The following is a 115343-nucleotide window of genomic DNA, read 5'->3' as shown; positions in this document are numbered from 1 at the left end:
GGTAGTTGATCAACGTCCATCAGGCATAGATAATGAAGTTATGTCCCAGATTGGAACTCGCATTACCGCTTTGCTGAATGATGAAAAAGACATTGAGGCGATTTTTACGGGTGTATCTGGTGGTAGTGGACTGCGATCGGTGTTGGCAAAGTTAGACTCGAAGCAACAAGCTTTAATATTGGGTCACGCCGTTCCGATGCCGGTAGTAGTGCGTACCCGACCTTACGACGCAACTTTTTACGAAGAAATGGGTGAGCCAGCCTGGGAAGAAAAACCTGACGCAGAAGTATTCGCCGCTGCTGAACTAGCCAAAGCTGACTTGGGATTCTAGATAGTCAGTTGTCCTTTGCTAATGACTAATGACTAATGACCAATTCGTGACATCCCTCCATTGTCATCGCAAATTAAGTTCGGTTATCCGGCTAGTTTTTGGCAACAGAAGAGGGGTTTTTGGCGTCACTATAGATGTAGTCAGTAATTTCAAGGAACTTTAAAATTTTTTCCCTAAAGACCGCTTTTGAATTATAATTTTAGGCTTTATCTTAAGATAGTTTACTATTTCCCTGATTTATCGTACTATAAAGCTAAGTAGAACTCATACCGACTTCGTATTTACCGATTGGTGTCAGTAACTGCCTAAAAGAAGAAGTCTCAAAAAAAACCAGCGTGCTTATAAGAAATTGAAAATTTAGGGAAGGTAGGGGAACCTATCATTGGGAGCTTACCGTCTTAAGAACGGCTGTATCAATTAATAATTACTTTTGGTAGCTCCCGATATTTCGTGATAGATGTACTACCTTTTCCAATCCCTTTTAGTAAGAAAACATACATTATCTCAACGAAGTAGAGGATATCGCACCAATGCCTACTGTCAATAGCCAAACGGAAAACCTCAACACCAAATTCACGGCTGATATGGTGCGAACCTATCTGCGAGAAATTGGTCGTGTACCACTGTTAACCCGTGAACAAGAAATTGTCTTTGGGAAGCAAGTGCAACAAATGATGACGCTCATCGATGCCAAGGAAGCTTTGGCGAAGAAGCTGCAACGCGAACCGAATATGTCAGAGTGGGCTGATCAGGTTCAACAATCGGAAACCGATGTGCAACAAACGGTAGCGCAAGGTAAGCGGGCAAAGCAAAAAATGATCGAAGCGAATTTGCGCTTGGTCGTTGCTATTGCGAAAAAGTACCAAAAGCGGAATATGGAGTTTCTGGATTTAATTCAGGAAGGAACACTAGGATTAGAGCGGGGTGTAGAGAAATTTGACCCAATGAGGGGTTATAAGTTCTCGACTTATGCTTACTGGTGGATTCGCCAAGCAATTACCCGCGCGATCGCTCAACAAGGTCGTACCATCCGCTTACCAATCCATATTACCGAGAAACTGAACAAAATCAAAAAAGTGCAGCGTGAGTTGGCTCAAACCTTGGGGCGATCGCCGACTCCAGCCGAAATTGCCAAAGAACTGGAAATAGAACCGGCTCAGATCCGCGAGTACTTAAATATGGCTCGTCAACCAGTGTCTTTGGATGTGCGAGTTGGTGAGAACCAAGATACTGAGTTGCAAGAAATGCTCGAAGATGATGGCCCATCACCAGAGTATTACACCAACCAGGAATTCTTACGCCAAGACTTGAACAACCTGCTAGCGGAACTAACCCCGCAACAGCGAGAAGTTGTAGCCCTACGCTTTGGTTTAGAAGATGGTAACGAAATGTCATTGGCGAAAGTGGGAGAGAGATTGAGTCTCAGCCGTGAACGCGTTCGTCAGTTAGAGCATCAAGCTTTGGCTCATCTACGTCGTCGTCGTGCCAATGTCAAAGAATACGTTGCTAGTTAAAACCAGAGACGCGGAATTTCGCGTCTCTACACCACCTTGGTGATCCGCCTCCTGAATTCAGGGGGCGATTTTTTTATGCTGAAAACTTAGCGGCGAAAGCGGAGGCCAATAAAGATTAGTACAGCAAAAAAGACACCAATGCCTACACTCCACCCAAAAACTTCAGTAGATACAAGTCGAATTACCCCCCTTAATCCCCCTTGGCAAGGGCGGAAACAGGAAATTTAGTTCCCTCCCCAATCTATCGGGGAGGGTTAGGGAGGGGTAAAACTTACGCGCTATAAACCATTAATTTTTTGTTAGTCCGCGCAGTTCGACTTCGTTTGTATAGCCGCGATTTCTAATCGCCAAGGCTAGATACGTTTCAAATCTTGTAAAACTGCGGTGGCTGATTGATAGCGATCGCTAAAATGATAGCAAACCATTTTATCTAAAATTGCCGCTAATTCTTCACTCACCTCCACCGTTTGCCGCCACATCACATTACCCGTTTCTATATCTGGATGAAGTTCTTGCGGTGGTATCCCAGTTATGGCTTGAATAGCAATCATTCCTAAAGCATAAATGTCACTGCATAGGCGGGGATGACCGGCAAATTGTTCTGGAGGTGCATAACCCCGCGTCCCGATGGCTACTGTGGCTAATTCTGTTTGCTCACTACTTGCTGGTTGCATCAATTTTACAGCACCAAAGTCAATCAATACCAGCCGATTATCTTCAGCGCATCTAATAATATTAGTCGGTTTGATATCACGATGAATCACTCGATGCTGGTGAACAAAGTCTAGAATTTCTAAAACTTGTTTGAGCATTTCCATCACAAATGATTCGTTTTGCACATTTTGTACAGGTGGTAATTCTTCGCTTAGGGTATGTCCCTCAATGTATTGTTGAATTAAATAGAATTCTTGATCATCTTCAAAATAAGCAAGTAGTTCAGGAATCTGATGATGTTTACCTAAAGATTCTAAGATTTCAGCTTCACTATTAAACAACCTGCGAGCAACCTGCAAAAATCGTGTATCTTGACGGGCTGGCATTAACTTTTTAACTACACAAGTAGGATTACCCGGTCGTTGAGTATCCTGTGCTAAATAAGTCCGACCAAATCCACCTGCACCGAGAGTTTTAGATATTTTGTAGCGTCCACTCAAAAGCAAATCACCTGATTTTGTTTCTCGTAAATCAATTGGGGGAGGAAAATCAAGATAGGAGTCGGGAAGTGCTGTTTTATCTTCTAAGAGTACATTTAATTGAGCGATCGCTTCTTGTTGCTTTTCAACTTGCAGAATAATTACCTGAGTTTGCCGCTGATTTTGGTAGCTACTATAAACAATCACGCAGATGCTACTAATCACCAAAGCCAGGGCAGAAGGGATTAACGGCATCCATCCGGCTTGCAAAAACAAAGCAACGCAGACTACTACTAAGCCAAGTAGAGTTGTCGCTTCCACCACTAGCAACAGCAACGGATTTTGCCACCGCCATACTAAAATTCCACCTACCAGCGACCAGCCCCACACCAAAATAAGTTCCACCCAATCAGGCCAATACCAAATTAGAGGTCGCCCATCTAACACTGTACTGATGAGTTGACTTGCTATCTGTGCATGAATAAACAGAGGAGGCATTCTGGCTGGTTGATCTGCCAAAGCGCTGTAGGGCGTATAAAAGCCACCTGGAGGGATATTAGCTGCTGTGGTGCCAATAATCACCAGACGGTCTTTAAATAAACTGGGATTGACTCGACCACTCAGAACATCTGTGAGGGTTACTTTATCGGCGAGGCTGTTGGGGTGACGGTAATTTAATAATATTTGATAGCCATCTGCATCCAGATGTCGGTAGCCAGCAGAATTAGGTTGTAAACGCAAAAACAGGGTTTTACCTAATAGAAAATCTCCTTTTTTAGTGAAATCGTATTCAATGCCTTGTTTTGCCAGATAATTAATTGCTATTTAGGCACCAAATGCAAATGATGTTGTACATTTCTTGTCTGTAGAGTTAGCAAATAACAAACTGCGGCGGAGAATTTGGTCGTTTTCACTATCAGCAACCACATCGCTAAACCCAACATTATCTATAGGAAAATTAGGCGGTGGTGGAATTTCATCTCTACCCAAGCTGCTGAACAAACAGGTGCTGACAATGTTATCTTGATTTGGGAGATTAGCCGCCAAATTATTGTGTTCTGGTTGGAAAAGATATAAACCAACAATTCGCGGTTGATAGGACTCTATTTTCTTTAATAGCTGATTGATTGTCCGATCTGATAGAGGCCATTTCTCTCGTTTGAGATCCTCATCAGTGATTGTTACTAGTAAAATCCGCCGATCGGGTGCTTCTGTGGGACGCGATCGCAACATCTGGTCATAAACTCTTAACTCCCAAGGCTGTAACCAATTGAGTTCCCGAACTCCCCAGATAAAGGCGGTAACTCCTACACTGGTAACAAAAATAATTTGCAGCCAGCTTTTGCTCTTGGAAGTTTCACGGGAATCCTGAACTTTGACAAAAGGGACACGGAGTTTTTCTAATAGTCCACTAATCACGGCGTTGCGGCGGTAGCCTGAATTGGGTAGATGTTGCAGGCGCAGAAGTTAATTTTCGGAATCTAGGTTAAAAGCTAGTTAATCTCAGCTTCTATTAATGTAGCAATTTACTTGCTAGTTAAAGACTTTGGCATATTCCTACTTTGAAAGCAAGCTTACGCGTAGCCTCAACTAGAGAATAAGACAAGCGCTAATCATCAGTTTGAGGTGTTTGAGCATCTTCAACAGGACTGGCAATTGGAAAAGAAATAGGATTAGTAGATGGGGTTAGTGAATCTAACTGAGGTTGTTGAAGTGATGCTTCAATGCTGGAATCAGCAAAATAGGAGCCAAAAATTTTATCATAGTTAGAAGCCACAGCTAAAAAAGTGCCACCCAAAATATAGATAGGTAATGGCAGATTAAACTCTTGCAACCAGTCAAACAGTTCTGCCAAGGCAAACAGCACCAAAAAGCAGGCAAGCCAAACCTTCATATTCTCATCCCCTGGATTGAAACAACTCTATTACTAGCTTAAATAGTTTCGATATCTATAGGACTAGTATTTGATTTTTGAAATGCACGTAGTAGACTGTCATGGCTTTAATAGTGCATTAGACGTAGACCTACTAGCGCGGCAAGCTTAAAATATTGGGTAACAAGGCTTTGGACTAAGCTGCATCGCCTCTACCCTAACCCAGCAAATATAAGCTTGCCGCGCTAGTAGGTTGGGTGGAGGCTTTGCGTAACCCAACATCCTTCTCATCAGTTGGGTTACGCAAAGCCTCCACCCAACAAAGCAATTTTTTTGCAACATTAAAGTCATGACAGTCCACTACAAGACTACCGAGATTTTTTCAGAAATCAAATATGATTCCTATAGTTGATGTAGTACATAATCACCAATTTACAACCTCTATAACCCTAGATAGGTGCAGTCAGAGTTATAGCATCTGCTATATTGCACTGGTAGAAATATCAAAATATATTTAGCTTATGCCAGTAATCGAACAGCTTAGGATTGCACAATTGGTTCGTGAGACTCGGCAGTGCCCGAAATTTACACAGGTAAAACTGGCAACGATGTTAGGGGTTTCGTTCCACAGTCTAAATCGATGGGAAAACGGACGGACACAACCTTCACCACTGGCTGGCTATGAAACAAATTAAAGAACTACTACAGCAGATGGGAGAACCCGGTGAGTCGCTTTTAGCCAAATACTTTTAAAAATGACTGATCATCTGAAAGCTCAAGAGTTTACTGATTTGCAGCAATATTTGAGCGAACAGCAAGCTGCGCTGCGCGATAGTGAAGCACGCTACCGTTCACTGGCAGAGGCAAGCGCATCCATCGTCTGGAGAGCAGCACCTTGGGGCAACGTTGTTGATGAGATTCCTACCTGGGAGGCGTTCACAGGGCAAAGTCTCGAACAGTACAAAGGATGGGGTTGGGTTGAGGCACTGCACCCAGAAGATCGTTCTTCGATGGTGGAAATTTGGAAACAGGCATTTCCTACACGCAGCGTTGCAGTTGCCGAGTATCGTGTTCTGCGGCATGATGGCGAATACCGTTATATGAATATACGCGGTGTGCCGATACTCGACGAAACAGGCGAAATCCGCGAATGGGTGGGAATGTGCGTCGATATTACCGAACGCAAGCAAGCTGAGGCGAAACTGCGCGAGAGTGAGGCGTGTTTTCGGCTGCTGGCTGAGAATTCAACTGATGTTATTTCCCGCCACACAGTAGATGGAATTCTTCTCTACGTTTCACCAGCTTGCTACACAGTACTGGGATATCAACCAGAGGAACTAGTAGGTCATGCCAGCCATGAGTTAGTTCACCCTGACGATTTGGTACAGATTGCGATAAATTACCCAGTCAGTGGTGATTTACCAGATATTTATACCATTACTCACCGGGCGCGTCACGAACAGGGACATTATATCTGGTTGGAAGCAACTGTTCGAGCTATCCGCGATCGCCAAACTCAAGAAATTTTAGAGATGCAAGCGTCATCGCGAGATATTACTGGGCGCAAGCAGGTGGAAGAGGAGCAGCGTTTTCTGGCTGAGGCTAGTGGGATTTTGGCTACATCATTTGACTACGAGACAACCTTAGCAGGTTTGGCGCGTTTGGCAGTGCCGGAAATAGCCGATTGGTGCTTAGTTGATATTATTTGTGACAATCAATTAGTCCGTCGGGTTGCAGCAGCCCATGCCAATCCAGGGAAACAAGAATTGCTAGAACAGTTACAAAATTATCCGCCTGATTTGGCACAAACAGCAGGTGTTGCTGAGGTAATACGGACAGGCAAATCACAAATTACTCATTTGATTTCTGATGAACAGATGCAAGGGTTAAGCCACAACGCCAGTCACCTCAAAATCTTGCAAGAACTAAATCCGACATCTGGTATGAGTGTACCGCTAATCGTTCGGGGACGGGTGTTGGGAGCGATGACTTTAGTCTCTTCTTCAAGTCGTCGCTACGACACCAAAAGCCTAATGTTAGCTGAGGAGTTGGCTGGCCGTGCGGCGATCGCTGTTGATAATGCCCGCCTATACGAGGCACAGCAAACCGCACGCAAGGCAGCAGAAAACGCTAACCGGATAAAAGACGAGTTTCTAGCAGTACTTTCTCATGAATTGCGATCGCCACTCAACCCAATTTTAGGATGGGCAAAGCTACTCCAAACCAAAAAACTTGATGAAAAGACAATTCCTCAAGCGCTGAAGACTATTGAGCGAAATGCTAAGTTACAGGCTCAACTAATTGAAGACTTACTGGATATCTCCCGGATTTTACAAGGTAAACTCAGCTTGAATATCTACCCAGTTGATTTGACATCTGTGATTTCGGCAGCAATGGAGACAGTGCGGCTATCGGTAGAAGCTAAGTCAATTGAGATGCACATCAGCCTAGAACCAAGTTTGGGGCAAGTTTTAGGAGACTCCAGCCGATTGCAACAAATCGTCTGGAACCTGCTCTCAAATGCGGTTAAGTTTACACCAGAGGGCGGACGGGTTGATATTCGACTGTCATCATGTCCTAAGTCAAATTCCAACTCAGCACTTATTCAAGTCAGCGACACCGGCAAAGGCATCGACCCTAATTTTCTGCCTTATGTGTTTGAATATTTTCGTCAAGAGAACAGCAGCACCACCAGAAAATTTGGTGGATTGGGCTTAGGATTAGCGATCGTCCGTCACTTAGTTGAATTGCATGGCGGGACTGTCCAGGTAGAAAGTGAGGGCGAAGATCGGGGGGCAACTTTTACGGTAAGATTACCGTTAATCCAAAATCAATTAGAGATTAAACAAGACAGTAGCGATTCTGAGCCATCCTCAAATTTGAATGATGTCAAAATTTTAGTAGTGGATGATGAAACAGATACGCGAGATTTTATCGTCTTCTTACTAGAGCAATATGGGGCAAATGTGACAGCAGTAACATCAGCAAATGAAGCCCTAGCCGCTTTAGCTCAATCCTTGCCAGATATACTTTTAAGCGATATTGGGATGCCAGAAGTGGATGGATGTATGTTCATGCGACAGTTGAGAATGCTGCCACCAGAGCAAGGAGGACAAATTCGGGCGATCGCACTTACCGCCTATGCTGGAGAAATGAACGCCCAGCAAGTACTAACAGCCGGATTTGACAAGCATATTGCCAAACCAGTAGAGCCAGCCGAGTTAATAGATGCGATCGCTAATTTAATCGCTGAATAAACTTGCCTCTATCTATTTACCGCCAGTACCCAATCCCCAATCCCCAACTCAATATTTATTTTTCACTGATGAGTGTTTCGGGAGTAATAGCTGCATATTCTTGAGGTGTTAGTAGTGCTTCTTTAATATCAATCTTTTTGGGTAAGATTTTTTCCTTATAGAACAAATCAGCAACACTTTGTTGATTTTGGATTACTTTTGGAGTGATTCCTCTCAGCCGATAAGTAGCACGGCTAGAAATTATTTCTTGAATGGGTAAATCAATTTTGAGTACAGGTGCTATAAGTTTGGCTACTTCTTTACGATTCGCTTCTGCCCATTGACCATTTTTATCAATTTCTTCTAGGATGATGCGAACTAATTCGGGATTTTCCTTAGTAAACTCACGTGTTCCGATGTAATATCCCCCTGGAGTACCGATATTGGTTGCATCTCTCAGCACACGCGCACCGTGGAGTTTTTCTACCAAAGCTAAATGAGGATCGCCAGTTACCCAAACTGGAATAGTTCCCTGAATAAATGCACCACGTGCTTCAACATTGGGCATACTCAGAACTTTAATATCACTATATTTTAGATTCACCTCTTCTAAGGCTTTGATAATAAAATAGTGAGAAGCCGAACCTTTTTGAAAAACTACTTTTTGACCTTTAATCTGAGCTAAAGTTTTAATTGGAGAACCTTTCGGAACTGCGATCGCACTACCTTTACCTGAATTAGGGCCAAGTCTTCTCCCAGCCAAATAGATGATTTTTGCACCCGCAGCTTGGGCAAAGATCGGAGGCGTTTCTCCAACTGAGCCAATATCAATTTTGCCCACATTCATCGCTTCCATAAGTTGTGGCCCTTGGGCAAATTGTGACCACTCTACTTTCAAGCCCAAAGGCTGCAAACGTTTTTCTAAAACTCCTCTGACTCTAACTAAATCACCAGAGCTTTGATACCCTATTCGCAGCACTTTTGTTTTAAAAGTAATGGTTTTTGTTGCTGCTGGATCTGCTTTCGTATTAGTTGCACTATTTGTATTATCGCTGGTTGACGTACAACTTATTAAAGTGGTAGATAAAGCTAAAAAACCAGGTATTACAAATAATGTTACTTGACTGATTATTGTTGACTTAATTTTCACGGTATTGTTAAATATTTTTACACTTACAGGTTCAACTAATCCTAATTTCAAGAAAGTTAATCAAGATTTAAATAATTTAATTTCTACTTTTAAAGCAACCCACGATCATTTTTTATTAATTATCGTCTCAATATTATATATTTACCGATTAAAATGAAGTATTTATAAACACTATTTTTATCCTAAATAACAATATTATATATACTTTTTGTGACAATTACATAGATAAATTTCGATACTTTTTTTGATTCTTTATTAAGAAAGTAAATAGATTATTTAGCGTAGTTTAGTTATATAAATTTACATAAGTAATCCAGTTTATAATCCTGTATAATTTAGAAATTAGGGTGGATAATCCCACCTATTATTCTGGTTTTGTAGAGACGCAATTTCTGGCATCTCTACTTCAGATATAGAGACTAAAAAGGACGACTACCTGCAAGGCTAACCCGCTTCAATACCCGTCGCTCATTTGGATTGAATGCTTGACGGTAATGTAAGGTAGCTTGATTATCCCAGTAGACAATATCGCCTACAGACCATTTGTGTTGGTAGTAGAACTTGGGTTGATTTAGATGTTGCCTTAACTGTTCAATCAGTTTAGATCCTTCTTCCGGCTCTAACCCGACAATTTCCACTTCCGTAGCAGCATCTAAGTAAAGATGCTTTTTACCACTCTCTGGATGTGTCCTAACTAAAGGATGGGGAAAGATCGGACTGATTAAAGGAATAGTTTTGTCTAAACGATACAAAGAGCGTGGTGCATTCCGATCTCGCAAAAATGGGTTGTAGGTAATTAATTGTAAATCTGCAATCCGTTTTTTAGTGGCTTCATCTAATGCTTGATATGCCAAATTGGTATTTAACCAATAAGTATCTCCACCTTGAGAAGGTATTTCCAACGCATAAAGAAGTGAACCACTAGATGGGGTAGGAGTCCATTTGTGATCAGAATGGAAAGTGAGTTCTCCAGTACCTGTATAGCCACCATCGACATTGGAAATCGGAATCACTACCGGAGTTTCTCCTGGTTTAGAAGCCAATACTGGAGTTTCATCAGATGGTACAAATAGTGCGCCAAAGTATAGAGAAAAGTTCAAAAGTTCTCGATCTGAGAGCTTTTGGTCTTTGAAGATCAAGATGTGGCGATGTCTGGCGACAAGCCGCTTCGCGTCTACGCGCAGTGCTTCTTTAAGTTGTAAGATAACTTCAGGTGCGATCGGTTGACTGGCATCAAGATCGGTAACTATCGCTCCCAAAGGGGCATCAATAGACCTAATTTTAACCTCTGTCAAAGTCGAGGTAGGCATAATATTCTCCTGTATTTTAGTTTATTGTTGGGGATAACTACTTATTCGCTAATACGTCTGACGGAGTAATTTTGGCGTACTCTTCAGGTGTCAAAAACCCATCTCTAACATTCACCTTTTTGGGGATAAGTCCTAAGCTGTACCACTTATCTGCAACTTCCTGTTGCTTGGTAATAGTTTTATCAGTAATTGGTACTAGCCCATAATCATATTTCTTATGCATTATTTCTAGAGTCGGTGGATCTAGCTGAGTTACAGGAGCAAGTAATTGTGCAACTTCTTTGGGATGATTCTTAGTCCAGATTTCTGCCTTTTCTAGCTCCTCTAGAAACACTTTAATTACGTCAGGATGAGCCTGATAAAACTGGCGTGAGGTTGAGTAAAAGTTGCCAGTATCCCGCAACTTCCCACCATCTGCTAAAACACGAGCTATTTTCTTTTGTTCATTTCTGGTAGCGAATGGCTCCCAAATATACCAAGCATCCACCTTGTTCTGACTGAATGCCGCATTTGCATCTGGCGGCGTTAAAAAAACTGATTGGACATCGCTTAGTTTCAGTCCCGCGTCTTCTAATGCCTTAACTAATAAATAGTGACCAATAGAAGCTTTCTGAAAAGCCACTTTTTTGCCCTTCAAATCGGCAACACTTTTAATCGGAGAGTTTACAGGAACTAAAAGTGAAATAGCTTTACCACTAGGGCGTGTAGTAGCTAGATAAACAAGGGGCGCTCCTGCTGCTTGTGAAAATACAGGAGGTGATTCGGCTGTAGATGCAATATCTAGTCCATTTGCATTCAATGCTTCTAGTTGTTGTGGCCCAGCCGCAAACTCAGCCCACTGGACTTTAAAACCCAGAGGCTCTAATCGCTTTTCTAAGGAACCCTGTTTTTCTAAAATTGCTAGAGCGGAAAGTTGTTTTGAACGTACAATCCGTACTACTTGCTTCTCTGTTGACTTCTCTGTAGTGTTAGATGAAGCTGCCGACTCAGGGGAAGTTGCTGACTGTTGAGTGTTATTTTTTGCTTCACTACAACTCGATAGGCTTGTTGATAGCATTAAGCAGTAGCCCAGAGCAAACAACAACGAACGACGTGTTGTTCTCTGGCTTTTTCTGAATTCAAACTTTCCTTTTAAAGCTGGCATGAGTTGTTTTATTAATTTTCCTCTAGGTGGTTAAACAGTGATGATTAATTACAATGTAAAAAAAGCAAAAAATCTTTTCTATTAAGTTATTTAAAAACTACAATAAATATTTTTTTTAAATTAAAAAACATTTATTAAATTAGGGAAGAGAGTGGGTATTACCCACCCTTTAACGACTCGATGAACTGAAAATTTAATAGTGAGGAGGGAAAATTTAGGAAGTGGAGTGAGAAGATCCCACTCCAATGTCGTGCTAGTGGAAGATTGAAATTTGTGAATCAAGCTCTGTTTTATTTGCGTGCAATTTTGCTAGTGCTTCCAAGCGACTAGGATTGTAGCTTTGAGTTCTTCTGTAAAGTGTCCAGACGGTTCAACTGCGAGTAACGCTTCTCTGAGATCCTTTTCAAATGCTGGGGCGTTATCGCCATAGAAAATTTTCAGAGAGAAGGCTGTAGTGTATAAATAGCCGAGATAGCTATCGACAGTCCAAGATTTTTCAAATGGCACTTCATAGGTTTCTTGACGAGCAAAAGCTGAATTGCCAATTACGACTTCATGGGGAGGATCGACTGGTTTACGAGTGCCTTGTCCTCGTTGTCCAGTCCGCCGTTCTTCACCTAACCATTTCTTCACTACTCCAACAGCAGCTTGTTTCCAAGGTAGATTGCTTTCCCAAGGGTTGTCACTAGTCTGAAGCAGTGCTAGTCCACCATCATCAGTAAGCAATTCATAAAGGCGTTCAAGTACTAATTCGCGTTCCATCCAGTGGAAGGCTCTACCAATAGTGGCTAACTTAAATGTCCCTAAACTAGAGTCAATTAGTTCTGCTCCTTGTTCTAACCAAGTAATATTATTTGCTCCAACTGCTGCTGCTTGCCGTTTAGCTTCGGCAATCATTTCTGGATCGGGATCGATCGCCACAACTTCTTCAAATTTGGTTCGCAAAGCAATTGAAATTAATCCTGGGCCAGTGCCTAAATCAAGGAGTCGTCCTTGACCATTGAGATTAAATATTTCGGCTAGTTTGTCGAATACAACCTGTGGATATTTGGTTCTATATTGAGCGTAGGCTTCAGCGGCTCCCTCAAATAAACTTGGGTCGTAGGTAGGAAGTGTTTTTAGTTGAGTCATATCAATTTTGGATTTTGGATTTTGGATTTTGGATTGATTCAACAGATACTTGCTCTGTACTATCAAGGAATTATTGGTCAGGAGGGAAGTAGAAAGCCTTTGAGCTTGGAAGTTGAGCCTCTGAGCATGGAAGTTGCGCCTTTGAGCTTGGGAGTTGAGCCTCTGAGCATGGAAGTTGCGCCTTTGAGCTTGGGAGTTGAGCCTCTGAGCTTGGGAGTTGCGCCTTTGAGCTTGGGAGTCGAGCCTTTGAGCTTGGGAGTCGAGCCTTTGAGCTTGGGAGTTGCGCCTTTGAGCTTGGGAGTTGCACCTTTGAGCTTGAAAGTTGCGCCTTTGAAAGACTTGATTACAAAAATCTGTTTTTCTTGCTCAGAAAAGTTACTGATTCCCGCCTTTTCTGCTCTCTCATCCCCCTCATCTCCCTCATCCCCCTCATCTCCCTCATCTCCCCACTCTCTATTTTTCAACAGCCCAATCAGTTAATTTAAAGTCCGACTTTGCTAAACCCTGCGAAACTAAAAATTTCTTTGTCCCCTCTAAAAGTTTCACCCCTTCGGCTGGTAATGGTTCTTCTGATATCTGTTTGAGTGGTAACGATACTTTGAAGATCCCCCCAACCCCCCTTAAAAAGGGGGGATTTTAGAGTTTCTTTTCCCCCCTTTTTAAGGGGGGTTAGGGGGGATCTACGAGTTTGAAAACAGTCACTAGGCTCGAAATCCCTAACTTTTCTAGTTATAGGGCTACCTTCTGCTTCCTGCTTTCTGCCTCCTGCCTTCTTTAACGCCAGCATGACTCTTTTCCCCACGATGCTATTTCATCTGCTTGAGAATTTGGAATGTTTCATCGGCTTTTGCTGTTGAGGTGCGTTTATGTCCCCAACCAACATTTTCACGGTAACTACCCAGTAGCCCAATTTCTATTAATTCTGCCTCGTTGACTAAAGTCTTCATATCGCTTTCTGGTGCAACATAAAGAGCATCAACTGGACAATACAATTCGCACATATAACAGGTTTGGCAGTCACTCTGTCGGGCAATGGTTGGTGGCGCATTAGGTACTCTGTCAAACACGTTGGTTGGACAAATATTCACGCAGATATTACATTCTATGCACCGCGACTCGCTGACCAACTCAATCACACTGCCACCTCTATTTTAGATTTTAGATTTTAGATTTTAGATTTTAGATTTTAGATTTTGGATTTTAGATTGGGAAATATCTTCTGTATTTAGTAGCGGCTGACTCTTCACCCAGACTTGATCTAATCCGCCACTAATTAGGTAATGTTGCTGGTTAGCATCTTGTTCTGGATAGTCTAAGTGTCTGTGCATACCACGAGTTTCTTTACGTTCAATGGCACTGCTGTACATCCACCGTGCTGTGGCTACCATTGCCGCAGCTTCTCGCGCCCTGGGAAGCTCTTTCTCTGATGTTACCTGGCTACTGTGGAGTTCTTGCCAAAGATGATTTAGCTTACCCAAAGACTCGGTTAAACCTTGTTCTGTACGGAAATAGTTCTTTTCGTAGGGGAATACTTCAGCTTGGACTGCCTGAATAATTTCATCAGTCGCTAAGGAGCGATCGCTCCCACTTTCTAATCCTACCTCTCCAACACCCTTAACTCGGCGTTGAGTTTTATTTTCCCCTAAACTGCGGCTATATTCAGCAGCCGATTTCCCCGACCAATAGCCAGAAGATATTGCCCAAGCTGCATTATGACTACCACCGCCAGTAAATCCGCCACAAATAAGTTCGCGTGTAGCTGCATCTCCAGCCGCATAGAGTCCGCGTACAGAACTGGCGCAACTCTCATCTACAATCCGAATTCCCCCCGTACCGCGCACAGTTCCTTCTAGGCGCAGAGTCACAGGGAAACGTTGAGTAAATGGATCAATACCTGCACGGTCAAAGGGTAAAAAGAAGTTGGGCTGTGCTAAACGCATAGATGCCCGCATCGATTCCGCCGCTTTGTCTATGATGGCGTAAACTGGCTGTTGCAGTAACGTTTCAGCAATTACTGAACGTCTATGAGAACTTGCCCCCGGAATCACAGTACCGTCTTCGTAGGTGAAGGTTGCCCAATTATAAAACAGGGTTTTGGTGACTGAAGAAAAGGCGGGAGAGATGCCGTAAGCGTTGGAAAATTCCATACCCGACATCTCAGCACCTGCTTCTGCCGCCATTAGATAACCATCCCCTGTCAGGACGTTGCATCCTAACGCTTTACTGAGAAACGCACAGCCACCTGTCGCAATAATTGTTGACTGCGATCGCACTTGCCATTTCTCACCAGTCTGACGGTTCACACCTGATGCACCAGCAACAGCACCATCGTCATCAACCAGTAATTCTAAGGCGGGACTATTGTCTAAAATCTTGACTCCTGCCCGTTGAATTTGCCGCCGCATCAGCCGCATATACTCCGGCCCTTGTAGCGATCGCCGATAGGGTTTGCCTTCATCGTCGGTAGGGAAGGGATAACCCCACTCTGCTAACTGATTAACGTTTAGATAAGTCTGATTCAGTACCCGATCCATCCAATTGCGATCGGCTAAAAACCCACCCAACGATTCCCGACTCGCCTTCGCTGTTTCCCGTGCTTCTGGATCGGGTGGCACATACCACACACCATTACCAGATGCCGCAGCGCATCCAGTTGTGCCACAATATCCTTTGTCTACAAGGATCACCCTAGCTCCATTTGATGCAGCACTCCATGCCGCCCAAGTTCCAGCTGGCCCACCTCCAATCACAAGCATATCTGCTTCTAAGTCAAGTTCAAAATCGGTTGTTAACGTCTTCAGCATCTACCATTTCCCCCCATCGATAAAGTCTTAAGCATCAAGTCTTCACCCCATCGATGCTGCAAAATATTCAGAGATCTGTTTGCCTATCTACATCTTTACGGCTTACTACTAGCCTTAAATTGTGGCCCCTTAAGACAGGTTGCCAATAGGTTGGAATTAAAAACTACTTTATCTTTATCAATAAACCGTAGTTTTTAATATAACAAAGCTTTTCACAGTTTTCGACAAAAAGCAAGCATTTTAACAAACAAATTAAAATGTAAAGTTATGTAAAATAAACTTGGTTATCTCTCCCAAGAGACTTGCTTTTTACAATATTTTGTGAAAAGTTCCAATATTAGCACACATAATACTTAATTTAGATAAACTTACCGTTGTTTAATAAATACCAAATATGCATAAGTTTAAAAACCACATCTTTCGTAAGGGCACAGAAAAAGCTCATTGGTGTCAACTTAAGCTGAAACTCCTTTAAAACCTCGTTTCTAGCCAGAGGCTAGAAATGCTGCTCCTGGCGGCTCTGCCGCCAGCAAGAGAGGCGGAGCCTCAAGGATGAGCATTCCCAGTCGGAGACTGGGAACGAGGCACGAGGCAATCTAAAAGCTAGTTCTAGACTTGCTTTCACGTTAAGTTGACACGAATGAGCATTGCTGTGCCCCTACAATTCTGGTCTATTGACGATCGCAGGATAATTAAGAAAAGCCTGAAACAACCGGGAGGATCGTTAATTCACATCACGAGGCGTTTGTACAGTAGACTTCTTGCATAAATCAAAAAAAGAACCTCACCCCGCCTTTGACTTACATCAAAGTCTCCCCTCTCGAAGAGCGGGGAGGGGTTGGGGGTGGGGTGTTAGGGGACTTTTGCAAGAGGTACAGTGCGTAAGTCCTAGTAATTTACTAGAAAACCTATAGCGGTTCTCAATTGTATGGAATACAGAACTAACCCCCAGCCCCAACGCTGCAAGGGTTGGGGAGTAAAATTAAAAGCCTCTCTCCTTTTAGGAGAGAGGAATGGAAGTGAGGTGAAAGTGTATTGCTTCCATTCGAGAAATGCTATAAATCTCTGGTTTTTACAAGTTAAAACCTAAAGACAGTACGAACCCAAGCAAATAAACTATCAGGATTGTTGGCATCAGAATCGGGTGCAGTAATCCAGATCAAACCCGGCGTAACCTCAATATTATCTCCGATTTTATATTGGTAGAATGCCTCAACGTGCAGGGAAGTATCTTTGTCTGCTTGTCCGGCACCTGCTCCCAAATCTACATTCTGACTGAGCCTCGTGAGTTTCGGTTCCATACCAACTAAAACCCCCCCTAAAGCACCTTCACTAAAAAGATCCGGGAATGCCAGTCCTACTGCCCAATCCATCGCATTACCATCTCCGCGCCCCAAATAGCGGTGTGCCGCATAACTTACCCACGCATTGATTGCTAACTTGGAATTAACTTGATAGAACCCCTGTAGACCATAAAGGTTGCCTATAGTTCCCACTCCACGCACGGTACTGTTTACCAGGTTACTCCCGACTGCTGGGCCAAAATTTGTTCCACTAAAACCTATGGTATTTGGTGGGCTATAGGTATTAACGTAAGTTGCAGCCACCCGAAAATTCCGATTAGAAGAGTAGTATATTAACTGTGCTAAAGCTAAATACCTGCCTGTCAATAAGCCATTATTAGATGTGGGATTGTTACCATTTGGTGCGCTATACGCTATCCCGAATTGAACTTGTTTGCCTAATCCCTGGAGTATGGCAATTCCGGGGCCGCTATCTCCATAGTTATAGACTAAAGACCGCCGTGAAAATCGTGAAATCCCATTAGCACCAGTTGCAGAAGACGATTCAAAATATGGGTTAATGGGGCCAGAAAGACCTATCTCACTAGCTCCATCGGACAAGGGATAAATGTTGACTTGAGTATTTGGATAAGGTAGAAACCGATAGCGAACTCCACTGAGAATAAGAGTGTTGCGTACAAAAGTAATACTGGAGTTATCAGCAGTTCTCCCCTCATAAGTTCCTAATAATCCAGCTCTTGTTTGTCCCAGTGATTCAATATTTCCACCACCTATTGTTATAGCTAGTGAATCTTTACCGTTAAAACTGGTATTTAAGCGTAAAGAAGTTGAGCCTTGAAGTGTGACATTGTGAGGTGCTGGTCTCTTGCTGACGACATTATTACCCGCCAGAAGTTCGCCAAAAACAATCTGAGATCGACCTATAAGTTTGGTTGTGGTCGTAAACTGAGTTGCTTCTAACTTCGCAGTTCGTGCTTCCAAGCTATCTACGCGTCCCCGAAGTTGAGCGAGTTCTGGAGAAAATTGTTCTTGTAGTTTTTTGATGGTATCCAAGTCTTCGCGTTTGACTAAATCTGTTGTCGAAGTCGCTATTAGTTCATTGAGGCGATCTAAAGCTGCATTCAACCCAGCTGCAAATTCATAGCGCGTTAGGGAGCGATCGCCTTTAAATGTACCATCTGTATATCCTGCAATTACACCGTAGCGCTCAACTAGAGACTGTAATGCTTGAAATGCCCAATCTGTCGGCTTAATATCTGATAGTTGCGAAACGGATGTTGCCTGTCCTGCTGCATTATTTGGAGCTTTTTTGTTAGTTGGCGGTGCAACTTGCAACAATTGTGAGACAGGTGTCACTCGCTCTCGGAGATCGTTTGGAGCTTTTTTAAGAGTGACTGGTGCAATTGAAGTATCTACTGTTTGATTAACAACTGCTTCTGGAACTTTGTTCTCTTCTACTTCAGTAGTAGATACATCAGATTTAGGCAGTTCAGCCTGACTTTTGGCTGGATAAAAAACCAGTATAGCTAGAATATCTAGCAACGAAAGCAGGAATACTATGGATCTATAATTCCAGCGAAAATTTGACATGACTCCTTAACTCCTCAACCTTAAAGATGAATAAAATAGCTCTCAGTTCGACAGAAAAATCATCGATCTAATGTTTTTAGAAAACGATTACAACACATATTTAGCAAAGTTTTTCCTGGGGAAAGAACTACATTTTTTGAGAAATATCGAAGCCAGTACTAAGTAGTTGAATGTACAATCAAAAAAAATCGCAGTAAACGAGGAATTCTGACGCTTGAAAGAATCCTAGAAACGTTTTATCTAAGACCATCACTGTCTTAGTAAAGACTTATCTCCTTTTAAGGAAAACTCAACCACACGCTATCTGAAATGATACTTCTGAGACATCATAATGCCGTTTTTTTGGTGATGCTGCACAAAGTTAATCAATGGCTACTGACATTGATTAAAGCTTGATTTGGATTCAAGTTATTATTTGCTAATTAACATTAGCTGAAAACACTAATTTGTAATCAGCTATATTTTGACAGCATCAATTGTTAACTAGTACGATATTTCTATCGATTTACCGTACTTTAGTAGAATTATCTTTGCATAGAGCTTGGTACAATGCAAGACCTAGTACTTTTCGATGAGGCGAAAATATGTCAAAATTCTTGGCTAAGTCAATTCTAGCAACTGCGATCGCCGCAAATAGTCAGTCGGTAAAAACGAATGAAAAGCAGCAAATTGCCCAAGCTGTAGATAATTTGGGCGACACAGCCACATTGTTAAGTAGTCAGACAGAATTAATTACACAATGTCATTGCCAGCGAAGCGAAGCAATCGCAAGGGCTGGGATTGCTTCGCTTCGTTCGCAATGACTGTAAATATTTTTATCCGACTACTTACCTCTACTGTCTCCAGCAAGAACTACCTTCTGCCTTTCTTCGGTCAATACTTGTCTAGATTTTGAATAGTAGGATCTTCTAAATTATCTAGTTTATCAGAATTGCTCGTTGAGTTGGAGGATTTGTGATAAAAACCACCTACCTCTGCCAAAGTATAGAGGGGCCTAGCTTTAACTTCTTCGTAGATGCGCCCTATATATTCGCCTAAGATGCCAACACTGACTAACTGCACAGATCCGAGAAAGAAAATTGCCATCAATATAATCGTAAACCCGGTTAAAGGCGAATGGGGGACAAAAAGACGCCAATACAAGACTAATAAAGCCATGAAGATGGCCGCCGCCGCTGCTACTAACCCTAAGTAGGTTGATAACCGCAGTGGCACTATTGAAAAGGAGACTAGACCATTAATGGCAAGGGCTAAGGATTTGCTAAAAGTGTATTTAACTTCCCCAGCAAAGCGGGGGTTGCGCTCGAACCGAATTGCTGTTTGCTGAAAGCCAACCCAAGAACGCAGACCACGAATATAGCGGGTGCGTTCTGGCATAGAATTGAGAATATCTACGATTTGCCGATCCATTAAACAAAAATCACCAGTATCAGTAGGAATCTCTACATCTGCAAGCTTCTTAAGGATGCGATAAAAGAAATAGGCAGTAAAACGCTTAAACCATCCTTCTTTAAGGCGTTGAGTGCGTTGAGCGTAGACGACCTGATAGCCCTGTCGCCATTTTTCAACCATGTCGGGGATTAATTCTGGTGGATCTTGTAAGTCAGCATCAAGGATGACGATAACTTGACCCCGAACAAAATTAAGACCAGCAGTAACTGCAATTTGATGACCAAAGTTACGAGCAAAGCTCAGATAGCAAATGCGTGGGTCTTTTTGATGAAGGTCTCGTAGTAATTGTAGGGAGCGATCGCGGCTACCATCATTGATTAAAATTAATTCGACCAGCCCATCCATCCGATTCATTACTGCACTCAGTCTGCGGTATAGTTCTGGAATAATTTCTTCTTCGTTATAAATTGGAACAATAAATGAGTACTTTGGTAACATCTAGAAATATTGTTTAATTTTTGAACAGCCAAGCTAATAGACTGCTTGTAATCATAAAGGTTTGCTTCACAATATACCTAGCAAGACTCAAGTCTCATTCGCATAATTTATTTATTCTTCGGATTGATGTAATCTGAAGAGTCTGATTCTTTAAGCCTTTCTACAGCTTTTTTGGGAAAAGTCCGACGATGGCGGTACCAAGTAGACCCTGCTACCAGCGTTCCAGTTAAGCCTAATGCAAGTACTAGCGGCAAAAAATCGCCTGTATTCACTGCCTTCAGACCAGAACTACCTAGTAGTACAAAAGGTAAGACACTAGGAACAGTACCAAGTGTTGTACCGAGAACATAATCTTTAAAACCGATCGAAGTCAGTCCCGCGACAAAGTTGACCAAACCATAGGGCATGATCGGTACTAATCGGATGGCAAACATATAAAAAAGCCCTCCACGTCGCACCTCAGCATCCATAGCTTGCCAGCGTCCTGCTAATCGTTTTGCAACTGTTTGGCGTCCAATAGTCCGAGTAAAAACAAAGGCAATTATTGCCGCAATCACAGCTGCTGTACTAGTCCAGACAGTACCCAGCCAAGGGCCAAAAATTGCACCTCCAGTCAAATTAAGCACTGTTGAGGGCAAAACTAACATAGTTGCCACAACGTATAAAGCAATATAAATAACAGGTGCCCAGATACCAGAAGATTTCAGCAATGCTTGGATTTGCGCTGGTTCAATGCCGCCCAGAAGATATACTGCTATACCAGTTGCAATTACGCAACTTAGTGTGAGTAGTATGATACCAGCTTTCAAGTTCCACACTATAATACTCCTACTTTTTTTGTAAACCAACCCATCTTTCTCAAATTTCCCCTTTAATTAATTCTTGAAAACTTTGGTTCTGGCAACTATTGGTTCATATCATTAATTCTGATCGGTGATGGTGGTGAGATCCCCGACTTCGTAAAAGTTGTCGGGGATCTCACAGACCCTCAAAACTAATGGGACAGACCACTATTACTCCGCTAGATTAATTTTGATAAATTCGGAGTGGGTGGCTCTAGCCCTCATCTAAGCACTAAATTGCTGACTACGAACTCCATATACTAGAGAAAATATGTGTTACCGCGCTTTTCAAGTAATTCAACTAAACCACTCCCTACTCCCCACTTACACACCTTGAAAAATACTGTAAAGAGTTTAAGCATCAGCGATCATAACCTTTATTCCAGCACAGACTAAGAAACCCCAAGGTAGTAAGGCTTCTGTCGATGAAACCGAAAGTGAACACTTTGGAGTCGCAAAAATGTGAGTAATTAACACAAAACTTGTATTCTTCACGACAACCATTGTTGCAACAAAAGTGTCATGATTATCAGGATCGTCCGTGAGAACGTCAATTTTATGGGTAGTTATTCTTTATGAATCGTTAACCTATACTGGCGTTTTAAATAATTTACTGTAAAATGCTGACTATAAACTACGGCAATTCGGTCGAGCTACCGTAGGATTTTGTCCTTATACCCTGCCTGACACAAATGCAAATTCTTTGGTTTATTCCGACTGGATCTCATGACGGACGCTATTTAGGCACAGATATTGGCTCTCGTGTTGTCACACCTGATTATTTGCAGCAAATTGCTCAAGCTGTGGATAGTTTAGGCTACACGGGCGCATTGTTACCCACAGGGAGTTCTTGTGAAGATGCTTGGATAACTGCCTCTGCTTTCATATCTGTCACCAAACGGATGAAATTTCTGGTGGCAATTCGTCCAGGAATTACTTCCCCAGGTGCTGCTGCACGGATGGCAGCAACATTTGACCGGATTTCTCAAGGAAGATTGTTGATTAATGTAGTGACAGGTGGAGATCCTCTGCAACTGGCTGGGGATGGCTTGCATCTTAGTCATGACGATCGCTATGATTTAACCGACGAATTTCTGACAGTTTGGCGGGGTATCGTCAGCGGAGAAACAGTCGATTTTCAGGGAAAATACCTGGATATCAAAGGCGGTAAGCTGTTATTCCCACCAGTTCAAAAACCCTATCCACCTTTGTGGTTTGGTGGTTCATCTGCTGCTGCCAAGCGGGTTGCTGCTAAACATATAGATGTTTACCTGACTTGGGGCGAACCTCCACAGCAAGTGGCCCAAAAGATTGCCGAAGTCCGAAAATTAGCGGCTGAACAAGGCAGAACAGTCCGTTTTGGGATTCGCTTGCACGTAATTGTGCGAGAAACCGAGTCTGCTGCTTGGGATGCAGCCAATGAGCTAATTAAGTATGTGGATGAGGATGCGATCGCTAAAGCTCAGAAAGACTTAGCTCATTCTGATTCTGAAGGACAGCGGCGCATGAGTCAACTACATAATGGTAGCCGAGAAGCCTTAGAGATTAGCCCCAACCTGTGGACAGGAATTGGATTGGTGCGGGGTGGTGCTGGTACGGCCCTAGTTGGAGATCCTGACACCGTTGCCGCTAGGATGCTGGAATATCGCAATTTGGGCATAGAAACATTCGTTTTCTCTGGATATCCCCATTTAGAAGAAGCGTATCGCACCGCTGAATTATTATTTCCCCGTCTACCTTTGCAGAGTGAACCTGCACCTTTAACGCCACCAGTTTTGAGTTCTGTTAGCGAAATCGTCGCCAATGAAAAATTTGCGAAACAACTAACGAGTGCCTCATGACCTAATAATTCGTAATTCGTAATCGGCTTCGCCCATTACGCTGACGTAGTTCAAGAGCAAATTACGAATTATGGTGACGATGCTTCTAGATTCATCTTTTGGAACAATCTAAAATCCAGAATTCCATGACTATTACCGTTAAACGCACCAAAAGCAACAATAATATATCCCTGAGCGAGGTGTTAGACAACCCGCAAATTGAGAAAATAGTTCCTTGGATTGTGCCTGTTCTAGTGCTAGTACTTTGGGAAATTTCTTCTAGAACTGGTTTACTCTCAACCAGAATTTTACCTGCCCCTAGTGGCGTAATCGCTACAGCCATTAAACTAACCTCCACCGGAGAACTGTTCCAAAATATAGCAATTAGTGCTGGACGGGCGATATCTGGTTTTATAATTGGTGGCAGTATTGGCTTCGGTTTGGGATTGCTCAATGGCTTTTCCCCTATAGCAGAAAAGTTATTGGATAGTTCCTTGCAAATGCTCCGTACTATCCCTAATTTGGCATTAATTCCGCTAGTGATTCTTTGGTTTGGTATTGGCGATCAAGCCAGATTATTTCTAGTGTCGATGGGGGTATTTTTTCCGTTATATCTCAATACATTTCATGGGATTCGCAGTGTTGACCCTGGACTGATTGAAATGGGAAAAGTCTATGGATTAAAAACACCACAACTTCTGTGGCAAATCATTTTTCCAGGAGCTTTGTCTTCGATTCTCGTTGGTGTCCGTTTTTCCTTGGGGATTATGTGGCTGACACTAATTGTAGCCGAAACGATCGCGGCAGATTCCGGTCTTGGTTATATGGCAATGAATGCCCGTGAGTTTATGCAAACCGATGTTGTGGTTTTGAGTATTCTAATCTATGCACTGCTGGGTAAATTAGCAGATGCTGTCGCTAAAGGATTAGAAACAAAATTCTTGGCTTGGAACCCCAATTACCAAAAATCATAAATGCTAAACTCACCAGAGTCAAAGGTTGAAAATTCCTGATTTTAACTTTTGACTTCTATTAATTTTGAGTGTGATTTACTTTCTTCAACGTCTCATCAAATAATTAAATTCTAGTTGTTATTGAAAAGGAGGTTTTGCAAGTGATTTCAAATATACAGGGTACACAACTAAGTATTTTGGATTTGACGAAAAATTTTGGCAATAAAACTGTTTTAAACTCGCTGAATTTAGAAGTTGAAGCAGGTGAGTTTGTCGCTATTGTCGGCCGAAGTGGTTGTGGTAAGAGTACTTTATTGCGTCTTGTGTCAGGATTAGATCGAGCAACTTCAGGCGGAATACTATTGGATGGAGAACCACTGCGTAGACTCAGCCGCTCCGTAACAGTGATGTTTCAAGACCCTCGCTTGCTGCCGTGGAAGCGCGTTGTTCAGAATGTGGGGTTGGGCTTAGAAGGTAATTGGCGTGAAAAAGCTTTGTGGGCACTCAATAAAGTCGGACTCAAAGATCGGGCTGATGAGTGGCCTTATGTGTTATCTGGTGGACAAAAGCAACGAATATCATTAGCAAGAGCGTTAGTCAGTCAGCCCCGTTTGTTGTTGTTAGATGAACCTTTGGGAGCATTGGATGCCCTAACTCGCCTAGAGATGCAGCATTTGATTGAAAACTTATGGCAAGAGCGGAGATTTACTGCCTTTTTGGTTACTCATGATGTGGAAGAGGCTGTGGCGTTGGCAGACCGAGTGATAGTGATTGATGAAGGACAGATTTATCTCGATCTACCTGTGAGACTTTCACGCCCGCGAGATCGAAGTAGCGAAGTGTTTATCAATATCAGAGAAGCAGTTCTTCAGCGAGTAATGAGCAATGAAAGTACTCAGCAAATTAATCAATTGTTGCAGTTGAGTAGTTAAGATTTAGCTTTCGTTTGCACCAAATGCAGGGGTGAATCACACTCTGACACCAACTTATTTGCAAAGAGATATTATTCTCACAAATGGGGCTGGAGTGCATGGAATTCCGATCGCAGAATTTGCGATCGCTTATATACTGGCTGATGTCAAACACCTGCCAGAATTATATGCTTTACAGGCAAAACGTCACTGGAAAAGAGGCTTTGCCATCGAAGAGTTAACAGATGCAACCTTGCTAATTATTGGCGCTGGTGGCATTGGTCAAGAAATTGCCGGCCGTGCTAAACCCTTCGGCTTAAGAATTATTGGCAGTCGCCGTCATCCCCAAGAGCTACCAAATTTTGATAAAGTAGTGGGTGCTGATGAATGGCGATCGCTCCTGCCAGAGGTAGATTATGTAGTTATTGCAACACCCCTAACTCCCGAAACGAAAGAATTTATTGATGAATCTGTATGGCGACGCTCCCAAATCATCCCTACCTAATTAATATTGCTCGCGGTGGTGTAATCGATGAATCGGCATTAATAAAAACGCAGGATATTAGGGACTGAGGACTGGGCGTGTTTTCAAACTCGAAACGTAGCAATGTAGCTTGGGTTAAGCGTTCGCGTAGCGTCCCGTAGGAAAGCGCAACCCCGCAAAGTAACGTAACTGTTGGGTTTCGTGCCTCAACCCAACCTACAATTAGGTCTAATTTGGGGTTTGAAAACACGTCCGAATGATTGGGTATTAGTTTTCCTAATTTTCCTAATCAGTAATACCCGATCCCAGTCCCCAATCCCTTTAAAAATCTAAAATGGAATCAGGGAGTAGCAAATGGTGAAACTAATTTTACCCGATCATCTAATTGCAGATATTGAGCCACACCTACCATCTAATATAGATATTGTGGAGGTGGATAGTGAAGGTAATCTCGATGGTGATGCCAGTGATGCAGAAGTTTATGTCAACGGATTTTACCTGAAAACCTCTACCCTTGACAAAGTGCTGACAGCAGCACCCGCACTGCGTTGGCAACAGTCACCGAGTGCTGGCGTAAATCATATCCTCACGCCAACTTTTTTGCAAAAAGATATTATCCTCACTAATGGCGCAGGAGTTCATGCAATTCCAATTTCGGAATTTGTACTGGCATTTATGCTCTATCACGCCAAGAATCTGCGGAAATTGCAAACTTTGCAGGATGAACACACTTGGGTAAGAGGAGTGTTTCTCGAAGAGTTGGCAGACGCGACTTTATTAATTCTCGGCACTGGAAATATCGGTCAAGCGATCGCATCTCGTGCCAAAGCCTTTGGAGTCACAGTTTGGGGTAGTCGCCGCCATCCCGAACCCCTAGCAAATTTTGACAAGGTTGTGGGTGTCGATGAGTGGCGAGCGCTCCTCCCAACAGCAGACTATGTAGTTATTGCCACACCATTAACTCCAGAAACTAAAGGCTTGATTGATGAAGCCGCCTTGCGCTCTATGCGTCAGTCTGCTTACCTAATTAATATTGCTCGTGGTGCGATCGTAGATGAAGCCGCATTGCTTACCGCATTACGTGAGGGATGGATTGCGGGTGCTGGATTAGACACTGTTGCAACCGAACCTCTGCCGCCAGAAAGTCCCTTATGGTCGCTACCTAACGCTTTTATCACACCCCATTGTTCAGCCTTGTCGCCACGCCTGAGAGAGCGTATAACACAACTGTTTATCGACAATCTTCAACGCTACCAAACTGGTCAGCCTTTGCGGAATATCGTAGACAAGCAAGCAGGATACTAAATATTGGGCATCGGGCATTGGGCATTGGGCATTGGGAATTGGAGATTGGGATGAGAGAGACAAGGTGACTCGAAGAGAACTTGCAACAAGTCTTCCCCCATGCCCCATGCCCAATCACTTGATTTTCAGCACCGATTTCCCTAATGACTGGCAAATAACATCATTTTGCGGTGTATGGATACGGCTACATAGAACATCACGGTAGTGTCGCTCTAAAGGATTTCTTTTTAATAGACCAGGATTACCAGTTAGTTCTAAGGCAATCTCCACAGCACGAATTGAGTTCGTTGTGGTGAGGTATTTAACAGCCTGTGCCTGTAATCCTACATTAGACTCATATTCGCCCTTGTCAATATCCTGAGCCAAACTATAAATCAATCTATTATTAGCAAACAGCAGTGCTTCTATCTCACCCACGGCTGTTTGGAAGCGTGGCAGAGTTGCCAGTGGCTCTTTGAGATTAGAAGGCGATCGCTCCCAAATATATTTAGCAAGCCAGTCTCGCGCACTAGTAGCAACACCGAGATATAAGGCACTTACTGTCAAACTGCCCCAACTGGAAATCAGCGGATCAAAAGATGGTGCAACTGATATGGGGTTGATATTTAGAGCATACTTTGAGGGAATTAATACATTTTCTAAAATGAGGTCATGGCTGCCCGTAGCTCTCATCCCCAAGTGATCCCAGGTTTCGACAATTCGCAAACCTGGCAGATCGCGCGGAACCAGAAAATTTCCAACTTGTGGTTCATCTTCAGTTGTCCGTGCCCAAACAATAAAGTAGCTGAGGATGGGACTGCCCGTGGTGTACTGCTTGTGACCTGTTAAACGCCAGCCCTCTGTCGTTCGTTCGGCAATTGTCGCAGGCAATCCGCCTCTAGCTGGTGTTCCTAACTCTGGTTCAACACGGGCAGCATTGAGCAGCGCAATGCCTTCGATTGATTCACGACACAGCTGCTTATATACTTCTGGATGCCAGCGACGGCTACGGGCTGCATGAGCATGTTGAAGATAGTGCATTGTCAGTACTAATGCGGTCGAAGCATCGCCACGCGCTATCCCTTCAATCACCCGGCAGATAGTTAGCAACCCCAAATCCTGGCCACCGAATTCACCTGGAATGGTGAGGTTGAGCAATCCTGCCTCATGCAAAGATGTAAAATTCTCGAAGGGAAAGGAACCATCTCTGTCGTGTGCCCCTGCACGGGTGGCAAAGTCTTTGGCCAAAGCCTCAACTCGGTCGAAAATATTGGGGAGAGTTTCTAAGCCTTTGGCTACAAAGGTGTCTGGCACTGCTTGCTCCAACTGTGACATAAATACTCCTTCACTATTCACTGTACTACTGAATCAGAGATGTTTTTCAATATGGAAGCATCTCAAGTTTGCAGGAACATTAATTTTTCGGACGACGGCAGTCTTCCCTCAATGAAGAGGCAGGGGGCAGGGCATGCGTGTCAACTTAACGTAAAAACCAGTCTAGACACAGCTTTTAAAGATTGCCTCGTTCCCAGTCTCTGACTGGGAATGCCTATAGGAGGCTCCGCCTCTTGAATTGCGGCAGAGCCGCAATGAGGTGCATTTCCAGCCCAGAGGCTGGAAACGAGGTTTTAAAGGGCTTTTATCTTAAGTTGACACTAATGGGGGCAGGGGGCAGGGGGAAATGACCCCTGACTCCTGTCGTGAAGCATATAAGGAACATGTTCTTACATCCCCCACTTCTCCACCAGTGGTTCTCGTTCAAGTGGGGTCGAATCCCCATTTGAATTTTCCCCCTTGCTAAGAACTCCCTGCTCCCTTGCCTCTTTTTCAATCGCCAATCCTCATTGCCCGATTTACCCAGTTCCTCAACGGATAATTTTCCTTACTTAAGTGAACTGTATTGGTTCTAGTGAAGCTTAAATATACTACTTAAAATCGACCGAGGTTTAGTAATTAATAATTTCCATAATTATCACACAAACAGCTTTCATAGAGCAAGCCAACCAGAGAATTCAGCGATCGCCCCACAGTTTAGGAACTGACAAATAAAAAAAATATCTTGTGGGGTGGGCCGAAAAGCCCGCCCGTAGTCAAAGGCGGGCTTTTCGGCCCAACCCGGATAATCTATTTTGTTGCAAGTCCCTTAACGAATCGCCAAATTCCCTACCCTCTTTTAAGCTAATCGTCATTCAAATTAAATCTCCGCGTTCCCGCGTCTTTCTAGCGATTTGAACTATGCAACTTACAGCGCTTTTCAAGTAATTGAACTACACTACTCCCCACTCCCTACTCCCTACTCCCCGTCTCAGTCCTAGTCTAAATACCTGAAAATTGCTGTAAAAGCGCATCAGCTTATGTCTTTGAGGAGAGAACAATAAGATGCTGACCTTGAGTCTTTTTCAAAGCCCTGCTTGATTGGCAAAGCTAAAAAATCCTTGTTTGGAACCAAGCACGCAGAAACAAGGTTTTAAATATTCTCTGTTGACAGTAATATAAAGATCCCGACATAACAGAGAGATAATTTTCTCATCAAGTAGATTTTCTAGTGGATAAATACACAGCAACCGCATGGCTGATTGCAACCAAGGTAACACTGCTTGCTTTTATAGTAGTTTCTCTGCTGGTGAAGTATAGCTATACTTCATATATAAATTTTTTAAACTTTGAAGATATACCTCATCTGATTGAGAACCGCCATAGATGATTTTCTACGTTTAGCCAAATCTATGCTGCCACACTTTGGTCAGGGCACTGACTCTAGAACCATTATTAAATTTATCCACTTATTACTTTACTTGCTCACATCGCAATCTAAGAGTTTTAAAAGACGAATTTGCGACTTATTGTCATTTTTTGAACTATAGGCTCATTTAAACATGACGGTTATTTCTCAACTTATATCAAGCTGTAATATGTATTACTGCTATATCCTTGCATGGGGAAAATGCTAAGATTGGGGGAATTGACTAGTGTGTGTGCTTGATCACAATATTAATGTGTTTTACCTCACAGCTAATTCAAACAACTTAATATCACCTTTAAGCAAACAATCGGCGCCGTTATGACTCCCACCATGCTATGCCGCCTAGCTATTTAAAGATTTAATGTATAAATGGTTTTGAAATATATTTTTTTTGTTAAAAATCATCTATTAGGTGACTTTCCAGAAAATTTACATTAAGAAAGTCCTAAAATATCCAAATTTAAAGTTAAGCAGTGTAAGCTAATTATGTAAATATCATGTTCGTATGTAAATATGATGATGATCGCAAGTCTGTTTTACTCACTTGCATTTATTACACTATAGGAGGTATAATACAAACGTTAAATAACTTGCTAGATGTTCCCTTAAAGATACTAGGCGCTGCTAGAAAAGGTTAACTCTGGAATGTCCAAGCAAACCTAAGTAATATTTGTTTAAGTGGAGTTTCGCTTAATTAGGAAAATACCACTTCAACAAAAATTAGGATGTGCTTTATAGTTTTTATCGTCTTATACTTCCTGTAGCCTATGCAAAACCAGCTTTTGATCGAGGTTGCACAGTTGAGACTGAGGCTATCCCGGAGGCTATCCCCTAGACTCGCAAAACACTAGGGGAATATGCCGGGCGCTAATTGCACATTGTGTAAATTTTTGATTAACCCTACAAGGTTAATCAGATGTGTAGTTGTGGTCTTTTTGCTGTCAGGCTTTGATCACACAACTGCCACGGATTACGTCTTCCCATAATTTACGACTCAATGCAATTTCTACAATTATGTCACACGATTCAAGTCAAGACAAGGCTGTTAAAAAGTTAGGAATGTCTGAAAACATTCTTTTAAGAATTCTTTCGATTCAGGTCTTGTTCAAAAAGGTGAAAGCTAATTTTCGGCCAGGACATTTTCCGGAATCTAGAAAAAATTTGGAGAGTTGGTGATTGATAGATGGAATAATTTCCATAGTCATCGCTGCACATACCAAATTATCAGCCAAAAAAATTCCTCTTAATCATCAATTACGGACACCGCTAATTGTCAAAATGAGCGACCCATATTTGTGTCGAGTATGTTGATGTAGTAAGTTGCGCTTGACGCTAAATGTAGGTATACAAAGGTCTAGCTCGATATTTTGGTATTTACATCAGTGATTGTCACATCAATATCTGGCTACAACAAGTGGGGTTGTCTAGCAAATAAAAATACCTTGTATGTAAAAAAGAGATGGTTTTTACCATACTCTTTCTCTCCAACATTACTCTAAAAAAGCTGAGAGTTTCCTCGGTGAAAATACGGGATTAAATAATATTTTTAATCGGATTCAGACTGATAGCTAAATTCTGTTGTGGAGATTATAAAATGCCACCAGTGCTTTCTGAGCAACATGTGGGTGAAAGACTTTTGTACACCTTGGGTACAAAACTTTCAGAAAAAGAATTAGAGAACTTCTTGGCAGAAATGGAAATTGTGGAGCCACCACTAGCAAAGCAATTCTGGCAATCTGCACAAACGAATCCTGGTATCTACATTATTCTTACAGGTAAAGTTCGACTGTTAGATAGCTCTGAGAATTTAATTACTACCTTTGGTGCATGGTCTGTTTTTGGCGAATTGACTCTGTTTCCCGAAGCTAACTTTAGTCCTTATGTAGTTAGAGCTTCGACAAGCTTAAAACTTGGCTATTTCAGGCAAGAAGCATTGCAAACGTTGATAGACAAATATCCTAACATTCGCGATCGCTTATGTGCCCGTGCAGAACTTTGGGATTTGTTGTTGTTATGTCGGCAGATATCACAATTTCCCCGCCAGACTTCACTTGTTCCAGGAATGCTCAAAGCTTTATCTCTGTTTGAGCGACACCAGTTAGAACCTGGCTCTGTAATTCCAGAAATATCCCAAGATTCACAATTGTGGCTATTGTACAGAGGTCAACTGCGGCATTCTGAAGGCCATTCTTTGACATCAGGCACAATCTTTGCTCAACCAAAACAAGGAGATTGGCAAGCAACGCAACCAACGATTGCGTACATTCTGAAAAATGACCATAAGCAAGCAGCACTAGAATACTTGCCGGAGTTGGGGGAGTGGGGATTAGGGAGTGGGGATTGGGGACTGGGGACACGAGAAAAAACTTCCCAATCTCCAAAATCTAAAATTATTCCTTTTCCCCAAAGAGAGAATCAGCCACAACAAGAGCCAAAAAAATCGCGTTTTTACTTTCCCAGTCCGAAAGTGCAAATGGGGCATTGGTGGAAACGCGTCACCAAGAGCTATCCCTTCTATGCCCAACAAAGTGCGGCTGATTGTGGCTCTGCTTGCTTGGTGATGATTGGTAACTATTGGGGCAAACACTTTAGCATGAATCGCCTGCGGGATATGACCAATATCAGCCGCAACGGTGCATCCCTGAAGGCTATGGCAGCAACAGCAGAAAGCCTGGGTTTTGCCACCCGTCCAGTCAAAGCCACTCTTGATAAATTAGCAGAACAACCTTTACCTGCAATTGTCCATTGGGAAGGTAAACATTTTATTGTTGTCTATGAAATCACCAAAAAGCGGGTGATTATATGTGACCCGGCTCTTGGTCAACGTAGCCTGACAAAAGCTGAATTTCAAGCAGGTTGGAGTGGTTATGCATTGTTATTGCAACCTACAGCCCTACTCAAAAATGCTAAAGACGAAAGTAGAAGCTTTTGGAAATTTTTTGAGTTAATCAAACCTCACTATCGAACACTGGTAGAAATTTTTATAGCTTCAGTAGTAATTCAATTATTTGGGCTGGTAACGCCAATATTTACCCAGTTGTTGCTCGACAGAGTACTTGTGCAACGCAGTGTTCCAACCTTAAACGCCATTGGCTTGGGAATGATTGTTTTTGGGTTGTTTAGTGTTGCTGTCAACGGTGTACGGCAATATCTCTTATTTCATACTGCTAATCGCATTAGTATCGCCTTACTCGTAGGCTTTATCAAACATACCTTCCGCTTACCCCTTGCTTATTTCGAGTCGCGTTACGTTGGGGATATAGTCTCGCGCATCCAAGAAAACCAGAAAATTCAGCACTTCCTTACTGGTCAGACACTCTCCATCGTGTTGGATATGCTGACATTAGTGGTTTATCTGGGCTTGATGTTCTCCTATAGCTGGCGGATGGCATTATTCGTGCTGTGTATTGTACCGCCATTTTTTATCTTGGCGCTGGCTAGCACAAGTATTTTACGCCGCATCTCCAGAGAGATTTTTAATGCAGGTACCAAAGAACAAAGCTATCTCATAGAATCCCTAAGTGGAATTCGTACCGTCCGCTCATTAGCAATTGAACAGACAGTGCGTTGGCGTTGGGAGGAACTGCTGAATGATTTAATCAAAAAAGAATTTAATGCTCAGATAATTAGCAATCGCCTGCAAATTATCAGTGGTGTCATTCAAACCTTTGTGAATACTTCATTGCTGTGGTATGGAGCAACCGAGGTAATTAATGGCGAACTGACTATTGGACAATTAATTGCTTTCAATATGTTGGTGGGTAACGTCTTGAGTCCTTTCCAGCGGCTGGCTCTGCTGTGGAATGAATTACAGGAAATCGTGATTTCTACCGAACGCATTAATGATGTGTTGGAGGCAGAACCAGAAGAAGACTTAGAAACTAAACCCCGGAAGTCGTTGGGTAAACTCCGCGGTAACATTTGTTTTCAGAATGTTACCTTTCGTTATCACTCAGAAAGTGAGACTAATGTATTAGAAAATCTTAACTTTGAAATTCAGCCAGAACAGATGGTTGCACTAGTGGGGCGCAGCGGTTCTGGAAAAACAACTCTGAGTAAATTGATTTTGGGTTTATACCCACCGACAGATGGCAAAATACTCATTGATGGTCGCGATATCACTAGTATTTCCATGCGATCGCTCCGTTCTCAAATCGGCGTTGTAGACCAAGATACTTTTCTGTTTGGTGGGACTATTCGCGAAAACATTGCGATCGCTTATCCAAATGCTTCTTTAGAAGAAATTATCCAAGTAGCAAAATATGCCGGAGCCGATGAATTTATTCAAAAACTACCGATGGGTTACGAATCCGAGATTGGTGAAAGCGGCGGTATGCTCTCTGGTGGACAGCGCCAACGCCTAGCTATTGCTCGTGCTTTGCTCGGAAATCCTCGGTTATTACTGTTTGATGAAGCCACTAGTCACCTAGATTCAGAATCAGAACGAATTATTCAAAACAACCTCAAAACAATTCTTCAAGGACGCACAAGTGTAATTATTGCCCATCGCCTCTCTACAGTCCGCAACGCTGACTTAATCCTGGTTTTAGATCAAGGCATTTTGGTAGAAAGCGGTACCCACGACGAATTAATCACTAAAAAAGGTCATTATTACTACCTGAATCAACAACAACTAGCTCAAGTTAGTTGAGATTGGGCATGGGGCATTGGGCATTGGTTATTTCTCCCTCATCTCCCCATTACCCCTTATCCCCAGAGGGGGCCCCACCTGACCCATTACCCCTTATCCCCATCTACTCTTATCGGAAATAAAACCATGCCAAATCCCAATAGATCATCCCCACTTCCCCAAGATGAGCAGGATCAGTATCAAGGTTACACACAGGAAGAAGAATCGGTAGAGTTTGACGAGCAGACAGAGGCAGAAAATGACAGTCAAGATTTGCACTACGGTACAGAAGGACTGCTCAATGCCTTACCTCGAATTTGGACTCGTGGTTTGTTGTATGTGCTCATCGGCTTTACTGGTCTATTCTTGCCTTGGGCAACTCTCTCGAAAGTAGATGAAACTGGTAGCGCCAGAGGACGTATAGAACCAAAAGGCGCAACTCAAAAATTAGACGCTCAAGCTGGTGGAAGTGTCAAAGCAGTTACGGTCAAAGAAGGAGATACAGTTAGAGCCGGCCAGGTTTTACTGGAACTGGATTCTGATTTGCTACAAACAGACCTGCAACAAGTCCAGAGCAAATTGCAAGGGCTACAAAATCGGCAATCCCAACTGGAATTGCTGAAAAATCAACTTTTAATGTCAACGAGTCTTTTAGAACAACAAAATAAATCCCAAGAATTAGAAAAAATGGCTCAACTTAACCAGGTGCAGCAAAACCTGGATGCCAAGCTGAGTAGCTATAACCTTCAAAAGTTAGACAAACAATCATTAGTTAAACAAGCAGAGCAGCAGATTGACACCACTCGCGACGATCAGGAATCGGCTAAAAAGCGTTTGAATATTGATTCTAAGCAAGTTGAACGCTTTAGCCAACTCGTTGAAGATGGTGCAGTTTCTGCAACCCAAGTTGATCAACTCAAAAAAGAAGAGCAAGAAAGCAAACGACTTTATAAAAAGTCCCTATCAGATATTAAACAAGCTCAATTGCGTTTAGCCCAAGAGCTAAATAGTTATCAGGTAACTATCAAAACCTTGGAGTCTGATATCAAACAAGCAAAACTCCGATTGCAAGAAGAACAAAGTAGCTCTAAAAGTGCCATGCAAGCCGGAGAACTAGCTGTAATGAAAAATCAGGAACAGCTAAAAGACATACAGTCACAAATAACAGCAACACAATCAGAAATCGCTCAGACTAAAAGCCAGATTATATCTACAAGACTGCAAATTCAGCAGCGAATGGTGCGATCGCCGATTAATGGGGTGATTTTTGAATTACCCACCACTAAGGCAGGAGCGGTGGTACAAGTCGGTCAAAGGATTGCCCAAATTGCACCCACGAAAACAGACTTCGTACTCAGAGCCAATATGCCTAATCAGGATAGCGGCTTCTTGAAGGTAGGAATGCCAGTAAAAGTTAAGTTTGATGCCTATCCCTTCCAAGAGTATGGCATTGTGCAAGGGAAAGTTACTTGGATCTCTCCTGACTCGAAAGTTAGCCAAACCACCCAAGGCAACATCGAAACCTATGAATTAGAAATCACCTTAGACCGGCAGTATGTCCAAAGTGGCAACAAACGTATTCTATTAGGTGCCGGACAGACAGCAAATGCTGAAGTCATCATTCGTCAACGGCGAGTAATTGACTTTGTTCTAGATCCGTTCAAAAAACTGCAAAAAGGCGGTTTGGAGATGTAGTTAAAGTAATCGCACTGGAATTAGGAAATAGGACAAGGGAGACAAGAGGAATAATCAATGCCCCATGCCCCATGCCCAATCCCCTTAATTATTGGAGATATCCTGTTATGCCCCACAATCTGAACATTTCCACTTCAGATATCATTCATAATCTCAAACTCTCCTGTAAGATCCCTGATGTTGTGGAAGCGATCGCATCGCAAAGTATTATTGCCGAAGCAGCTCAAGCAGCAGGAATTACAGTCACACCAGAAGAAGTACAGCAAGAAGGAGATGACTTACGGTTCGCCAAGAAGCTTGTTAAAGCTAAAGATACCTGGGCATGGCTAGAAAAACACCACCTGTCTGTGGATCAGTTTGATGAATTAGCCTACAACAACGTCCTTTCGCGGAAGTTAGCAAATCATCTATTTTCCAATCAACTCGAAAAGCACTTTTATGAACACCAGCTAGATTATATCGCCGCCGTTACCTACGAAGTCATCTTTGAGGATCGAGACTTGGCTTTAGAGCTTTTTTATGCCCTAGAAGAAGGCGAAATCAATTTTCCAGACATTGCTCGTCTATATATCTCAGAACCAGAACTCCGCCGTGCTTATGGATACCAAGGACTCCGATACCGCAAAGATTTTCGTCCCGAGATTGGAGCCGCTGTATTTGCTGCTGCACCACCAGAAGCTCTCAAACCGATAACGACTCCCAAGGGAGTGTATTTAATTTGGGTGGAAGAAGTCATTCAACCCCAATTAGATGAACAGTTGCGCCAAAAAATCATTACAGATTCCTTTTCTGATTGGTTAAAGCAACAAGTCAACGCTATGAAAATAGTTACTCAAATAGATTCAGACGGTTCACAGGAGGAATTACTAGATATGTTATTCACCAAGACTAAATAATTTATGAAATTTCAAATGTTTTTGTCGCGAACTATCCCCCTGGCTTAGGGTAGATGTCTCTAGTCTTCAAAAATGTCGCAGATACAGGTATTGTTTGCTTAAAACTTAATAATTTTTCTTTTTTAGTGTTTTGTGAATATATCTACAAAGTGCTACTTTAGCGTTATTAAAAAAATTAAATTAAATCGCTATAACTCTTGCTAGGCAGCAATAATTTCAATTACTGCTGAAATTCGTCATGCCATTTTTTCTAAATTCAATTAGTACCATATATGATGATTACTGAGCCTAGACACATTAGTTTTTCTAATCGAAAATTCCTCAAAAAAGCATTGACTTTTTTGAGGAATGAAGTATATTAAGTATGTAAGCAACAAACACAAGTTGGTTACACAAAACATTCCCAACAACAGTTACAAATTTTAGGAGAAACTCAAATGATTATTTCTGATCTGAACTACTTGGAAAATACCTCTGAAGAAATCACTGGTGGTGCTAACAAGGCTTATGCAGACGCACTTGCTCAAGCACTGGGCAACAACACCTACACCTATACCTCGACTTTCGCCAGCACCACTAATAATTCTTCTTATAGTGGTTCATCAAGTACTGCTATTACTTACTAAGTAGTAACTAATAATTAAACTCTACTCGCAAAAAGTATTAACTCCTGCAAGTAGAGTTAGGCTCGAAAGCCTAGTAGATTCATAAATCGCCGAAGGTTCTTTGCTCATTTGAGCCTTCGGCTTTTACCTAAACTACATCTTTTGATCTCAAAAAACTGTTTCCGCAATAAATTTTTACATTTAGTCCTCAACCCAGGTTATTGCCAGCCCTGAATTAAAACTCTGGGTTAATAGTCATAAGTGAAACACTTTCCTATAGCCATAAGCTTCTCATAGACCCCCGAAAGATAAAGAAGGGTAAAATTACTTTTAACCAAGTTTAGTAAGTAATCAAGCAGACATGATATCAGTCGATTTGAAACAAATTCAGTTATAAGTTTCAAATATTTGAGTTCCTTGCAGATATTAGGAACAAAAGACAATTAAATAAAAATGATTATATAAATTATAACCCCTAAATAAAAGGATATAAACTCCTAAATTTATTTATGGGGATTGTTAATTTTGAACTCGGAGCAAAGCGACGTGACCATAATTCCTGATGCTCTCCAACTCGCTGTTCAATATCAACGAGCCAAGCGCTTCACTCAAGCCGAAGAGGTTTATCGTCAAATTATAGACGTAAATCCCAAGCAGTCAGAGGCGTTATATGGATTAGGTATGCTGGCGCAGCAGCAGGGAAAATATCAAAATGCAGAACAATTTTTTCAAGCAGCTCTGCAATTACAGCCAGAAGCAGGGGCAATATACAACAGCTTGGGGTTTACTCTGCAACAACAAGGTAAACTAGAAGAAGCGATCGCCTGTTATGAAAAAGCACTGGAAATTCTCCCCGACTCCATAGAAGCGCAAATCAACATCAGTAATACTCTCCACATTCAAGGAAAGCTGTCAGCAGAAGAACAAGTCCGCTACGCAGACTTAACTCACGAGTTTGCTTTAGGTAGACACCAAGCAGGCGATTTCAAGTTTGCAGAGTTATATTATCGCCAAGCTATTGCATTGCAGCCAGATTTGGTAAAATCTCATAATAATTTAGGAGAGGTACTCCAAAAACAAGGGCGATTAAATGATGCCCTCAAGTCTTACGAACAAGCAATCAAAATTAAGCCCGACAATGCATATACCTATCACAACTTAGGGTATTTTTTCCAGGAACAAGGGAATTTTGAGCAAGCAACAGAAGCTTATGAAAAAGCTTTAAGCATTCAACCTGATTTGGCAGTCACCTATAACAACTTGGGAAATGTTCTGAAGGCACAAAATAAAATTGATGCCGCCATAGAATACTATCAAAAAGCTATTAAAATTCGACCTGATATTGATTACATCTATTGCAACTTAGGAACAGTATTTATACCTGCTAACCGAATAGAAGCAGCAGTCCAGGCATTTGAACAAGCCGTAAAGATAACGCCAAACTATGATATGGCTAAATTTGGTGCTTGTATCAGCCAACTGCCAATTATCTATTCTAGTGTTGATGAAATTGCATTCAGACGAAATCAGTATCAACAGAAGTTGCAAAATTTAGCTAAATATTATGAATTAGCTAATCAGGAAGAACGAGCAAAAGCATCTGAAGCTGTGGGAACATTTCAGCCTTTTTATTTGGCATATCAAGGCTTAAATGACCGAGATTTACAGCGAACTTATGGGCAAATGATTTCCCAGATTATGTCGAGTCGCTATCCCCAAGATAGTCAGCCGCTTGTTCTGCCAAATTTAGATCAAAATCAAAAGGTTCGTGTTGGTATTATCTCTGGGTTTTTCTCTAGTCATTCTAATTGGAAAATTCCGATTAAAGGTTGGGTAGAAAATCTAGATCGAAGTGAATTTGAATTATTTGGTTATCACACTGCCGTCAGAAAAGATTCTTCAACAATCAGCGCCAACAAGACTTTTGATAAATTTGTCCGAGGTGTTCGCTCAATTGAAGAATGGTGTGAGGTGATAACAAAAGATAAATTACATATCCTGATTTTCCCAGAATTTGGCATGGACTTAATGACAATCAAACTGGGTTGTCTGAGATTTGCACCAATTCAAATGACATCTTGGGGACACCCTGAGACCAGTGGACTGCCGACAATTGACTATTACTTGAGCAGTGACTTAATGGAACCAGAAAATGCTCAAGAACATTATACAGAAAAGTTAGTTAGATTACCGAATCTATCTATTAATTACATACCTTTAGCAATTCAACCCGAAGAAATTAAGAAACCAGATATAGGTTTAAAAGAGGATGATATTTTCTTCTGGTGTTGTCAGTCATTATATAAATATTTACCTAGTCATGATGATGTTTTTCCCTCCATTGCGAAAGAGTTAGGAAATTCTAAATTTGTGTTTATTAAAAACCCAACTGAAGAGCTTACAGAAGTATTTCGCCAGCGCTTAAACCATGCTTTTGCCGCATTAGGGTTGGATTATCAAAATTACTGTTTATTTTTGTCTCCCCTCAATGAAAGGAAGTTTGCTGGTACTACAGCCTTAGCAGATGTCTTTTTAGATAGCATTGGTTGGTCTGGATGTAACTCTACGCTTGAATCTATTGCTCATAATATTCCGGTTGTCACTTTACCAGGAGAACTGATGCGGGGACGGCATTCTCTGGCCATTTTGAAGATGATGGGTGTAGAAGAGACGATCGCTTCCAATAAAGCAGAATACGTACAAATCGCCATCCGTCTGGGTAAAGATGCTAAATATCGGCAATATATTTCCCAGCAAGTTGCAGAAAATAAACATAAATTATATGGCGATTTAAAGCCAGTCAGAGCGCTGGAAGATTTTCTTTTGCAGCTGGTTAATAAACCAAGACAATTTAACGTCCAAGAAGTTGCTGAACTCTTTCAACTTGCGCTTCAAGAGCATCGAGCTAATCGCCTAGATGCAGCCGAACAGCTATATCGTCAGGTGATAGAAAAACAACCAGACTATTCAGAAGCATTATACGGTTTAGGAATGCTGGCACAGCAGAAAGGTGCGTTACAGGAAGCCCAAAAGCATTTGAGTGCAGCTTCGCAAGTTCAGCCTAACTCCGTGAAAATTTGGTTTAGTTTAGGCAATTTGCTTCAAGCCCAAGGAGAGTTACCAGAAGCTGAAGCCGCTTACCAAAAAGCTATTGCTTTGCGACCAGATGCAGGGACAATTTACAACAATTTGGGGTACACCTTGCAACAACAAGGTAAGTGGGAGGAAGCGATCGCATCCTATGAAAAAGCTCTGGAATTTCAGCCCAACTGCACAGAAGCGAAAATCAATTTAGGGAATGCGCTTTTTGCCCAAGGTAAGCTGTCAACAGAGAAACAAGCCTATTATGCTGAATTGAATTATCGGTTGGGCATTGCCCGCCAACAAGCAGCTGATTGGCAAACTGCTGTTGTTTACTATCGAACTGCGATCGCACTCAAGCCTGATTTGCCAGAAGCCCATTATAACTTGGGGGTGATACTGCAAGAACAAGGACACATCGAATAAGCGTAGGCGTAGCCCGTCGTAGACATCGCTTGCTATCAAAAAGCTTTGGAGATGTCTAATGCCCAACACCAGGAAGCCAACATGAAATTAGGAGAGATTTACCAAACCCAGCACCAAGAAGTTACATAATTTGACTCACTCAAAATTTCTGGCTAAATGGATTATTTTACGCGATCGCCAACTACCATCAATCTAAACTTAAAAAAAAAACAAAAAATACATACAATCACCATAAAAACACAGCAAAAATATGTCATTAACAATTTTCGAGAAAGTTAAAGAGTTCCTAATCAGAATAGTCAAAGACGAAGCTTTTTACACTCAATTAATGAGTGATAAAATCGACGAAGTAATAAAGTTAATGCAAGAAGGTGGCTATAATTTCTCTCAAGAAGAATTTGAAACAGCCTCGATTAAAATATTGGAATTAAAAGAATTAGGTCAGTTTGACGACCTCAGTGAAGAGGAATTAGTGGGTGCCTTTGGCGGGCTTACAAGCAGCGCTGAACAAGCCTTTCAGCCATTGTATGGTGCTGTAGTCTCACCTCCCGAAAAATGTGGAAAACCACCAATTCAATGGATTCCTAGACTATGTAAAAAGCCAGGGACACTTCCTTGCAAAGCAACAATTCCACCTGTACAAGCGTTATATGGAGCAGTTAGCCCAACAGAAATACAATAACCCGATAAAACGATGAAGAAATAGAATGCGTTAGTTTATTTTGAGGGTTGAGATTGAGAGTTAACCTATGACATATCACCGCAAAAGCTACGCAGTTTGGGAAATTACCTTAAAGTGCAATCTAGCTTGTAGTCACTGTGGTTCCCGTGCAGGACATGAGCGCACCAAAGAACTTTCCCCAGACGAAGCTTTGGATCTCGTCAAACAGATGGCAGAAGTTGGAATTAAAGAAGTTACTCTCATTGGTGGTGAAGCCTTTCTGCGTCCAGACTGGCTAGAAATTGCCAAAGCTATCAATGAGGCGGGGATGTTATGTGGTATGACTACTGGCGGCTATGGCATTTCGTTAGAAACCGCCCAAAAAATGAAGGAAGCGGGAATTCGCACTGTCTCTGTTTCTATTGATGGCTTGGAAGCAACTCATGACCACCTGCGGGGAAAGAAAGGCTCTTGGAAATATGCATTTAAAACCCTGAGTCATCTGCGAGAAGTGGGAATTTCTTTTGGTTGCAACACCCAAATTAACCGCCTCTCAGCGTCAGAGTTTCCGTCCATCTATGAGTGCATTCGTGATGCAGGTGCCCGTGCTTGGCAAATTCAGCTAACTGTACCAATGGGGAATGCAGCCGATAACGCAGATATCCTCCTCCAACCCCATGAACTGTTAGATATCTATCCCATGCTTGCCCGTGTGGCCCGTCGTGCTTACCAAGAAGGTGTGCAACTTCAGGCGGGGAATAATATCGGTTACTACGGCCCTTATGAACGACTGTTACGGGGACGGGGAAAGGAGGATGAATTCTCATTTTGGCAAGGTTGCGGTGCAGGACTCTCCACCTTGGGAATTGAAGCTGACGGAGCGATTAAAGGTTGTCCCTCACTGCCGACTACTGCCTATACAGGTGGTAATATTCGAGAACATACCTTGCATGATATTATCGAAAACGCAGAAGAACTACGCTTCAATCTAGGAGCAGGAACACCTGAAGGCACAAAACACCTGTGGGGTTTCTGTAAAACCTGCGAATATGCTGAACTTTGTCGTGGGGGTTGCAGTTGGACTGCCCATGTTTTCTTTAATAAGAGAGGTAATAATCCTTACTGTCATCATCGCGCTCTTGCTCATGCAAAACAAGGTATCAGAGAGCGTGTAGTTCTCAAAGTAAAGGCCCAAGGTTTGCCATTTGATAATGGCGAATTTGAGCTAATTGTTGAGCCTACAGATGCTCTCTTGCCAGCAAACGACCAATTACACTTTACTGCTGACAGCATTCAGTGGTCAGAAAATTGGCAACAAGAACCCGAATTTTATTACTCTTTAGTGAGATAATAAATCATGGTAGAAAACTCAGAAATTACCACAATTTCAGAGAAAGAAACTGACCTGGAGTCATCACCATCTCAAGAATTAGAGAAAATTCCCCTGCTTCCACGTTCAGCTTGGAATAGTCAATTAGGCTATTTAAAAGTGCTGTTAAAAGCAAAGCAAGTTCTGGATAAAAGCTGACAGGTTCATAGGCATATCGAGAGGTTTAGCTCGTAAATTAGGAGAGAATTACTCCCCGAATATTTACGTGCAAATTCGTTAACTAACAAAATCAACAGAGGTTTTTATGGTATCAAGAGTAACACTAAGAGATACAGCTTCAAGATTACTTAGGTTCAATGGTAGAGCTAATCTCAATAACAAGCCTGAACCCAAGCCCGATCCTACTCCTAATTTTGTTACCGCTGAAGGGGATGCTACTTTTTCCAACTATAGTGAAAGTGCTTCAGGAGTTTTAACTACTACCCAGACAGACGCATTAGTTCAAGGTGGCGTGACTGCTGCTATTGCTGAGGCTCAAGCAAGTTTTGATCCAACTTTTTCATCACTTTTCACTCAGGCTGCTGTCGTTGGATTAGATGGTCAGTTTCAAGGTACTTCCAACAGCGAAGCAAAGGTGCTGGCTAGTTTTGCGGTTGGCCGTAATGAAAGCTTCTCTTTTGATTTTTCAGCAGATTTAGCACTGACAGCTAAAGAAATTGAAAATCCTGACGTTGAATATAACAAGGCTCAGTCTACAACCACTTTTTTGGTGTTAGATACCACAAATCCTAACAAAGCCAGAGTTTTAGATTATTTTGGCATCCAGGGTAAATTAGTCTCCTCTAATAAAATCGGGGATCTAAACTTTGGTCGTAGTCGCAATGTTCAGATTGACAGTCGTAATAAAAGTTCTGATATTGATGGCAACAATGGTAGTGACTTCTTGAATGGTAGTGCTGTTGGGACTTATGAGCGGAATTTTAATCGCAACACCAACCTAACTATAGTCAAAATTAATACTAGTTCTGTGGAATTGGCAGGAGATACTTTAATCGGCAACCTCGGTAGAGATGTTATCTATGGCACGATTCGGAAGGATAATCTGACCGGAACCAACGGGGCAGACAAACTTTATGCCAGCTTGGGGGATGATAAGCTATTTGGAAACAGAGGTAATGATGTCCTCGATGCAGGCCAAGGTAATGATTCGCTAAATGGTGGCGATGGCAATGATACACTCTATGGCGGTTTAGGCAATGATGTTCTGAATGGTGGTAGTGGTGATGATGTCTTAGTTGGTGGCGATGGTAATGACACATTTACTTTCAAACGTAGCGATACCTTGTTGAAAAAAGACTTTGATGTCATTCAAGATTTCCAGGTTGGTATTGATAAGATTGCATTAAATGGTTGGGGAAGTCTAGGTAACATAACAGATACCAACGATGGTGCTCTCCTCACCTTAAATCGAACTTCTTTTTCTTTCTTTAATAATCCTCAACAAGAAATACTACTTTCAGGCGTGAGCGCCAGTCAGGTGAACTCGGAAATATTATTTGCTTAAGGCTAATTGCTCTCCAGGAAAACTACTTTGCCCCTGGATGATTCCCACCTGAAAAAGCAGAGCTGTTTCATTCCCTAAAAGACTCTGATTTACAAGCATCTTAGTCAAAACAATCAGGTGAGTAAAAAATCTGATTGGACAATAAAATATCGATGCTTTTCTGGGAGAGGCTTTGCTAACGGTAACTCCTATGGTGTACGCACTGAAATTTACTTGAGTTGGTAATTTTTCGATTACTAACTTAAGGCTTATTTCTCGCCCATCCCATGCTGTTGACAAAATCTCTCCCTTCTTGAATGAAATCGCCCTGATTTTTAACAGGCAAAAACAGGTAAAATATTTTCTTGATAGTTATCACCTATCTTATAAAGCTATATTAATCCACAACAATTTAATATCAACTTATAATTTATAATATAGTTATGAAGACTACAAATATTTCCGAATCTCAAGTTAAATCTCTTATTCAAATTGCGGTGCAGAAGCATCAGTCACGTCAAAAGGATGAAGCTGAAGCGCTAGATAAAACAGAAGTGGCTGAAATCCTCCAACTAGCAGTTCAACAGCAACGAGGCAATCGTTTAGTGGAGGCGGAATTGCTATATAGTCAAGTTCTGGAAAAACAACCTGACCACCCCGAAGCTTTATATAGTTTAGGGATGTTGGCGCAGCAGATGGGGCAACCCCAAACTGCTGAACAGTGGCTAAGTGCGGCTTCGCAAATTCAACCAGATTCTGTTAAGACTTGGTTCAGTTTAGGTAATTTGCGTTTAGTTCAGGAACAGTTTTCCGAAGCAGAGAAAGCTTACCGCCAAGCTTTAGTTTTAGCACCTAATTCACTGCCAATTTACAACAACTTGGGCTATGCTCTGCAACAACAAGGATTATTTGAAGAAGCAATTAACTACTATCAGAAAGCTCTAGAGTTAAAGCCAGACTCGATAGAAACAGAGGCTAATTTGGGCAATGCGTTACACGCTCAAGGTAAGCTCTCCAGCAATCAACAAATGCACTATGCACAATTAAATAATAAATTGGGTGTTGCCCGGAAAAAAGCTCTTGATTTGAAAAATGCTGTTACTTGTTACAAGCAAGCGATCGCACTACAACCAGATTTGCTAGAAGCTCATTATAACCTGGGGTTGGCGCTGCAAGAACAAGGGGAGTTTGAAGAGGCGATCGCATCCTATAAAAAAATCTTGGAACTTAATGCCAACTATGGAGAATTTTACCTCAACGTAGGCAAAATTTACCAACAGCAAAATCAAATGCAGAAAGCAGTTTCTGCCTATCAACAAGGGTTAAAGCTGATTAATTCCCACTATGCCAAAGCATTAGCAGCTAATGAAGATGCTGAAATTCCTCAACAAGTACCAGTCACACCGACAATTCCCCAAGGGGAGGTAATTGTCGGGCAATACAGCTTTCCGACTATTCCAACCGTCGCAGATGATACAGACAAGCGGCCTTTCTGGAGTGTGGTGGTAACTGTATATAACCGCACAGACTATCTACTCGAATGCCTTGCCAGTGTGTTGGCACAATGGCCAGGAGAAGAGCAGATGGAAATCATCGTCATGGACGATGCTAGTACAACGCCAGTATTTGAACTAGTGAATAGTATTGGAAAAGGAATAATCCACTATTATCGCAATCCGCAAAATCTCGGTCTGCCAGGAAATTGGAATGCCGGAGTTGCTCTAACTCGCGGTCATTGGGTTCATTTACTGCACGACGATGATTATATTCTCCCAGGTTTTTATTCCCGGCTGCAAGAAAGTCTAGAAGGGTGTTCCGATTCTGTAGGAGCCGCTTTTACGGGTTATCAAAATATTAACGAGAAAGGGAAAGTAATTTTCAGCCAACAAGTCTATGGACAGCGAGGGATTGCCCAAAATTGGCTGCAAAACATTGGACTTGCTAACTCATTGATTATGCCTGCGGTGGTGATTCGTCGAGAAGCGCACGAACAATTGGGCGTATATCATCCCGAATTGATCTATACAAGTGATTGGGAAGTTTATAAACGCATTGCCTCTGTTTACGATTGGTGGTACGAACCAGAAACTTTAGCTTGTTACCGCGAACATGCTAACAATGTTACCACCGAACTTTTACTCTCTGGGAAGCAGATGATATCCATCCGCCGTGCAATTGAAATATCAGAGAGTTATTTATCTACTGAAGACTCCGCACAGATTACGGCCCAATCCCGGATTTATTATTTTCTTTATTGTCTAAAATTGACCCTAATTCCTCTACAGGCGGGAAATATGGCTGGAGTTTGGCAAGCCTTGGAAGAGGCTCTAAAAATAGATCGTAGCCCGGAAGCAGTGGCAAAATTATTTAGTTGGTTAACACTGCAAGAAGCAGCTCCTCTGCGTGATGAAATTGCCTCAAGGATCATCTCACTTCCTTTATGAAGGCTCGTTTAGCAAAAAGCAAAAATTTTCTAGTTTTGGACTGAAAAACTATGTCAATTACTCAGGTTGAGCATCCTACTATAAATACTTCATCTTTTGAGCCACAAAATCGACAAGACGGTATCAGTGGTCTGATGCGAGTTCGCAATGAAGAAGAATTTTTGACACCAGTGATCGAATCTTGGATTGATTATGTAGATGAATTGGTAATTGTGTTTCATCAGTGTACGGACAAGACTCCACAAATAATAGAGGCATTTGCACAAAAATATCCCCAGAAAATACGGGCTTTTCATTACTTACCGCACGTCTATTCATTTTGTACTAAAGAACAAGTTGAATTGGATGTAAACAACATTCATTCTTTTAGCTTTTATTCTAACTTTGGTCTCAGTCAGACGCGATATAAAACATGCGTTTATATTGACGGCGATCACGTGGGTATTGCGGAACCCTTAAAAATTATTTATAATTATTTGAAGCAAAATCCTCTCCAAAATACAGCCTTATTTTTTTCAGGAGTAAATTTATATCAATATCCAGATGATCCAAACTACTACACAAATTTAAAATGTCCGGCTTCTGGCGATGGAGATGTGGCATATTGGACAGTTTCACCGCAAAATATTTTCGATAAAAATCCCAACATTCCATTCTGTGAAGCGATTCAATTTCAAGGACTGACACCTTATTATTTAGGTTTTCTTTTCTGGCACACAAGTTCGTTAAAAAAGAACACATCTTCGAGGAATGGCGGCACAAAATTGGATGGAGAGCTTTTAGAAAAACTAAACAATATTGAGAACAGAAATAGAGATATAAAATTAGTTTTGTTATCTCAAAAAGTTAAGCAAGAAAATAAAGATTTTCAAAATGTTTCTGTCCAAAAGTTTCCATTGTATTTTGATTTCGGTTCTCTGCCTGATGTTATAGCCCTAGAGTCCAAGCTAGTAGCAATACATAATAACTTGGGTTACACCTTGGAACAACAGGGCAAGTTTGACGAAGCAGTTACTTGCTATCAAAAAGCCTTAGAACTTCAGCCCAACTGCGTCGAAGCAGATGTAAACTTAGGCAACGCTCTCAACGCGCAAGGTAAACTATCAAAAGATCAACAAGCGCACTACGCGGATTTGAATCACAAATTGGGACTTTCCCGCACAATAGCAGGGGATTTCAAGACAGCTATTAATTACTATCGTCAAGCGATCGCTCTTCGCCCAGAGTTGCCAGAGGTGTATTATAACTTAGGCAACATCCTGCAAGAACAAGGTCAGTGGTCAGAAGCGATCGCATCCTATGACCAATCCCTAAAACTCAATCCCCAAAACTGGGAAATCTACAACCGTTTGGGTCAGGTTTACCAAGCTCAAAACAAGATCACAGAAGCGATTTCTGTGTATCGTCAAGGGTTGACCTTACTTAACCCCTACTACGCCAAAGCGGTAGCCGCTGATCACAATGCTGCCATCACCCAAAAAATCCTCGTTACTCCCCCCATTCCCCAAGGTGAGGTTACTGTTGGCGACTATCAGTTTCCAGCGATTCCACCTGTAACAGACCCAGAGAAACCTCGACCATTTTGGACTGTGGTGATTCCGGTATATAACCGCACCGATTATCTCCTTGAATGTCTGGCTAGCGTCTTAGTGCAATGGCCTGGGGCAGAGCAGATGGAAATTCTGGTGATGGATAATGCCAGTACGCTACCGTTGTTTGATCTAGTGAATAGTATTGGAGGAGGAGTAATCCGCTACTACCGCAATCAAGAAAATATTGGAGTACTGTCAAATCACAATGTAGGCATTTCCCTCAGTCGCGGTCAGTGGATTCATATCCTGCATGATGATGACTGTGTGCTTCCAGGTTTTTATCATCGACTCCAGCAAAGTCTTCAAGGGTGTCCAGATTCCGTAGGGGCCGCTTTCGGAAATTTTGAATATTTCAATGAAAAAGGCACAGTAGTTGAAAAAGGGGAAGTGATTTCCTGGTTTGGAGACGATAAAGGTATCCCTCAGAATTTTTTGCAGGCGATTGGTGTGACATGTCCGTTACAGGTGCCTGTGGTTGTCATTCGTCGCGTTACTCATGAACGACTAGGAGGTTATTATCCGCATTTAGTTTGCGCTTCTGAATGGGAACTCTATAAACGCATTGCTGTTTCTTCTGATTGGTGGTACGAACCGGAAAGTTTGGCTCGTTACCGTATACATTCCCAGAGACTGACAGATGATGATTTATCATCTGGGATTCTGGCGGCATCCATCCGCCAGGGTATAGAAATTTCTGAGAGTTATCTTCCTGCTGAACATCGCGCAGAAATTACAACCCAAGCTCGTAGACATAACTTCAATTATTGTCTGACACGGGCGGCAATTCCTCTGAAAAGCGGCAATGTTACGGGGGCTTTGCGTATGCTCCAAGAAATTCTCAAACTCGACCGCTCAATGGAAGCAGTAGCAAAGTTATTCGCTTGGTTGACTCAAGATGAAGCAGCTCCCTTACGGAATGAGATTGCTACCAAGTTGCTTGCTATTCCTAGAGAAAATATTTCAGACAATATTCCTCCTGAATTAAAACCCCCACAAAGTGCGATCGCACGCTAGATATGAAAATACTTGTAACTGGAACTGAAGGTTATATCGGCTCCTTATTAGCTCCCCTCTTAATCCAAGAAGGTCATGAAGTTATTGGTTTAGATACTGGTTTTTATAAAGTAGGTTGGCTATATAACGGCACCAAGGTAACTGCCAAAACCCTCAACAAAGACATCCGCCACATCACAACAGAAGACCTGCAAGGCGTGGAAGCAGTAGTTCACATGGCAGAACTCTCCAACGATCCTTTAGGTCAGTTAGCCCCTGATATCACCTACGATATCAACCACAAAGGCTCAGTACATTTAGCGAAGCTGGCGAAAGCAGCTGGAATCCAACGCTTTGTCTATACTTCATCATGCAGTGTCTATGGTTTTGCCACAGAAGACTACGTTAGCGAAGAGTCTACCATCAATCCCCAAACAGCTTATGCCAAATGCAAAGCACTTGTCGAACAGGATGTGAAACTCCTTGCTGATGATGGCTTTTCTCCCACCTTTCTCCGAAATGCCACAGCTTATGGCGCCTCACCGAGAATGCGCTTTGATATTGTCTTGAATAATTTAGCAGGTTGGGCATGGACAATTAAAGAAATCAAGATGAACAGCGACGGTACACCTTGGCGTCCCCTAGTACATTTGTTGGATATCTGCAAAGCAATTAGCTGTACCTTAGAAGCTCCGCGTGATCTAATTCACAACCAAATTTTCAATGTCGGTGATACAAATAGCAACTATCAAGTCAAACAAATTGCTCAGATAGTTGCAGATGTCTTTACAGATTGTCAATTGAGCTTTGGTAAACACGATCCTGACAACCGCAGCTATCGGGTTTTATTTAATAAAATTAACCAAATTTTACCAGGATTCAAATGTGAATGGGATGCCCAGCGCGGTGCCCAACAACTCTATAATGTCTTCCAGCAAATTGATATGGATCGAGAAACATTTGAGTCTAGAGGCTTTACTCGCCTGAAACAACTGGAATATCTTATTCGCACTCAGCAAATCGATCAAGATTTCTTCTGGCGAACTGTTTAAATTAGAAATCTGATTCTTGCAAAAAAATATAAGTTATGAATTTACTAAAACCAATAACTGGTAACTGTCTGTTCTGTGAGACAGGGTTGCACCATACCTTCGTAGATTTAGGTATGTCTCCTCCCTGCGAGAGCTATCGCAGCCTCAAACAACTCAATGAAGTAGAGCCATTTTATCCTCTGCATGTCTATGTTTGTGAGGAGTGTTTTTTAGTTCAACTCCAAGAATACATTAGCCCAGAAAATATTTTTAGCGACTACGCTTATTTCTCTTCCTACTCTGATAGCTGGTTGCAACACGCCAAGAACTACGTTAATTTGGTAGTAGAACGTTTCCAATTAAATCAGGAAAGTCAGGTAATAGAAATTGCTAGTAATGATGGCTACTTACTGCAATACTTTGTTGCCAAAAACATCCCGGCGCTGGGAATAGAGCCAGCAGCAAATGTTGCGGAGGTAGCAATAAAAAAAGGGATTCCGACAGTTGTCAAATTTTTTGGACAGGAGACAGCCAAAGAACAGGTTGCTAAGGGCAAACAGGCAGATTTATTACTCGGAAATAATGTCCTTGCTCACACGCCATATCTCAATGATTTTGTCAAAGGAATGAAAATTATCCTCAAACCGCATGGTGTAATTACTATGGAGTTTCCCCACTTGATGCGGTTAATCGAGGAAAATCAGTTTGATACTATTTACCATGAGCATTTCTCTTATTTTTCCTTTCTTACCGTAGAAAAGATTTTTGCTGCTCACGGTTTGACAATTTTTGATGTTGAAGAATTAACTACTCATGGTGGTTCTTTGAGAATTTATGCCCGTCACAACGAAGACTCTTCTAAACCCGTTACCCACCAAGTATCAGAACTGAAAGATAGAGAAGAAGCGGCTGGTTTTACGCAATTAGAATACTATTTTTCCTTTGGTGAACAAGTTAAAGAAACTAAACGCAAGTTATTAGATTTCTTGATCAAAGTTAAGCGGGAGGGAAAATCGATTGTTGGTTACGGCGCTCCAGGTAAGGGAAATACTCTCTTAAACTATTGTGGTATCCGCACAGATTTTCTTGACTATACAGTAGACCGTAACCCTTACAAACAGGGTCAATTTTTACCAGGAACCCATATTCCGATTTTTCATCCAGACAAAATTGCCGAAACAAAGCCTGACTATATACTAATTTTGCCCTGGAATCTGAAAAATGAAATTATGGCACAAATAGCTTATATCCGGGATTGGGGAGGTCAATTTGTTGTACCAATTCCTGAAGTTAATGTCTACTCTTAATACAATTTCTTTATGAAGACGCATAGAAATAACCCCACCGCCTACGGCATCTCCCCGAACTCGCGGGGAGGTTGCGAGGGGTCAAAATAATGTGCAGCTTCACAGAGAATTCGTAATAAGTATATAATATTTTTTCATCACAAAAAAGGGGAAGTAACATGAAAGTAGTTTTATTTTGTGGTGGTTTAGGAACTAGAATGAGAGAGTATTCAGAAAGTATTCCTAAGCCAATGGTGAACATTGGTTATAGACCAATCTTATGGCATGTAATGAAATATTACGCTCACTATGGGCACAAAGATTTTATCTTATGTCTTGGTTACAAAGCTGACCTAATTAAAAGCTATTTTTTAAATTACAATGAATGGCTTTCTAATAACTTTAGCCTTTCCAATGGGAGCAAAATTCAGTTGTTTAATCGGGATATTCAAGATTGGAATATCACATTTGTAGATACAGGATTAACTGCCAATATTGGACAAAGATTTAAGGCAGTAGAAAAGTATCTAGAAGGAGAAGAAGTATTTTTAGCTAACTACAGTGACGGTTTGACAGACTTGCATCTACCAACGTATATTAATAATTTTTATCAGCGTGATAAAATCGGTAGTTTTTTGTGTGTCAGACCAAGCCAAAGTTTTCACCTAGTTGATATGCATGAGGATGGTTTGGTAAGGGATATCAAAGATGTCAAACAACGTGATATTTGGATTAATGGAGGATATTTTATCTTCAAAAAAGAGATTTTTAAATATATTAATCGTGGCGAAGAACTTGTACTGGAACCTTTTCAAAGACTGATTGCCAAAAAAGAACTTTTTGCGTATAAATACACTGGCTTTTTCGGGGTAATGGATACGTTTAAAGAGAAGCAACAGTTAGATGATATGTATGCTCAAGGCGAAAGACCTTGGGAAGTATGGGGAGATGAACAACTAGAAGTCAGTCATGTATGATCCAACTTAGCTTGAACAAGACAGAAGAATCTGAGTACAAAATTCTTTGTCTAGGTTCTCATTGCGATGATATCGAAATTGGTTGTGGAGGTACAATCTTAAAGCTGATAGAGAATTATCAGCATGTTGTTATCTATTGGGTTGTCTTTAGTTCCAACGAGCAAAGAGCAGAGGAAGCAACTGCAAGCGCCAATCTCTTCTTAAAAGAAATCCCGGTCAAGAAAATTATCATTAAAAATTTTCGAGATGGCTTTCTATCTTTTCAAGGGATAGAGGTGAAGGAATGCTTTGAGGAGTTGAAGCAGGAATTTTCACCAGATATAATCTTTACTCATCACCGAGACGATCGCCACCAAGATCACCGCTTAATTTCTGATTTGACTTGGAATACCTTTAGAAATCATTTAATTTTGGAATATGAAATACCAAAATACGATGGTGATTTGGGTATTCCTAATTTCTTTGTCCATTTAGATGACGCACTTTGTCGCCGAAAAATTCAATATATTTTGGATGCATTCCCTACCCAGAATAATAAGCAGTGGTTTACAGAAGAGACTTTTCGTTCCATTCTCAGAATTCGCGGGATTGAATCAAATTCACCGAGTAAATATGCTGAGGCATTTTACTGTCGAAAAATATTTTTCTAAAAAATTAGAGTTTTAATTTTGTCTCAATTTTGCAAATTCATGATATTCACTGAAACTAAAATAAAAGAAGCATTTATTGTTGATTTAGAGTTGCACCCAGATATTCGGGGCTTTTTTGCTCGGAGTTTCTGTATTCAGGAATTTGAAGCTCGTGGTTTAAAGCCTACTATTGCCCAATGCAATTTGTCTTTTAACTATAAAAAAGGAACGTTGCGGGGTATGCATTATCAAATGCCTCCTTCTCAGGAAACAAAATTGGTGCGTTGTATTAGGGGGGCTATTTATGATGTCATAATCGATTTGCGTCCAGAATCTCCTAGCTATTTAGCTCATATTGGTATAGAGTTGACTGCTGAAAATCGCCTTGGTCTCTATATTCCTGATAGATTTGCTCACGGTTTTCAAACTCTGACCGATAACGCCGAGGTGATGTATCAAATGGGTGACTTCTATGCACCAGAATATGCTGGTGGGTATCGCTACGATGACCCAGCTTTTGGTATTGAATGGCCTCTACCTGTGACTGAAATTTCGGAAAAAGATCGGGCTTGGAGTTTATTTGATGAATCGAAAAAAAATGTAAAGCCTGGGGTGACACAAGGCTTTTAAAAGCAATTTAAAAATATGTAGTTGCTGAGTGAATGTAGAATTAGTATCACGCAGAGACACAGAAAATCAGAATTTGAAAAATTTAATTTTGAGTTTTAAACTCAACACTATGTTCAAACTTTGTTATAGCAGATGAGGGGGGAAGTGAATACAATTTATTTTGATTCGACTTTTAGTGATGAAATCAGACGCAAGCATCTTTACAATGGACAAATGTTTGTCTTTTCTCCTTGCGCCAGTGCGATCGCTCTATGTGATTTTGCTCGTGGTATGCTTGAAGAAGCATTTGCCCCTTTAGATCCCAGAGAAGCACAACATAGTCTACCTGTAGAGAAATACGTTGAGATTTTAGCACAACTCAAGCCAACTTTTATCCATCATCCTAAATCTAAACAACTCATTCAAGGCATCTTGAAGGAAAGTGGATGTGACTTGAGCAAAACCTATTTCGATGTACCTCGCCTGAGAACAGCAACTAGCGATCGCTATCTGACTGCTGGCATTGCTTACGCTTTCCATCCTCATCGTGACACCTGGTACTCTGCTCCTCGCTGCCAGATCAACTGGTGGATTCCTGTCTACGATATTACTTCAGAGAATGCGATGGCATTCCATCCCCGCTACTGGAGTCAACCAGTTAAGAATAGCTCAAGGGATTATAACTATGCTGAGTGGAATAAAGAAAGTCGCAAAAATGCGGCACAGCATATTAAAACAGATACGCGCAAGCAACCCCATGCGGAAGAAACTTTAGAAATGGAGCCGCAATTGCGGTTGATTACACAAGTCGGTGGCATGATTCTCTTTTCAGGAGCCCAAATGCACTCAACTATTCCCAACACATCAGGCTATACCCGTTTCAGTATTGACTTTAGAACCGTACATTTTGATGATGCGATCGCTAAACAGGGTGCGCCAAATATTGATTCAGCTTGTACAGGAACTTCTTTAGGCGACTTCTTACGAGGCACTGACTTCTGCCCGATTACTGACACATTGTTATTGTCTACAACAAACAATCTCTTGTAGAAAAACTTTTGTTTTCTAAACTTCAGTCTGTGAGCAATAAATAGTGAACTCTGTTGAAAAATTGTGTGGACAAACAATACTGATTACAGGTGCTAGTGGATTTCTCGGATCTCATTTAGTCCGTCATCTATGCCACAATGGTGCGGAAGTCCATGCTGTTTCTCGCAGTTTTCACACTTCTGATATCAGCTGCTTGCGATGGTGGCACGGTGACATGGAAGATATTGAGTTTGTTCAAAACCTTTTCCACAGCATTAAACCTGATGTAATCTTCCATTTATCCGGTCTTGTGACAGCAGTTCCTAATTTAGAGTTGATATTGCCTACCTTTCACAGTCTACTGACCAGTACTATTAACTTATTGACGGTAGCTGCCGAAATTGGCTGTAGTCGCATTGTGTTGATAGCTTCTTTAGAAGAACCAGAACGAGATCATCCTGAAGTAGTTCCTTCTTCTCCTTACGCTATTGCTAAATTGGCTAGTAGTACTTATGGTCGCATGTTCCATCGACTCTATCAGACACCTGTAGTTCTTGTTAGACCCTTTATGACCTATGGGCCAGGGCAAAATGTGTGTAAGATCATTCCTTGTGTTATTCTTTCCTTGTTGCAAGGACAAGCTCCAAAACTTAGTAGTGGAAAACGTCAAGTTGATTGGATTTATATCGATGACGTGATTGGAGGACTTCTCGCTGCAACACAAGTTAACAGTGTAGAGGGCTGTACATTCGACTTAGGTTCGGGAGAACTAGTACCCATTCATACAGTTGTGTCCCAGCTTGTTAATCTGGTCAATCCTCAAATCCAGCCTCTATTTGGTGCTTTACCTGAACGGCCGATGGAAAAGATCAGAGTAGCCGATACCGCTTATACATACGACAAACTGGGTTGGCAACCTTCAACTCCTCTAAAGAAGGGCTTGGAATTGACTGTAAATTGGTATACAAAACATCAATAAGAGATTGGATACACCAGGTAACAAGGATTCTACTTATGGTTGCAGATAGGCTTAAGAATATTAATTTATTTGATCTAAAAAATTCTTTTAACCTAAAGGATATTAGTCTGGAACTTTACCAACTAATTTCTGATTTATATCCCATTTGCCGTAGTATTACAGGTAATGGTTTTAGAGAAACTTTAAAAATTCTCCAGCAGCATATTCCTTTGTCAGTTCATGAAGTGCCAACGGGAACTGAGGTATTTGATTGGATAGTTCCAAAAGAATGGAATATTAAAGATGCCTATATTAAAAACTCCCAAGGTAAGAAAGTTGTAGATTTTGCTAACTCGAATCTACACGTTGTTAATTATAGTATTCCAGTACATCAAAAGCTATCTCTTCAAGAACTAAAATCACATCTATTTACACTTCCTGATTATCCTGATTGGATTCCTTACCGAACTTCATATTACAAGGAAAGTTGGGGTTTTTGCCTCAGTCACAAACAGTATTTACAACTAGAAAATGAAGAATATGAAGTATGTATTGATTCTTCCCTAGAACCAGGTCATCTGAGCTATGGTGAGTATTATATTCCAGGAGACAGTACTGATGAAGTCTTAATTTCCTGCCACGCCTGTCATCCTTCACTGTGTAATGATAATCTTTCGGGAATTGCGATCGCTACTTTTATCGCTAAATATTTAAGTCAAACTACACCAAGATACTCCTATCGATTTCTCTGGATTCCCGGAACCATTGGCTCAATTACATGGTTGGCTCTCAACGAGGCTAAAGTCAATAATATTAAACATGGCTTGGTATTAACTTGTTTAGGAGATTCTGGCAAATTTACTTACAAAAAAAGCCGTAGAGGTGACACTGAAATCGATAAAGTTGCTGCTTATGTACTCCAAAACTCAAAACAAGATCACAAAATTATAGATTTTTTCCCCTATGGCTATGATGAGCGACAATATTGCTCACCTGGATTTAATTTAGCTGTCGGTTGCTTGATGCGATCGCCTCATGGTAGTTTTCCTGAATACCACACCTCAGCAGATGATTTAAATTTTGTTCAACCCCAATATCTTGCCGAGTCATTCTTTCAATGTAATTCGATGTTGTCTATCCTCAACAATAACGAAATCTACTACAACAAAAATCCCAAATGTGAGCCACAGTTAGGTAAAAGAGGAATATATCGGGCAGCTGGTGGTCACAAAGATAGCGGGCTAAATGAAATGGCAATTTTGTGGGTTTTAAATTTATCTGATGGTCAGCATACTCTACTAGATATTGCCGAAAGGTCGGGAATGTCATTTGATGTGATTAAATCTGCTGCCGATATATTACTAGCACATGACTTGTTAACAATTAAAAACAATTAAGTTTGAAAAGTATTAGGCGGATGAAATTCGTTACTACACAAACGTAGGCAAAGCCTTCTTGCAGGGTAGCCTAAGAGAAAATCAAGGGTTTTAAGGGACTGACAAATAAAAAAATATCCCAAAACTGACGCAAAAATCCTCTCTATTTCTCTTCTCTGTGTGTTCTCTGCGTCTGGAGTGGTAGCCTACGGCTTGCCGCAACTCTTGGAGACGCTACGACATCTCAAGCTTTTGAGGATAGCGATCGCAATTCGCCAACAGAGTCATTCTATTTGCCAGGGCTGCAAAATTTTTCTGTATTATTATCCTCACCTGTTATGTGAGAATACCTATTTTGTATTGACATACTTTAATCTTCCTTTTACATTCTATTTATAATTACTACCCGGAAAGTAGCTGAACTTTATAATCTAGAATATACTTGACCTCTTAACTATTGCTTGGAAAAATATCCTATCCAGCTTCATGATTACTTGAACTAAATGTCATTACATATACCATTGTAAGAGCAGTTTAGATGATTGATATTAGAGAAGTAGTTTCAAAACATCGCTTGTCTAATTCATGAATAAAAAATGGGCTGTTAAACGACTTACAATCAATCTCACATCAGGCGAGGCACAGAAGCTTGAACAATACTGTTCAACAACGGGGAGACCAGCAACTGATGTAATTCGGGAGTTAATTCGCTCTCTTTATCCTAAAGATGAAAAAGCCTCTGAAACCTCGTAAATCACACTGCAAAAAAAAATCAAATCAGGGTAAGCACATCTCAATTTTTGAGTGAAATATAGTGCTTAACAGTTATCAGCTAACAGTGAATCCCCATAAATAAAGTTAGGAGATTTAAATAAGCACACTCTCTTACAAAATCAGAGCGGAGACTTCCTCCACTCTGACTTTTGCCTTGGATTTTGTGCAATCATCTTGATACACTTGCATAATTAAAAATATCAGATTAATTGAAGAAGAATGCAGAATTCAGAATCAAGATGCTCTTGCTAGCTTGCTTCCCCGTAGCGTTAGGAGTCTGCAAGCGTCTTGAAAACCACCAAATTTTCAATTTGGTGGGGGTTCTTAAACCCGGTTATTTATCAGCTTTTTCGGTCAGCATACCCTTCTTGTATCCGGCTTTGCGCCTGACTCCGGAATTCTGGGTTGAGAAATAGTAATATTACTGAACTTTTCGGAAAAATTTTAAGTTAAACATAGTACGTACTACTTATTTACTTATACTTTCCAAGTATTAAGAATTTAATCTGTAATTTATTTAATTAAAAATAATGATTAGAAAAACCTTGGTTATAAATCAGCCAAAGGTAAGCAAGTTCGTAGGCAAACTGAGGATTTTTACTGGATTTATAAGACTCAGCTTTGCGATCGCAGCAATATTGTGCAACTATCAAGATGCAATCGCCCAAACTCTCGCTCCTCAGACATTACCCCCAGGTCGGTTAGAGGATCTTCCTAACACTCCGTTACCCTCGGATGTGCTACCCAAGCCAGCAGACGACAATCAATTGCTTCCATCCCCAAAACTCCCGAATCAGCCGATTCTGGAGCAAAATGACCCTAATACCAGATTTCGGGTTGATCGCATTGAAGTTGTTGGCAGTACAGTTTTCAAACCAGAACAGTTTGCCACTGTTACAAATCCCTTTGTGGGACGGGAATTGACGTTTACAGAGTTGTTGCAAGTTAAAGATGCCATCACGAAGCTTTACACTGATAATGGCTATGTCACCACAGGCACGTTGATTATACCGCAGACAGTAGAAGCTGGGACGATCAAAATTCAGGTGATCGAGGGTAGTGTGCAAGAAATTAAGATTATCGGTAATAGACGATTGCACAGTCAATACATTCGCGATCGCATCCAACTTGGTGCTGGCAAACCCCTAAATATACCACGCTTACTGGAAAAGCTGCAACTACTCCGCCTCGATCCGCGAATTCAAAACCTGTCAGCCGAGTTGCAGACAGGCGTACATCCGGGAAGCAATATATTGCAAGTTGAAGTTGAAGAAGCAAAAACTTTTAACCTGACGGCAAGCCTGGATAATGGGCGATCGCCCAGTGTCGGCAGTTTTCGCCGAGGAGTGGATCTGCAAGAAGCCAATTTATTGGGCTTAGGCGATACCTTGAGCGTGGGATATGCCAATACCGATGGCAGTAATACAATCAATGCCAATTACACGTTGCCGATTAATGCCCACAATGGCACTGTATTCTTTGGTTTTAGCCAGGGATGGAATCGCGTGATTGAAAAGCCATTCAGCGTCCTTGATATTCAGTCAAATACCCGATCTTACGAATTGGGCTATCGACAACCACTGCTGCAAAAACCAACCCAAGAGTTGGCAGTGGGGCTGTCATTCTCGCGTCAAGAAAGCCAAACTGAGTTAGGTATTGATAACATTGGGCCGTTTAAACTCTCCCCTGGTGCAGATGCCAACGGAAAAACCAATATTTCAGCCCTGCGCTTTTTTCAAGAATATACCCAGCGAAGCAACCAATATGTATTTGCGGCGCGATCGCAATTCAGCTTAGGCGTAGATTGGTTCGATGCTAATGTCAGCAATAATGAACCAGATAGTCGCTTTTTTGCGTGGCGGGGACAGGCGCAGTGGGTGCGGCAATTAGCACCGGACACTCTATTTTTAGTCAGGGGCGATGTCCAATTAGCGGCAGATTCCTTAGTACCTTTGGAGCAATTTGGTCTGGGTGGACAGCTAAGTGTACGGGGCTATCGCCAAGACGCATTACTCACAGATAATGGCCTGTTATTTTCCGCAGAATTTCGAGTACCCATTGTCCGCGCTGCCAAAATTGACGGGGTGCTGCAACTGGCACCCTTTATTGATATTGGCAAAGGCTGGAATGTCAACGGCGAAAATCCATCACCGAGTACGCTTGTTAGTACTGGGTTGGGGCTGTTGTGGAAACAGGGTGATCACTTCTCAGCCCGCCTAGATTGGGGTATTCCCTTAATATCAGTGGACGGTGAAAGGCGATCGCTCCAAGAAAATGGGCTGTACTTCTCGGTGCGCTATTCGCCGTTTTGATCGAGGCTATACCGTTTTGGGCATCCTAGAATACAACGTATAAATAAAGGCTTGACTATGAATGTGACGACCTTTACTTGGTTGGTTCTGTGTAGTGGAATAGTACCGTTGATGGTAATGCCACTTTGGTGCGACTCTGCGATCGCTCAGGTAACTCCTGATGGTACCCTTAACACCACTGTCTCTCAAAGTGGCAATAATTTCACCATCACCAACGGGAACCATGTTGGCAACAACCTGTTCCACAGCTTCAGCCAATTTTCAGTTTCCAGCAACGGCTCGGCTTTTTTCAACAATGCCGCAGATGTGCAAAATATCTTCAGTCGCATCACTGGCGGTACTGTTACCAACATTGATGGTTTAATTCAAGCCAATGGTAGCGCTAATCTATTTCTGCTCAATCCCAGTGGAATTATTTTTGGAGCCAATGCCAGATTAAATATTGGTGGTTCGTTTATCGGTACGACAGCCAATAGCATCAAGTTTGCCGATGGGGTTGAGTTTAGCGCCATTAATTCCCAAGCCAACCCCTTATTAAGTATCAATGTTCCGATTGGGCTGCAAATGGGCAACAATTCCGCTCCCATCAAAGCTCAAGGGGCAGGATATACAAATAGCGGGTATTTTATCACTCGACTTCCCGATTCTACAGAATTACAGGTAAAGCCTGGGAAAACCTTGGCATTAGTGGGTGGCAATCTGCAACTAAATGGGTTTATGTTGACTGCCCCACAAGGACAAGTCGAATTGGGTAGTACAAGCGGAATCGGACAAGTTAATTTAATCCCAAATTCACGAGGTTATACTTTGGGATATGACAATGGGCAAACTTTTGGCGATATTCAACTAGCGCAAAAATCGCTCTTAGATGTCAGCGGTGTCAATGCAGGTTCGGTGGAGCTTCAGGGACGAAATATTCGATTCACCGATGCTTCGCTGGTGTTAGCCCAAAATTATGGAAATCTTCCCGGTGGAGACATTCGTCTTCAAGCATCGGCTGCGATCGATATAATTGGTACGACAAGCGATGCAACATTGTCGAGCGGGGTTCGTAGTGAAGCCTTTGGTATTGGAGCTAGTGGAAACATTGGCGTTGTTACTCAAAAGCTTACCATCCAACAGGGAGGAGCTTTGAATAACATAAGCCAGGGAAATGCTCCCAGTGGTAATATCCAAATGGATGCAAAAACAATTGAAGTGTCTGGCTTTTCGCTCATAAACCCAACTGGTGTTTTTAACGGTGGTGTTAGTAACGTGAGCACTGCTACCGATGGTTCTGGAATTGCTGGTGATGTCTTCGTCAATGGTGATAGTTTACTATTATCAGACGGAGCCTCATTATCTTCGGTGACATTTGGCAGTGGCTCTAGTGGTAAAGTTACAATTCGCAATAAAAATACCACAGTTATGGGAGAAAACCCTTTTGGAGTTTATAGTTCCATTATTGTAGGTACGTTTGCCACAGGGGATACCAAAAACTTGATACTGGATACTGGTAAGTTACAAATTTTGGATGGAGGAACAGTTGGTTCATCTGCATTCTTTGTTGGTAATGGGGGAAATGTCAGCATCAATGCTAGTGAAGCGATCGCAATTAATGGTGGCAGTCGTAACCATAACAGTAGCATTAACTCGTCTACCGTCCGTTTAAATCCGCAATTGCGTCAATTCTTTGGTTTGCCAGATATACTCTCGGCAAATGCAGGTAATGTCAGCATCACTACACCAAATCTGATCCTGACGAATGGTGGTACAGTGAGTGTTACTAGTCAAGGTAGTGGTAATGGCGGCATTCTCAACATCACAGCCGATCGCATCCAATTAAAAAATCAAGGCTTAATTCAGGCACAGACAGAATCTGGTAATGGGGGCGACATCCGCTTACGAGTTGGTAACTTGTTGTTTTTGCGCGACAATAGCCAAATCACCTCAACAGCAGGCGGTAATGGGAATGGGGGTAATATTAACATCAATGCACCGATTATTGTCGGATTAAATAACAGTGATATTATTGCCAATGCAGTCCAAGGAAAGGGTGGCAATATTCAAATCACTACTCAGGGAATTATCGGGCTGAAATATCGTCCCCAACTAACTCCCGAAAACGACATCACTGCCAGTTCGCAATTTGGGGTCAACGGTATAGTTCAAGTTAATAATATTGGTGTTGATCCAAATTCTGGCTTAGTAGAACTACCAACGAATGTCACGGATTCATCGCAGCAAATTGCCACAGGTTGCGCTAATACAAATGGTAGTAGTTTTGTGGCAACGGGACGGGGTGGTGTGCCACAAAATCCCCTTCAACAGGTGGGGAGCGATGTCTACGACGGGCTACGCCTACGCACTTGGGCTGATATCCGCAATCTGACTGCATACCGTCATCCTGGCACAGTTACGGCACAAATCCCCGAATCTCCAACGGTTCTTGTCGAAGCCACTGGTTGGCGACATAACGCCCAAGGCAAAATTGAGTTAGTTGCAGATAAATCTCCTACTCAGGTGCAGCAACCATTAACCTGTGCGGCTGTTCCTCAAAGTTAACGACTCTTAACATTAATCATGCTACCAATCATACCATTGAGGGAATTATCAGTACATAAGATAAAATCGAGATAGGATAATGAAAGCAACTTCTGCTTGGTGTGGTTTAATTGGCGGAATGTTAACATTTGCCATTTGCAGCAGTTTTGCAAACGCTCAAGTTGCTCCTGACGGTACTCTCAACACCACCGTCTCCCAAAGTGGCAATGATTTCACCATCACTAACGGCGATCGCGTTGGAAATAATTTATTTCACAGCTTCAGCCAATTTTCTGTTCCCAGCAACGGTTCTGCATTTTTCAATAATGCCTCAGATATACAGAATATTTTTAGTCGCGTTACTGGTGGTAGTGTTTCCAATATTGATGGTTTAATCAAAGCCAATGGTAGCGCCAATTTGTTTTTACTCAATCCCAGTGGGATTATCTTTGGACAAAATGCCTCCTTGAATATTGGCGGGTCATTTGTTGGTAGCACAGCATCAAGTATCAAATTTGCGGATGGAGTAGAATTTAGTGCAGCAAATTCAGCGACACCACCATTATTAACTATGAGCGTACCTGTGGGATTGCAACTGGGAGCTAATGCTGGAACGATTCGCACCCAAGGTAACACACCACCCAATTTTCTGTACGGTTCCCCGCAAATCTTCAAGGCTGAAACTGTAGCCTTAGTAGGTAGTGACATTGATATAAATCAAACCTCCCTGAGTAATCCTAATGGCAGAGTAGAATTATGGGCATTACGGAACGCTGAGGTAGGTTTGAATAATCAAGCAGGATTACAACTAACTAGCCCTGCTACTGCTGATTGGGGAAATATTTTACTCAGACAATCCTCACACATCCAGACTAGCGGTATGAATGGAGGAGCAATCAACATTCGGGGACGAGGTTTAACACTTCAGGACGGTTCGCAAATAAGCTCCAGCACTGGTACGTCAGGAAAAGGGCAAGGGATCAACATCAAAACTACAGAATTTGTAAATTTATTAGGAGCATCTGCTGCAAACCAATATTCTACCCCTGGTCTATACACTAGCGTCATGGGGAATCAAGGTAAAGCCGGAGATATTACAGTCGAAACAGGGCGTTTACACCTAGAAAATGGAGCTTGGATTGAGTCTACTCTTAGCTCCCCCTTCGACTTTATATCCTTTAGCCCCATCCCAAGTAATGACTCTAGAACTGGAGATATTAATATTAAAGCTTCAGATGTGGAACTTACTGGTTACAATCCATTTCCATATTCATTTATAGGTTCTAATCTAGGTATATACTTTGCTACTGTTATTACTACTTTAATTAGCGGTGGTAACTCGAATGAAAGTGGCAAGATAACTGTTGATGCTCAAAGGGTGAGTCTAGTTGATGGTGGTTCTATTACTGCAGATTTGATTGGCTTTTATATCCCTGGTTTTTCTGAGTCTCCCACTACTGGTAAGTCTGGAGATATTGTGATTCGAGCGTCGGAGAAACTAGAAATTTCGGGAGTGACAATTAGTGGTACAACCAGTGCTGTGATTAGTTCGATGCGATCTTTTGTAAATGGTCAAGGTGGTAATATTTCTATCAATACTGGACGTTTGGCTCTTTTTAATGGTGGAGCTATCTCTAGTGCTTTAACAGGAAGTGGTAAAGCTGGAAATATAGAGATTCAGGCAAAGGATATAACAGTTAGCGACCCAATAATCGAGAGTTTTAGTAATACAGTTAGTGGTATCACTGCTGCTGTGGGTAACGATGGAATTGGTCAAGGGGGAAATATTCAACTAAGAGCAGATAATTTGTGGGTATCTAATGGTGGACAGATTATATCCTCTAGTTCTGGTCAAGGAAATGCGGGTAATGTGAACCTGCAAGTTAAAAATATTGATGTCCAAGGAATTTCACAAAATTTGATAAATGGTAGTCAATTACCCAGTGAGATTGCTGCATCTTCGACAACTCATTTTAACGCTGGAACGGTAAATATTACATCCGAGACAGTAAAAGTACGCAATGGAGCAGAAGTTAGCGTTAGCAATACAGGAACCGGGGATGCAGGTAATTTGAATATTACAGCCAATAATATTTTCCTCGATAATAAAGGTAGTATACGTTCAGAAGTCAAAGGAGGTAGTCAAGGTAACATTCATCTCCAAGCAAATGATGTTTTGCTGTTACGTCGTGGCAGTAATATTACAACTAATGCCACTGGTACTTCTAGCGGAGGTAATATCTACATTAATGCTGGAGTTGTGGTAGCACTTCCTAACGAAGATAGCGATATTGTTGCCAATGCGGTACTAGGAAGTGGTGGAAACATCGAGATTTTTACTCAAGGTATCTTAGGTTTAAAATTTCGTCCCCAACTCACAGAAAAAAGTGATATTACTGCCAGTTCACAATTTGGGCTAAGTGGCAATGTACAAGTGAATACGATTGGCGTTGACCCCAACTCAGGTTTAGTGGAATTACCCGCAAATGTCACCGATCAATCCCAGCAAATTGCTAGTGGGTGTTCTGGAAATCAAGGTAGTAGTTTTGTCGCTACAGGAAGAGGTGGGATACCGCAAAATCCCAATCAAGATGTCAGGAGCGATGTCTACGACGGGCTACGCCTACGCACTTGGTCTGATATCCGCAATCTGACTGCATACCGCAAAACCCAGAAGGTACAAGCCCAAATACCCCCAACCCCAGAGGTTCTTATCCAAGCTAGTTCTTGGCATCGCAATGCCCAAGGCAAAATTGAGTTAATTGCAGATAAATCTCCTACGCAGGTGCAACAACCATTAAACTGTGCTGCTCTTCGCAAAATTTAATCATGTTATTAATTATGCCCTTCAGGGGAACTATAACTTGAAATCCGTAAAGGAAGTTTTTGGTGATGAGAGCGATGTCTAACGACAAGCCGCGAAGCGTCTACGCTTTTCTATTTATATTAACAACTGGGTTATTTACTCCAGGGATGATGCTAAGGGCGATCGCTCAAGTCACATCTGATGGCACTACTAACACCATTGTCAACCCAAATGGTAATAATTTCACAATTCTTAACGGAATTGAAAAAGGTAATAATTTATTTCATAGTTTCAGTAATTTCTCTGTGCCAACTGGCGCTTGGGCGACATTCGATTTAATTAACACACCAAATACCACTACCATATTTAGTCGGGTGACGGGTGGAAATATTTCTAATATTGATGGATTAATTAGGACGCTAAATAGTACTAATCCGGTGAGTTTGTTTTTGATGAATCCGGCGGGGATTGTGTTTGGGAAAAATGCTTCCTTGAATATTGGCGGCTCATTTGTGGGGACGACGGCGAATAGTATTAAGTTTGCCGATGGGACGGAGTTTAGTGCAGTAAATCCGACTGGGACACCACCATTATTAACCATAAGTGTACCCATCGGTTTGCAAATGGGGCAAAATCCGGGGACGATTACAGTTCGTAATACTGGGCATCGGTTGGGTCCTAGTCGATTTTTCGCCCCAGACCGGAGCAAAAATCCCGTTGGATTAAGTGTTTCCTCTAACAATACCCTGGCATTGGTCGGGGGAGAGATCGGCCTAGATGGCGGCGTGTTAAATGCCCCCTCTGGACACATTGAACTCGCCAGTGTCAGCACTGGCACAGTTAATCTCAACACCGCCTTACCTGCGTGGGGCTTTGACTATACCAATGTCCAGCAATTGCAGGATATCCAGTTTTCGCATCAAGCCCTTGCCGATAGCAGTGGGACACCTGCTGGTTCAATTCACCTTCAAGGGCAGAACATTAGCCTCATTGAGGGTTCCGTAGCTTTGTTAGTCAATCAGGGAAATCAAGCTTCCGGCGATATCGTCGTTAATGCCAGTAAGTCATTGGAGCTACAGGGAGTCGGCACTTATGGATTTGCCAACAGTTTTTTGCAAACCAATACCATAGGCAATGGTGCTGGAGGCAATCTGCTGGTTTCTGCACCACGGATATTGTTGCAAGATGGAGCCAGAATTATTACTCAAGCCTTTGGTGCCGGAGTGGGGGGAAATCTCTCTGTAAACGCTGCCGATTCGATTCTACTTCGAGGATATTCATCGGTTGATACAGGACTTAACAGTTCAATCGCCACAATCACCAGTGGTACTGGAAGTGGAGGTGCTAACCAAGTCACAACGAAACGATTGACGGTTGAAGATGGTGCTACGCTACTCACGGCCAGTATCGGAGTTGGCACTTCAGGCAATAGCACGATCAATGCTTCTGAACTGATCGAGGTGATTGGAGAAAGCTCCTTTGTTCCAAGTTCATTGCTGGCGACAACATTAAATCGGGGAAACGCAGGTCAATTGACCATCAATACTCCCAGGCTGAACGTGCAGGATGGAGGCTCTGTCTCGACCACGACGTTAGGGGTGGGTAATGCAGGTTCTTTGTATATTAATGTACCCAATGAGATTGATGTGAGTGGCAGGGGCGCAATATCTGGAACATCTAGCCGCATTGCTGCCAGAGCTGAAATACTTTCCCCAGCTTTTCAGAAGTTATTTAAATTACCGGCTTTTCCGACTGGCAACTCAGGCAACTTGATGATCAATACCTCCCGTTTGCAAATCACGGATGGCGCTATTGTTGGAGTTGATCATCAAGGCGTGGGTAAGGCTGGAAACCTCAGCCTGTATGCGGATACTATTTTTCTCGATCGCGCTGGCAGCATCACGGCGACTACTAAATCCGGCGAGGGTGGCAGTATTAATCTACAAGCTCATACCTTAATTATGCGTCATGGTAGCAATGTGACTGCAACCGCAGGTGGTACGGGTAACGGTGGCAACATTCTCATCAATTCACCGATCATTCTGGGCTTAGAAAATAGTGACATTGTTGCTAACGCAGTACAAGGACGGGGTGGCAATATTAACATTACAACTCAGGGTATTTTCGGTCTAGAATATCGGACTCAACTGACAAGAGAAAACGACATCACGGCTAGTTCCCAATTTGGTATTAACGGTACAGTTGAAGTTAATACCATCGGCGTTGATCCAAATTCTGGCTTAGTAGAATTACCAGCAAATGTAACCGATCCATCCCAGCAAATTGCTACAGGCTGCGCGGATAATCAAGGCAGCCAACTTGTGGCAACGGGACGGGGTGGAATACCGCAAAATCCCCTTCAACAGGTGGGGAGCGATGTCTACGACGGGCTACGCCTACGCACTTGGTCTGATATCCGCGACATCTCTGCATACCGCAAAACTGCTGAGGTAACAGCCCAAATTCCCCCATCCCCAGAAGTTCTTGTCCAGGCTACAAGCTGGCATCGTAATGCTGACGGCAAAGTTGAGTTAATAACAGATAAATCTCCCGTTCAGGTGCAACAGGCATTAAACTGTGCTGCTGTTCCCAAAAGTTAATTTCCCCCAGAAATTCCAACGGCTTAATAGCGATCGCAAGTATTCCAAATACTTAAATATTGAGCTTTTGCTGATGTTAAGAGCGATCGCGACTAGGGAATAATAAAACTTAGATGAAATGAGACCAAGTGATGAAAACACGCTCTGTTGGGTTTGGTTTGGTTAATGGAATGTTGGCAAGTGTCATGCTATTGCCATTAGGAACAATATTTCTTTGGAGTGGCTCTGTCAATGCTCAAGTCACCTCAGATGGCAGCCTCAACACCAGCGTCTCCCAGAATGGCAATAATTTCACGATTACCAATGGTAGTGCCGCAGGCAGTAATCTCTTTCACAGCTTTGGGCAGTTTTCTGTTCCCACTGGTGGTTCAGCCACATTCAATTTATCTGATATCCGCGATATGTCTGCATACCGCAAAACCCAGAAGGTACAAGCACAAATACTCACTGCTCCAGAAGTTCTCGTCCAAGCTACTTCCTGGCATCGTAACGCTCAGGGCAAAATTGAGTTAGTTGCAGATAAATCTCCTGCTCAGGTGCAGCAACCATTAACCTGTGCTGCTGTTCCCAAAATTTAATCGTGTTATTAATCATGCCCTAAAAGGGAACTCTAACTTGAAATCAGCAAAGGGAGTTTTTGGTGATGAGAGCGATGTCTACGACGGGCTACGTCTACGCTTGTCTATCTACACTCACAATCGGGTTCTTGAGTTCCGCTCTGGTACTACCAGCGATCGCTCAGGTAACATCGGATGGGACTACAAACACCATTGTCAACCAAAGTGGTAATAATTTCACAATTCTTAACGGGATTGAAAAAGCTAATAATTTATTTCATAGCTTCAGTAATTTCTCTGTACCTGCTGGCGGTTCAGCAAATTTTGATTTAAGTAACACGCCAAATATTACAACTATATTTAGTCGGGTGACGGGTGGCAATGTTTCCAATATTGATGGGTTAATTCAAACTCTCAATAGCAATAACCCGGTGAGCTGGTTTTTGATAAATCCGGCGGGGATTGTGTTTGGTAAAAATGCCTCGTTGAATATTGGCGGCTCCTTTGTGGGGACGACGGCGAATAGTATTAAGTTTGCTGATGGGACAGAGTTTAGTGCAGTAAATCCAACTGAGACACCATTGTTAACAATGAGTGTACCCATCGGTTTGCAGATGGGGCAAAATCCAGGAGCGATTAGTGTGCAAAATACCGGACATCGGTTAACTAGAGGACTTGTGACACCGATAGTTCAAAGCAGCAATCCAGTCGGATTAGCGGTGCAACCCGGCAATACCCTTGCTCTCATTGGTGGAGAAATAAACTTAGTCGGTGGGGTTATTGTGGCACCTTCGGGACACATTGAACTTGGCAGTAGCAAGACAGGGATTGTAAACATCGACACGACATCCAACCAATGGAAGTTTGACTATAGCAATATCTCCCAATTTGCAAACATTCAGTTGTCCCAGCAAGCACTGGTGAATGCAAGTGGTTCACCTGCGGGATCGCTACGACTCCAAGGACAAAATATTAGCGTGTTAGAGGGGTCTGTTGCCCTTCTAGAAAATTTTGGCAGTGCCGGATTAGGCAATTTAGTGGTTAATGCGAGTGGGACATTAGCTATGCGGCAAACAGGAGTCTATGGGTTTGCAAACAGTCAATTGATTACCGACAATTTAGGGAGTGGTAACGGCAACAACATCGCGATCTCTGCCCAACAATTGCAGATTCAAGATGGTAGCGAAATTACTGCAAGAACCTTTGGTGCGGGTATTGGTGGCGACATCAGCGTAAATGTCTCAGGTCTGACAACGCTAGACGGATGGTCTGCTGTAGATCCGAGTCTGGTTAGTCTGATCGGTGTGAAAACCTTGGGATCCGGTAGGGGAGGTGATATTACAGTTTCAACCAATCAACTAAGGGCGACCAATGGCGGTGTAATTACCAATACTCCATTAGGCAAAGCGGCGGCAGGAGACGTTACAGTTCATGCCAATGACTGGATTGAGTTGATTGGGGAAAACCCTCTGGCTCGCATTCCGAGTGCGATCAGTTCTATTGCCGTTAGCCAAGGGAATGGGGGCAATCTCAATATTACGACTTCCAGGCTGACGCTGCGCGATGGCGGTGTTGTGAATGCCACTACCATTGCTGCTGGGAATAGCGGTAGAATCAGTATCACGGCGCTAGATCGCGTCGAAGTCAGTGGGGTGAATTCAATAACCGGTCGTCAGAGCAGACTTGCCTCAGCTGCTAACACTCCGAATGGAAGAATTTTTAATATTACTTTTCCTCTTACTGGGAATGCAGGAGGTGTTTTTTTGAATACACCGCTCTTGTATGTTAGCGATCGCGGCATTGTGGGAGTGGAAAATCAAGGGCGTGGGGATGCAGGACAGTTAGTCATCAATGCCGATCGTGTAATGCTTGACCGACAAGGTATAGTCACAGCTGCAACCGCGTCGGGTAAGGGAGGTGATATCACCCTGAACCTCGGAGAACTTCTTTTGCTGCGCCATCAAAGTATCATTACCACTACGGCGGGAGGAAGCGGTAAAGGTGGCAACATTACAATAAATGCACCAATCATTGTTGGCTTTGAAAATAGCGATATTGTTGCCAATGCGGTGAATGGTCAGGGGGGCAATATCCAAATCACGACGCAGGGCATCTTTGGGCTGAAATATCGCCCCCAACTGACAAGAGAGAATGACATCACCGCCAGTTCCCAGTTTGGGGTCAACGGAAATGTGCAAATTACTAGCCCCAATGTTGACCCCAACTCTGGTTTAGTGCAATTACCAGAGAATGTAACTGATCCATCCCAGCAAATTGCTACAGGTTGTTCTAATAATACTGGCAGCAGTTTTGTGGTAACGGGACGAGGTGGTATTCCTCAGAACCCAACGCAACAAGTGAGGAGCGATGTCTACGACGGGCTACGCCTACGCACTTGGTCTGATATCCGCGATATCTCTGCATACCGCAAAACCCAGAAGGTACAGGCACAAATACCTGAATCCCCAGAGATTCTTGTTCAAGCTACAAGTTGGCATCGCAACGCCCAAGGCAAAATTGAGTTAGTTGCAGATAAATCTCCTACATACTTGCAGCAACCATTAACCTGTGCTGCTGTTACCAAAATTTAATCATGTTATTAATTATGCCCTGAAAGGGGAACTCTAATTTTAAATCCGTAAAGGAAGTTTTTGGTGATGAGAGCGATGTCTAACAACAAGCCGCGAAGCGTCTACGCTTGTCTATCTACACTCACAATCGGGTTCTTGAGTTCCGCTCTGGTACTACCAGCGATACTCCTTTGGAGTCGCTGCGCGATCGCACAGGTGACATCGGATGGTACAACCAACACCATTGTCAACCCAAATGGTAATAATTTTACTATTCTTAACGGTATTCAAAAAGGTAATAATTTATTTCATAGTTTCAGTAATTTCTCTGTGCCTACGGGTGGTTCAGCCAGATTCGATTTAATTAACACACCAAATATTGCAACTATATTTAGTCGGGTGACGGGTGGAAATGTTTCCAATATTGATGGGTTAATTCAAACTCTCAACAATAATAATCCCGTAAGTTTGTTTTTAATGAATCCTGCGGGGATTGTATTTGGGCCAAATGCCAGCTTGAATATTGGTGGTTCGTTTGTGGGGACGACGGCGAATAGTATTAAGTTTGCTGATGGGACAGAATTTAGTGCTGTGAATCCAACTGAGAAACCATTGTTGACAATTAGTGTGCCAATCGGCTTGCAGATGGGGAGTAATGCTGGCTCAATCGAAGTTCAAGGGGCGCAGCCACCCAATTCAGCTTCAGGGTTGCAAGTCAAAACCGGGCAAACGCTGGCGTTGGTTGGCGGCCAAATCGACATGTCTGCAGCAAACCTCAGTTCCCCCGATGGACGTATCGAATTATGGGCATTGCAGAATGGGGAGGTGGCGATGAACGCTCAACCCTGGCAACTGACGAGTTCTGCGGCAACAGCAAACTGGGGCACCATCACACTGCAACAAACTTCATTGATCGATGCGAGTGGCATCAATGGTGGAGCCATCAACATTCGGGGAAGTGGGCTGACCTTACAGGATGGATCCAATATTAAATCTAGCACTTCGGCTAGAGTAGGCCAGAGCATCACAGTCCAGACGACAGAATTTGTCGATCTCTTGGGCATATCTGGGCCTGGGCAAGAAGTGCTCTCTGGGATTCATACATCCGTAGAGAATGTCTTGGGGGTTGGTGATCCAGCCACAGGACGCGCTGGGAACATCATCGTCGAAACCAGGCGTTTCCAGGCGCTTAATACAGGCTGGTTGCAATCCTCAACCAGCGGCAACAACTCCCAGACTGGAGATATTACTGTCAAGGCTGTGGACATTATCCTGAACGGCTATAGTCGATTCGGTATAGTATCCGCAATCACAAATTTAACTTTATTTGGAAATAATAATAAGGCCGGTCAAATCACGATTGATGCTGCGCGAATTAGTCTGATTGACGGTGGACGAATTAGTTCTGATATGATATCAGGGAGCGGAAGCACTGGGGATATCTCAATCCATGCCACCGAAAGTTTCAAGCTTCAGGGGGTAAGCTCACAGGGATTAGCCAGTGCGGTTCTCAGTTCGCTGCAAGCTGGCAGCACCGGGCAGGGAGGGCAGATTACCATTGACGCGGGAAGCCTGGTTTTGTCCAATGGGGGAGCTATTACCACGGGGCTATCGGGTCCAGGAACCAATAGGTTTGGTTCCTTCCCAGGGACAAGCGGTACGGCTGGCAATATTACGATTCGAGCCAAGGATGTGCAAGTTAGCGATCCAGTCAGTGATGGATTTAGTGGTGCTAACACTGGCATTACGGTTTCTGTGGCCAATGGAGCAACTGGCCAGGGGGGCAATATTAACCTGACCGCCGACAATCTGCGGGTATTCAATGGGGGGCAAATTACCTCTTCTAATCTGGGACAGGGGCTTGCAGGTAGCATTAACCTACAAGCCAAGAACATTGATGTCCAGGGCATATCCCCATCTCGCATCAACGGACAGTTGCTCCCCAGCGCCATCACGGCATCCTCTGACAATGCCTTTGCGGCAGGATCAGTAAATATTACGGCCAATCTCTTACAAGTTCGTGATGGCGCACAAATCACGGTCAGCAATACCGGATCTGGGGATGCTGGAAACCTCAACGTCACTGCTGGTAATCTCTTCCTCGATAAAGGAGCCAGTCTCCGCGCCGAAGTCAATGGAGGTAATCAAGGCAACATTAACTTGACCACGAACGAAGTGCTCCTTTTACGTCATGGTAGTAATATTACAACGAATGCTCAAGGGGCATCTACTGGGGGAAATATCAACATTAATGCCGCTGCGATCGTCGGATTAGCGAACGAAAATAGTGATATTGTCGCCAATGCCATTCTTGGCAGCGGTGGCAATATCAACATCACGACTCAAACGATTTTGGGATTGCAATTCCGGCCTCAACTGACACCTCAAAGTGATATTACGGCCAGTTCTCAATTTGGCTTGAGTGGCACGGTAGAAGTGAACACGATCGGAACCGATCTTAGCTCTGGCTTAGTCGAACTGCCTGCAAATATCACCGATACCTCGCAGCAAATAGCCAGTGGTTGTTCTGCAAATCAAGGTAGCAGTTTTGTGGCAACGGGACGGGGTGGAATACCCCAAAATCCAACGCAGGATGTGAGGAGCGATGTCTACGACGGGCTACGCCTACGCACCTGGGCTGATATCCGCGACATCTCTGCGTATCGCAAAACCCAGAAGGTACAAGCCCAAATACCCCCAACCCCAGAGGTTCTTGTCCAAGCCACTTTTTGGCATCGTAACGCTCAAGGAAAAATCGAGTTAGTTGCAGATAAATCTCCTACTCAGGTGCAACAACCATTAACCTGTGCTGCTCTTCGCAAAATTTAATCATGTTATTAATCATGCTCGAAAAGGGAACTCTAACTTGAAATCAGTAAAGGAAGTTTTTGGTGATGAGAGCGATGTCTACGACGGGCTACGCCTACGCTTTTCTATCTACACTCACAATCGGGTTCTTGAGTTCCGCTCTGCTACTACCAGCGATCGCTCAGGTGACATCAGATGGTACAACCAACACCATTGTCAACCCAAATGGTAATAATTTTACTATTCTTAACGGAATTCAAAAAGGTAATAATTTATTTCATAGCTTCAGTAATTTCTCTGTACCAACTAGCGGTTCAGCCAGATTCGATTTAATTAACACACCAAATATTACTACCATATTCAGTCGGGTTACAGGTGGGAATGTTTCTAATATTGATGGGTTAATTAGCACACTAAATAGTAATAATCCGGTGAGTTTGTTTTTGATGAATCCGGCGGGGATTGTGTTTGGGGCAAATGCCCGCTTGGATATTAGCGGCTCGTTTGTGGGAACGACGGCAAATAGTATTAAGTTTAGTGATGGTGTAGATTTTAGTGCTGTTAACGCGAATGCAACTCCCTTGCTGACTATGAGTGTACCTGTGGGTTTGCAAATGGGTAGCAATCCCGCCCCCATTACTGTGCAAGGCAACGGACACCAACTTACGGCACCCAATCCAACCCTCCCCCCGATCAGAAGTGCCACCCCCACAGGGTTAGAAGTCCAACCGGGTCAAACCCTGGCTTTGATTGGCGGCAACATTAGCTTAACGGGTGGAACCCTCACGGCAGAACAAGGACAGGTGGCGATCGCCAGTGTGGGGGGTGGCCGTGTGGATCTGACTGCTAGCTCTCAAGGCTGGGATTTCGACTATAGTGGGGTATCCAGCTTTCGAGATATTCAGCTTTCCCAACAGTCGATGCTAGATGCTAGCGGCATTGGCTCAGGTCGCATCCAAGTGCAAGGGGCAAATATCAGCCTGAAGGATGGCTCCACTCTGTTGATTGAAAGCTTCGGCTTGCAACCGGGTGGGGGCATTCAAGTGCGGGCAACAGAGTCATTCCAAATTCAAGGCAGTACTCCCGATGGCAGCATTGCAAGCGGGTTAGGGACGATTCTGTTGGGGGCATCTGAGGGCGGTACTATTATGATTGAGTCTCCACGATTGAGCCTACAGCAAGGGGGGTGGATCTATTCTGATACATATAGTACGGGTAGCAGTGGCATGATTACTGTCAAAGCCATAGACTCTATGGAGGTTAATGGGCTTTCGCCACAGACTTTTGGTTCTAGCGGCATTTATAGCCATACGTATGGATCGGGATCGGCAGGGGCGATCGCACTCTCAACCCGCTATCTTACGCTCGTGGATGGTGGAACGATTAACTCTACAACCTTTGATAGAGGCAACGCTGGGAATGTAACGCTCAATGTAGATGGAACGCTCTCCGTAATGGGTGTGGAACCGACTTTTCTTCAACCCAGTAACATTTCTTCCGGAACCATTGGCACTGGTAACGCTGGTAATCTCACCCTCAATACTCGACATTTGATAATCCAAGGGGGAGCCAGAATTAGTTCATCCACCTTAGCGAGAGGCAACGCGGGCAGTGCGATCGTCAATGCCACCGAATCCGTTGAGGTGCAGGGGAAAGGGCCTAGTACTCTCAGTCCCAGTACCATTGAGTCTGCTGCCACAATTGTCGATCCCGCTTTACAACAACGCTTCAACTTACCTCTTGCGCCGAGTGGGACATCGGGTAATGTCATCATTAACACGCCTCAATTAAGCATCACCGATGGCGCGTTGGTTAGTGTTAGTAACCAAGGGGTGGGAAATGCCGGCGACTTGCTCGTTAATGCCGATGCCATTCGACTAGATCGCCAAGGAGGTATTACCGCCTCTACCCAATCGGGGGAAGGTGGTAATATTAATTTGCAAGCTAATAGCTTGATTTTGCGGCACAACAGTACAATTACGGCAACTGCTAGTGGAACAGGTAACGGTGGTAATCTCACTATTAATTCACCGATTATTCTGGGATTAGAAAACAGCGATATTATTGCTAATGCCTTTCAAGGTAAAGGTGGCAATATTGACATTACATCTCAAGGTATTTTCGGTTTAAAATATCGTCCCCAACTGACAAGAGAAAACGATATTACCGCCAGTTCGCAATTTGGGGTTAGCGGTACTGTTCAAATCAATACCATTGGCGTTGATCCAAATTCTGGCTTAGTAGAACTACCTACGAATGTCACAGATTCATCGCAGCAAATAGCCAGTGGTTGTTCTGCAAACCAAGGCAGTCGATTTGTGGCAACCGGACGGGGTGGTGTGCCGCCAAATCCCAATCAACAAGTGAGGAGCGATGTCTACGACGGGCTACACCTACGCACTTGGTCTGATATCCGCAATCTGACTGCATACCGCAAAACCCAGAAGGTACAAGCCCAAATACCCCCAACCCCAGAGGTTCTTATCCAAGCTACTTCTTGGCGACGTAATGCTCAAGGCAAAATTGAGTTAGTTGCAGATAAATCTCCTACATACTTACAACAACCATTAACCTGTGCTGCTCTTCGCAAAATTTAATCATGTTATTAATCATGCAATTTCGGGAACTCTAACTTGAAATCAGCAAAGGGAGTTTTTGGTGATGAGAGCGATGTCTACGACGGGCTACGTCCACGCTTTTCTATCTACACTCACAATCGGGTTCTTGAGTTCCGCTCTGGTACTACCAGCGATACTCCTTTGGAGTCGCTGCGCGATCGCTCAGGTGACATCGGATGGGACTACCAACACCATTGTCAATCAAAATGGTAATAATTTCACAATTCTTAATGGGATTGACAAAGGTAATAATTTATTTCATAGCTTCAGTAATTTCTCTGTGCCTACAGGTGGTTCTGCGAACTTTAATTTAATCAACACGCCAAATATTACAACTATATTTAGTCGGGTTACGGGTGGAAATGTTTCTAATATTGATGGGTTAATTCAAACTCTCAATGGTAATAATCCGGTAAGTTTGTTTTTAATGAATCCTGCGGGGATTGTGTTTGGTAAAAATGCCTCGTTAAATATTGGCGGCTCGTTTGTGGGAACAACGGCGAATAGCATTAAGTTTGCTGATGGAATAGAGTTTAGTGCGACTAATCCCGGTGCGCCGCCGTTGTTGACGATGAGTGTGCCAATTGGGTTGCAAATGGGGCAAAATCCGGGAGATATTACCGTCCAAAACACCGGACACCGTTTAATTAAAATTGGTAATGCTATAGTTTCTCCTCTGGATCGAACTAACAATCCTGTAGGATTAAGCGTTACCTCTGGTAATAACTTGGCATTGATAGGGGGAGAAGTAGCCTTAGATGGTGGAGTGTTAAATGCACCTTCTGGACATATTGAACTCGGTAGCGCCAGTAATGGCACAGTTAATCTCAACACCTCTTCTCCTCATTGGAATTTTGATTATGGCAATATAAAGCAATTTGGGAATATTCATCTGTCCCATCAATCCCTTGCCGATGCCAGTGGCACCCCTGCGGGTTCTATTCATTTCCAGGGTCGAAATATTAGCTTGCAAGATGGGTCTGCTGCCCTATTAGTTAATCAAGGAAGCAATAATTCAGGCGACATTAGCGTTAATGCTAGTGAGTCATTGCAACTGGGGGGAGTTGGCAGTAATGGATTTGCACAAAGTCGATTGCGTGCTGATAATTTTGGCGATGGTGCTGGGGGTAATATTTTGGTTTCTGCCTCCCAAGCATTCCTCTACGATGGTGGTACTATTGATGGATTCAATTTTGGTAAAGGTTCAGGAAGTAATATTTCGATGGAAATTGGAGATTTGCTTCAAATGGTGGGATTATCACCTATTAATGGATTGACCAGTTCACTGATTACTAACACCAGCAATTCGGGGAAAAGTGGTGATATTCGAGTAGTTACCAAAAAATTGCAGATTTTAGATGGTGGTGAGATCGACAATGTTACCTTGGCAAATGGTATGGGAGGTAATACCACGATTAATGCTGCTGATTTCATCGAAGTGATGGGGCAAAATTTGAGTGATAGCCTCATACTGGTTACCACATTCAGCCAAGCAAATGCAGGCCAATTAACTATTAATACTGCCAAACTGAGAGTACGGGATGGAGGAGGTATCGTTGCCTCTACCCTAAATAGCGGCAATGGAGCGGATTTGCTAATCAATGCTGTTGACAGCGTTGAAGTCAGTGGAGTGAGTAATATTTCTCGTCTCCCAAGTCGAATTGGTGCTAGAGCCGAATTACTTGCACCACCTATTCGGCGACTACTTGGATTACCAGATGTGATCACAGGTAACACAGGGAAACTGATCTTCAATACCTCCCACTTGCTGATTACAGATGGGGCAATTGTTGGTGTTGATCATCAAGGCGTTGGCAATGCTGGAAAACTTGAAATTAATGCAGGTTCAATCCGTCTTGACAATGGTGGTACAATTACTGCCGCTACTGTTCAGGGTGAAGGCGGTAATATTTCTGTCCAGGCAAATGACTTGATCATGCGTCGTGGTAGTTCAATAGTTACTAATGCAGGTGGTATCGGCAATGGTGGCAACATCACCATTAACTCTCCCATCATCGTCGGCACAGAAAATAGCGATATCATCGCCAACGCATTCCAAGGTAATGGGGGCAACATTCAAATCAACACCCAAGGCATATTCGGGCTAAAATACCGTAACGAACTCACAAGAGAAAACGATATCACAGCCAGTTCCAAATTTGGCGTAAACGGTACGGTAGACATCAATGATTTTGGAGTTGACCCCAGTTCTGGTTTAGTAGAACTACCCGTAAACTTAACAGATCCATCCCAGCAAATTGCTACAGGTTGTTCTAATAATACTGCTAGTAGTTTTGTGGCAACGGGAAGGGGTGGAATACCACAAAATCCCCTTCAACAGGTGACGAGCGATGTCTACGACGGGCTACGCCTACGCACTTGGGCTGATATCCGCGACATCTCTGCATACCGCAAAACCCAGAAGGTACAAGCCCAAATACCCCCAACCCCAGAGGTTCTTATCCAAGCTACTTCTTGGCATCGCAATGCTCAAGGCAAAATTGAGTTAATTGCAGCTCAACCAACCCATGTCCAACCATCTTTAACCTGTGCTGCGGTGTCAAACTAATCTGTGCCAACCCTGGAAATGGTAAAGTCAAAACAAGCGGAGGTTTTGATATGGCTCAAGCTTTACCCAAACTATTTACCTTTGAAGAATTTATCGAGTGGCTGCCGGAAAACACTCTTAAGCATTACGAATTACACGATGGGATAATTGTTGAAATGCCTCAGCCGAGTGGAAAACATGAAAAAGTTACGGGATTTTTAGCGGGGGAAATTACTGTTGAGTATAAGCGGTTGAAACTGCCATATTTTATCCCCAAAACAGCGTTAGTCAAACCACCGAGAAAATCATCAGGTTACTCGCCGGATGTGGTTTTAATCAACGATGCTAATTTGCAGAATGAGGAATTCTGGGAAAAAGAATCTACTGTGACTCAAAGTGAATCCATTCCTTTGGTTATTGAGGTTGTAAGTACAAACTGGGAAGACGATTATTACACCAAATTAGGGAATTACGAGGCCATGATGATTCCCGAATATTGGATCGTTGATTATGCAGCTTTGGGGGCAAGAAAATTTATTGGTAATCCTAAACAACCAACCATTTCTATTTATCATCTTGTTGATGAAGAATATCAAGTCGCTCAATTTAGGAATTCGGAACGTATTATATCCCCTAGTTTTCCAGATTTAAACCTGACTGCTAATCAGATTTTTAATGCTGCTTTGTAGAGCCTTTTTCTATTTACACTCCAGGGAACCCCCGATAATCTGCTGATCGCTATTAATTATTTTGATTCCAGGCAATGGGTGTTACCAACACGACTATTTCGGGAATCATAAGACTATCAGTTAAAGGGGAGTATTTATGCTATGAGAGCGATGTCTAACGACAAGCCCAACTCTTGGAGAGGCTGCACCAACGGGTTCGGGGGGTCACAATCGACGGGAACCGCCATCGCTTTTAGCGTCTCCCCTTGGGAGAAGACTGCGACCCCCTCACCGCGAAGCGTCTACGCTTTTCTATTTATATTAACAAGTGGGTTATTAACTCCAGGGATGATGCTATCGGCTATAGCTCAGGTAACATCTGATGGCACAACAGGCTGCTTTGCGCGTGCTTCCAGGTAAAACATTAGCCCTCCTTGGCAACGGTATTCAATTACATGGGGGGGCTTTAATTGCAGAGAGTGGACAAATTGAACTTGGAAGCGTTGGAGTGGGAAGTGTCAATTTGAATACAAACGCTCCCAATTGGGAATTTAGCTATAACCCTGCTCAAAGTTTTTCAGATATTAACCTCAATCGCGCATCTCTGGTAGATACGAGTGGAAATCCTGGAGGATCGATTCATCTTCAAGGAAAAGATATTCGCATTCAGGACAGTTCTAATGTATTAATTCAACATCAAGGACAGCAAAACGCAGGTAGCATCACAATTAACGCAGACTCCTTAGCAATGAGTGGCGCACTGCAAAACAAAGATCCAAGTTGGATTTTGTCTGAGAATATCGGTAGTGGCAATGGAGCGAATATCGCTGTTTCAGTTAGGCAAATGATTTTGCAAGATGGCAGCCTAATTTTCTCTAATACTTACAACAATGGTGGAAATGGTGGAAATATCGCCGTGGATGCCACAGAATCAACCCAAATCCTTGGCGCTTCTCCCTACGATTTTCACAATCCTGGTATCAATACCATCACCTATCCCGGAGGAGGACTGGCGGGAAATATTTCTGTCACTACCCAAAATTTAATCAATCGAGAAGGGGGAGGAATCGTATCGCTTGTGCAGGGTGGAGCCGGCGGTGGAAATCTTGACATTACCGCAGATACGATTTCCTTAATGGATCAGAGCCGAATTGGTGGATCTGCCGCTATTTCTTCATCGACCTTTTTTGGAGGGGATGGAGGTTCGATAACCATTAATACGGGACGCTTGTTACTGAAGGGAGGTGGGTTGATTGCTGCCAGTACTTCTAATTCTGGCAATGCCGGTAGAGTAACCATTCATGCGCGTGAATCTATTGAAGTTGATGGCGTTGGTCCAGTTTCGGGGCTTTCTAGCCAAATCGCTGCATCAGGGCAAACATTTCTCCCTCCTTTTCTGAGAACCCCTGGATTGTCGGCATTCCCGACTGGAAATGCAGGTAATTTAACTATTATCTCTCCCAGTATTAAAGTTAGCAATCAGGGCTTTATCGCAGCTGAACATGTGGGCAGTGGCAATGGTGGATACTTGCAAATTCAAGCTGATTCAATCGTTTTAGAGCAAAAAGGTCAAATTAGAACTGCTGCTGCATCTGGACAAGGAGGATTTCTGGGACTTACTGTGCGAGATGTTCTCCTTATGCGCCACAATAGCCTCATCAGTGCAAAAGCCGGAGGTACGGGCAATGGTGGCAATATTAGTATTAATTCTCCCATTATTGTTGGATTAGAAAATAGCGATATTATCGCCAATGCAGTCCAAGGTCAGGGCGGTAACATTAACATTAACATTAGCACCCAAGGCTTATTTGGGCTGAAGTTCCGCGATCGCCTCACCCTAGAAAGTGACATCACCGCCAGTTCCCAATTTGGCGTTAACGGTACAGTTGATATTAATAACATTGGTATCGATCCAAATTCCGGTTTAGTAGAATTACCAGCAAATGTCACCGATCCATCGCAGCAAATAGCTACAGGCTGCGCGGGCAGTGAAGGCAGCCGCTTTGTCGCAACGGGGCGGGGTGGAATACCGCAAAATCCCCTTCCGAGCGATGTCTACGACGGGCTACGCCTACGCACTTGGGCTGATATCCGCAACATCTCTGCATACCGCAAAACCGGTGAAGTCACCCCACAAATGCCTGAATCCCCAGAAACTCTGGTTCAAGCTACTTCCTGGCATCGCAACGCCCAAGGCAAAATCGAGTTAGTTGCAGCTAAATCTCCTACTCAGGTGCAGCAACCATTAACCTGTGCTGCTGTTACCAAACTTTAATGATGTTATTAATCACGCGATTTAGGGAACTCTAACTTGAAATCAGTAAAAGAAGTTTTTGGTGATGAGAGCGATGTCTAACAACAAGCCGCGAAGCATCTACGCTTTTTTATCTCCACTCACAATCGGGTTCTTGAGTTCTGCTCTCGTACTACCAGCGATACTCGTTTGGAGTCGCTGCGCGATCGCTCAGGTGACATCCGATGGTACTACCAATACCATTGTTAACCCAAATGGCAATAATTACACAATTCTTAATGGGATTGAAAAAGGTAATAATTTATTTCACAGCTTCAGTAATTTCTCTGTCCCTACGGGTGGTTCAGCTAGTTTTGATTTAATTAACACCCCGAACATCTCCACGATTTTCAGTCGAGTCACCGGAGGTAGTGTTTCCAATATTGATGGCTTGATTCAGACTCTTAATAGCAGCAACCCAGTTAGTCTATTTCTGCTCAACCCTAGTGGGATTATCTTTGGAGCCAATGCCAAACTGAATATTGGGGGGTCATTTGTTGGTACAACTGCTGACAGCGTAGTATTTGCAGACGGGTTTAAGTTTAGTGCTACCAACACTACACCAGCCCCTTTGTTGACGATCAATGTGCCAGTTGGCTTGCAATTTGGTAGTAATCCAGGAGCCATTATCGTCAAAGGAGCAGGACACAATGCCCAATTAGGCGACTCACTTCAAGTTTCTGGACTGAACCTCGGTACAAGAGGATTACAGTTGCAACCTGGAAAAACGCTAGCATTGCTGGGTGGGAATGTTGCCTTAGATGGAGGGTTACTCTCCGCACCGGGAGGACTAATAGAACTGGGTAGCATCACTAGCGGAAGCGTCGCCCTCAATTCCGTCCCTCAAGGATTTGCCCTAAGTTATCCCAATGCTTCGAGTTTTGGCAATATTCAGATAACCCAACGAGCTTTAGCATCCACACGCGACCTCAGTGGGGTAAGTGGAGGAGCCATCCAAATTCAGGGGAAACAGGTCAGCATCCGAGATGGTTCACTGATATTAATGCAAAATCGTAGCAACCAAACTGCTGGTAATATTGCAATCAATGCCACCGAGTCCCTCCAGATCATCGGCAAGTCTGCTGATTTTAAGAGTTCCAGCAGTTTAGTTAATGAAACTATATCCTCCGGTGCGGCAGGGAATATTATCATTACCACCCCACAATTAAATATTGATCGGGGTGGGTATATCTTCAACCGTACCTTTGGCACAGCACCGGGTGGCAATATTGCAATCAATACTGATCAAATGCGGGTCAACGGTTTTGCATTTGGCGATCCTTCTCCTTTTCGAGCAGTCAGCCAGATATTAGCCGCTTCCTATGCAACTGGGAAAGGTGGAAATATTGCCATCTCCACTAAAAACCTGTCTATTTTAGCTGGCGGCAATATAGCAGCAAGACCCTACGCTTCAGGCAATGGCGGCGATGTCATCGTCAAGGCAGATACGATTCAGGTGACAAATGAGGGAGCGCCAAACGGTATTTTTTATACTAGTCTGTTGTCTACTGCCACATTCGGGTCTGGTAATGCAGGGGATTTGAAAATCGATACCCGCACTCTGTCGGTTCAAGGTGGCGCCAGAGTGTCTGCTTCTAGCATAGTTTTAGGAAATGCAGGTTCACTGACTATCAATGCGTCTGAATCGATTGATGTGAATGGTGTAAAAGATGCACAAAATCCCAGCTATATTGGTACGGCCGTTCGTCCTCTTTTTGGAGTTTCTAGAGCTAATTCAGGTAACACCACGATTAACACCCCAGTTCTTAACATCAGTAATGGTGCAACGGTTTTTGTCCAGAACCTTGGACTTGGTAAAGCTGGCACCCTGAACATTAATGCGAATATCTTACGACTCGACAATGGAGCAAGCATTTCAGCATCTACAAAAGCAGGCGAAGGTGGTAACACTAATTTGCAACTGCGGGATCTACTAGTGATGCGTCATGGCAGTTTCATTAATGCAGAAGCTGGTGGCAGGGGTAATGGCGGCAATATTACGATCAATGCTCCGATCATTGTGGGTTTAGAAAATAGTGACATTATTGCCAATGCAGTTCAAGGAAGGGGTGGCAATATTCAAATTGCAACTCAGGGGATTATTGGACTAAAATTTCGTCCCAAACTCACTCCCGAAAATGACATCACCGCCAGTTCGCAATTTGGGGTGAATGGCACGGTTCAAATCAATAACATTGGTGTTGATCCAAATTCGGGCTTAGTAGAATTACCAGCAAATGTCACCGATCCATCGCAGAAAATTGCTACAGGCTGCGCGGGTAGTGAAGGCAGTCGCTTTGTCGCAACGGGTCGGGGTGGTGTGCCACAAAATCCCCTTCCGAGCGATGTCTACGACGGGCTACGCCTACGCACTTGGTCTGATATCCGCAACATCTCTGCATACCGAAAAACTGGCAGTGTAACGGCCCAAACACCCCCATTTCCAGAAACTCTGATTCAAGCTACTTCTTGGCATCGTAATGCCGAGGGAAAAATTGAGTTAGTTGCAAATAAATCTTCTAATCAGGTGCAACAACCATTAACCTGTGCTGCTGTTCCAAGGAGTTAATTTTTTGGGCTAACGGTCTAATTTCATGCGATCGCTCATCAACTGATAGCTGGCATTAAAAGTTGGGAATTATACATATAGTCATTTCATGAACACTTGTGCTGTGACTAATCTTGAAACAAACTGTTCAATGATAAGTAAAGATTTATGGCTTTCGGAATTAAACAAACTCGTTGGCTATATGTCAGCCTCAGTATTTTAAGTTTATGTATAGCATTTACGATTACACCTGCAAAAGCATCTCCACCAGTAACAACCCCAGCTTTCTCTTCTTCCCAACCCACCAATTGGCTAGAACAGGGACGGAACCTCTACCAATTGGGGCGTTTTTCCGAAGCAGTGACGGTTTGGCAAACGGCAGCACAACAGTATCATACCCAAGGCGATCGCCTTAACGAAGCCCTAAGCTTAAGTTACCTTTCACTGGCACAACAGGAACTTAATCAATGGCAAGCAGGCCAACAGTCTATTGAGCAAAGTCTGAAACTATTGCAAACCATTCCCTCTGCTGATGCCATTCTTTGGGCGCAAGCACTCAATACTCAAGCAAATTTGCAATTGCACACTGGCAAAGCTGAAACCGCCCTCGAAAGTTGGCAACAAGCACAAAAGTTTTATGAACAAGCAGGCGACAAAATGGGCAGCCTGGGTAGTCAAATCAACCAGGCACAAGCTTTACAAACTTTAGGATTTTACCGCCGTTCCAAACAACAGTTAGAGGTGCTGACTCAAAAACTCCAAGGGATGCCGGATAATGAAATCAAAGTTAGTGGATTGCGATCGCTTGCTTTAGCCTTGGAAATGATTGGCGACTCTAGTAAAAGTCAACAGCTTTTAGAGCAAAGTTTAGCGATCGCTAACAAAATTGCAGCCAAACCCCAATTAAGTTCTATCCTGATCAGCTTGGGCCAAACTGCCGTTGACTTGCAAGATCCAAATGCCGCATTTGATTACTTTGAACAGGCTCAACTCTTAGCCACCAACCCAAGCGATCAGTTGCAAGCGCGTTTAGCTCAGTTTAAACTTTTCCTCGATTACGACAAACCTGAGTTGGCTACCCCACTTGCACCCCAACTACTCCAACAACTTCGGGAACTGCCCCCCAGTCACATCTCCCTCTACGCAGCGATCAATTTTGTTGGCATCCTCACCCTCAATCGCCAGTCAAATCCTGACCAAATCGTACCGCTCAAAGATTTGGCGCAACTGATGGCAGTCACAGTCAAGTCAGCACAGCAGATCCAAGATGCTCAATCAGAAGCTTATGCACTACATCAGTGGGCAAAACTCTATCGTCGTACACAGCAAATATCTGAAGCACAGGAATTAGCTCAGAAATCTCTTGATATTGCCCGTAAACTCCAAGCTAACGATATCATTGCTCAATCTGCTTGGCAGGTGGGACAGTTGTATAAACAACAGGGCGATCGCTCCAAAGCAATTACTACGTATACAGAAGCAGTCAATGCCTTAAAAGCACTGCGGGGGGATTTGGTGGCGATCAACCCTGATATCCAGTTCTCTTTTCGCACCAGTGTGGAGCCTGTCTACCGGGAACTGGTTGATTTACTTCTAGAAAATCAACCGAGTCAAGCAGAACTGATCCAAGCTCGTGAATTGATTGAGGCACTCCAAGTTGCCGAACTCGATAACTTTTTTCGGGAAGCCTGTTTAGATAGAACTCAACAAATTGATCAGGTTGATCCCACTGCAACCGTTATTTATCCGATCATCCTCCCAGATCGTTTAACAGTAATTCTCTCCAAAGCAGGGCAACCACTCCGTTCCTATGTCACTCACAAATCTCAAGCTGAAATTGAGCAGACTCTAGACAACTTTTTGGTTGCTCTTAACCCTGTCTCGGATTCCCAAGACCGCGATCGATTTTCCCAACAGATTTATGATTGGTTGATTCGTCCAGCCGAAGCAGAGCAAGCATTTATTGATACCAAGACATTGGTGTTTGTTTTGGATGGTCGGTTGCGGAACATTCCCATAGCAGCTTTATATGACGGTAAGCAATATTTGATCGAGAAGTATGCTGTGGCGCTCTCACCAGGATTGCAATTGATGGCGACGCGATCGCTTCATCAAAATCATCTCAGTGCGATCGTGGGTGGCATTAGTGAATCTCGTGCTGGTTTTAGTGCTTTGCCCGCTGTGGAATCAGAAGTGAAACAAATCTCCAAGGCGGTGTCGTCTAGGGTGTTGCTGAACCAGGAATTCACTAGTCAAGCCCTTGCTGAACAGGTGAAATCCAGTAGTGCAGGTATTGTCCATCTAGCAACCCACGGACAGTTTAGTTCCCGTCTCGAAGATACCTTCTTACTCACTTGGGATGGAGAAGTCAACGTTAAAGAGTTATCTGAACTCCTGAAAAATCGGGGTAGCGATCCATCGAAAGCCATCGAGTTGCTGGTACTAAGTGCCTGTGATACAGCAGCAGGAGACGATCGCGCCGTCTTGGGACTGGCGGGCTTGGCTGTCAAATCCGGCGCTCGCTCAACTATCGCCACCCTATGGCCCGTCAAAGATCGGGCAGCCGCGATGCTGATGACTCGCTTCTATGACCAACTGCGACAACCCAAAATCACTAAAGCCGAAGCACTAAGACAAGCACAAATTAGCCTAATTCGCCAAACTGATTTCCACGAGCCGTTCTTTTGGTCTGGCTTTGTTTTGATCGGCAACTGGATTTAACTACGTAATAAAACTGAGTATGTTGCGAATAATATAGCCTATTTTTTACAGTGTTTTTGCTCAGGCTCGCCTATACTGCTAATAGAAGTTCTCCGACTTTACTGTTGCTTAGACTTATTCTCTGAGCTTCTGACCATAGTCGAAAGAAACGTATTTTGTTTGTATCACATTGCAATTACATAAGGTAAAACATTATGAAACGTCGATATTTAGCTAGTACATTGAGCGTCATTGCTCTGATCGCTAGCAGTGCATGGACTAGTGCCTATGCTGTTACATTTACCCCGCCCACCACTAGTGGCTCTCCCAGACAAGCAACTGGAGGAGCTTCTCGCGGTAGTATGTTTACCCCTGCTGCCGGCAAAGGTGCGCCCAGACGGGCAACTGGAGGAGCTTCTCGCGGCAACCTCTTTACCCCTGCCGCCGGCAAAGGCGCTCCCCAACAAGCAACTGGAGGAGCTTCTCGCGGCAACCTCTTTACCCCTGCCGCCGGCAAAGGCGCTCCCCAACAAGCAACTGGAGGAGCTTCTCGCGGCAACCTCTTTACACCTGCCGCCGGCAAAGGCGCTCCTCAACAAGCAAGTGCGGGTGCTTCTCGCGTTGGTACTTACTACTTGAATCCATCGACTACAAGTACAACACAACCAGCCGCGTTAATTGCCCTCTTGCCCCAAAACTCCTATGGCACAACACTGTCTGAACGTCCCACAATATTGGTGTATCTCCCGGCTTCCAATGCCCAAGAAGCCGTGTTCAGCCTCAAGAATGAAGCTGGCAATATGCAACATCAGATGAACATTTCAGTTGCAGGGAAAACTGGGGTAATCGCGATCGAATTGCCAGCCAATGCACCTGCTTTAGCCGTTGGCAAAAACTATCAATGGTTCCTAGCACTCAAAGTAGATGGGCAACTCAGTCCGAGTACGCCTTACGTCGATGGTTGGGTTCAGCGTATCCAACCCAGCACTGAGTTGGCAACAGCAATGCAAGAGCAAGATGCTCTGAAGCGGGCTACTGTTTTGGGTAAAAACGGTGTTTGGTATGACTGTGTGGCAACACTTGCATCGGTATACACCGCCCAACCTAACAATGCAACTCTCCGCAAACAATGGGAAGAACTTCTATCTTCAGTGAGTTTGAAGGAGATTGTAACAGCGAACTTATTAGCATCTAACTAATGCCTATTTGGGCATTGGGCATTGGGTTAAGAGTAATTATTCTCTTTGTCCCCCTCTTCTTCCTTCCACCCAGTCCCCATTACCCCTTATTCCCAGAGGGGGCCCCACAATCCCCAATCCCCATTGTATGGCACAAATATGTGGCGCAGATTCCAGGCTTTTATCCAACGTACTCGCAGCGTTTTGATTATTACTCCTAGCGTTGCCTTGACGGTTATGGTTGGGCAATCGTTAGGACTTTTCAATTTACCGGAATGGAAAATTCGCGACGAATGGGTTCGTCAGCGATCGTCTGTAGCGATCGCTGACGAGATTGTGATTGTCACAATCGATGAGCGCGATATCCAATCGGTGCGTAAATGGCCAGTTCCAGACTGGGCGCTGGCACGATTACTAGAAAAAATTCGGGCGCAGCAGCCTAGAGCCATTGGATTGGATCTCTATCGAGATTTACCAGAAGGAAGTGGACATGAGCAACTTGTTCAAGTCTTTCGCAACACTCCCAATTTAATCGGAGTTGAGAAAATTACCGGTGAACGCGTCAATCCCCCACCGGAATTGAAAAAAAAGGATCAGGTAGGATTAGCAGATTTAGTGTTGGATGGCGATCGCTTTGTACGTCGTGCCCTCCTGACAGCTGAAGATGCCAAAGAGAAAAACACCATTAAAGCCGGACTAGCAACCCTTGTAGCCCTGAAGTACCTCGAAGCTGAAAAAATTAGCTTAGAAAGCATTGACCCCCAAAAACAAAAGTTTCAGTTGGGCAAGGAAATTTACTTACCACTGCAAAATCAAGAAGCAGGTTATACCGATGCCGATTTAGGAGGCTATCAAATTCTGCTCAATTGGCATGGTTCAGAAGCAGCATTTCGGACAGTTGCGATGCGCGATGTGTTAGCAGGAAAAATTCCGGCAGATTTGATGCGCGATCGCATGGTATTTATTGGGTCAATCGCCTCCAGTACCAATGATTTCTTCAGTACACCCTTCTCTTCCTGGATATCTGCTCAAAAACCGACTCCAGGTGTGGTTGTTCATGCCAATATTGCTCATCAACTAGTACGAGGGGCAAAAACCGGAAAAGCCAGTCTGCACGGTATCTCTGGCATTTCTTTATCACTCTGGATTGTTTTGTGGTCTGTCATTGGTTCTACGGGCAGTTGGTTGTTATCCAGTAGCAAGCTGCGGATTCCCGGCGGCAAAATTCTTTGGGCAACTGTAGGCATCAGTGGAGCCTGTATATGGGGTGGCTATGGGATGTTTTTGTATGGTGTTTTAATTCCGGTAACACCCACCTTAGCCACATTTATCGGTAGTGTGATTGCAACAACCAATGCTTATAAACAGCGGAAGTTAGAAGAAACAAATCGCCAACTAGAAATTGCCAACAGTCAACTATTAGATTATTCCAAAACTCTGGAGACGAAAGTCGAAGAACGGACTCATGAATTAGTTGAGGCAAAGCAAGCCGCCGATGCTGCCAATCAGGCCAAGAGTGAGTTTCTCGCCAACATGAGCCACGAACTACGCACACCTCTCAATGGCATCCTTGGTTTTGCCCAAGTACTAGAAGGATCGCCAAATATGACAGCTAAAAACCTCGAAGGAGTCAGCATTATCTACCAATGTGGATCGCACCTTTTGATGCTGATCAATGACATTCTCGATCTCTCGAAGATAGAAGCGAGGAAATTGGATTTGGTTATCACTAGTGTGCATCTGCCCAGTTTCTTACATGGTGTGACTGAGATTTGTGGTATCCGGGCTGAACAGAAAGGGATTAGATTTAATGTCTTAATTAGCGATCGCCTACCACTTGCCATTGAAGTCGATGAAAAACGGCTGCGGCAAGTGTTAATTAACTTGCTGGGCAACGCGATCAAATTTACAGATAGCGGTAGCGTAACGTTCAAAGTAGAAGTCATTGGTCAAGAGTCTGAACAAATGACGCCACTTGCTACAAACCGGGAAACCCGTCCAACGCAGTGGCTCACAAATGACGATGGACAAATTACACATCAAAAGATTCGTTTTCAGATAGAAGATACGGGTATTGGGATGTCATCAGACCAACTGGAGAAAATCTTTTTGCCCTTTGAGCAAGTGGGTGAAGCAGGGCAACGATCTGAAGGTACTGGCTTGGGATTGGCGATTAGCCAAAAAATTGCGGCATTGATGGGGAACCAAATTCAGGTGCAGAGTCACCTGGGCGAAGGAAGTCTGTTTTGGCTAGATTTGACAGTATCAGTACCACTCGATCATGACTGGCGTGAAGGAGCGATTTCTACGATGGGCTTCGCCACAACTCCCCAGAAAATTACCGGGATTCAGGGTAGTGCGCCTCAGATTCTAATTGTCGATGACGATCGCAACCACTGTTCGATGTTGACCAGTCTGCTGCAAGAAATTGGCTGTCGAACCCTAGAAGCGAGCGATGGCAAACATGGGCTACAGATGGCAATTGAACACAATCCAGATGTGATTCTGCTCGATTTAGCCATGCCCAATATGGATGGTTTTGAGCTAATGGTTCACCTGCAAGCGAATCCACAAACCCGTTCTATTCCCATCATCGTCTCTAGTGCCAGCGTCTTTGAGTCAAATCGTCAGCGGAGTTTAGAGGCAGGGGCAACAGCATTCCTACCCAAACCCCTCCAAATCGACGAACTATTTAATAGACTGCGATCGCTCTTAGGAGTGGAATGGATCTATGCCGAATCTTCATCTTCGCCTCCCAAAGGTGAGCAGATAACTGCTAGTGAATGGATTCTACCATCCCAAGATGTTTTACAACAACTCTATCATCTGGCAATGATGGGAGATATCTCGGCGATCGAGGGAATCTTAGCAGAACTAGTTGAGCAAAACAGTCAACTAGCTCCCTTCGCGGCAGAGTTAAGCAAACTCACTGCCAATTTCCAAACCGGAAAAATCCGTAAGTTACTCAAATCATTTGTCACAACGGAGTTACATCCATGATCGCTGTTCCTATCTCGAAAACCATCCATATTTTGTTAGTGGATGACAATCCAAACAATCTCAAGGTGCTATCTGAAGCGATTCAGAGGTGTGGCTGGAAAGCCCTCATGGCAACAGATGGAGAGTCAGCGATCGAACAAACAGCTTATGCTCATCCCGATCTGATTCTTTTGGATGTAATGATGGCAGGTATTGATGGATTTGAAACTTGTCGCAGGCTGAAAACCAATCCCATTACTCAGAATATTCCGGTGATTTTCATGACTGCCCTATCTGATTCTACAGACAAGGTGACGGGATTGGAAATAGGTGCAGTTGACTACATTACCAAACCCTTCCAACAGGAAGAAGTCATTGCCCGTTTAAAGTTACACCTGAAAATTTCCCATCTCACCCGCACATTAGAAGAACGTGTGCAAGAACGCACCGCGGAATTAACTCAATCTCTACACCAGTTACAGCAAACCCAACTACAAATGATCCAGAGTGAGAAAATGTCCACTTTAGGGCAGCTGGTTGCAGGTATTGGTCATGAGATTAATAATCCGGTTGGTTTTGTTAGCGGAAATTTATCCTATATTGAGGAATATGTAAATAATCTGCTTCGCTTGGTAAGCTTACAACAGCAGAAGCTAACGCAGCCAGACTCAGAAATTCAAGAGCTTGTTGAAGAAATGGACTTGGAGTATCTGACGGAGGATCTGCCGAAACTATTGGCATCAATGCACCAGGGAATTACCCGTCTTAAAGATATCAGTCTCTCTTTGAGAACTTTTACTCGCGCAGATATTTCATCTCCGGTGGAATTTCAGATTCACGAAGGAATCGATAGCACCTTAATGCTGTTGAAACATCGACTCAAAGGCAATAGCGATCGCACTAAAATCCAGGTTATAACACAATACGGTGAGTTACCTCCAATCAGTTGCTATCCCGGACAACTCAACCAGGTGTTCATGAATATCATCGCCAATGCCATTGATGCATTTGATGAACTGCATGAAAACCATTCCGCTCAAGAGATTGCTGCTTACCCGAACATCATCACCATTACGACATCGTTTGCTCCCCAGCAACAAACCGTTACAATTTGTATCCAAGATAACGGCCCCGGTATGGTTCCTGATGTGCAATCTCGAATTTTTGAGCAATCTTTCACAACCAAGCCCGTGGGCAGGGGAACCGGGCTAGGATTAGCGATCAGCCACCAAATTATTGTTGAAAAACACAATGGGCAAGTCAACTGCTTGTCAATGCCTAGTCAGGGGACAAAGTTTATTATTACTTTGCCTAATGTTACCAAATAATTATGAATTATGAATTATTTTCTAATTATTTATCCCTGACAGCTCTCCCCAATGCAGAACAGCAGGAACTCAAACACATTTAGAATGATTTTGATAGATACCTTATAGCAGGAAAGGTTGACGAAGGTTAAAACTTACTCATTAGATTCTCCTTTGGAGTACAGCGATCGCTTTTTCGACAGCTAAGAATCTAATGAGAGAGTGCGTTAGCGTAGCTAACCGTAGGTATCGCTAATTGTCAATTACGACGGAAATTTCTTTTACGTTGTTTGTGCCTTGCGACTTCTTTGCGCTTGTGTTTTTCTAAAGGCGTTTCAAAGTGACGATGTTTTCTCATGTCAGGAAAAATACCTGCTTTGGAAACTTCCCTCTTAAATCGACGTAAGGCTGACTCAATTCCTTCATTTTCGCCCACAAATACTTGGGTCATTTTGATCTCCTTACTTAATTGGTACTGGGCAATTTAAGCCATCCAGTAGACCGGAGCGCAAAAAGGGCAGATAATGATTCTGCCCTTAAGACGTTAAAACTTAATTTTTGATCTTAAAGTTTAGTAGCGTGATCTATTATATCCACCGCCGCCACCACCACTGCTGCCGCGACGATCGCCACCACCAAAAGAACCACCTCTATCTTCTTTCGGTTTAGCCTTATTCACTTTGAGGTCGCGTCCCATCCACTCAGCCCCATCAAGAGCATCAATGGCAGCTGTTTCTTCGGCTTCTGTGCCCATCTCTACAAAAGCAAAGCCGCGTGGACGTCCTGTTTCACGGTCAGTAGGCAACTGAACCCGCTTTACAGTACCGTGTTCGGCAAATACAGAATTGAGGTCGTCTTGTGTGACCTCGTAGGATAGATTACCTACATAAATTGACATGCGTTATCTCCAAAATCATAGGTGTGTAGAGATTTAGATTTCGGAGACAAGCTTGTTAAGACCAAAAGGGAAAAGCCTGTCAATACTAAAAACAAACACTGTAACCGAATTTTATTCTCACTTGACTACCTTAGCACATCATTCAGTTCTTACCCACCGTAACTAAAGATTAGGGATTAGGGATTGGAGAAAAATTTATTAGCCAGTCCCCAGTCCCTTGATAATATTGATTAGCAGAAATTCCCCAAATAATTGCAAAATAAAGGCAGTTCGTCATTGTTACTAATTGGAAATGCCGACTACACTTGCTGACGCACAAAATTTACTTTCTGACCTGATCGCCCGCTACTGTGAGCGTGTAGATTATCTGATGATTCGCCTTGAAGAAGCAGAAGGGACTGATATCTTGTTGCGTGGCGACAAGGTAGAAACCCTCAGTGAAGGCATCTCCATTGGTGGACATATTCGCGCTTGTTATAAAGGTGGATGGGGGTTGAGCTGCTTTAACCAGCTGGCGACAATCAAGGATCGCATAGAAGAAGCGATCGCTGCGGCGCGGATGGTTGGTGATGAAGAAACTTTACTTGCACCCATTGACCCAGTGCAAGCAGTATGCGTTCTACCCCTAAAAGGTACCGATCCCCGAAAAATCCCACTTTGGAAGAAAAAACAATTGTGCGATCGCTATGCCCAATTGCTCAAAAGCGTTGATCGCCGGATTACCACTACCTCGGTGCGTTATGGTGACAGCGCCCAAAAAGTGATCATTGCTACCTCAGAAGGCACTTTCATCGAGCAATCTTGGGTGGATATGGAAATGCGCTTTGCCGCCACCGCCAGAAACGGCGAAACCGTCCAAACTGGACGGGAAACTACTGGCTCTCGCAAAGCTTACGAAGATTTAACTGATTTGGATGAACAGGTAAAAGGTGCAGCTCAAAGAGCGATCGCCGCTTTATCTCTACCATCGGTTAAAGGCAATACTTACACCGTAGTCATTGACCCAATTCTCACGGGTTTATTCGTCCACGAAGCCTTCGGACATCTTTCTGAGGCTGATATGGCTTACGAAAACCCCGATCTGTTGGAAGTCATGACCATCGGACGGCGGTTTGGCCCAGAAGAACTCCAAATTTTTGATGGTGCGGCTCCAGAAGGACATCGCGGTAGCTATTTTTACGACGATGAAGGCACACCTGCCACTACTACTCAACTAATTAAAGATGGAGTTTTAGTTGGACGTTTACATTCTCGTGAAACCGCTGGCAAATTGGAAGAAGCGCCTACGGGTAACGCCCGCTGTCTCAACTATCACTTTACTCCCATTGTGCGGATGACAAATACCTGGATTGAACGGGGTAAAACACCAGTTGAAGACTTATTCACCGATATCAAAGAAGGAGTTTATGCCCGTAATTGGTTGGGTGGGATGACGAATGGGGAAATGTTCACCTTTAGTGCTGGGGAAGCGTGGATGATTAGGAACGGCAAAATTGCTGAACCTGTGCGCGATGTAACGCTTTCGGGAAATGTATTCCAAACTTTAGCGGATATTGAGGCACTTGGTGATGATTTTTATTGGGATGAATCAGGCGGTTGTGGCAAGGGAGGGCAAAATGGCTTGTCGGTGGGTTGTGGTGGCCCTAGTCTCCGAATTCGAGATGTAGTGGTTGGTGGGGAAACATGAACTACCCACTGCTATAGATAGCAATTCTGAATCATTCGTGAACAACCCGCAGATCCTCGATAACTTTTAGGAAGTCGAGGATCTGCGGGTTGAAATTCTTACAAATCAAATAGGTGGCAATTATAGGACTTACACACTTTAGACATTAGACCTCTTGCATAAATCACAAAATTTGAACCCCAAAGAGCCAAAGCATCGGGGAGGGGTCTTAGGAGCAACATCCCTCCCAAGTATGAAATTGACTCACAACTCTAGGTAGTAGCGCCAGTAGTTAAGGATAGCTAATCTAGATAAAGCTGATTCAATATCCCCTCTGGTTTGATTCACCACACTAATCCTCCGTGGCGCGTGCTGGGGATGTACTGCCTGTCTGGATAGTCCAAAATTATTCGTAATTGATAATGACGCTTGCTGACTCGCTACTGCTGCGCTCACGTAATTCGTAATTAAAGACTGTTTCAGACTCTTATTTATACCCAGACTGAAATAAAGCCACGTATAGACAAAAGGGAATTAAACCTAAAAATTACGAATTACGTAGCTTGCTTCTCGCCGGAGGCGAGTATTACGAATTACGAATTAGTAATTAGTTAAACGTTCCTTAGCACAGTGACAGATTATGAAAGCAGATCAACTCCTGAAAAACTATGCCGCAGGTGTCAGAGACTTTACTGGTGTCAACTTGAGCGAGGCAAACTTAAGGGAAGCCGATCTCAGTGGCGTAATTTTAGATAGAGCAATTTTAGATGGAGCTAATCTGAGCCACGCTAATTTAGCCCACGCCAGTTTGATTGAGGCAGACTTAAATGGAGCAGATTTGAGCAATGCTGATCTCAGTGGTAGCAACTTAAGCGGAGCTATTTTGGATGGAGCTATCTTGGATGGAGCAGCAATGGAAGGAGCTAATTTAAGTCACGCTGATTTGACGGTTGCTAAACTGATTGAAACTAACTTGAGTGAGGCGGATTTGCAGGAAGCAAGCTTAATAGCGGCGAATCTAGATGGAGCGGATTTAAGTGGTGCAGATTTAAGTGTAGCCGACTTATCCCAGGCAAATCTCACTCAAGCAGATTTGAACCAGACAAATTTGAGCGGAGCAAATTTGTCTGGAGCCAATATAGAAAGAACAATTCTGGATGAGAATGTGTGACATCTCCCACTCCGGTCTATACACAAGTCGAAAAAAGCTCGATTTCCCATTGTTCTCTCGTTCCCATGCTGTGCATGGGAACGGCTGATTAGGGACTTCCAGAAAATAAATTAGCCAATTTACTCAGATAATATTTTCTTTCTCCCCCTGCTCCTTGCTCCCCTGCCTAGATAGCGATAGCCCCACAGTTGAGAAAGCGGGTTGGTATGAGAACTTGGAATGTTGCGTGAGAGTCTATAACTTGTGTGTAGATACGAGCTGCTTGCTAAAAAAAGTAAGGTGGATATGTTTTCTACACACAAAGATACTACTGTGAAAATTTTGCTACAAGTAGTGTTAGATCATGTCCGCTTGATTACTTAATTAAACCCGGAGAAGCCCACCCCGCCAAAGCTGCGCTTTTTCTCCCCTCCCCGATGCTTTGGGGAGGGGTTAGTGACTGTGGAAATCATAAATATTTATACGGGCATAATATTATTTATGATTGTCATAATTAAAACAATTGATTCCCAACTATCAATGGTGAACTCTACCCTCGTTGTCACACTCTATGTCAACCCTATGACAGGGAATGATACCAATACTGGTTCACGGTTGAGTCCGTTTAAAAGTCTCACCCGTGCCTTAAAAGCAACTAAAATCCCGACGATAATTCATCTGGAGTCGGGGACTTACAGCGCTGCTAGTGGTGAGGTGTTTCCAGTGATCATCCCTGGAGGGGCGACAGTGGTGGGTAACGAAGCTAACAAAGGTGCAGGGATTATAATTTCCGGGAGTGGCGAGTATCAAAGTCCCAGCTTTGGTATACAAAATATGACGTTGCTCTTGGTAGATAATGCCAGTCTTTTAGGTGTAACTGTCACCAATCCCTCAGCCAAAGGTACTGGTATCTGGATTGAATCGGCTGCACCTACTTTAGGTAATAATACTCTGATAAACTGTGGGCGGGAAGGTGTGTTTACCACTGGTACTGCCAAACCCGCAATTTTAGATAACATATTTGTGCAAAATACTGCTAGCGGGTTAGTGATGGCAGGTCATAGCCAGGGGGAAGTACTGCGGAATGTATTTCAAAGAAACCCTTTAGGCATAGCAATCAGTGACTTTGCTGCTCCGACGATCGCCAATAATAAATTATCAGAAAATCGCACAGCGATCGCACTTTCTCGCAACGCCCAACCTGTGCTGCGTCAAAATCTCATTGCTAAAAATACCCAAGGTGGTCTATTAGTCAATGGCAATGCAGTCCCCGATTTAGGTAATACTCAAGATTCTGCTGATAATATTTTTCGCGATCATAGTGAATTTGATTTATACAATGCCACTACACAAAAGCTAGTTTCCGTAGGTAATCAATTAAATCCTTCTCTAGTCAAGGGCTGGGTCGAATTACTCCCAACCAATCGAGTAGCGGTTAACACCAGTTCCTCTGACGCTCTGGCAGAATCTCGATCTCCCGAACTAGATGGACATTGGGCAGAACCATTTATTCAGGCATTAATTAGCATGGATTTAACTCATGCTTTTGCCGATGGTAGCTACCAGCCAGATAAACCCATGACTCGCGCCCAGTATGCAGTTCTGGTGGCGATCGCTTTTAACCCATTTCCCAAAATTTCGGCACCTGATTTTACGGATGTACCCAAGGATTTTTGGGCTTATAGCGCGATCCAAATCGCGGCTAGCGGTGGCTTTGTTGGCGGATTTAGCGATCGCACTTTCCGCCCCGATCAAAGTGTGCAGCGGCTACAGGTGATTGTCTCCCTAGTAAACGGACTAGGACTACCGGCTGTTGATAGCGATGTTTTAGAAGTATACAGCGATCGTCATACCATTCCCGACTACGCCCGAAAAGCCGTTGCTACTAGTACACAACAGGGAATAGTTGTCAACTATCCAGATTCCAAACTGCTTGCACCTTCACGTCCGGCAACACGCGCCGAAGTTGCAGCGATGGTTTATCAAGCATTAGTCGCCATTGGGCGAACATCAGTAATTAAATCAGTCTATGTAGGGTTGCATTCTAGAAGTTGACAAGTAAAATAGGGAACACTGCCTATCGGCTTGGCAACTATTGGAAAAAAAACCATGTAGTTAAAAGCACGCTAGGCTAATATGCGATGGGTGACAAATCTTAGACCTATTGCCTAAAGCTAATAGCCCCATGTTAACAACACTTCCAGATACTTCTGCCAACTTGGCGATCGCCTTATTAATTAACTATAGTTTCGATCTCAGTGGATATAGTGCCAATGAGCTAGTTGAGCGTTGGCAAACGCAATACCCCCTTAATTGGCTACACCTGGCAGTGATTGAGGCACTATACCAAGGTCGTTATAAAGCGGTTTCCGTGCAACAAATCTTAGTATTTTGGCAGCGCCGGGATCAGGCTACATATCATTTCAACATGGAATTTGAACGGATGGTTTGTAGCAAATTTCCCCAAAGCTTAACCTCATTGGCTGCACCAGCCCTACCGCCAGCTAAGAAAAACTCTACTCTGGAGAAAGTTACCAGTCCTCAATTACCACCAGCTAAGATTCGCAATGGCTATCAACACGGCAATACTGCAACTCTTCAACTAAAAAGTTATCAACCAAAGACATCTTTGAGTGAAGAAGAGGGAAAGCAGGAAGATAGAGACAATAAAACCGTCTTAAAGTCTCCGGTTTCTGGGAAATTTGCCTCTTCGGGAACCCTTCAGCTATCGTCTGCTATCAGCCAAAGGCAAACTTCACAAGAAAGTCCAGCGCCTTCCCCATCACCAAGCCATCATGAACGACAGCCAAAGCTACTCTCACCTGCTGCTATTCATGCCCCAATCGGGCAATTTACTCCCGAAAAAAGCGATCGCTCTGAGTCTTTTACATCTAAACTCAAAGCGATGTCTGGGGAACAAAATCGAACTGTGGGGACTGGGGATTAACAATTCAAAATTCAAAATTCAAAATTCAAAATTGTACCCTTGCAGGGAAGCAAGCTACGCGCCTCGTCTCGTAGAGAAGAGAGCTTCAGGCTGTTAGACTCTTATTTAAACCCTTTTATTTACGATAATTAATTTTTGTTGGTTTTTATTCTGCAACTAACTGCTTAAAGCGCTCATCATCAGCAATATCATCAAAATCTAGGTCAGTTGCTGCATCTTCTTTATACCTGGGATTAAGTTCAATTGCTTGTTGAAGAGTTAACAGAGATCGATCAACTTGTCTTTGCAGTGCGTAACAGGCTGCTTTGTTGTAATGGGCACTGGCATAATCTGGCTTAATTTCTAAGGCTTTGTTAAAACTAGCGATCGCTTCATCATCGCGTCCCAATCTTACCAAAGTATAACCGTGTTTATCCCAGATTTTGGGAGAATTGGGTTGGAATTCCAGCGCTTGATCAAAGGACACTATTGCCTCTTCGTATTGTTCTAATGCTACTAGAGAAAGACCGCGATTTAACCAAGCAACGGCATCATCAGGTTTGATTTCTGTAGCTTTATCAAATGAGGCAAAGGCTTGCTGATGCTGTTGTAAGTTCCCAAAAGCAACGCCGCGATCGCACCAAGCTTGATGATAATCTGGCTGAATCTGAATAGCTTTATCATAGGAAGCGATCGCATCTTGGTAGCGTTTCAACCTTCCCAGAGTTAGACCACGTTTTAACCAAGTCACAGGTTCATCAGGTTGGATTTTAACCGCTTGGTTGTAAGCTGCGATCGCATCTTCATAACGCTTTTGAGAAAACAGCCCATCTGCCTGTTTTACATACTCATCAGCAGTGAATTCCGGTTGTTGCGGCTGTTCCTGTATTTCTTGCTCAACTTCAAAATTCACCACCTCTAGAATCGATTCAGGCGTAATTTCAGTTAGTTCTTGAAGAATCAGATCCTTTCTTTCTTGGGCATCCAATTGTAACTCCGAGAGTTGAGAGACAAACTCAGTTTCTAATCTTTCTAACTTCTCCAAAATCAGAATTTTTTGTTGTTGAGCATTCCATTGTAATTCTGAGAATTGCGAAGTAAACTCCGAACCAGATTTTTCTAAATTATCAATGATTAACTCTTTGCACTTTTGAGCATCAACTTGTAATTCCGATAATTGTTCGGTAAATTCTGACTGCAATGCTGTTAAAATATCAATAAGTTTATTTTTTTGCTCTTGAGCATCTACCTGTAATTCAGATAATTGAAATTTAAATTGCTGATCAAATATGCCTAAATTGTCAACTGCGATCTCTTTTTGCTTTTGAGTATCTACCTGTAATTCAGATAATTTTTGGGAAAATTCTGACTGTAATTTTGTTAAGCTTTCAAAAACTATATCTTTTTGCTTTTGAGCATCAGACTGCCATCCAGAAAGTTGAGATGTGAACTCAGACCTTGATATTTCTAAATCAGCAACGGCTAGTTCTTGCTGTTGTTGCACACCTAACTTTAACTTAGACAGTTCTTCTGCCATGACAAATGCTAATTTTCCTAAATTCTCCAGTGCTATACCTTTTTGTTGTTGAGCATCAAACTCTAACTTAGATAGCCCCGAAGCAAATTTTAACTCTAAATTTTCTATATTTTCTTGAGATTTTTTTAGTTCAGATTCTAATCTACTTAATACCTGTGCTTTAGCTAAATCTAGTTCAGATATCAGAATAGATACATTTGCTTGTTCATTTTTAATTTTTTGTTGTAAAGCAGTCGTTTCCTGTTCTAATTCATGATTTATTTTTTTAGCATCTTGAATAACATTTTCAGCCTCTTGTTTAACGGTGGTTAGCTGATTTTGTAATTTTTCCATTCCCTGTACTTGTTGCATTGCCCGATCAACAATTTCCCGGATTACCACCCGTCGCAGCAGCCATAATAAAGCAATGACTGCGACTGGAAAGAGACTTAGTATAACTAGCCAAACATCGAGTAAAATAGTTGTACGGCTAAAAGCGCTCTTAAAATCAGATTGGACTTGCTGTTGAATTCGCTTTTCTGATCGTAGTCGTGCTAATTCTTCCCGTTCTGGATTCGATAACACCTGAGTCGGAGTTAGTGCTGGGTTGGGTGATGGTGCAGATTGTCCACTGGCAATTCCAACGGATAACAGTAAGGGTAAAAAGACAATAGTGCTTTTTACAATTAAAGCGAAAACAGCTTGATTTTTGCTCTGCATAACAACCATCTCAGTCTGTTGGTCAGTTTTTGAAGCGGCGTGCCTCTCTCCAATCTATAACAGAATTAAGTAGTTAAATGTTGTAGAAGCAGTGTAAAATTCTGAACAATCCCTAACTAATGCGTTTCCTCGTCCTTAGTGTACCTACAACTTTAGTGGTGGAGTGCAGTCAAGTTTGTGACAACTTTTTTTGGTGAGGTACTATTATAACATTACTAAGTTGTAACTACTGCTAAAGATGGCAAAAATTAAGCAGCACAAATAATAATTTATCAACCTGTGGAAGACAGATTGCAAAAGCATCAACGCTTTCTGAGACCATCCACCGAAATAGTTCGGACTTTGTTCCTACAGATAGCAGGGCGTTGAAACTGGAAGTTCTACCTATATGCGAAGTGTCAGGTGTGAGAACTTCGCACTAACATAATTATTATCTAGGGTAAGCAGATGACTTACCCTAAAAATTAACTTAACAAAGGCGTAGAAAATGGGTCGCATGAATCCTTACACACTGCAATTGCAGATTACCCGAATGTTTGAGCAAGGGCAATCATTTTTTGCCACAACCAAGGTACAGGAATGGTTGAAAGAACGTAAACACAATCCCGAAGATTATGACATTATTTTCCATAAAAAACCCGCGCCTCCTGGTTCCAAAGAAGTGATGGTAGTGGAAATTGAATTACGCCGCAAAGATGGACAACCTGTAGATCGGTGGTTGCAGGAACAAGCAAATCTCCATGCCTGATTTTAGCAACTATGGCAGTCCTAAATCAGATGTGAAAAGTTCTTTTTCTTTTCTTGGCATTTCGCAGAGAAGGTGGTTCGTTTATTTTCACAATTTACAGCGGATTGCTATGTGTGAGGGCGACGCCGAATAGCCAGTCGCAGACATCGCTAAACCTTCACTAAAAGCTACCCAAAGTAGTTTTACCCGACATCCCAGGCGGTGGATAAGTCTACGTGGGTGCAGATGGTGAATGGTAAAGCGAAGGTTAGCATCTAGTTATTATTGAACAGGTGCTATGTCTACCCAATTGTCAGCGCTATGTCGGACAGAAGTTACAGCAATTTTCATGTATTTAGACCACAATTATGAGACCTAATGAAAATCAAAGCCTCTCTCCTTGTAGGAGAGAGGAATAGAAGTGAGGTCTATTTGTGGTTCATTTACCTGAAAATCGCTGTAAAATTACTGCAAAGCTTTCAACCATAAGTCTTTAGCCGAATAGCACTAAGAAAAGCCCAAAGGCTTGTGTCGCCTCGTTCCCAGTCTTAAGACTGGGAATGTATTCCGAGAGGCTCTGCCTCTGGTCAAGAAAGAGGAGGCGGAGCCTCCCAGGATGGGTTAAGAGCCTCTAGGCTGGGAACCAGTTAGGGCAAGGGCTGTATCTTAACTTAGTGCCATTCGTCTTTAGCCATTTCAGTGATGTAGCAATGTCTGCGACGGGCTACGCCTAAACTAAAAGCATAATCTGCTATAAATATTGAAATAAGTTTACACAAAATTTATATATAGCTGACAAACTTAAAGATTTAACGAAGATGATCTTTTGTTTGTTATTTCTTAACCTATATACATTGGTTGAAAGTTTATTTAAGTGAAATTACAGAATTATTCATTTTTTAGCTTCGGAGCATTTTCTGATGAAATTAGCTAAAGATATTAGCATTGCTGCTTTTGCTGTTGCTATCTCGGTTGCTGCTGTTGTTAAACCGACGCAAGCTGCCTTAGTTAATTATGGTTTCACCGTAAATGCGACATCTGGCGATAATCCCGGTCAGTATTTCGGCTCTTTTCAGTATGATGACTCGACCTTAACCGCGATGGGTGAGGAAACTTTAGGCGTTAGCAATGGATTATCTATTGTGTTTGACTACTTGGGTACTCAGTATACAGAGGCAAGTGATTTTGATTACCCATCATCTCCTGTAGTCAGCTTTACAAATGGCAACCTGTCAGGACTGAGTTATTTGGTTGAAGATCGGTTTTTCATTGGTAATGATCCAGTTAATTCAAGTACAGGGGGAACAAAATTTTATCGCATTCTGAGTGCTGACTTATTGTCTATAACAGAGGCGGGTACAGTCACTTACTCTAAGAGTACGTCAGTACCCGAACCGATGACTGTTGGTGGTATAGCGATCGCTAGTGCTATGGCGTTGGGGATGAAACGCCAGAAAAAACTATCTGGAGTGACAAATTAGTAGCCCTACCTGGAAAGTCAAGGTGAAAATTAATCTAGAGACGTTATTATCTAACGTCTCTACACCCATAGTTAAGTAAAATTGCCAGTAGGATTTTTACGTCTGATGGCAATTACAGATGGTTTGGGAACACTTCTAGATTGACCCTTTCCACCATCAGCAGTTGGGATGTTACTTGGCCAACTACTACCACGAGGCACAGTCCGAGCCTGATTGAATGTAACACCATTCAAATCCAGTAATTCAATCTCACGACTCAGGATCGTGCCATCATTAATTGGACTATCTTCGCCGGGATGCTGTACCGAAATAATCAGCGTATCTCCCACAAAAGTTGGCCCAGTCATCTCACAACGCACTGGCCCATGAGCAAACGGTATTACCTCTCCGGCATGAGTACCAGTAGTAGGAATATAGAATAGCCAGTTATTACCGAAAACTCCTGTGAAGTTGGAAACATTACCACTGGCTGTGTGGTCGATGGTAGTTACTATCCCGGCAGCACCGACATTAAAACCATTGTGAGTGGTGGTAGACATATCCGTCACACCCCAAATATTTGCCTTATTGTCGAACACTAGGTTATCTACATTGGCAAAACCAGCACCAGAAATTGATCCAGCTTCTCCACCCTGAGCAAATCTTTGCCAACGAAAGGTTAGACCTGTACCATCGGCACTATCTTCAATAATCTTGTACAATCCCCCAGATTGCTGCGTTGCGTTGACATCTTTACTCAACTTGGCAACCTGGAAAATGCGCGAATCTGGATAACCGTCACTTCCCGGCGCACCATCAGTATAGGCAATGAACACTTCTTTGGTGGTTGGATGCACTTCTATATCTTCTGGACGTGCGGTGGGCGTTCCGCCAGCCAAATTCGCTGCTAAGAAGGCATCACTGAGAATAGCACCTTGGGAAGTGTAGAAGTCAGATAGCTTTTTACCTTGATAAGCAGGTAATCTCTCTGCTTCGTTGGTGCGATCGACTGCGAGGGAACCGCCATCTGTAGTTTGACCTGCAATCCCATTGCGTTTTGGTAGGGGTAAAAGACCATTTCTTTGAGCCGAACCCAAAGCAGCAAACTCCACAGAAGAAATTACCGATGGCGAAATGGGATTGCTAGGAGTAGTTAAACGTAACGGTATCCATTGACCCGTACCATTTGGATTGTAACGGGCGACATACAATGTACCACTTTCCCATAAATTGCTGTTGGCTTTACTGGTTGGTGAAGAAATAACACCTGCACTGACAAATTTCCAGGTGTGTCCCCCGCGTCTGTCATCACCCATGTAGGCGATTAATGGTTTTCTAGCTTCGGCACGGATAGCAACGTTTTCATGGCGGAAACGACCCAATGAAGTGTGTTTGCGAGGGCGGAAATTCGGATTAACGGGGTCAATTTCTGTAATCCAACCGTATTTTTCACCAACTAAACCGAAGGTCTTACCAGTAGTACCATCGATGTAACCTGTTTGAGTACCATTAGGGTTGACTGATTCTGCGACACCAACAAAAGATCCTACACTTCCTTGAAAGTTTTCTTCAGCAGTTAAAATAGTTCCCCAAGGAGTTGTACCGCCAGAACAGTTATAGCCAGTGCCAATAATTTTGTTACCCAATCCATCGGAGGAGAGGTTAAATACTTGGGTTGCGGCTGGGCCAGTTGCGATCAGATAGTTTTGATCGCCTTTTTGGTAGCTACGACTTCCCCAAGAAGTGACATTTTTATATTCATCGCTCCTTTGGCTATTAATTCCCAACCCAGAAAGACCATGAAGGCGGCGATTTCTCGCATCACCTTTAACCACAGCATAACGGTTATTGGAATTACGTCGGGAGATGCGGACGATTGATCCGCCTAAGTTATATAGTGCTTCGCCGTCAAATTCAATACCTCTAGTGGAAGGTAAAGCCCACCCAATCACTGATTCAAAGGTGGTAGGCAATCCTTTAACATCAGCAGGAGCTTCAGGTGCTAGATCAGAAAAAGGAAAACTCACATATTCGTGATTGACCCACAAATAACCGACATCGTTGGTTCTACCCAGAGGAATAAAACCCGTATAATCGTTGTTGTAACCGAAATATTCATCTTTGTTGGGAAAGACGCGATCGCCCCAGCTGATAATTACATAACGTTCATATTCTGGTGGCACTACCAGATCATCAACTACGTTGTAGCTATTTAACTTTGCATTTGCAGATGCATTGATTACCTGTCCCTGACCGATTCCCGTAGGCAAGAAACTTTTCTGCTGTTTATAAACGGGTAAAGGATGGGGTAAGCGCACTGGTGTAAAGCTCAGTCGCCTGTTGTTTGCTCCTGCAATACTAGAAACACCATCTATAATCGTGTCTCCCAAGACAGCTGCACCAGCACTGCCAGCAAAAAATACTAAAATTTGTCTGCGACTCAATTTAGACATCAAACTCTCCTCTGTTGTGACATAAAAAATTTAGTAGAGGCAAATCTTGATTACTGACAGAAAAGCCATCAATTATTTACGTGAAATGCCATATATTTTGAATATTAAGTAACCTGTTATTAAACAAAAGGTTGTTTGCTATTTAGGTCAGCTAACTAGACAAAATTTTTCAGTTTGTCATCTAAATATAATGACCAAAAATTAACGCTAGGTTATATCTTGATTAATAGGGATTTATTCTATAGTTGGTATTACAATACAGAAGTTAGAATTTGTCTACATCGCTTAAAATTTTGTATTTAGTCTTCTTAAGAGGACTTTAGCTATTAGCCTCGGAATTTATTCCCAGGCGGGATGGCAACGAAATGGAAGATTTATAAAGATTTTGTTAAATAAACTTAAATAAATAATAACCGATTAAAAAAAACTGAACTACTTGGTTTTTAGGGATAAATCTGACTACTTCATTATTTAGTTTATTTGTCAATAATTAAGATTAGGTTATATTTTAGTTAACTAAAAACTATTTCCTCTGACATTTTCTTAACCAGAATCAGCTAAGGAACAGTGTCAGCGCCCCATCTGTCCTATCCTGAAGATGGGTAAATAGTGTTGTGGGTGAGAATGTGTTTTTCAGCGTTGTGATACCGACTTATAATCGCCAACCGATTTTAGAAAAGTGCCTCCGCGCCTTGGAGTTGCAGGAGTTGAGTCAGCCAAGTTCGGTTACTGATTACGAGATTGTCTTGATAGATGATGGTTCTACTGATGGCACATTGGAGTGGTTAGCAGCACACAAAGAAGAGTTTCCCCATGTGCGCTGGTTTCAGCAAGATCATGCTGGGCCAGCTGCGGCGCGGAATTTGGGAGTAGAGAAGGCGCAGGGAGACACAATTATCTTTATTGATAGCGATTTAGTGGTGCTGAAGAATTTCCTGCAAGCTCATGCTAACGCGTTAGTGCAGGGGAAAGAGAAATTGGGGAGCGATCGCTTTTTCACTTACGGTGCAGTTATTAATACTTGTAATTTCGACAATCCAACGGCTGAACCTTACAAAGTCACAGATTTTTCAGCAGCTTTTTTTGCTACAGGAAATGTAGCAATTCCCAAACATTGGTTAGATCAAGCGGGACTTTTTGATACTAGTTTTCAACTCTATGGCTGGGAAGATTTAGAATTAGGTGTGCGGCTAAAAAAACTAGGTTTAACACTAATTAAATGTCCAGAAGCCGTAGGATATCACTGGCATCCAGCATTTAAATTAGAGCAAATTCCCCGATTGATTGACCAAGAAATTCAACGCGGACGTATGGGAGTTTTATTTTATCAAAAGCATCCCACATGGGAAGTACGAATGATGATTCAAATGACTTGGCTGCATCGCTTACTTTGGGGGATTTTGTCACTCAATGGTTCGCTAAATGAACGGACAATGGCTCCATTATTGCAATGGCTAATTAACTTAGGTAAACCGCAATTGGCTTTAGAAATTGCTCGAATTTTTCTCAACTGGTACAACGTGAAGGGCGTTTATGAAGCCCATGCTGAAATGCAGCAAACATCTTGATTTAAAGACCTTTGGGAAGTACCACCGTGTAATCAACCTGTTAAAAGTTTGTTAGTCATGTCGCGCATCTCAACTCAATACCTGATTTTCTGATAGTGAACGAACTGGCAGGATTTACTACCGGATAAACTCAAATAGGAATGTTTAAAATATTATTATTCCTCCTGAATACAATTACAAGTCCTACCAAATTTAAACTGGGACTAAATAGAGATGAATAAGCACGATAAAAACCTGATTCAAAAGGGAATCCTAATCATAGGAGTGACTATTGCATTCAATGGGCTACCCAAAAGTGTCTATGCTCATTCACTAAAAATACTTATTGCTCAAAATAGCGGTTCTGACTTCTTAGACCAAGAAATAGACAAGGAAAGCGACTTGTTCTTCCAAGGAGTACAGAAGTTTAACCAACATGACTATAGAGGTGCTATTACAGATTTTAATCAGGCAATTCGATTAAATCCGAATAATGCCCAACCCTACTACAACCGTGGTCTTGCCCGCTCTCAGTTGGGAGATCATACTGGAGCAATTTCTGATTATAATCAAGCCCTGCGATTAAATTCTAAGTTTACCGATGCCTATAGCGACCGAGGTTGGGAATATTACGAACTGGGCAATTACAAACAAGCTATCTCCGACTACAATCAGGCTATGGAAATCGCTCCTAAGTATGGTCGTTCTTACTACCATCGGGGTATTGTCTACGCGGCACAAGGAAACTACAAGCAAAGTATTGCTGATTACAATAAAGCTATCGAATTAGGAAGCTATCCCCTCAGTTGGCCCTACTATAATCGTGGTCTTGCCCGTTCTAGGTTGGGAGACTTGAAAGGAGCGATTGAAGATTACAACCAAGCTTTACGAGAAGACCCTAACTACATCGAAGCCTATCTTAGTCGAGGTCAGACTCTTGCACATCTAGGAAAACTCCAGGCAGCGCTCATTGATATTAACCAAGTGATTCGGCTTAAATCTAACTTACCCGAAGCGTACTACAGCCGTGGTGTTCTTCGCTTTCTCTTAGAAGATAACAAAGAAGGAGCAATGGCAGATTTACAGCAAGCTGCTGACCTGTTTCTTATGCAAGGGAAGAAACAGAAGCATCAAATGGTAATAGACACAATCAAAAACCTAAAGAATATCTTTCGCAGCAGGCGCATATAAAAGTTAGGAATGCATAGTCAGTTTCTCTCTTAAACTAACTGAGATATATTATGTCAAAATCGCCCCACCCATCAATCGCTCATACCGATATTTCAACTCTTCTTTCATCAAATGCCAACGCTCTAAAGTTGCATCCATCTCTATAATTTTCTCCGCTGCTTGCCGCGCTAAAAGTAAAACTTCCTCATCCTCAACCAAACTCGCTAACGTAAAATCTGGCACTCCCGATTGACGAGTTCCCAGTACTTGCCCTGGCCCACGAAAACGCATATCCATTTCAGAAATGAAAAAGCCATCCTGAGATTGTTCTAACACCTTCAACCTTTGTTGAGCATCAGGACTTCTGGAACTGCTCATCAACAGACAATAAGACTGAGCCGCACCACGACCGACACGCCCCCGCAGTTGGTGCAGTTGTGATAAGCCAAATCGCTCGGCATTTTCAATGAGCATTACTGTAGCATTCGGTACGTCTACACCAACCTCAATAACGGTAGTCGAAACCAAAATTTGCGTTTGGTTATCACGGAATTTGGTAATCGCTTCATCCTTATCCGCTGAACTCATGCGACCATGTAGCAGCCCCACTTGAAAGTCAGGAAAAACACTTTCTTGTAGCTTTTGATGCTCCTCCACAGCCGATCGCAGATCCAGTTTTTCTGATTCTTCCACTAATGGCAAAACCACGTAAACTTGTCTACCTTGGGCAATTTCTCGGCGGATGAGGTCGTAAGCATGGTTGCGTTGCTGACCTGACAATACTGTTGTCTGAATCTTTTGCCGTCCTGGTGGTAACTCATCAATTTGGCTGACATCCAAATCTCCGTGTATCGTCAGTGCTAAGGTTCTGGGAATCGGGGTAGCTGTCATAGTTAACACATGGGGTTGTTCGCCTTTTTGCTGCAAACGCGCCCGTTGTTCTACCCCAAAACGATGCTGTTCATCTATCACCACTAACCCCAGTTGCTGGAAGTTTACAGAGTCTTGAATCAAGGCATGGGTTCCCACTAATAGAGGTAATTCACCAGTTGCTAACTGAGAATGTATTTGTCTTCGTTTCGCAGTTTTAGTAGAACCTGTCAGTAATTCCACTGGTAAATGCAGTAGATTAAACCAACTAACTAACTTGCGATAATGTTGTTCTGCCAAAACTTCTGTGGGAGCCATTAGCGCCGCTTGGTAGCCGGATTGAATTGCTGCGAGGATAGCCAGCACGGCGACAACTGTTTTACCAGAACCGACATCCCCTTGCACTAAACGATTCATCGGCACAGGTTTCTGCAAGTCGTTGAGGATGTCGTTGAGAACTCGTTGCTGTGCGCCAGTCAGTTGAAAAGGCAGTATTTCGTGGAATTTCTCCACAAGTTGACCTCGTGGGACAAGGATGGCGCTAGTTTGAATCGCTCTTGCTTGCTGTTGACGTTGCAGTAACCCAAGTTGTAGGTAGAAAAATTCGTCAAAGACTAGGCGACGACGGGCAACTTGTAGGATGGCGCTATCGCTGGGAAAATGGATATTAGCGATCGCATCTTTCAATTCCATCAAACCATACTTCTGTCGCAAACCACTTGGCAAGGGGTCTTTCATCTGAGCCGCAGCAGGCAAAGCCGCAATTACCGCCTGTCGTACTGTATTCGCCACCACACCCTCAGTCAGTCCATAAATTGGCACCACCCGCCCAATATTCAGCGACTCAATCGTATCTCCGGGATTTGCCAAAACCTCTAATTCTGGATTATCCAGTGTCAAGCCGTATTTACTTTCTTTCACCAACCCACACGCCGCCAAAATACTACCTACTGCATAACGGCGTTTTAAACTTTCTTGCCAAGCGCGACTGCTAAAGCGCGTACCTGCGTAAAAACGACCAATTTTGATTTGACCGCTGTTATCTTTGACTATCAGTTCTAAAATTGATAATTTCTGATTTTTGGGGCTAGTAAAGCAGTTGCAACGCTTGACTGTAGCCACTATTGTCACTGTCTCGCCCGCCTGTAACTCCCGGATATTTACCTGACGTGCATAATCGATGTGGTCACGGGGATAGTAGAAAAGCAAGTCGCGGACGGTGTGTAAACCAAGCCGTGCCAAATTACCAGCTTTTTTGAAGCCTATTTCTGGTAAATCACTGAGTTTTTGCTCAATGTTCGGTGCAAGCCTCCGACTTAACTCAGAGATGATTTTAGATTTTGGGTCGCACGCAACTGGGATTTTGGATTGATAAATTCTCCCTTGCTCCTCTACTCCTTTGCTTCCCTGCTCCCCTTGCTCCTCTTGCTGTAGTTGGGAGAGATATCTACGAGTCTCTGCTACTAAGTGTTGTCTTTCTTTCGCTGCTAGATGTGGATAACTAGCAAATTGCACCGCTAATCCTTGCCAACGGCGGCGTTCAGTTTGGGGTAAGCCTGTTGGGAATTTGCCCAAAGTAAGGCTCAGAAATTCACTGAAGCGGTATTGTTTACCTACCAAGTCTGTAAAGCCACGTTCGGCTTCTATTTCCAAAGCTTTCTGCAATCGTATCCAATCTGGCTTTTCATTAATCATTAGTCAGCAGAGTGAGGAGTTAGAAGTGAGAAGTGAGGAGTTAGGAGTTAGGAATAAATAACTCATAACTCATAATTCATAACTCATAACTTTATTCAAACCAACTGGCACGCCATGCAGCTTCAGCTTCAGCAATTGCCTTTTCTCGATGTTTCTTTTGATACTCTCGTCCTAGCTTGTTTAGCTGAACTAAAATACTACGGATTTGCCTGCGCTCAGAAGAGAGTGTCACATCAGCAAATTCAATTTCTCCTAGCCGTAGGTTAATAGCCATAATTTGTGTCAGTCCAGAATCTTCTGACTGCTGCTCATTTTCAATTTCAATTACTAAGTTTAATAAGTTGGGTGGCCCTGGCATTACCTCGCCAGATGCTTCTGATGCCGCCGCTGCCGCTGCTGCTAAAATCGGTTCTGGTAATTTTTTAGGTAATACCCCAGCTTTTTGTAATAAAAGATTAGCATCATGCGAAAGTTTTTTCAGTACCTCTTGCGTGACCTCTTCTAATTTCTGTTGCCATTTTGCTAGTTCTATAGGACTAGAGGTATCGGGCGTAAGAGGCTCAGGGATAGATGTGCCCAGGGTAATAGGAGATGAGGAAGCTGTTACTCTCCCATCTTCCCCATCTCCCTCATCTTCCTCATCTTCCTCATCTTCCTCATTTTCCTCATCTCCCTCATCTTCCCCTGCTTCCCCTGTTTCCTCACTTTTAATATAAATGAGCAATTGTTCAGCTGCCAGTTGACCCAACTTGCGGATGGCTTGTTGCAATTGTTGGCGCTGATTCAATGACAAATGCAGAAAGTTTTCGGGATACCCTTGGGTACAGAGGTGGTAACTCGCGAGAATCAACTGTTTTCGTACAGCTAGGCCCAAGGTGTTTAGATAACTAGCATAAGCGCTTTGTAGTTCAACTGCGATCGCGCGGATCGCTTCTTCCAGTGTTGCAATATCCCGTTCAATTCGTTCGATTGCTCTTGCCATATCTTTTCGTTCTTGCCCATCTGAACCATTACATAGTACAAATGTACAAATTTATTTTAGGATAACTTTCTAGAGGATTTTAGATTTTAAATTAAATGCGATATTTCGCGTCTTTACTAAATAAAATACAGGTCAGGCTATTTGCTTGACCTGTTTTGTAAAGAGTCATTAGTCATTTTTCCTTGGTAAAGACTAATGACCAATGACCAATATTACTTGCTGCCCATTTGTGCAGCGACTTCATCAGCAAAGCTAATTTCTTGCTTTTCAATGCCTTCGCCCAGTATATAGCGGACAAAGCGGGTAACTTGAATCTCTCCGCCTAATTGCGCCTTCACTTGCTTTATCAAGTCTTCCACGGAAATACTCTGATCGCGAATGTAAGGCTGATCGAGCAAAGTCAATTCTTTCAAACGTTTTTCAATCCGTCCCTGAACAATCTTTTCTTTGATGTTATCTGGCTTGTTCGCCAAATCATCTTTGCCCATTTCGATGTCTTTTTCCTTTTGGGCAATTTCGCTAGGGATTTGGTCTACGCTCACATACTCCACATTGGGACAAGCCGCAACTTGCATTGCAGTGTTCCGTGCCAAGGTTTGGAACTCTGGATTAGTAGCTACTGACTCAGTTTGGGAAGCTAGTTCTACCAATACACCAACTCGACCGCCAGTGTGAATGTAGCTGTCTACTATACCTTGTGTGCCTTCTGCTAAGGGAAAGTTGACAAAGCGGCGCACTTGGATGTTTTCACCAAGGGTGGCAATGCTTTGCTTGATAAATTCTTCTACAGTCGCACTTTCATTATCAGCATAGGGTTGAGCCAACAAAGACTCAACACTATCAGCAGTAGCTGCTTGCTTTGCTAGATTCTTAACTAAAGCTTTAAAAGCCTCGTTACGAGCAACAAAATCAGTTTGACAGTTGACTTCTATGAGTACACCTACTCGACCACCAGGCTGAATGTAAGTGTCTACTAGACCTTCTGCCGCAATGCGATCGCTTTTTGCCCCCGCCTTAGAGATGCCCTTTTTCCGTAGCCAGTCTGCGGCTTCTTCTACGTTGCCTTCAGTCTCTATCAGCGCCTTTTTGCAGTCCATCATGCCGGCACCAGTTTTTTGGCGTAGCTCTTGGACGAGTTTTGCAGATATTTCCGCCATGTTGCCTCAATTCCTAACTTGACCTTGAGTTGTAATCACTCACCTAATTTAGTACTGAGTGCTGAGTTTTGAGTGTTCAGTTATCAATTTTATTCTTCATTGACAAATCACAACTTACAACTTCAAAAATCAAGACTCAGCACTATCAAAATTGCTGAGTCTTTCTATCTTACTCAGCACGGGCTAAACCCTAGCTATCCGCTAACAGCACTCTTGACTCAGCACTATTGTTCTGTTTCCTCGTCGGGAATTACGGCGTCAGTATATTCGCTTTCTTCGTAGTCTTCGTCATACTCACCGCCTTCGTAATCTTCGTCATACTCTTCAGCATCCAGCTGACCGTGACGACCTTCATAAATGGCATCTGCCAATTTTCCGACTATCAGCTTAATTGACCTGATAGCATCGTCGTTTGCTGGGATGGGGATATCTACTACATCTGGGTCACAGTTTGTATCCAGCATAGACACAATCGGAATATTCAGCTTTTGGCATTCTTGAACTGCGTTATATTCCCGCCGTTGGTCTACAATTACCACGATATCGGGCACTTTCCGCATTGTTTTAATGCCACCCAAGTATTTCTGAAGCTTGGTCATTTCCCGACGCAGCATTGAGGCTTCTTTCTTCGGTAATAAATCTAGTGCGCCAGTTTCTTCACGGCGTTCTAAATCTTTCAGACGGTCTACCCGGGTTTTGATGGTTGCCCAGTTGGTCAACATTCCGCCCAACCAGCGTTGGTTAATGTAGTGGGAACCACAACGGGTGGCTTCTTGGGCAATAATTCCAGCTGCTTGCCGCTTAGTACCGACGAAAAGAAATTTCTTCCCTTGTTCTGCGTGCGATCGCATGTAGTTGTAAGCATTATCCATCAACTGGGCAGTTTGCACCAAGTCGATAATATGTACACCATTGCGGGAAGTGTAAATGTAAGGAGACATTTTTGGGTTCCAACGCCGGGTCTGATGCCCAAAGTGAACCCCTGACTCCATCATTTGAGCCAATGAAACGACTGGCATATATTTTTCAACTCCGATTCGGGTTAAACCTCCATCCAAGTGTATTTCCCAATTGAGAAACACCCGAATTCTTAGATGTGCGAGATTAGTTAACCATACTAGGTTAGCATATTCCGAAGAGTTGTAGTTGCTTGACAGAGTGAGGGCGAAAAAATAGCGTCGCCCACTCAACAATTGGGCAACGCTATGCTTGTACTAATGAAAATCTTGCTATTTTAAACATCTACTCGCGGTCTTCTTGATCTTTGGGCTTGGGTTTTTGTCGCCGTTGTTCCACCTGCTCGTCGATAGTTTCTCTCATTTTGCGATCGGCTGCGTCCATCGCAGAATACTTAAAGCGGTTGATTATGCCACTGAACA

Annotated in this window: 72 protein-coding genes and 5 pseudogenes (2 of these 77 running past the window's edge); 55 read left to right on the top strand and 22 right to left on the bottom strand. The window is 43.0% G+C overall.

The window, feature by feature from the left end; translation table 11 throughout:
• Window positions 1-331, top strand: the final stretch of a protein-coding gene (locus V7K62_RS12650) for an ATP-binding protein (RefSeq protein WP_334864430.1). It extends 1400 nt beyond the left edge of the window; 331 of the gene's 1731 nt are visible here — the last part of the coding sequence; its start codon lies beyond the left edge, outside the window; the stop codon is at window positions 329-331.
• Window positions 332-861: 530 nt separating this feature from the next.
• A complete protein-coding gene (locus V7K62_RS12645; protein WP_334864335.1) occupies window positions 862-1845 on the top strand; it encodes an RNA polymerase sigma factor, RpoD/SigA family in 984 nt (327 codons plus the stop codon).
• Between the two features lie 353 nt (window positions 1846-2198).
• Here V7K62_RS12645 and V7K62_RS12640 read toward each other — a convergent pair.
• Both V7K62_RS12640 and V7K62_RS12635 read right to left on the bottom strand, forming a co-directional pair.
• Window positions 2199-4397: pseudogene (locus V7K62_RS12640) on the bottom strand (CHASE2 domain-containing protein).
• Window positions 4398-4587: 190 nt separating this feature from the next.
• A complete protein-coding gene (locus V7K62_RS12635) occupies window positions 4588-4872 on the bottom strand; it encodes a hypothetical protein (RefSeq protein ID WP_334864333.1) in 285 nt (94 codons plus the stop codon).
• Window positions 4873-5372: 500 nt separating this feature from the next.
• Here V7K62_RS12635 and V7K62_RS12630 point away from each other — a divergent pair, with 500 nt between their 5' ends.
• The gene (locus V7K62_RS12630; protein WP_334864331.1) at window positions 5373-5546 is read left to right on the top strand and encodes a helix-turn-helix domain-containing protein; all 174 of its coding nucleotides are present in this window, start codon (window positions 5373-5375) and stop codon (window positions 5544-5546) included.
• Between the two features lie 60 nt (window positions 5547-5606).
• Window positions 5607-8108, top strand: a complete 2502-nt coding sequence (locus V7K62_RS12625) for a hybrid sensor histidine kinase/response regulator (protein ID WP_334864329.1) — start codon at window positions 5607-5609, stop codon at window positions 8106-8108.
• Between the two features lie 55 nt (window positions 8109-8163).
• Here V7K62_RS12625 and V7K62_RS12620 read toward each other — a convergent pair whose 3' ends face one another.
• The 8 genes from V7K62_RS12620 to V7K62_RS12585 form a co-directional block, all read right to left on the bottom strand.
• Window positions 8164-9252, bottom strand: coding sequence for a sulfonate ABC transporter substrate-binding protein (locus V7K62_RS12620; protein ID WP_334864428.1), 1089 nt, complete (start codon window positions 9250-9252; stop codon window positions 8164-8166).
• Window positions 9253-9656: 404 nt separating this feature from the next.
• Window positions 9657-10547, bottom strand: a complete 891-nt coding sequence (locus tag V7K62_RS12615) for a TauD/TfdA dioxygenase family protein (protein WP_334864327.1) — start codon at window positions 10545-10547, stop codon at window positions 9657-9659.
• 37 nt (window positions 10548-10584) lie between these two features.
• Window positions 10585-11691 (bottom strand): aliphatic sulfonate ABC transporter substrate-binding protein, encoded by a 1107-nt coding sequence (locus V7K62_RS12610; protein WP_334864324.1) that lies wholly within the window; start codon window positions 11689-11691, stop codon window positions 10585-10587.
• A gap of 309 nt (window positions 11692-12000) precedes the next feature.
• Window positions 12001-12822: a class I SAM-dependent methyltransferase gene (locus V7K62_RS12605; RefSeq protein ID WP_334864322.1), complete on the bottom strand. Its 822-nt coding sequence runs from the start codon at window positions 12820-12822 to the stop codon at window positions 12001-12003.
• A 77-nt stretch (window positions 12823-12899) separates the two neighbouring features.
• Complete coding sequence (locus tag V7K62_RS12600) at window positions 12900-13286, bottom strand: hypothetical protein (RefSeq protein WP_334864320.1); 387 nt, start codon at window positions 13284-13286, stop codon at window positions 12900-12902.
• 342 nt (window positions 13287-13628) lie between these two features.
• Window positions 13629-13958, bottom strand: a complete 330-nt coding sequence (locus V7K62_RS12595; protein WP_334864318.1) for a 4Fe-4S binding protein — start codon at window positions 13956-13958, stop codon at window positions 13629-13631.
• Window positions 13959-13994: 36 nt separating this feature from the next.
• Window positions 13995-15626, bottom strand: coding sequence for an FAD-binding protein (locus V7K62_RS12590; protein WP_334864316.1), 1632 nt, complete (start codon window positions 15624-15626; stop codon window positions 13995-13997).
• A gap of 1079 nt (window positions 15627-16705) precedes the next feature.
• Window positions 16706-18520 carry an iron uptake porin gene (locus V7K62_RS12585; RefSeq protein WP_334864313.1) on the bottom strand — a complete coding sequence of 605 codons (1815 nt, stop codon included), beginning with the start codon at window positions 18518-18520 and terminating at the stop codon, window positions 16706-16708.
• A gap of 584 nt (window positions 18521-19104) precedes the next feature.
• On the opposite strand from V7K62_RS12585, the gene V7K62_RS12580 reads away from it, so the two are divergent.
• Entirely contained in the window at window positions 19105-19323 is a 219-nt protein-coding gene (locus V7K62_RS12580) for a hypothetical protein (RefSeq protein WP_334864311.1), read from the top strand.
• A 70-nt stretch (window positions 19324-19393) separates the two neighbouring features.
• Here V7K62_RS12580 and V7K62_RS12575 read toward each other — a convergent pair whose 3' ends face one another.
• Together V7K62_RS12575 and V7K62_RS12570 are read right to left on the bottom strand one after the other, a co-directional pair.
• Window positions 19394-20410 (bottom strand): glycosyltransferase family 2 protein, encoded by a 1017-nt coding sequence (locus tag V7K62_RS12575; RefSeq protein ID WP_334864308.1) that lies wholly within the window; start codon window positions 20408-20410, stop codon window positions 19394-19396.
• Window positions 20411-20517: 107 nt separating this feature from the next.
• Window positions 20518-21228, bottom strand: a complete 711-nt coding sequence (locus V7K62_RS12570; protein ID WP_334864306.1) for a TVP38/TMEM64 family protein — start codon at window positions 21226-21228, stop codon at window positions 20518-20520.
• Between the two features lie 716 nt (window positions 21229-21944).
• Here V7K62_RS12570 and ssuD point away from each other — a divergent pair.
• From ssuD to V7K62_RS12545, 5 genes and pseudogenes are all read left to right on the top strand, one after another.
• Window positions 21945-23093, top strand: a complete 1149-nt coding sequence (ssuD, locus tag V7K62_RS12565) for an FMNH2-dependent alkanesulfonate monooxygenase (protein ID WP_334864304.1) — start codon at window positions 21945-21947, stop codon at window positions 23091-23093.
• Window positions 23094-23218: 125 nt separating this feature from the next.
• On the top strand, window positions 23219-24046 hold the full coding sequence (locus V7K62_RS12560) for an ABC transporter permease subunit (RefSeq protein ID WP_334864302.1): 828 nt from the start codon (window positions 23219-23221) through the stop codon (window positions 24044-24046).
• A gap of 140 nt (window positions 24047-24186) precedes the next feature.
• On the top strand, window positions 24187-24957 hold the full coding sequence (locus V7K62_RS12555) for an ATP-binding cassette domain-containing protein (protein ID WP_334864300.1): 771 nt from the start codon (window positions 24187-24189) through the stop codon (window positions 24955-24957).
• Window positions 24958-24973: 16 nt separating this feature from the next.
• Window positions 24974-25488 (top strand): annotated as a pseudogene (locus V7K62_RS12550) (NAD(P)-dependent oxidoreductase); the annotation flags it as partial.
• 286 nt (window positions 25489-25774) lie between these two features.
• Window positions 25775-26725, top strand: a complete 951-nt coding sequence (locus tag V7K62_RS12545; RefSeq protein ID WP_334864298.1) for a D-2-hydroxyacid dehydrogenase — start codon at window positions 25775-25777, stop codon at window positions 26723-26725.
• A gap of 114 nt (window positions 26726-26839) precedes the next feature.
• Here the strand turns inward: V7K62_RS12545 and V7K62_RS12540 are convergent, their stop codons facing one another.
• Entirely contained in the window at window positions 26840-28039 is a 1200-nt protein-coding gene (locus V7K62_RS12540) for an acyl-CoA dehydrogenase family protein (RefSeq protein ID WP_334864296.1), read from the bottom strand.
• 3002 nt (window positions 28040-31041) lie between these two features.
• Between V7K62_RS12540 and V7K62_RS12535 the strand changes: the two genes are divergently transcribed.
• From V7K62_RS12535 to V7K62_RS12360, 37 genes and pseudogenes are all read left to right on the top strand, one after another.
• The gene (locus V7K62_RS12535; protein WP_334864294.1) at window positions 31042-34098 is read left to right on the top strand and encodes a peptidase domain-containing ABC transporter; all 3057 of its coding nucleotides are present in this window, start codon (window positions 31042-31044) and stop codon (window positions 34096-34098) included.
• Window positions 34099-34224: 126 nt separating this feature from the next.
• Window positions 34225-35772 carry an HlyD family efflux transporter periplasmic adaptor subunit gene (locus V7K62_RS12530; protein WP_334864292.1) on the top strand — a complete coding sequence of 516 codons (1548 nt, stop codon included), beginning with the start codon at window positions 34225-34227 and terminating at the stop codon, window positions 35770-35772.
• A 107-nt stretch (window positions 35773-35879) separates the two neighbouring features.
• Window positions 35880-36668, top strand: coding sequence for a peptidylprolyl isomerase (locus V7K62_RS12525; RefSeq protein WP_334864290.1), 789 nt, complete (start codon window positions 35880-35882; stop codon window positions 36666-36668).
• A gap of 437 nt (window positions 36669-37105) precedes the next feature.
• The gene (locus tag V7K62_RS12520) at window positions 37106-37294 is read left to right on the top strand and encodes a hypothetical protein (protein ID WP_334864288.1); all 189 of its coding nucleotides are present in this window, start codon (window positions 37106-37108) and stop codon (window positions 37292-37294) included.
• A 525-nt stretch (window positions 37295-37819) separates the two neighbouring features.
• Window positions 37820-40780, top strand: coding sequence for a tetratricopeptide repeat protein (locus V7K62_RS12515; protein ID WP_334864286.1), 2961 nt, complete (start codon window positions 37820-37822; stop codon window positions 40778-40780).
• A 250-nt stretch (window positions 40781-41030) separates the two neighbouring features.
• Entirely contained in the window at window positions 41031-41462 is a 432-nt protein-coding gene (locus V7K62_RS12510) for a Nif11-like leader peptide family natural product precursor (protein WP_334864284.1), read from the top strand.
• A gap of 67 nt (window positions 41463-41529) precedes the next feature.
• Window positions 41530-42792: a nif11-class peptide radical SAM maturase 3 gene (locus tag V7K62_RS12505; protein ID WP_334864282.1), complete on the top strand. Its 1263-nt coding sequence runs from the start codon at window positions 41530-41532 to the stop codon at window positions 42790-42792.
• A 6-nt stretch (window positions 42793-42798) separates the two neighbouring features.
• Window positions 42799-42969 (top strand): hypothetical protein, encoded by a 171-nt coding sequence (locus V7K62_RS12500; protein WP_334864280.1) that lies wholly within the window; start codon window positions 42799-42801, stop codon window positions 42967-42969.
• Between the two features lie 106 nt (window positions 42970-43075).
• Window positions 43076-44335: a calcium-binding protein gene (locus tag V7K62_RS12495; protein ID WP_334864278.1), complete on the top strand. Its 1260-nt coding sequence runs from the start codon at window positions 43076-43078 to the stop codon at window positions 44333-44335.
• Window positions 44336-44757: 422 nt separating this feature from the next.
• Window positions 44758-46758: a tetratricopeptide repeat protein gene (locus tag V7K62_RS12490; protein ID WP_334864276.1), complete on the top strand. Its 2001-nt coding sequence runs from the start codon at window positions 44758-44760 to the stop codon at window positions 46756-46758.
• 50 nt (window positions 46759-46808) lie between these two features.
• Complete coding sequence (locus V7K62_RS12485) at window positions 46809-49364, top strand: tetratricopeptide repeat protein (RefSeq protein WP_334864274.1); 2556 nt, start codon at window positions 46809-46811, stop codon at window positions 49362-49364.
• 2 nt (window positions 49365-49366) lie between these two features.
• On the top strand, window positions 49367-50395 hold the full coding sequence (locus V7K62_RS12480) for an NAD-dependent epimerase/dehydratase family protein (protein WP_334864271.1): 1029 nt from the start codon (window positions 49367-49369) through the stop codon (window positions 50393-50395).
• A gap of 35 nt (window positions 50396-50430) precedes the next feature.
• Window positions 50431-51681: a class I SAM-dependent methyltransferase gene (locus V7K62_RS12475; RefSeq protein ID WP_334864269.1), complete on the top strand. Its 1251-nt coding sequence runs from the start codon at window positions 50431-50433 to the stop codon at window positions 51679-51681.
• A 158-nt stretch (window positions 51682-51839) separates the two neighbouring features.
• A complete protein-coding gene (locus tag V7K62_RS12470) occupies window positions 51840-52637 on the top strand; it encodes a sugar phosphate nucleotidyltransferase (protein ID WP_334864267.1) in 798 nt (265 codons plus the stop codon).
• Entirely contained in the window at window positions 52634-53287 is a 654-nt protein-coding gene (locus tag V7K62_RS12465) for a PIG-L deacetylase family protein (protein WP_334864265.1), read from the top strand. Before V7K62_RS12470 ends, V7K62_RS12465 begins: the two co-directional genes overlap by 4 nt.
• A 39-nt stretch (window positions 53288-53326) precedes the next feature.
• Window positions 53327-53896 carry a dTDP-4-dehydrorhamnose 3,5-epimerase gene (gene rfbC / locus V7K62_RS12460; RefSeq protein ID WP_334864263.1) on the top strand — a complete coding sequence of 190 codons (570 nt, stop codon included), beginning with the start codon at window positions 53327-53329 and terminating at the stop codon, window positions 53894-53896.
• Between the two features lie 144 nt (window positions 53897-54040).
• On the top strand, window positions 54041-54925 hold the full coding sequence (locus V7K62_RS12455) for a hypothetical protein (RefSeq protein ID WP_334864261.1): 885 nt from the start codon (window positions 54041-54043) through the stop codon (window positions 54923-54925).
• Window positions 54926-54968: 43 nt separating this feature from the next.
• Entirely contained in the window at window positions 54969-55883 is a 915-nt protein-coding gene (locus tag V7K62_RS12450) for an NAD-dependent epimerase/dehydratase family protein (RefSeq protein ID WP_334864259.1), read from the top strand.
• Between the two features lie 35 nt (window positions 55884-55918).
• Complete coding sequence (locus tag V7K62_RS12445) at window positions 55919-57259, top strand: DUF4910 domain-containing protein (protein WP_334864257.1); 1341 nt, start codon at window positions 55919-55921, stop codon at window positions 57257-57259.
• Window positions 57260-57823: 564 nt separating this feature from the next.
• Window positions 57824-57991, top strand: a complete 168-nt coding sequence (locus V7K62_RS12440; protein WP_094348841.1) for a CopG family transcriptional regulator — start codon at window positions 57824-57826, stop codon at window positions 57989-57991.
• Between the two features lie 551 nt (window positions 57992-58542).
• Window positions 58543-60324: a ShlB/FhaC/HecB family hemolysin secretion/activation protein gene (locus V7K62_RS12435; protein ID WP_334864255.1), complete on the top strand. Its 1782-nt coding sequence runs from the start codon at window positions 58543-58545 to the stop codon at window positions 60322-60324.
• Window positions 60325-60381: 57 nt separating this feature from the next.
• A complete protein-coding gene (locus V7K62_RS12430; RefSeq protein ID WP_334864253.1) occupies window positions 60382-62868 on the top strand; it encodes an S-layer family protein in 2487 nt (828 codons plus the stop codon).
• Window positions 62869-62947: 79 nt separating this feature from the next.
• Window positions 62948-65674 carry an S-layer family protein gene (locus V7K62_RS12425; RefSeq protein WP_334864251.1) on the top strand — a complete coding sequence of 909 codons (2727 nt, stop codon included), beginning with the start codon at window positions 62948-62950 and terminating at the stop codon, window positions 65672-65674.
• A gap of 65 nt (window positions 65675-65739) precedes the next feature.
• A complete protein-coding gene (locus tag V7K62_RS12420; protein ID WP_334864249.1) occupies window positions 65740-68253 on the top strand; it encodes an S-layer family protein in 2514 nt (837 codons plus the stop codon).
• A 131-nt stretch (window positions 68254-68384) separates the two neighbouring features.
• Window positions 68385-68636, top strand: a pseudogene (locus V7K62_RS31540) (two-partner secretion domain-containing protein); the annotation flags it as partial.
• Between the two features lie 3 nt (window positions 68637-68639).
• A pseudogene (locus V7K62_RS31535) lies at window positions 68640-68831 on the top strand (hypothetical protein); the annotation flags it as partial.
• A gap of 74 nt (window positions 68832-68905) precedes the next feature.
• Entirely contained in the window at window positions 68906-71401 is a 2496-nt protein-coding gene (locus V7K62_RS12410; RefSeq protein WP_442937269.1) for a two-partner secretion domain-containing protein, read from the top strand.
• Between the two features lie 66 nt (window positions 71402-71467).
• On the top strand, window positions 71468-74209 hold the full coding sequence (locus V7K62_RS12405; RefSeq protein ID WP_442937262.1) for a two-partner secretion domain-containing protein: 2742 nt from the start codon (window positions 71468-71470) through the stop codon (window positions 74207-74209).
• 74 nt (window positions 74210-74283) lie between these two features.
• Complete coding sequence (locus tag V7K62_RS12400) at window positions 74284-76785, top strand: two-partner secretion domain-containing protein (RefSeq protein ID WP_442937268.1); 2502 nt, start codon at window positions 74284-74286, stop codon at window positions 76783-76785.
• A gap of 64 nt (window positions 76786-76849) precedes the next feature.
• Window positions 76850-79375, top strand: a complete 2526-nt coding sequence (locus tag V7K62_RS12395) for an S-layer family protein (protein ID WP_334864241.1) — start codon at window positions 76850-76852, stop codon at window positions 79373-79375.
• 50 nt (window positions 79376-79425) lie between these two features.
• Window positions 79426-80043: a Uma2 family endonuclease gene (locus tag V7K62_RS12390; protein ID WP_334864239.1), complete on the top strand. Its 618-nt coding sequence runs from the start codon at window positions 79426-79428 to the stop codon at window positions 80041-80043.
• A gap of 1567 nt (window positions 80044-81610) precedes the next feature.
• A pseudogene (locus V7K62_RS31530) lies at window positions 81611-82297 on the top strand (filamentous hemagglutinin); the annotation flags it as partial.
• A 73-nt stretch (window positions 82298-82370) separates the two neighbouring features.
• Window positions 82371-84884, top strand: coding sequence for an S-layer family protein (locus V7K62_RS12380; RefSeq protein WP_334864235.1), 2514 nt, complete (start codon window positions 82371-82373; stop codon window positions 84882-84884).
• Between the two features lie 147 nt (window positions 84885-85031).
• Window positions 85032-87584, top strand: a complete 2553-nt coding sequence (locus tag V7K62_RS12375) for a CHAT domain-containing protein (RefSeq protein WP_334864233.1) — start codon at window positions 85032-85034, stop codon at window positions 87582-87584.
• 194 nt (window positions 87585-87778) lie between these two features.
• Window positions 87779-88762: a DUF928 domain-containing protein gene (locus V7K62_RS12370; protein WP_334864231.1), complete on the top strand. Its 984-nt coding sequence runs from the start codon at window positions 87779-87781 to the stop codon at window positions 88760-88762.
• A 138-nt stretch (window positions 88763-88900) separates the two neighbouring features.
• Window positions 88901-91741: a CHASE2 domain-containing protein gene (locus tag V7K62_RS12365; protein ID WP_334864229.1), complete on the top strand. Its 2841-nt coding sequence runs from the start codon at window positions 88901-88903 to the stop codon at window positions 91739-91741.
• Window positions 91738-93048, top strand: a complete 1311-nt coding sequence (locus V7K62_RS12360; RefSeq protein WP_334864227.1) for a hybrid sensor histidine kinase/response regulator — start codon at window positions 91738-91740, stop codon at window positions 93046-93048. The genes V7K62_RS12365 and V7K62_RS12360 overlap by 4 nt, the downstream gene beginning before the upstream one ends.
• A 238-nt stretch (window positions 93049-93286) precedes the next feature.
• Here the strand turns inward: V7K62_RS12360 and rpsU are convergent, their stop codons facing one another.
• Both rpsU and V7K62_RS12350 read right to left on the bottom strand, forming a co-directional pair.
• Window positions 93287-93478 carry a 30S ribosomal protein S21 gene (gene rpsU, locus V7K62_RS12355; protein WP_094333031.1) on the bottom strand — a complete coding sequence of 64 codons (192 nt, stop codon included), beginning with the start codon at window positions 93476-93478 and terminating at the stop codon, window positions 93287-93289.
• 120 nt (window positions 93479-93598) lie between these two features.
• Window positions 93599-93925, bottom strand: a complete 327-nt coding sequence (locus V7K62_RS12350) for an RNA recognition motif domain-containing protein (RefSeq protein ID WP_334864225.1) — start codon at window positions 93923-93925, stop codon at window positions 93599-93601.
• A 292-nt stretch (window positions 93926-94217) separates the two neighbouring features.
• On the opposite strand from V7K62_RS12350, the gene V7K62_RS12345 reads away from it, so the two are divergent.
• From V7K62_RS12345 to V7K62_RS12330, 4 genes are all read left to right on the top strand, one after another.
• Window positions 94218-95612 carry a TldD/PmbA family protein gene (locus V7K62_RS12345; protein WP_334864223.1) on the top strand — a complete coding sequence of 465 codons (1395 nt, stop codon included), beginning with the start codon at window positions 94218-94220 and terminating at the stop codon, window positions 95610-95612.
• A gap of 619 nt (window positions 95613-96231) precedes the next feature.
• Window positions 96232-96762 carry a pentapeptide repeat-containing protein gene (locus tag V7K62_RS12340; protein WP_334864222.1) on the top strand — a complete coding sequence of 177 codons (531 nt, stop codon included), beginning with the start codon at window positions 96232-96234 and terminating at the stop codon, window positions 96760-96762.
• A 519-nt stretch (window positions 96763-97281) separates the two neighbouring features.
• A complete protein-coding gene (locus V7K62_RS12335) occupies window positions 97282-98796 on the top strand; it encodes a DUF1565 domain-containing protein (protein WP_334864424.1) in 1515 nt (504 codons plus the stop codon).
• Between the two features lie 130 nt (window positions 98797-98926).
• A complete protein-coding gene (locus tag V7K62_RS12330) occupies window positions 98927-99688 on the top strand; it encodes a hypothetical protein (protein ID WP_334864220.1) in 762 nt (253 codons plus the stop codon).
• A 145-nt stretch (window positions 99689-99833) separates the two neighbouring features.
• On the opposite strand, the gene V7K62_RS12325 is transcribed toward V7K62_RS12330, so the two are convergent.
• Window positions 99834-101903: a tetratricopeptide repeat protein gene (locus tag V7K62_RS12325; protein WP_334864218.1), complete on the bottom strand. Its 2070-nt coding sequence runs from the start codon at window positions 101901-101903 to the stop codon at window positions 99834-99836.
• Window positions 101904-102390: 487 nt separating this feature from the next.
• Here V7K62_RS12325 and V7K62_RS12320 point away from each other — a divergent pair, with 487 nt between their 5' ends.
• A complete protein-coding gene (locus V7K62_RS12320) occupies window positions 102391-102651 on the top strand; it encodes a hypothetical protein (RefSeq protein ID WP_334864216.1) in 261 nt (86 codons plus the stop codon).
• Between the two features lie 899 nt (window positions 102652-103550).
• A complete protein-coding gene (locus V7K62_RS12315; RefSeq protein ID WP_334864214.1) occupies window positions 103551-104111 on the top strand; it encodes a PEP-CTERM sorting domain-containing protein in 561 nt (186 codons plus the stop codon).
• 71 nt (window positions 104112-104182) lie between these two features.
• Here V7K62_RS12315 and V7K62_RS12310 read toward each other — a convergent pair whose 3' ends face one another.
• Window positions 104183-106543, bottom strand: a complete 2361-nt coding sequence (locus V7K62_RS12310; RefSeq protein WP_334864213.1) for a PhoX family protein — start codon at window positions 106541-106543, stop codon at window positions 104183-104185.
• A gap of 626 nt (window positions 106544-107169) precedes the next feature.
• Between V7K62_RS12310 and V7K62_RS12305 the strand changes: the two genes are divergently transcribed.
• Window positions 107170-108111, top strand: coding sequence for a glycosyltransferase family 2 protein (locus V7K62_RS12305; protein WP_334864211.1), 942 nt, complete (start codon window positions 107170-107172; stop codon window positions 108109-108111).
• Between the two features lie 213 nt (window positions 108112-108324).
• Window positions 108325-109281: a tetratricopeptide repeat protein gene (locus V7K62_RS12300; protein ID WP_334864207.1), complete on the top strand. Its 957-nt coding sequence runs from the start codon at window positions 108325-108327 to the stop codon at window positions 109279-109281.
• A gap of 48 nt (window positions 109282-109329) precedes the next feature.
• Here the strand turns inward: V7K62_RS12300 and recG are convergent, their stop codons facing one another.
• The 5 genes from recG to V7K62_RS12275 form a co-directional block, all read right to left on the bottom strand.
• The gene (gene recG / locus V7K62_RS12295) at window positions 109330-111825 is read right to left on the bottom strand and encodes an ATP-dependent DNA helicase RecG (protein WP_334864205.1); all 2496 of its coding nucleotides are present in this window, start codon (window positions 111823-111825) and stop codon (window positions 109330-109332) included.
• 91 nt (window positions 111826-111916) lie between these two features.
• On the bottom strand, window positions 111917-112807 hold the full coding sequence (locus tag V7K62_RS12290) for a hypothetical protein (protein ID WP_334864203.1): 891 nt from the start codon (window positions 112805-112807) through the stop codon (window positions 111917-111919).
• 212 nt (window positions 112808-113019) lie between these two features.
• Entirely contained in the window at window positions 113020-113964 is a 945-nt protein-coding gene (tsf, locus tag V7K62_RS12285; RefSeq protein WP_334864201.1) for a translation elongation factor Ts, read from the bottom strand.
• Window positions 113965-114188: 224 nt separating this feature from the next.
• Window positions 114189-114983, bottom strand: a complete 795-nt coding sequence (gene rpsB, locus V7K62_RS12280; RefSeq protein WP_334864199.1) for a 30S ribosomal protein S2 — start codon at window positions 114981-114983, stop codon at window positions 114189-114191.
• Window positions 114984-115206: 223 nt separating this feature from the next.
• Window positions 115207-115343, bottom strand: partial view of a hypothetical protein gene (locus V7K62_RS12275; protein WP_181930943.1) — the 3' portion only. The gene runs 31 nt beyond the window's last position; only the last 137 of its 168 coding nucleotides appear in the window; its start codon lies beyond the right edge, outside the window; the stop codon is at window positions 115207-115209.

This window comes from Nostoc sp. (genome assembly GCF_036917935.1).
Taxonomy (GTDB): domain Bacteria; phylum Cyanobacteriota; class Cyanobacteriia; order Cyanobacteriales; family Nostocaceae; genus Nostoc.
This window is presented reverse-complemented; position numbering and strand designations above follow the sequence as displayed.

Excerpts from the sequence above, each read along its gene's own strand:
- V7K62_RS12440 (WP_094348841.1), top strand. The coding sequence starts at position 57,824 with ATGAATAAAAAATGGGCTGTTAAACGACTTACAATCAATCTCACATCA.
- V7K62_RS12340 (WP_334864222.1), top strand. The coding sequence starts at position 96,232 with ATGAAAGCAGATCAACTCCTGAAAAACTATGCCGCAGGTGTCAGAGAC.
- V7K62_RS12530 (WP_334864292.1), top strand. The coding sequence starts at position 34,225 with ATGCCAAATCCCAATAGATCATCCCCACTTCCCCAAGATGAGCAGGAT.
- V7K62_RS12365 (WP_334864229.1), top strand. The coding sequence starts at position 88,901 with ATGTGGCGCAGATTCCAGGCTTTTATCCAACGTACTCGCAGCGTTTTG.
- V7K62_RS12405 (WP_442937262.1), top strand. The coding sequence starts at position 71,468 with ATGAGAGCGATGTCTAACAACAAGCCGCGAAGCGTCTACGCTTGTCTA.
- V7K62_RS12585 (WP_334864313.1), bottom strand. The coding sequence starts at position 18,520 with ATGTCAAATTTTCGCTGGAATTATAGATCCATAGTATTCCTGCTTTCG.
- V7K62_RS12545 (WP_334864298.1), top strand. The coding sequence starts at position 25,775 with ATGGTGAAACTAATTTTACCCGATCATCTAATTGCAGATATTGAGCCA.
- V7K62_RS12435 (WP_334864255.1), top strand. The coding sequence starts at position 58,543 with ATGATTAGAAAAACCTTGGTTATAAATCAGCCAAAGGTAAGCAAGTTC.
- V7K62_RS12420 (WP_334864249.1), top strand. The coding sequence starts at position 65,740 with ATGAGAGCGATGTCTAACGACAAGCCGCGAAGCGTCTACGCTTTTCTA.
- V7K62_RS12485 (WP_334864274.1), top strand. The coding sequence starts at position 46,809 with ATGTCAATTACTCAGGTTGAGCATCCTACTATAAATACTTCATCTTTT.
- V7K62_RS12430 (WP_334864253.1), top strand. The coding sequence starts at position 60,382 with ATGAATGTGACGACCTTTACTTGGTTGGTTCTGTGTAGTGGAATAGTA.
- rpsU (WP_094333031.1), bottom strand. The coding sequence starts at position 93,478 with ATGACCCAAGTATTTGTGGGCGAAAATGAAGGAATTGAGTCAGCCTTA.
- V7K62_RS12495 (WP_334864278.1), top strand. The coding sequence starts at position 43,076 with ATGGTATCAAGAGTAACACTAAGAGATACAGCTTCAAGATTACTTAGG.
- V7K62_RS12615 (WP_334864327.1), bottom strand. The coding sequence starts at position 10,547 with ATGCCTACCTCGACTTTGACAGAGGTTAAAATTAGGTCTATTGATGCC.
- V7K62_RS12425 (WP_334864251.1), top strand. The coding sequence starts at position 62,948 with ATGAAAGCAACTTCTGCTTGGTGTGGTTTAATTGGCGGAATGTTAACA.
- V7K62_RS12590 (WP_334864316.1), bottom strand. The coding sequence starts at position 15,626 with ATGCTGAAGACGTTAACAACCGATTTTGAACTTGACTTAGAAGCAGAT.
- V7K62_RS12320 (WP_334864216.1), top strand. The coding sequence starts at position 102,391 with ATGGGTCGCATGAATCCTTACACACTGCAATTGCAGATTACCCGAATG.
- V7K62_RS12575 (WP_334864308.1), bottom strand. The coding sequence starts at position 20,410 with ATGTTACCAAAGTACTCATTTATTGTTCCAATTTATAACGAAGAAGAA.
- V7K62_RS12360 (WP_334864227.1), top strand. The coding sequence starts at position 91,738 with ATGATCGCTGTTCCTATCTCGAAAACCATCCATATTTTGTTAGTGGAT.
- V7K62_RS12560 (WP_334864302.1), top strand. The coding sequence starts at position 23,219 with ATGACTATTACCGTTAAACGCACCAAAAGCAACAATAATATATCCCTG.
- V7K62_RS12625 (WP_334864329.1), top strand. The coding sequence starts at position 5,607 with ATGACTGATCATCTGAAAGCTCAAGAGTTTACTGATTTGCAGCAATAT.
- V7K62_RS12535 (WP_334864294.1), top strand. The coding sequence starts at position 31,042 with ATGCCACCAGTGCTTTCTGAGCAACATGTGGGTGAAAGACTTTTGTAC.
- V7K62_RS12300 (WP_334864207.1), top strand. The coding sequence starts at position 108,325 with ATGAATAAGCACGATAAAAACCTGATTCAAAAGGGAATCCTAATCATA.
- V7K62_RS12370 (WP_334864231.1), top strand. The coding sequence starts at position 87,779 with ATGAAACGTCGATATTTAGCTAGTACATTGAGCGTCATTGCTCTGATC.
- V7K62_RS12465 (WP_334864265.1), top strand. The coding sequence starts at position 52,634 with ATGATCCAACTTAGCTTGAACAAGACAGAAGAATCTGAGTACAAAATT.
- ssuD (WP_334864304.1), top strand. The coding sequence starts at position 21,945 with ATGCAAATTCTTTGGTTTATTCCGACTGGATCTCATGACGGACGCTAT.
- V7K62_RS12510 (WP_334864284.1), top strand. The coding sequence starts at position 41,031 with ATGTCATTAACAATTTTCGAGAAAGTTAAAGAGTTCCTAATCAGAATA.
- tsf (WP_334864201.1), bottom strand. The coding sequence starts at position 113,964 with ATGGCGGAAATATCTGCAAAACTCGTCCAAGAGCTACGCCAAAAAACT.
- V7K62_RS12410 (WP_442937269.1), top strand. The coding sequence starts at position 68,906 with ATGTCTACGACGGGCTACGTCTACGCTTGTCTATCTACACTCACAATC.
- V7K62_RS12390 (WP_334864239.1), top strand. The coding sequence starts at position 79,426 with ATGGCTCAAGCTTTACCCAAACTATTTACCTTTGAAGAATTTATCGAG.
- V7K62_RS12290 (WP_334864203.1), bottom strand. The coding sequence starts at position 112,807 with ATGGCAAGAGCAATCGAACGAATTGAACGGGATATTGCAACACTGGAA.
- V7K62_RS12315 (WP_334864214.1), top strand. The coding sequence starts at position 103,551 with ATGAAATTAGCTAAAGATATTAGCATTGCTGCTTTTGCTGTTGCTATC.
- V7K62_RS12350 (WP_334864225.1), bottom strand. The coding sequence starts at position 93,925 with ATGTCAATTTATGTAGGTAATCTATCCTACGAGGTCACACAAGACGAC.
- V7K62_RS12470 (WP_334864267.1), top strand. The coding sequence starts at position 51,840 with ATGAAAGTAGTTTTATTTTGTGGTGGTTTAGGAACTAGAATGAGAGAG.
- V7K62_RS12605 (WP_334864322.1), bottom strand. The coding sequence starts at position 12,822 with ATGACTCAACTAAAAACACTTCCTACCTACGACCCAAGTTTATTTGAG.
- V7K62_RS12400 (WP_442937268.1), top strand. The coding sequence starts at position 74,284 with ATGTCTACGACGGGCTACGCCTACGCTTTTCTATCTACACTCACAATC.
- recG (WP_334864205.1), bottom strand. The coding sequence starts at position 111,825 with ATGATTAATGAAAAGCCAGATTGGATACGATTGCAGAAAGCTTTGGAA.
- V7K62_RS12310 (WP_334864213.1), bottom strand. The coding sequence starts at position 106,543 with ATGTCTAAATTGAGTCGCAGACAAATTTTAGTATTTTTTGCTGGCAGT.
- V7K62_RS12520 (WP_334864288.1), top strand. The coding sequence starts at position 37,106 with ATGATTATTTCTGATCTGAACTACTTGGAAAATACCTCTGAAGAAATC.
- V7K62_RS12395 (WP_334864241.1), top strand. The coding sequence starts at position 76,850 with ATGAGAGCGATGTCTACGACGGGCTACGTCCACGCTTTTCTATCTACA.
- V7K62_RS12635 (WP_334864333.1), bottom strand. The coding sequence starts at position 4,872 with ATGAAGGTTTGGCTTGCCTGCTTTTTGGTGCTGTTTGCCTTGGCAGAA.
- V7K62_RS12540 (WP_334864296.1), bottom strand. The coding sequence starts at position 28,039 with ATGTCACAGTTGGAGCAAGCAGTGCCAGACACCTTTGTAGCCAAAGGC.
- V7K62_RS12580 (WP_334864311.1), top strand. The coding sequence starts at position 19,105 with ATGTCAAAATTCTTGGCTAAGTCAATTCTAGCAACTGCGATCGCCGCA.
- V7K62_RS12330 (WP_334864220.1), top strand. The coding sequence starts at position 98,927 with ATGTTAACAACACTTCCAGATACTTCTGCCAACTTGGCGATCGCCTTA.
- V7K62_RS12480 (WP_334864271.1), top strand. The coding sequence starts at position 49,367 with ATGAAAATACTTGTAACTGGAACTGAAGGTTATATCGGCTCCTTATTA.
- V7K62_RS12645 (WP_334864335.1), top strand. The coding sequence starts at position 862 with ATGCCTACTGTCAATAGCCAAACGGAAAACCTCAACACCAAATTCACG.
- V7K62_RS12445 (WP_334864257.1), top strand. The coding sequence starts at position 55,919 with ATGGTTGCAGATAGGCTTAAGAATATTAATTTATTTGATCTAAAAAAT.
- V7K62_RS12475 (WP_334864269.1), top strand. The coding sequence starts at position 50,431 with ATGAATTTACTAAAACCAATAACTGGTAACTGTCTGTTCTGTGAGACA.
- V7K62_RS12380 (WP_334864235.1), top strand. The coding sequence starts at position 82,371 with ATGTCTAACAACAAGCCGCGAAGCATCTACGCTTTTTTATCTCCACTC.
- rpsB (WP_334864199.1), bottom strand. The coding sequence starts at position 114,983 with ATGCCAGTCGTTTCATTGGCTCAAATGATGGAGTCAGGGGTTCACTTT.
- V7K62_RS12335 (WP_334864424.1), top strand. The coding sequence starts at position 97,282 with ATGGTGAACTCTACCCTCGTTGTCACACTCTATGTCAACCCTATGACA.
- V7K62_RS12630 (WP_334864331.1), top strand. The coding sequence starts at position 5,373 with ATGCCAGTAATCGAACAGCTTAGGATTGCACAATTGGTTCGTGAGACT.
- V7K62_RS12375 (WP_334864233.1), top strand. The coding sequence starts at position 85,032 with ATGGCTTTCGGAATTAAACAAACTCGTTGGCTATATGTCAGCCTCAGT.
- rfbC (WP_334864263.1), top strand. The coding sequence starts at position 53,327 with ATGATATTCACTGAAACTAAAATAAAAGAAGCATTTATTGTTGATTTA.
- V7K62_RS12525 (WP_334864290.1), top strand. The coding sequence starts at position 35,880 with ATGCCCCACAATCTGAACATTTCCACTTCAGATATCATTCATAATCTC.
- V7K62_RS12505 (WP_334864282.1), top strand. The coding sequence starts at position 41,530 with ATGACATATCACCGCAAAAGCTACGCAGTTTGGGAAATTACCTTAAAG.
- V7K62_RS12325 (WP_334864218.1), bottom strand. The coding sequence starts at position 101,903 with ATGCAGAGCAAAAATCAAGCTGTTTTCGCTTTAATTGTAAAAAGCACT.
- V7K62_RS12345 (WP_334864223.1), top strand. The coding sequence starts at position 94,218 with ATGCCGACTACACTTGCTGACGCACAAAATTTACTTTCTGACCTGATC.
- V7K62_RS12490 (WP_334864276.1), top strand. The coding sequence starts at position 44,758 with ATGAAGACTACAAATATTTCCGAATCTCAAGTTAAATCTCTTATTCAA.
- V7K62_RS12610 (WP_334864324.1), bottom strand. The coding sequence starts at position 11,691 with ATGCCAGCTTTAAAAGGAAAGTTTGAATTCAGAAAAAGCCAGAGAACA.
- V7K62_RS12500 (WP_334864280.1), top strand. The coding sequence starts at position 42,799 with ATGGTAGAAAACTCAGAAATTACCACAATTTCAGAGAAAGAAACTGAC.